105 protein-coding genes, 7 tRNA genes and 1 pseudogene (1 of these 113 running past the window's edge) are annotated in these 115,343 nt (G+C 46.3%); 36 read left to right on the top strand and 77 right to left on the bottom strand.

Annotated features, from left to right (window positions below; all coding sequences use genetic code 11):
• On the top strand, positions 1–337 hold the 3' portion of the coding sequence (lgt, locus tag M3080_RS00560; RefSeq protein ID WP_249091454.1) for a prolipoprotein diacylglyceryl transferase. Its footprint begins 458 nt before the window's first position; only the last 337 of its 795 coding nucleotides appear in the window; its start codon lies off the left edge, out of view; its stop codon occupies positions 335–337.
• Here the strand turns inward: lgt and M3080_RS00555 are convergent.
• Complete coding sequence (locus tag M3080_RS00555; protein WP_283162497.1) at positions 334–927, bottom strand: epoxyqueuosine reductase QueH; 594 nt, start codon at positions 925–927, stop codon at positions 334–336. The genes lgt and M3080_RS00555 overlap by 4 nt on opposite strands.
• Before the next feature lie 68 nt (positions 928–995).
• Here M3080_RS00555 and M3080_RS00550 point away from each other — a divergent pair, with 68 nt between their 5' ends.
• Positions 996–1,688 carry a YggS family pyridoxal phosphate-dependent enzyme gene (locus M3080_RS00550; protein ID WP_249091452.1) on the top strand — a complete coding sequence of 231 codons (693 nt, stop codon included), beginning with the start codon at positions 996–998 and terminating at the stop codon, positions 1,686–1,688.
• A 9-nt stretch (positions 1,689–1,697) separates the two neighbouring features.
• Positions 1,698–2,513 (top strand): pyrroline-5-carboxylate reductase, encoded by an 816-nt coding sequence (gene proC / locus M3080_RS00545; protein WP_022472769.1) that lies wholly within the window; start codon positions 1,698–1,700, stop codon positions 2,511–2,513.
• Positions 2,514–2,553: 40 nt separating this feature from the next.
• On the opposite strand, the gene M3080_RS00540 is transcribed toward proC, so the two are convergent.
• From M3080_RS00540 to M3080_RS00530, 3 genes are read right to left on the bottom strand one after another with little or no spacing between them, the layout of a single operon-like run.
• Positions 2,554–3,510, bottom strand: coding sequence for a hydrogen peroxide-inducible genes activator (locus tag M3080_RS00540; RefSeq protein WP_249091451.1), 957 nt, complete (start codon positions 3,508–3,510; stop codon positions 2,554–2,556).
• Positions 3,511–5,565, bottom strand: a complete 2,055-nt coding sequence (gene recG, locus M3080_RS00535) for an ATP-dependent DNA helicase RecG (protein ID WP_249091450.1) — start codon at positions 5,563–5,565, stop codon at positions 3,511–3,513.
• A 13-nt stretch (positions 5,566–5,578) separates the two neighbouring features.
• Positions 5,579–5,956: a Rid family detoxifying hydrolase gene (locus tag M3080_RS00530; RefSeq protein WP_249091449.1), complete on the bottom strand. Its 378-nt coding sequence runs from the start codon at positions 5,954–5,956 to the stop codon at positions 5,579–5,581.
• Positions 5,957–6,619: 663 nt separating this feature from the next.
• On the opposite strand from M3080_RS00530, the gene M3080_RS00525 reads away from it, so the two are divergent.
• From M3080_RS00525 to M3080_RS00510, 4 genes are all read left to right on the top strand, one after another.
• Entirely contained in the window at positions 6,620–8,605 is a 1,986-nt protein-coding gene (locus M3080_RS00525) for a fumarate reductase flavoprotein subunit (protein ID WP_022472765.1), read from the top strand.
• A gap of 14 nt (positions 8,606–8,619) precedes the next feature.
• On the top strand, positions 8,620–9,426 hold the full coding sequence (locus M3080_RS00520) for a fumarate reductase iron-sulfur subunit (protein WP_249091447.1): 807 nt from the start codon (positions 8,620–8,622) through the stop codon (positions 9,424–9,426).
• Positions 9,427–9,623: 197 nt separating this feature from the next.
• A complete protein-coding gene (locus M3080_RS00515; RefSeq protein WP_022472763.1) occupies positions 9,624–11,024 on the top strand; it encodes an aspartate ammonia-lyase in 1,401 nt (466 codons plus the stop codon).
• 181 nt (positions 11,025–11,205) lie between these two features.
• Entirely contained in the window at positions 11,206–12,540 is a 1,335-nt protein-coding gene (locus tag M3080_RS00510; protein WP_283162496.1) for an anaerobic C4-dicarboxylate transporter, read from the top strand.
• 374 nt (positions 12,541–12,914) lie between these two features.
• On the opposite strand, the gene M3080_RS00505 is transcribed toward M3080_RS00510, so the two are convergent.
• From M3080_RS00505 to M3080_RS00490, 4 genes are all read right to left on the bottom strand, one after another.
• Positions 12,915–15,251: an MMPL family transporter gene (locus M3080_RS00505; protein WP_249091446.1), complete on the bottom strand. Its 2,337-nt coding sequence runs from the start codon at positions 15,249–15,251 to the stop codon at positions 12,915–12,917.
• The gene (locus tag M3080_RS00500; RefSeq protein ID WP_022472760.1) at positions 15,238–15,855 is read right to left on the bottom strand and encodes a LolA-like protein; all 618 of its coding nucleotides are present in this window, start codon (positions 15,853–15,855) and stop codon (positions 15,238–15,240) included. The genes M3080_RS00505 and M3080_RS00500 overlap by 14 nt, the downstream gene beginning before the upstream one ends.
• A gap of 112 nt (positions 15,856–15,967) precedes the next feature.
• Entirely contained in the window at positions 15,968–16,447 is a 480-nt protein-coding gene (locus tag M3080_RS00495) for a DUF5384 family protein (RefSeq protein ID WP_022472759.1), read from the bottom strand.
• Positions 16,448–16,468: 21 nt separating this feature from the next.
• The gene (locus M3080_RS00490; RefSeq protein WP_022472758.1) at positions 16,469–16,978 is read right to left on the bottom strand and encodes a glycine zipper 2TM domain-containing protein; all 510 of its coding nucleotides are present in this window, start codon (positions 16,976–16,978) and stop codon (positions 16,469–16,471) included.
• A 131-nt stretch (positions 16,979–17,109) separates the two neighbouring features.
• Here M3080_RS00490 and greB point away from each other — a divergent pair, with 131 nt between their 5' ends.
• The 8 genes from greB to M3080_RS00450 all read left to right on the top strand — a co-directional run bounded on the left by greB (position 17,110) and on the right by M3080_RS00450 (position 22,115).
• Positions 17,110–17,652 (top strand): transcription elongation factor GreB, encoded by a 543-nt coding sequence (gene greB / locus M3080_RS00485; RefSeq protein WP_249091445.1) that lies wholly within the window; start codon positions 17,110–17,112, stop codon positions 17,650–17,652.
• 65 nt (positions 17,653–17,717) lie between these two features.
• Positions 17,718–17,793, top strand: a tRNA-Ala gene (locus tag M3080_RS00480).
• Between the two features lie 12 nt (positions 17,794–17,805).
• Positions 17,806–17,881, top strand: a tRNA-Glu gene (locus M3080_RS00475).
• Positions 17,882–18,060: 179 nt separating this feature from the next.
• Positions 18,061–19,365 carry a tyrosine-type recombinase/integrase gene (locus M3080_RS00470; protein WP_249091444.1) on the top strand — a complete coding sequence of 435 codons (1,305 nt, stop codon included), beginning with the start codon at positions 18,061–18,063 and terminating at the stop codon, positions 19,363–19,365.
• 3 nt (positions 19,366–19,368) lie between these two features.
• Entirely contained in the window at positions 19,369–20,163 is a 795-nt protein-coding gene (locus M3080_RS00465) for a hypothetical protein (protein WP_249091443.1), read from the top strand.
• Positions 20,164–20,285: 122 nt separating this feature from the next.
• The gene (locus M3080_RS00460) at positions 20,286–20,492 is read left to right on the top strand and encodes a helix-turn-helix transcriptional regulator (protein ID WP_249091442.1); all 207 of its coding nucleotides are present in this window, start codon (positions 20,286–20,288) and stop codon (positions 20,490–20,492) included.
• A 134-nt stretch (positions 20,493–20,626) separates the two neighbouring features.
• Complete coding sequence (locus M3080_RS00455) at positions 20,627–21,010, top strand: hypothetical protein (RefSeq protein WP_249091441.1); 384 nt, start codon at positions 20,627–20,629, stop codon at positions 21,008–21,010.
• Positions 21,003–22,115, top strand: coding sequence for a DUF3631 domain-containing protein (locus tag M3080_RS00450; RefSeq protein WP_249091440.1), 1,113 nt, complete (start codon positions 21,003–21,005; stop codon positions 22,113–22,115). Before M3080_RS00455 ends, M3080_RS00450 begins: the two co-directional genes overlap by 8 nt.
• A 109-nt stretch (positions 22,116–22,224) precedes the next feature.
• On the opposite strand, the gene M3080_RS00445 is transcribed toward M3080_RS00450, so the two are convergent.
• Positions 22,225–23,970, bottom strand: a complete 1,746-nt coding sequence (locus tag M3080_RS00445) for an HNH endonuclease (RefSeq protein WP_249091439.1) — start codon at positions 23,968–23,970, stop codon at positions 22,225–22,227.
• 473 nt (positions 23,971–24,443) lie between these two features.
• Between M3080_RS00445 and M3080_RS00440 the strand changes: the two genes are divergently transcribed.
• Positions 24,444–25,298, top strand: a complete 855-nt coding sequence (locus M3080_RS00440) for a competence protein CoiA (protein WP_249091437.1) — start codon at positions 24,444–24,446, stop codon at positions 25,296–25,298.
• Positions 25,299–25,412: 114 nt separating this feature from the next.
• Here the strand turns inward: M3080_RS00440 and M3080_RS00435 are convergent, their stop codons facing one another.
• Positions 25,413–27,107, bottom strand: a complete 1,695-nt coding sequence (locus tag M3080_RS00435) for a hypothetical protein (RefSeq protein ID WP_249091435.1) — start codon at positions 27,105–27,107, stop codon at positions 25,413–25,415.
• An 85-nt stretch (positions 27,108–27,192) separates the two neighbouring features.
• Positions 27,193–30,471 (bottom strand): hypothetical protein, encoded by a 3,279-nt coding sequence (locus M3080_RS00430; protein ID WP_249091433.1) that lies wholly within the window; start codon positions 30,469–30,471, stop codon positions 27,193–27,195.
• 392 nt (positions 30,472–30,863) lie between these two features.
• On the opposite strand from M3080_RS00430, the gene M3080_RS00425 reads away from it, so the two are divergent.
• A complete protein-coding gene (locus M3080_RS00425) occupies positions 30,864–31,115 on the top strand; it encodes a hypothetical protein (RefSeq protein WP_249091432.1) in 252 nt (83 codons plus the stop codon).
• 82 nt (positions 31,116–31,197) lie between these two features.
• Here M3080_RS00425 and M3080_RS00420 read toward each other — a convergent pair whose 3' ends face one another.
• The 12 genes from M3080_RS00420 to M3080_RS00365 all read right to left on the bottom strand — a co-directional run bounded on the left by M3080_RS00420 (position 31,198) and on the right by M3080_RS00365 (position 40,340).
• Positions 31,198–31,551 (bottom strand): hypothetical protein, encoded by a 354-nt coding sequence (locus tag M3080_RS00420; RefSeq protein WP_249091431.1) that lies wholly within the window; start codon positions 31,549–31,551, stop codon positions 31,198–31,200.
• 59 nt (positions 31,552–31,610) lie between these two features.
• Positions 31,611–31,982 carry a hypothetical protein gene (locus tag M3080_RS00415; RefSeq protein ID WP_249091430.1) on the bottom strand — a complete coding sequence of 124 codons (372 nt, stop codon included), beginning with the start codon at positions 31,980–31,982 and terminating at the stop codon, positions 31,611–31,613.
• An 88-nt stretch (positions 31,983–32,070) separates the two neighbouring features.
• Positions 32,071–32,580 (bottom strand): hypothetical protein, encoded by a 510-nt coding sequence (locus M3080_RS00410; protein WP_249091429.1) that lies wholly within the window; start codon positions 32,578–32,580, stop codon positions 32,071–32,073.
• Positions 32,564–32,830: a hypothetical protein gene (locus tag M3080_RS00405; protein WP_249091428.1), complete on the bottom strand. Its 267-nt coding sequence runs from the start codon at positions 32,828–32,830 to the stop codon at positions 32,564–32,566. The genes M3080_RS00410 and M3080_RS00405 overlap by 17 nt, the downstream gene beginning before the upstream one ends.
• 215 nt (positions 32,831–33,045) lie before the next feature.
• Positions 33,046–33,357, bottom strand: a complete 312-nt coding sequence (locus M3080_RS00400; protein ID WP_249091427.1) for a hypothetical protein — start codon at positions 33,355–33,357, stop codon at positions 33,046–33,048.
• Positions 33,357–33,752 (bottom strand): hypothetical protein, encoded by a 396-nt coding sequence (locus M3080_RS00395; RefSeq protein WP_249091426.1) that lies wholly within the window; start codon positions 33,750–33,752, stop codon positions 33,357–33,359. The genes M3080_RS00400 and M3080_RS00395 overlap by 1 nt, the downstream gene beginning before the upstream one ends.
• 3 nt (positions 33,753–33,755) lie before the next feature.
• A complete protein-coding gene (locus M3080_RS00390) occupies positions 33,756–34,340 on the bottom strand; it encodes a DUF3455 domain-containing protein (RefSeq protein ID WP_249091425.1) in 585 nt (194 codons plus the stop codon).
• Between the two features lie 247 nt (positions 34,341–34,587).
• Complete coding sequence (locus M3080_RS00385; RefSeq protein WP_249091423.1) at positions 34,588–35,916, bottom strand: sodium-dependent transporter; 1,329 nt, start codon at positions 35,914–35,916, stop codon at positions 34,588–34,590.
• A gap of 150 nt (positions 35,917–36,066) precedes the next feature.
• Positions 36,067–37,410 (bottom strand): sodium-dependent transporter, encoded by a 1,344-nt coding sequence (locus M3080_RS00380; protein ID WP_249091421.1) that lies wholly within the window; start codon positions 37,408–37,410, stop codon positions 36,067–36,069.
• A gap of 190 nt (positions 37,411–37,600) precedes the next feature.
• Positions 37,601–38,389 carry an ABC transporter ATP-binding protein gene (locus M3080_RS00375; RefSeq protein ID WP_249091419.1) on the bottom strand — a complete coding sequence of 263 codons (789 nt, stop codon included), beginning with the start codon at positions 38,387–38,389 and terminating at the stop codon, positions 37,601–37,603.
• A gap of 18 nt (positions 38,390–38,407) precedes the next feature.
• A complete protein-coding gene (locus tag M3080_RS00370) occupies positions 38,408–39,289 on the bottom strand; it encodes an ABC transporter permease (RefSeq protein ID WP_022472754.1) in 882 nt (293 codons plus the stop codon).
• A 64-nt stretch (positions 39,290–39,353) separates the two neighbouring features.
• Entirely contained in the window at positions 39,354–40,340 is a 987-nt protein-coding gene (locus M3080_RS00365) for an ABC transporter substrate-binding protein (RefSeq protein ID WP_249091418.1), read from the bottom strand.
• A 324-nt stretch (positions 40,341–40,664) separates the two neighbouring features.
• Between M3080_RS00365 and M3080_RS00360 the strand changes: the two genes are divergently transcribed.
• Complete coding sequence (locus tag M3080_RS00360; RefSeq protein WP_249091417.1) at positions 40,665–41,960, top strand: CapA family protein; 1,296 nt, start codon at positions 40,665–40,667, stop codon at positions 41,958–41,960.
• Between the two features lie 51 nt (positions 41,961–42,011).
• On the opposite strand, the gene M3080_RS00355 is transcribed toward M3080_RS00360, so the two are convergent.
• From M3080_RS00355 to dcuC, 14 genes are all read right to left on the bottom strand, one after another.
• Entirely contained in the window at positions 42,012–43,346 is a 1,335-nt protein-coding gene (locus M3080_RS00355) for a sodium-dependent transporter (protein WP_249091416.1), read from the bottom strand.
• Positions 43,347–43,419: 73 nt separating this feature from the next.
• Positions 43,420–44,763 (bottom strand): sodium-dependent transporter, encoded by a 1,344-nt coding sequence (locus M3080_RS00350; protein WP_022472751.1) that lies wholly within the window; start codon positions 44,761–44,763, stop codon positions 43,420–43,422.
• 198 nt (positions 44,764–44,961) lie between these two features.
• Entirely contained in the window at positions 44,962–47,229 is a 2,268-nt protein-coding gene (locus M3080_RS00345; RefSeq protein ID WP_249091415.1) for a RelA/SpoT family protein, read from the bottom strand.
• Positions 47,230–47,362: 133 nt separating this feature from the next.
• Positions 47,363–47,566, bottom strand: a complete 204-nt coding sequence (gene rpoZ / locus M3080_RS00340) for a DNA-directed RNA polymerase subunit omega (RefSeq protein ID WP_022472749.1) — start codon at positions 47,564–47,566, stop codon at positions 47,363–47,365.
• A gap of 38 nt (positions 47,567–47,604) precedes the next feature.
• Complete coding sequence (gene gmk / locus M3080_RS00335) at positions 47,605–48,240, bottom strand: guanylate kinase (RefSeq protein WP_022472748.1); 636 nt, start codon at positions 48,238–48,240, stop codon at positions 47,605–47,607.
• Between the two features lie 38 nt (positions 48,241–48,278).
• Positions 48,279–48,905 carry a Maf family protein gene (locus M3080_RS00330; RefSeq protein WP_249091414.1) on the bottom strand — a complete coding sequence of 209 codons (627 nt, stop codon included), beginning with the start codon at positions 48,903–48,905 and terminating at the stop codon, positions 48,279–48,281.
• A 10-nt stretch (positions 48,906–48,915) separates the two neighbouring features.
• Complete coding sequence (gene rlmH / locus M3080_RS00325; RefSeq protein ID WP_249091413.1) at positions 48,916–49,383, bottom strand: 23S rRNA (pseudouridine(1915)-N(3))-methyltransferase RlmH; 468 nt, start codon at positions 49,381–49,383, stop codon at positions 48,916–48,918.
• Positions 49,384–49,434: 51 nt separating this feature from the next.
• Complete coding sequence (rsfS, locus tag M3080_RS00320; protein ID WP_022472745.1) at positions 49,435–49,866, bottom strand: ribosome silencing factor; 432 nt, start codon at positions 49,864–49,866, stop codon at positions 49,435–49,437.
• 40 nt (positions 49,867–49,906) lie between these two features.
• The gene (gene nadD / locus M3080_RS00315) at positions 49,907–50,515 is read right to left on the bottom strand and encodes a nicotinate (nicotinamide) nucleotide adenylyltransferase (protein WP_022472744.1); all 609 of its coding nucleotides are present in this window, start codon (positions 50,513–50,515) and stop codon (positions 49,907–49,909) included.
• A 42-nt stretch (positions 50,516–50,557) separates the two neighbouring features.
• A complete protein-coding gene (gene purD / locus M3080_RS00310) occupies positions 50,558–51,835 on the bottom strand; it encodes a phosphoribosylamine--glycine ligase (protein WP_249091412.1) in 1,278 nt (425 codons plus the stop codon).
• Between the two features lie 24 nt (positions 51,836–51,859).
• Entirely contained in the window at positions 51,860–52,585 is a 726-nt protein-coding gene (locus M3080_RS00305; RefSeq protein ID WP_022472742.1) for a YebC/PmpR family DNA-binding transcriptional regulator, read from the bottom strand.
• Between the two features lie 136 nt (positions 52,586–52,721).
• Positions 52,722–55,196: an excinuclease ABC subunit UvrA gene (locus M3080_RS00300; protein WP_249091410.1), complete on the bottom strand. Its 2,475-nt coding sequence runs from the start codon at positions 55,194–55,196 to the stop codon at positions 52,722–52,724.
• Positions 55,197–55,316: 120 nt separating this feature from the next.
• A complete protein-coding gene (locus M3080_RS00295) occupies positions 55,317–56,591 on the bottom strand; it encodes an amidohydrolase (RefSeq protein WP_249091408.1) in 1,275 nt (424 codons plus the stop codon).
• Positions 56,592–56,721: 130 nt separating this feature from the next.
• On the bottom strand, positions 56,722–57,990 hold the full coding sequence (gene dcuC / locus M3080_RS00290; protein ID WP_249091406.1) for a C4-dicarboxylate transporter DcuC: 1,269 nt from the start codon (positions 57,988–57,990) through the stop codon (positions 56,722–56,724).
• 309 nt (positions 57,991–58,299) lie between these two features.
• On the opposite strand from dcuC, the gene M3080_RS00285 reads away from it, so the two are divergent.
• Together M3080_RS00285 and M3080_RS00280 are read left to right on the top strand one after the other, a co-directional pair.
• Positions 58,300–59,568: a Zn-dependent hydrolase gene (locus M3080_RS00285; RefSeq protein WP_249091403.1), complete on the top strand. Its 1,269-nt coding sequence runs from the start codon at positions 58,300–58,302 to the stop codon at positions 59,566–59,568.
• A 44-nt stretch (positions 59,569–59,612) separates the two neighbouring features.
• Positions 59,613–60,278 carry a response regulator gene (locus M3080_RS00280; RefSeq protein WP_022473619.1) on the top strand — a complete coding sequence of 222 codons (666 nt, stop codon included), beginning with the start codon at positions 59,613–59,615 and terminating at the stop codon, positions 60,276–60,278.
• 1 nt (position 60,279) lies between these two features.
• Here the strand turns inward: M3080_RS00280 and M3080_RS00275 are convergent, their stop codons facing one another.
• The 3 genes from M3080_RS00275 to upp form a co-directional block, all read right to left on the bottom strand.
• On the bottom strand, positions 60,280–60,627 hold the full coding sequence (locus M3080_RS00275) for a DUF4156 domain-containing protein (RefSeq protein ID WP_249091401.1): 348 nt from the start codon (positions 60,625–60,627) through the stop codon (positions 60,280–60,282).
• A 115-nt stretch (positions 60,628–60,742) separates the two neighbouring features.
• Entirely contained in the window at positions 60,743–61,534 is a 792-nt protein-coding gene (locus M3080_RS00270; protein ID WP_022473617.1) for a fumarate reductase cytochrome b subunit, read from the bottom strand.
• Between the two features lie 297 nt (positions 61,535–61,831).
• Positions 61,832–62,479: a uracil phosphoribosyltransferase gene (upp, locus tag M3080_RS00265; RefSeq protein ID WP_249091399.1), complete on the bottom strand. Its 648-nt coding sequence runs from the start codon at positions 62,477–62,479 to the stop codon at positions 61,832–61,834.
• Between the two features lie 144 nt (positions 62,480–62,623).
• Between upp and M3080_RS00260 the strand changes: the two genes are divergently transcribed.
• Positions 62,624–63,163: a lipopolysaccharide assembly protein LapA domain-containing protein gene (locus M3080_RS00260; protein ID WP_022473615.1), complete on the top strand. Its 540-nt coding sequence runs from the start codon at positions 62,624–62,626 to the stop codon at positions 63,161–63,163.
• Positions 63,164–63,194: 31 nt separating this feature from the next.
• On the opposite strand, the gene M3080_RS00255 is transcribed toward M3080_RS00260, so the two are convergent.
• From M3080_RS00255 to M3080_RS00225, 7 genes are all read right to left on the bottom strand, one after another.
• Entirely contained in the window at positions 63,195–63,848 is a 654-nt protein-coding gene (locus tag M3080_RS00255; RefSeq protein ID WP_022473614.1) for a methionine ABC transporter permease, read from the bottom strand.
• The gene (locus M3080_RS00250) at positions 63,845–64,897 is read right to left on the bottom strand and encodes a methionine ABC transporter ATP-binding protein (protein ID WP_249091397.1); all 1,053 of its coding nucleotides are present in this window, start codon (positions 64,895–64,897) and stop codon (positions 63,845–63,847) included. Before M3080_RS00250 ends, M3080_RS00255 begins: the two co-directional genes overlap by 4 nt.
• Before the next feature lie 93 nt (positions 64,898–64,990).
• Positions 64,991–65,066: transfer RNA gene (locus M3080_RS00245), tRNA-Thr, on the bottom strand.
• Between the two features lie 103 nt (positions 65,067–65,169).
• The gene (locus M3080_RS00240) at positions 65,170–65,640 is read right to left on the bottom strand and encodes an EVE domain-containing protein (RefSeq protein WP_249091764.1); all 471 of its coding nucleotides are present in this window, start codon (positions 65,638–65,640) and stop codon (positions 65,170–65,172) included.
• Between the two features lie 292 nt (positions 65,641–65,932).
• Positions 65,933–66,784, bottom strand: coding sequence for an undecaprenyl-diphosphate phosphatase (locus M3080_RS00235; RefSeq protein ID WP_249091395.1), 852 nt, complete (start codon positions 66,782–66,784; stop codon positions 65,933–65,935).
• Positions 66,785–66,795: 11 nt separating this feature from the next.
• Positions 66,796–67,518 carry a tRNA (guanosine(46)-N7)-methyltransferase TrmB gene (trmB, locus tag M3080_RS00230; protein ID WP_249091394.1) on the bottom strand — a complete coding sequence of 241 codons (723 nt, stop codon included), beginning with the start codon at positions 67,516–67,518 and terminating at the stop codon, positions 66,796–66,798.
• A gap of 43 nt (positions 67,519–67,561) precedes the next feature.
• Positions 67,562–67,635: transfer RNA gene (locus M3080_RS00225), tRNA-Gly, on the bottom strand.
• A gap of 106 nt (positions 67,636–67,741) precedes the next feature.
• On the opposite strand from M3080_RS00225, the gene mscL reads away from it, so the two are divergent.
• Entirely contained in the window at positions 67,742–68,224 is a 483-nt protein-coding gene (gene mscL / locus M3080_RS00220; RefSeq protein ID WP_022473609.1) for a large conductance mechanosensitive channel protein MscL, read from the top strand.
• 45 nt (positions 68,225–68,269) lie between these two features.
• Here mscL and rbr read toward each other — a convergent pair whose 3' ends face one another.
• The 4 genes from rbr to pepN all read right to left on the bottom strand — a co-directional run bounded on the left by rbr (position 68,270) and on the right by pepN (position 74,349).
• Complete coding sequence (gene rbr / locus M3080_RS00215; protein WP_249091392.1) at positions 68,270–70,318, bottom strand: rubrerythrin; 2,049 nt, start codon at positions 70,316–70,318, stop codon at positions 68,270–68,272.
• A 168-nt stretch (positions 70,319–70,486) separates the two neighbouring features.
• Positions 70,487–70,654: a hypothetical protein gene (locus M3080_RS00210; RefSeq protein WP_022473607.1), complete on the bottom strand. Its 168-nt coding sequence runs from the start codon at positions 70,652–70,654 to the stop codon at positions 70,487–70,489.
• A 9-nt stretch (positions 70,655–70,663) separates the two neighbouring features.
• Positions 70,664–71,656 (bottom strand): class 1 fructose-bisphosphatase, encoded by a 993-nt coding sequence (locus M3080_RS00205; RefSeq protein WP_249091390.1) that lies wholly within the window; start codon positions 71,654–71,656, stop codon positions 70,664–70,666.
• Between the two features lie 20 nt (positions 71,657–71,676).
• Complete coding sequence (pepN, locus tag M3080_RS00200) at positions 71,677–74,349, bottom strand: aminopeptidase N (RefSeq protein ID WP_022473605.1); 2,673 nt, start codon at positions 74,347–74,349, stop codon at positions 71,677–71,679.
• 278 nt (positions 74,350–74,627) lie between these two features.
• On the opposite strand from pepN, the gene M3080_RS00195 reads away from it, so the two are divergent.
• Entirely contained in the window at positions 74,628–75,995 is a 1,368-nt protein-coding gene (locus tag M3080_RS00195) for an alanine/glycine:cation symporter family protein (protein WP_249091388.1), read from the top strand.
• Positions 75,996–76,057: 62 nt separating this feature from the next.
• On the opposite strand, the gene purB is transcribed toward M3080_RS00195, so the two are convergent.
• Positions 76,058–77,422 (bottom strand): adenylosuccinate lyase, encoded by a 1,365-nt coding sequence (gene purB / locus M3080_RS00190; RefSeq protein WP_249091386.1) that lies wholly within the window; start codon positions 77,420–77,422, stop codon positions 76,058–76,060.
• A gap of 273 nt (positions 77,423–77,695) precedes the next feature.
• On the opposite strand from purB, the gene M3080_RS00185 reads away from it, so the two are divergent.
• From M3080_RS00185 to M3080_RS00170, 4 genes are all read left to right on the top strand, one after another.
• Positions 77,696–78,289, top strand: a complete 594-nt coding sequence (locus M3080_RS00185) for a hypothetical protein (RefSeq protein ID WP_249091384.1) — start codon at positions 77,696–77,698, stop codon at positions 78,287–78,289.
• A gap of 283 nt (positions 78,290–78,572) precedes the next feature.
• On the top strand, positions 78,573–79,649 hold the full coding sequence (locus M3080_RS00180; RefSeq protein WP_249091382.1) for a DUF72 domain-containing protein: 1,077 nt from the start codon (positions 78,573–78,575) through the stop codon (positions 79,647–79,649).
• Positions 79,646–80,248: a cyclase family protein gene (locus M3080_RS00175; RefSeq protein ID WP_249091380.1), complete on the top strand. Its 603-nt coding sequence runs from the start codon at positions 79,646–79,648 to the stop codon at positions 80,246–80,248. Before M3080_RS00180 ends, M3080_RS00175 begins: the two co-directional genes overlap by 4 nt.
• A 1-nt stretch (position 80,249) precedes the next feature.
• Entirely contained in the window at positions 80,250–80,666 is a 417-nt protein-coding gene (locus M3080_RS00170; protein ID WP_249091379.1) for an acyl-CoA thioesterase, read from the top strand.
• Here the strand turns inward: M3080_RS00170 and murI are convergent.
• The 14 genes from murI to M3080_RS00100 form a co-directional block, all read right to left on the bottom strand.
• On the bottom strand, positions 80,663–81,463 hold the full coding sequence (gene murI / locus M3080_RS00165) for a glutamate racemase (protein ID WP_249091378.1): 801 nt from the start codon (positions 81,461–81,463) through the stop codon (positions 80,663–80,665). The two genes, M3080_RS00170 and murI, sit on opposite strands and share 4 nt — an antisense overlap.
• On the bottom strand, positions 81,460–82,347 hold the full coding sequence (locus M3080_RS00160; RefSeq protein WP_249091377.1) for a DMT family transporter: 888 nt from the start codon (positions 82,345–82,347) through the stop codon (positions 81,460–81,462). The genes murI and M3080_RS00160 overlap by 4 nt, the downstream gene beginning before the upstream one ends.
• Positions 82,348–82,352: 5 nt before the next feature.
• Positions 82,353–83,105, bottom strand: a complete 753-nt coding sequence (locus tag M3080_RS00155) for a pseudouridine synthase (RefSeq protein ID WP_249091376.1) — start codon at positions 83,103–83,105, stop codon at positions 82,353–82,355.
• An 11-nt stretch (positions 83,106–83,116) separates the two neighbouring features.
• Positions 83,117–84,097 carry an L-threonylcarbamoyladenylate synthase gene (locus tag M3080_RS00150; protein WP_249091375.1) on the bottom strand — a complete coding sequence of 327 codons (981 nt, stop codon included), beginning with the start codon at positions 84,095–84,097 and terminating at the stop codon, positions 83,117–83,119.
• A 1-nt stretch (position 84,098) separates the two neighbouring features.
• Entirely contained in the window at positions 84,099–85,265 is a 1,167-nt protein-coding gene (locus M3080_RS00145; RefSeq protein ID WP_249091374.1) for a 5-(carboxyamino)imidazole ribonucleotide synthase, read from the bottom strand.
• Positions 85,266–85,282: 17 nt separating this feature from the next.
• Positions 85,283–85,777: a 5-(carboxyamino)imidazole ribonucleotide mutase gene (purE, locus tag M3080_RS00140; protein WP_249091373.1), complete on the bottom strand. Its 495-nt coding sequence runs from the start codon at positions 85,775–85,777 to the stop codon at positions 85,283–85,285.
• Positions 85,778–85,855: 78 nt separating this feature from the next.
• On the bottom strand, positions 85,856–86,743 hold the full coding sequence (locus tag M3080_RS00135) for a phosphoribosylaminoimidazolesuccinocarboxamide synthase (protein WP_022473592.1): 888 nt from the start codon (positions 86,741–86,743) through the stop codon (positions 85,856–85,858).
• A gap of 138 nt (positions 86,744–86,881) precedes the next feature.
• Entirely contained in the window at positions 86,882–87,271 is a 390-nt protein-coding gene (locus M3080_RS00130; protein ID WP_249091371.1) for a diacylglycerol kinase, read from the bottom strand.
• A 56-nt stretch (positions 87,272–87,327) separates the two neighbouring features.
• A complete protein-coding gene (gene fba / locus M3080_RS00125; protein WP_022473590.1) occupies positions 87,328–88,392 on the bottom strand; it encodes a class II fructose-bisphosphate aldolase in 1,065 nt (354 codons plus the stop codon).
• Positions 88,393–88,496: 104 nt separating this feature from the next.
• Positions 88,497–89,891 carry an N-acetylmuramoyl-L-alanine amidase gene (locus M3080_RS00120; protein ID WP_249091369.1) on the bottom strand — a complete coding sequence of 465 codons (1,395 nt, stop codon included), beginning with the start codon at positions 89,889–89,891 and terminating at the stop codon, positions 88,497–88,499.
• On the bottom strand, positions 89,867–90,367 hold the full coding sequence (gene tsaE / locus M3080_RS00115; RefSeq protein WP_022473588.1) for a tRNA (adenosine(37)-N6)-threonylcarbamoyltransferase complex ATPase subunit type 1 TsaE: 501 nt from the start codon (positions 90,365–90,367) through the stop codon (positions 89,867–89,869). Before tsaE ends, M3080_RS00120 begins: the two co-directional genes overlap by 25 nt.
• A gap of 174 nt (positions 90,368–90,541) precedes the next feature.
• Positions 90,542–90,617: transfer RNA gene (locus tag M3080_RS00110), tRNA-Lys, on the bottom strand.
• A 27-nt stretch (positions 90,618–90,644) separates the two neighbouring features.
• A tRNA-Lys gene (locus tag M3080_RS00105) sits at positions 90,645–90,720 on the bottom strand.
• 23 nt (positions 90,721–90,743) lie between these two features.
• A tRNA-Lys gene (locus M3080_RS00100) sits at positions 90,744–90,819 on the bottom strand.
• A gap of 364 nt (positions 90,820–91,183) precedes the next feature.
• Between M3080_RS00100 and recA the strand changes: the two genes are divergently transcribed.
• A complete protein-coding gene (gene recA / locus M3080_RS00095) occupies positions 91,184–92,257 on the top strand; it encodes a recombinase RecA (RefSeq protein WP_022473587.1) in 1,074 nt (357 codons plus the stop codon).
• On the top strand, positions 92,244–92,768 hold the full coding sequence (gene recX / locus M3080_RS00090; RefSeq protein ID WP_249091367.1) for a recombination regulator RecX: 525 nt from the start codon (positions 92,244–92,246) through the stop codon (positions 92,766–92,768). Before recA ends, recX begins: the two co-directional genes overlap by 14 nt.
• Positions 92,769–93,212: 444 nt before the next feature.
• Here the strand turns inward: recX and M3080_RS09240 are convergent, their stop codons facing one another.
• On the bottom strand, positions 93,213–93,344 hold the full coding sequence (locus tag M3080_RS09240; protein WP_283162495.1) for a hypothetical protein: 132 nt from the start codon (positions 93,342–93,344) through the stop codon (positions 93,213–93,215).
• 70 nt (positions 93,345–93,414) lie between these two features.
• On the opposite strand from M3080_RS09240, the pseudogene M3080_RS00085 reads away from it, so the two are divergent.
• Both M3080_RS00085 and M3080_RS00080 read left to right on the top strand, forming a co-directional pair.
• Positions 93,415–94,089, top strand: a pseudogene (locus M3080_RS00085) (reverse transcriptase domain-containing protein); the annotation flags it as partial.
• 39 nt (positions 94,090–94,128) lie between these two features.
• On the top strand, positions 94,129–94,422 hold the full coding sequence (locus tag M3080_RS00080; RefSeq protein ID WP_249091763.1) for a group II intron maturase-specific domain-containing protein: 294 nt from the start codon (positions 94,129–94,131) through the stop codon (positions 94,420–94,422).
• A 253-nt stretch (positions 94,423–94,675) separates the two neighbouring features.
• On the opposite strand, the gene folD is transcribed toward M3080_RS00080, so the two are convergent.
• The 3 genes from folD to M3080_RS00065 all read right to left on the bottom strand — a co-directional run bounded on the left by folD (position 94,676) and on the right by M3080_RS00065 (position 98,605).
• A complete protein-coding gene (gene folD / locus M3080_RS00075) occupies positions 94,676–95,524 on the bottom strand; it encodes a bifunctional methylenetetrahydrofolate dehydrogenase/methenyltetrahydrofolate cyclohydrolase FolD (RefSeq protein WP_249091366.1) in 849 nt (282 codons plus the stop codon).
• A 71-nt stretch (positions 95,525–95,595) separates the two neighbouring features.
• Positions 95,596–96,246, bottom strand: coding sequence for a response regulator transcription factor (locus M3080_RS00070; protein WP_022473583.1), 651 nt, complete (start codon positions 96,244–96,246; stop codon positions 95,596–95,598).
• 49 nt (positions 96,247–96,295) lie between these two features.
• Complete coding sequence (locus M3080_RS00065; RefSeq protein WP_249091365.1) at positions 96,296–98,605, bottom strand: ATP-binding protein; 2,310 nt, start codon at positions 98,603–98,605, stop codon at positions 96,296–96,298.
• A 165-nt stretch (positions 98,606–98,770) separates the two neighbouring features.
• Here M3080_RS00065 and rpiA point away from each other — a divergent pair, with 165 nt between their 5' ends.
• Positions 98,771–99,427 (top strand): ribose-5-phosphate isomerase RpiA, encoded by a 657-nt coding sequence (gene rpiA / locus M3080_RS00060; protein ID WP_022473581.1) that lies wholly within the window; start codon positions 98,771–98,773, stop codon positions 99,425–99,427.
• A 32-nt stretch (positions 99,428–99,459) separates the two neighbouring features.
• On the opposite strand, the gene M3080_RS00055 is transcribed toward rpiA, so the two are convergent.
• Positions 99,460–99,729, bottom strand: coding sequence for an oxidative damage protection protein (locus tag M3080_RS00055; protein ID WP_249091364.1), 270 nt, complete (start codon positions 99,727–99,729; stop codon positions 99,460–99,462).
• A gap of 103 nt (positions 99,730–99,832) precedes the next feature.
• Here M3080_RS00055 and hrpA point away from each other — a divergent pair, with 103 nt between their 5' ends.
• From hrpA to M3080_RS00040, 3 genes are read left to right on the top strand one after another with little or no spacing between them, the layout of a single operon-like run.
• Positions 99,833–103,765, top strand: coding sequence for an ATP-dependent RNA helicase HrpA (gene hrpA, locus M3080_RS00050; protein ID WP_249091363.1), 3,933 nt, complete (start codon positions 99,833–99,835; stop codon positions 103,763–103,765).
• A 24-nt stretch (positions 103,766–103,789) separates the two neighbouring features.
• Positions 103,790–105,766 carry a heterodisulfide reductase-related iron-sulfur binding cluster gene (locus tag M3080_RS00045; RefSeq protein WP_249091362.1) on the top strand — a complete coding sequence of 659 codons (1,977 nt, stop codon included), beginning with the start codon at positions 103,790–103,792 and terminating at the stop codon, positions 105,764–105,766.
• A complete protein-coding gene (locus M3080_RS00040; protein WP_249091361.1) occupies positions 105,753–106,124 on the top strand; it encodes a GtrA family protein in 372 nt (123 codons plus the stop codon). The genes M3080_RS00045 and M3080_RS00040 overlap by 14 nt, the downstream gene beginning before the upstream one ends.
• Here M3080_RS00040 and M3080_RS00035 read toward each other — a convergent pair.
• From M3080_RS00035 to xpt, 6 genes are all read right to left on the bottom strand, one after another.
• Positions 106,121–107,308: a THUMP domain-containing class I SAM-dependent RNA methyltransferase gene (locus M3080_RS00035; RefSeq protein WP_249091359.1), complete on the bottom strand. Its 1,188-nt coding sequence runs from the start codon at positions 107,306–107,308 to the stop codon at positions 106,121–106,123. The genes M3080_RS00040 and M3080_RS00035 overlap by 4 nt on opposite strands.
• Positions 107,309–107,313: 5 nt before the next feature.
• On the bottom strand, positions 107,314–108,327 hold the full coding sequence (gene holA, locus M3080_RS00030) for a DNA polymerase III subunit delta (RefSeq protein ID WP_249091357.1): 1,014 nt from the start codon (positions 108,325–108,327) through the stop codon (positions 107,314–107,316).
• Positions 108,317–108,829: an LPS-assembly lipoprotein LptE gene (locus M3080_RS00025; RefSeq protein WP_022473574.1), complete on the bottom strand. Its 513-nt coding sequence runs from the start codon at positions 108,827–108,829 to the stop codon at positions 108,317–108,319. The genes holA and M3080_RS00025 overlap by 11 nt, the downstream gene beginning before the upstream one ends.
• 107 nt (positions 108,830–108,936) lie before the next feature.
• Positions 108,937–111,573 (bottom strand): leucine--tRNA ligase, encoded by a 2,637-nt coding sequence (leuS, locus tag M3080_RS00020; RefSeq protein WP_249091355.1) that lies wholly within the window; start codon positions 111,571–111,573, stop codon positions 108,937–108,939.
• A 143-nt stretch (positions 111,574–111,716) separates the two neighbouring features.
• Positions 111,717–113,087, bottom strand: a complete 1,371-nt coding sequence (locus tag M3080_RS00015) for a uracil-xanthine permease family protein (RefSeq protein WP_249091354.1) — start codon at positions 113,085–113,087, stop codon at positions 111,717–111,719.
• Between the two features lie 10 nt (positions 113,088–113,097).
• Positions 113,098–113,664, bottom strand: a complete 567-nt coding sequence (gene xpt, locus M3080_RS00010) for a xanthine phosphoribosyltransferase (protein WP_022473571.1) — start codon at positions 113,662–113,664, stop codon at positions 113,098–113,100.
• 323 nt (positions 113,665–113,987) lie between these two features.
• Between xpt and M3080_RS00005 the strand changes: the two genes are divergently transcribed.
• Positions 113,988–115,187 (top strand): M20 metallopeptidase family protein, encoded by a 1,200-nt coding sequence (locus tag M3080_RS00005; RefSeq protein WP_022473570.1) that lies wholly within the window; start codon positions 113,988–113,990, stop codon positions 115,185–115,187.
• The last annotated feature ends 156 nt before the right edge of the window (positions 115,188–115,343 follow it).

The raw sequence follows: 115,343 nt of genomic DNA, 5'->3' as shown, positions 1-115,343 counted from the left end.
TTGCTCGCCGGAATTTGTGTTGGCAATGATTTTCCCACAAGCGGCAGACGGGTTACCCAGACACCCCTCTCAGCTCTACGAAGCGACATTAGAAGGTCTGTTGCTTTTTGTTGTTTTATGGATTTATTCAAAACGTCCGAGAACGCCTGGCAAGGTGGCCGCACTTTTTTGCCTCGGATACGGGATTTGCCGGTTTGTCGTTGAGTTCTTCAGGGAGCCGGATTCATTTTTAGGACTTCAAGCTCTGGGATTGAGTCAAGGGCAGTGGCTCTCCTTGCCCTTGATCGTAATAGGAGTCTTCGTTTGGGTGTGGGCACAAAGATCGATTAAGCGCTAAATCTCACGAGGTTTTTCCTGTTTGAGGATGAATTCACAGGACTCAGGCAACAGTCGCTTCATTGAGAACTCGCACCCGCAATAGAGTTGGTTGTAAAAACGGTTTAACTTTAACAGCTCACTCCGGCGCTGTTGCAATCCGCCTTTTCGCCAGTTTTTATCCCAAAATTGTGTACCGGGATAAAGTTTTTCGGCCGCCTGTCCAGCTCTGTTAATTTGTTCGAGATCCTTCCAGCGGCTGGAAGCAAGCGTAGTGGTAAAAAGTTCTATTTTTTCCTCGCTGGCGACCCTGGCGGTCTCCCGCAGTCGATAATCGAAGCAAACTTGGCATCGTCTGCCTCTTTCGGGTTCCATTTCCAGCCCCTTTATTTCTTGTCTCCACTTCGCATGATCGTAATCACCGTCAATGACACGTAAACCCAACGCTTGCGCGTAGCGTTTGAGCTCGTTTTTACGGATGATGTACTCAGAATCGGGAAAAATATTGGGATTAAAGTAAAACAGCGTTGGTTTATAGTCATTTTGCATCAGCCATTCCAAGATAGCTGACGAGCAAGGGGCACAGCAACAGTGCAGTAATACGTCAGTCATAAAATCAAATTGATACGGTTTCTTTGCGGCAATTGTATACTGCACAGGTTGGTTGAGGATATTTTCATATGACAACTATTGCGGAAAATATTGCCGGCGTTAGACAGTACATTCAAGTGGCATCGAACGGTCGCGAAGTGAAATTGTTGGCCGTCAGCAAAACATTTCCTGTTGAATCGATTGCAGAAGCTGTTCGAGCCGGTCAGCGATGTTTTGGTGAAAACTATGCCCAAGAAGGGTCGGCTAAAGTTGAGTTTTTCAAAGAACACTATCCGGATATTGAACTTGAGTGGCATTTTATTGGTCCCCTTCAGGCCAATAAGACTCGTTTAGTGGCCGAACATTTCCAGTGGATAGAAAGTCTCAGTCGCCTGAAAATTGCTCAAAGGCTCAATGAACAGCGCCCCGCTCACATGTCGGCAATCAATGCTCTTGTCGAAATCAATATCGATGATGAAGAAAGTAAAAGCGGAATTGCTCCGGAGGCGCTTTCTGATTTTTTAGCTTCGGTGTCGTTATTGCCCAACATTCAGTTGCGAGGCTTGATGTGTATTCCGAAGGCGGATGCCGATGAGACGGAAAAAAGACAAACCTTTGCAAGAATGAAAAAAATTTTCGAAGACTGCCGAACTAAAGGGTATGCATTTGATACCTTATCGATGGGAATGAGTGCAGACTACGAAGTCGCCATTGAAGAGGGCAGTACATTGGTTCGGGTGGGCTCGGCCATTTTCGGAGCCAGAAATTATTCTAAAAGTTAGGAGGATGTCATGGAAAAAAGAGTCGCAATGATCGGAGGCGGAAATATGGCTGGTGCCTTGGTGGCAGGATTGGTGGCTGCAGGTTATCCGGCTGATTTGATTGATGTTATGGATCGTAACCAGGCCAAATGCGATCGGTTGCAGAAGGACTATGGCGTCAATACACACCTAAAAGCAGGAGAATGGTTGAAAGCTGCCGAAGTTGTTGTCTTAGCCGTCAAACCTCAGGGACTTTCTCAAACGATTTCACAATGCAAAGAATTTTTTAGCGAAGGGGCGCTTTATATCTCGATTGCGGCGGGCATTCGAGTCAGTGATATTGCCAGGTGGCTAGGTAGCTTTAACCTTGTTCGCGCCATGCCGAATACGCCTGCATTGGTCAAAGCCGGTGTTGTCGGTTTGTATGTGCCCGATGATGCGCTCGCTCAAAAAGAAATCGCCCAAAGCATCCTTTGTGCGATGGGTGAAATTATTACTGTTCAGAGCGAAGAGCAATTGGATTTGTTGTCGACGGTTTCCGGTTCTGGCCCTGCCTACGTGTTTCGCTTTATTGAGGCATTGGAAGCGGCAGCGATCAAGCGCGGCTTTGATCCAGAAAAAGCTCGTGAAATGGCGATCCTTACGGTTTTGGGGGCGGCCAAGTTGGCTGTCGCCAGTAACGATTCGCCGGCTCAGCTTCGGATAAATGTCACCAGTAAGGGCGGAACAACCGCAGAGGCATTAAGAGTTATGGATGAGCATCAATTCATGGAAATGATGGATGAAGCTGTCCAGGCCGCCTACGACAGAAGCCAAGTCCTGGCTGATGAATTAGGAAAGTCATAACAAAAAATGGCGGGCAACGATGCCCGCCATAGAATTCCGTTTAATTAACGGCGGAGACTGAACTGACTGGTGGCAGATTCAGCGTTTTACAGCCCTCGAGATTTAGACTATTAACTGCAGTTTTAATGGCTTCAATAGCCGGCATTCGATTAAAGCTTTTTCTCCAAGCAATAATGACTCGACGAGTGGGAACAGGTTTTTCAAAGCTAACCGCCTTGACAAGGTCGTCGCCGCATGTTTCTTTCAGCGCTGAACTGGGTAATACCGTAATTCCCAATCCTTGTGCGACCATATGATGAATCGTCAAAAGCGAGGAGCCTTCAACAGTTTTTTGTATGGCGGTAATGCCGTTTTTACGGGGTGTTGACTCCGGACAGGCTTCAAGAATTTGGTCTCGCAAGCAGTGTCCTTTACCTAAAAGCAAAAGTTTTCCCGAACGAACCTCATCGCGATGAATTTCAGAGCGTTGCGCCCACGGATGATCATGGGGAACGGCAACAACAAATTCCTCATCGTACAGAGGCATAAACATAAGGCCCGGCTCGCTGATCGGAAGTGCCATAATGGCAACGTCAATTTCTCCGGCTCGTAGTTGTTCGAGTAGATTAGCCGTGTAATTTTCAGACAAAATCAACGGCATTTTGGGGGCCAGATGGAGCATTTTGTGAACTAAGCCCGGCATCAGATAAGGGCTGATGGTAAAGATTGCCCCCAGACGCAATGGACCACAAAGAGGGTCTTTCCCCTGTACAGCCAACTCTTCAATACGTCTGACATCGTCCAGAACTTTTTGAGCTTGTTCGACAATACTTTCACCGACCGGCGTCAGAGAGACTTCTTGAGAACGCCGCTCAAAAATGTGTACCCCCAATTCTTCTTCCAGTTTTCTGACGGCGACAGATAATGAAGGTTGAGAAATGAAACAGGATTCAGCCGCACGTCCAAAGTGTCGCTCTCTGGCAACAGCGATAATGTATTTGAGTTCTGTGAGAGTCACTTATGCCTCCAAATAGTTTTCGTATCCGCTAAACCAACGCTTCGCATGACGGTTGGCATTCTCAGGATCTTCCTTTAGCCACTGGGTGGCAAAGTCCCTGGCTGATTCCAATAGAGACGAGTCGTGTTCCAAATCGGCAAAACGCAAAAGCGGAACGCCGGATTGTTTGGCTCCCAGAAATTCTCCGGGACCTCGAATTTCCAGGTCTCTGCGGGCAATTTCAAAGCCATCGTTGCTTTCTCTGATAACTTTTAGACGCTCTCGTCCGGTATCGGACAGTTCTCCGTAGAGTAACACACAAAAACTTTTCTGGGCACCCCGTCCGACCCGTCCCCTTAATTGGTGAAGCTGAGCCAAGCCGAAACGTTCCGCATGTTCAATGACCATTAATGTGGCATTGGGTACATCCACTCCTACCTCAATAACAGTAGTAGCCACTAGTACGTCTAACTTGCCCTCTTTAAAGGACTGCATGATTTTTTGTTTGTCCTCTGCGGGCAGGGCGCCGTGGACCAGACCGACTCTAAGATTGGGCAGTTGAGTGGTGATTTCCTCGTATGTTTGAGTGGCGGCGGTTAAATCGATTTTTTCACTTTCTTCAATGAGCGGACAGACCCAATAGACTTGTCTGCCTTGCGCGACCTGCTGGTTAATCACCGACATGACTTCGTGCTTGCGATTAAGGCTGACTAATTTTGTGGTGATGGGTTGCCTACCGGCCGGTAATTCGTCAATAACGGAAACATCGAGATCGGCCAGATAGCTCATGGCCAATGTTCTGGGGATTGGCGTTGCAGATAGCATGAGCAGGTGCGGTAATCGGTTGTCCTTGGTTTGTCGGAGTGCTAAACGTTGTTGGACGCCGAAGCGATGCTGTTCATCAACGATGGCAAGCCCCAAGTTGGAAAATTGCACACTTTCTTGAATGAGGGCGTGTGTTCCGACTATCAGTTGAGCTTCTCCGGAGCGGATTGACTGAAGACTGTCATTTCGTTCTTTTGTTTTTTGTTTCCCGGCAAGCCAAACAATCTTAATGCCAAGTGGTGTTAACCATTGAGCAATTTTTTCAAAGTGTTGCTCGGCAAGAATTTCTGTCGGAGCCATTAATGCGGCTTGAAATCCCGCATCAATACAAAGTGTGGCAGCCAACGCTGCAATAACAGTTTTCCCGCTTCCGACATCCCCTTGAACCAATCGGTTCATGGGAACAATTTTTCCAAGATCCTTGCGAATTTCTTCAAACACTCTCGCTTGTGCTCGGGTGAGAGAAAAAGGTAGTTCTTCAAAAAGTTTATCCGTGACAGGATGTTGGTTGGGTGCTATTTGCGGAGCTCGATAAAGGGCTTTCAGTGCACGTGAATGCCGAAGAGCGATTTGTTGGGCGACCAACTCGTCAAATTTGAGTCGAAGCCATGCGGGATCCGTTCTTTCATCCAAAGCCGAAAGACTCGCTCCTACCGGCGGGTGGTGAATGTAGCGGAGAGCTTCAGCCAAGGGCGGCAGTTTTAGCTCTTTTAGTATTTCAAGAGGAATCAGGTCTTTAATTTCCACATCCAGCAGGGCACGGGAAATTCGCTTTCTGAGCCACGTCTGAGTGATACCCTCACCGGCCGGATAGACAGGCGTGAGTGTTGTTGGCAACGAAAGGCCGTTTAAAGCGTTGCGGATTTTTGGGTGAAGCATTTCTAACCCCAAAAAACCTTCGCGCACAGGGCCGTAAAGTCTGACCTTTTGTCCGACCGCAAGCTGCTTGCATTGAGAGGGGTAAAAATGAAGCAGTCTAACGGTAACAGTTCCACTGCCGTCGGCGACAATAGCCTGAAGTTGCTCTCCGGAAGGGCGGCGGATTCGCTCGGATCGCACAACACTGCCTTCGCATTGTTGTGTTTGACCGGGTTCTAAGCGGCCAATCGGAGTAAGGCTGGTTTCGTCCTCGTAGCGAATTGGCAAATGCAAAACATAATCCCAGTCTTTGTTAAGACCGAGTCGAGCTAACCGTTCCGATAAAGGAGCGAGTTTTTCACCTTTTTTGCGAGGATAAGACGCCAACGGCATGGCAGTACCTTAATTAGATAAGGGCGATTGCTTCGACTTCAACCGCGCCGCCCTTAGGTAAGGCTGCGACAGCAAAACAGCTTCGGGCGGGGAATGGGGCGCTGCAATACTCTTGCATAACAGTGTTAACAGCGGGGAAGTTCGCCATGTCAGTTAAGAAAATGGTGATTTTCATAACGTTTTGCATAGAGCCGCCAGCAGCTTCAACGATTGCCTTGACATTTTCAAAGGCTTGACGGGCTTGAGCGGTAAAGTCTTGCGGTAATTCACCGGTTGCGGGATTAATTCCCAATTGACCGGAGGTGAAAAGATTAGCAGCTCCTTTGGTTGCTTGAGAATAAGGACCAATGGCTGCGGGAGCTTTATCGGTGTGGATGATTTCGTGAGCCATGACGCTCTCCTATTACTGGAAGTTAAAAATTAGTTTTTTGAAACAGCAACACTAATTCTAACGTTTGAACGGACTGTTAAGTAAGAAAAAAGGGTACTGTTTTTTGTCAAAAAGTGAGTGGAATTTGACTTTGATCGTTATGCCTTTTCTACGTGTTTGAACAGTTTGGTGTAAACTTCGGGTTATTCCCAATGGGTGTCTGACTTCAGGCTCTCTAAACTGCACGCCAATTCGGTAGTGTCAGAAGTGAGTTTGTCGATGGCACGAATGGAGAAAGATATGTTTTGTCTTTAAGCATTTTCGTTTCGGGCTTCTTATGACGACCGAGACGTTCTGTCGTGCTTAAAGACTTGACTTATTTTTGAAACGGCTGGGTCCACAACGGATTCTGTTGCGAATTGACAACTTGCGGCAGACGGGCTTGGCAGAGTATTTGTCCGTGCTTGACACGTGAGAATACATCCCCTTCAAATGCGATAAGGAAGCTGCGAAAGTGGTTGCCTTAGGCAAGAGAGAATGAGCATTCTCTTGGGTTTCCCGAGGTGGGTGATTCGGTAGTAGCGGTCGAGACGAACGAGGGGAACCTTTTTAAAAAGACCCCTGCCGGTAAGGGATGGTAATCCTTAACCGGTGGCCCTCTTGGATCAAGGAGACCAAGTAATTATGAAAATCATCTACACCGACGTGCTGGTGGTTGGTGCCGGCTTGGCTGGTTTGCGTATGGCAGTTGCTGCCAAGCGTCGCGGTCAGGACACCATCATCTTGTCGCTGGTGCCGCCCAAGCGCTCTCACTCGAAGGCCGCTCAAGGTGGTATGCAAGCTTCTTTGGGTAACGTGATTAAAGGTTTGGGCGATAACGAAGACGTCCACTTTGCCGATACGGTTAAGGGTTCCGACTGGGGCTGCGACCAAGATGTCGCCCGTCTTTTCGTGAACACCTCCCCGAAGGCTGTGCGTGAATTGGCTGCCTGGGGTGTGCCCTGGAGCCGTATCACCCCGGGTGATCGTCAAGTGATCATCAACGGTGAACGCGTAACGATTACCGAACGTAAAGAAGCCGCTGGCCTCATCGGTCAACGTGACTTCGGCGGTACGAAGAAATGGCGTACTTGCTTCGTGTCTGACGGCACGGGCCATGCTATGTTGAACGCCGTGAGCGACCGCGTGATCGCTGAACACATCCCGGTTGTGGAACGTGTTGAAGCTATCGCTTTGATTCATGATGGCAAGCGCTGCTACGGTGCTGTTGTTCGTGATTTGATCACGGGCGAATTGATGGCTTATGTTTCTAAGGCTACGGCTATCGCCGCTGGCGGTGCCGGTCGTCTGTTCCGAGTGACCACGAACGCCGTGATCTGCGAAGGTACGGGCCACTCTTTGGCTTTGGAAACGGGTGTTGCCACTTTGGGTAACATGGAAGCTGTTCAGTTCCACCCGACCGGTATTTTCCCGGCTGGTATTTTGGTGACGGAAGGTTGCCGTGGTGACGGTGGCTTGTTGCGTGACGTTGATGGTCACCGCTTCATGCCCGATGTGGAACCTGAAAAGAAAGAATTGGCTTCCCGTGACGTGGTGAGCCGTCGTATGGAAGAACGTATCGCTCAAGGTAAGGGTGTGAAGAGCCGCTTCGGTGAACACATCTGGTTGGACATCACCTTGTTGGGCGAACATCACATTAAGCACAACCTCCGTGAAGTGTATGAAATCTGCCACTACTTCTTGGGTGTTGACCCGGTGAAGGAATGGATCCCTGTGCGTCCTGCTCAGCACTACACGATGGGCGGTATCCGCACGAACTACACGGGTGAAAGCCGTCAATTGAAGGGCTTGTTCGCCGCTGGCGAATGCGCCTGCTGGGATATGCACGGTTTCAACCGCTTGGGTGGTAACTCTGTGGCTGAAACGGTTGTGGCTGGTATGTTGGTTGGCGAATACATCGCTGACTTCTGCGAAAAGCCTGAAAACGTTATCGATATCCCGACGTCTATCGTCTATGACTTCATCAAGCGTGAACAAGCTAAGCTTGATCGCTTCTGCGATGGTCATGGTTCCGAAGACCCGGCCAAGTTGCGTGCTCGCATGCAAGATATCATGACTTCCAAGATCGGTATTTTCCGTCGCGGCGCCGATATGGAAAGCGCTATCAGCGAATTGGAAGACTTGTACAAGCGTTCTTTCAACGTGTCCTGCAAACCGCATCTCGGTGCCAACACCGAATTGACGTATGCTTATCGTACGCAAAAAATGTTGCGCTTGGCATTGACGATTGCTTGCGGCGCTTCTGCTCGTACGGAATCTCGTGGTGCTCACTTCCGTGAAGACTACCCGGTTCGTGACGACAGCAAGTGGCTCAAGCGCACGTTGGCTGCTTGGAAGGACGAAAACGACACGTTGCCGACGCTCTCTTACGAAGATCTCGACGTCAACAAGATGGAATTGCCTCCGGGTTGGCGTGGCTACGGTGCCAAGAACTACATCGATCACCCGGATACGGCCAAGCGTCAAGCTGAAGTCGATGAAATCCGCGCTAAGATGGAAGCCGAAGGCGCCGATCGTTTCGCTATTCAAAACGCTTTGATGCCGTACGCTCACCTCTTGCCGAAGCGCTTGCAAGGTAAGAATGAACGTATTGATGAACCTTTGGCCTAAGGAGCTGACGAAAAATGAGTGAAAACAATACCCAAAAGCAACATCGTCTGCTCAAGATCAGCATCTTGCGTTACAACCCTGCTGATCCGGCTAGCGTGCCTCACATGCAGACGTTCGAATTGGAAGAATCCGATTCGATGACCTTGTTCATCGCTTTGAATGAAATTCGCGATAAGCAAGATCCTTCTTTGCAATTTGACTTCGTGTGCCGTGCCGGTATTTGCGGTTCTTGCGCCATGATGATCAACGGTAAGCCTGGCTTGGCCTGCCGTACGTTGACCCGCGACTTGCCGACGGAATTCACGTTGGCTCCGTTGCCGGCCTTCGAATTGATCGGTGACTTGTCCGTTAACACCGGTAAGTGGATGCGCAACATGAGCGAACGCATGGAAACATGGGTTCACTTGAAGGAAGAAGAAGTCGATATCTGCCGCAAGGAAGAACCGATGGATCCGCAATTGGCCGAAGATATTTACCTCTTGGACCGTTGCGTGGAATGCGGTTGCTGTATTGCTGGTTGCGGTACGGTTCGTATGCGCCCGGACTTCGCCGGCGGCGTCGCAATCAACAAGATTGCTCGCTTCCGTTTGGACCCGCGTGACCACCGTAACGACGCCGACTACTATGAAGTGATCGGTGACGATAGCGGCGTGTTCGGTTGCATGTCTTTGTTGGCTTGCCACGACTTCTGCCCGAAGCAATTGCCGTTGAAGACGCAAATCGCTTTCATCCGTCGTAAGATGGCTGAACAAGGTATCCGCGGCTACGATAAGGTTTTGCCGACCCCGAAGAAGGCTATTCCTATCAAGGTCGTGAAGTAATTCTCAGAACCGGAGAGAAGGTGTGAAGGATCAGAAATGGTGCTTCACACCGACTTAAAGGTTTTGAAACCCTACGAGAGGTCAATGGACCGACGATGCTCGAAACCGGAGTCATCGATTGACGTCGCGTAGTTTATAAAACGGAGACGCCTCAAAAGACGCCTTCTTAATATGATTTAACGAGGAGCAAAAAAAACATGTCTCGTATTGAATATGACTTCCTTGGTGGCAAGGAAATTCCTGATGATTGCTACTATGGTGTGCAAACCCTTCGTGGCAAGGAAAACTTCCATGTGACGGAAATGTCCATGGCTCAAGAACCGTTCTTCATCATCGCTTTCGCTTATGTGAAGAAGGCTGCCGCCATGGCCAACAAGGAACTCGGTACGATCCCGGCCAACGTCGCTGACGCTTTGATCTGGGCTTGCGACCAATTGATCGCTGGCAAATACCATGATCAATTCGTGACCGACTGGGTCCAAGGTGGTGCCGGTACGTCCACGAACATGAACTGCAATGAAGTCATCTGCAACTTGGCCGCTGAAAAGTTGGGTTCCAAGAAGGGTGACTACGCTTTGGTTTCTCCGAACGACCATGCTAACTTCGGTCAATCCACCAACGACACGTATCCGACCGCTTTCCACGTTGCCTTGTTGCTCCGCAGCAATGTGATGTTGAAGGCTGTTGAAGACCTCGTCGCTTCCTTCTACAAGAAGGCTGACGAATTCAAGACCGTTTTGAAGATGGGTCGTACGCACTTGCAAGACGCTGTGCCGATGACCTTGGGTCAAGAATTCCACGGCTGGGGCTTCACGATCGCCGACGAAATCAAGACGATTAAGGATGCTCAAGAACATCTTTATGTCGTGAACCTCGGTGGTACGGCTATTGGTACGACCGTGACGGCTCACCCGGATTATCCGGCCTTGGCTGTCAAGTACTTGGCTGAATTGACTGGCTTGCCGATGCGCAACAGTGAAGACTTGATCGCCGCTACCTCTGACTGCGGTGGTTACGTCGCCATCTCTAGCGCTATGAAGAGCTTGGCCGTTAAGTTGACGAAGGTTTGCAACGACTTGCGCTTGTTGGCTTCTGGTCCGCGTTGCGGCTTCCAAGAAGTGAACCTCCCGCAAATGCAACCTGGTTCTTCCATCATGCCGGGTAAGGTCAACCCTGTTGAATTGGAAGCCATGAACCAAGCAAGCTTTATCGCTATCGGTTTGGACACCACGGTCATGTTGGCTGCCTCTGCTGGCCAACTCGAATTGAACGTGATGGAACCCCCGATCACGTGGGCTTTGTTCTTCGGTATGAAGGTCATGACCAACGCCATGAACGGCATGCGTACGAAGTGCATTGACGGTATCACCGCCAACGTCGAACGCTGCAAGGACTTGGTGATGGGTTCCTTGGGCATTATCACGATCTTGAAGCCGCACTTCGGTTACAAGACCTGCTCTGAAATCGCCCACGAAGGTTACCACACTGGTAAGACCTTGCATCAACTCATCGTTGAAGAACGTAAGTTGATGACCCAAGAAGAATGGGATAAGGTTTTCAATCTGCAAAACTTGATCGCTCCGAAGTTCGAAATGTAATTTTTGAACCTAGGGAAAACCTCGTATCAAAATTTTTTGAGACGGGGTAAAGTTCTCACAGTAGCAAAGGCGGCGGAGAAATCCGCCGCCGATGCGAATGGGTTCTAGATGGTCAAGGCTTAAACCTTCTCTGTTCTAGGAAAATAAGAAAGATAATAACTACTCCGGTTTTGGGGGTAATATGGATCTGATGTTAATTCTTCAAATTATCGTCCTTTTGGGCGCCATCTTCTTTGGCGTCCGTTTGGGCGGCATTGGTATCGGCTACGCCGGCGGTATCGGCGTGCTGGTCTTAGGTCTCGTTTGCGGCATGACGCCGGGTGCGATTCCCTGGGATGTGATCTTGATCATCATGTCCGTGATCGCTGCTATTTCTGCTATGCAATTGGCTGGCGGTCTCGACTACTTGGTTCAAATCGCTGAAAACATTCTTCGTAGCAATCCGAAGTACATTAACTACTTGGCCCCGATCGTTACCTATGTGTTGACGATCTTCGCAGGTACCGGTCACACCGCTTTCTCGATGATCCCGGTTATCGTTGAAGTGGCTAAGGAACAAAACATTAAGCCTGTGTGCCCGTTGTCTATCGCCGTGGTTTCTTCTCAAATCGCTATTACGGCTTCTCCGGTGTCCGCCGCTGTTATTTACATGACCGGCGTTCTCGAACCGTTCGGCTGGAGCTATCCTGCCTTGCTCGGTATCTGGATTGTGACGACGTTCGCTGGCTGCATGGTCACGGCTTTTGTTATGACCTTGATCCAAAATATGGATTTGAACAGCGACCCGGTTTACAAGGATCGTTTGGCTAAGGGCTTGGTTAAGGCTCCGCAAGGCGCTACGCACCGTGAAATCTCCGCCTCTGCTAAGAAGTCTGTTTGGATCTTCTTGATTGGCGTTATCGCTGTTGTGTTGTACGCTTCCGCCATTTCTCCGGCTGTTGGTATCGTTGACCCGGTTATCGTTGGTCGTGACGCCGCTATTATGGGCATCATGTTGACGATCGGTACGTTGATCACCGTTATGTGCAAGATCCACGTTGACGACATCGCTTCCTGCTCCGTTTTCAAGAGCGGTATGGTTGCTTGCGTTTGCGTGTTGGGTGTTGCATGGCTCGGTAACACGTTCGTTGCTGGTCACACGAAGGAAATCACGGACTTCTCCGCTACGACCGTGGCTCAATACCCGGCTCTGTTGGCTGTGATCTTCTTCTTCGCCGCCATGTTGTTGTACAGCCAAGCTGCTACGGCTAAGGCCATTACGCCTGCTGTTGTGACGGCTTTGGGCATCACCGCTGCTAACCCGGGCGACTCCTACATGTTGGTCGCTACGTTCGCTGCTGTGTCCGCTTTGTTCGTTCTCCCGACGTACCCGACGTTGTTGGGCGCTGTTCAGATGGACGACACGGGTACAACCCGCATCGGTAAGTTCGTGTTCAACCACGCCTTCTTCCTCCCTGGCGTGTTGGCCATCGTCTTCAGCGTTGTGTTCGGTTTCGCTGCCTGCGCAGTGTTCTAATCAGAACTTTTGCTGAAAACTAAATCGGATGTCTAACATCCGATAAGATTTAAAAACGGTAAGTTGCTTCGGTAGCTTACCGTTTTCTATTGCAGCCTAACAAATAACAGTGACTGTCTTCCACATCTTGGCGAGAGTTCTGGGAAAGCAAAATCATTGTCTAAGTGGTTCAAAATTTGTAACTTAAATAGATGTTGATGCGTCTTTAAAGCAAAGACGCTGTTATAGAGAGACAAACAGAACCACAGAATGCGTCATACAGATTGTGAATATGCATTTAGCCAAAAAAGACTATTCCTGATGTTGTCTGATCACGGAATCCATGAAATCCATTTTCTGAATAATCGAGAATGTCCTTCATAAGGTTCGGGCTATCAAGAGGTCGCTTTAGATCGAGGTCTGACAAGCAAAATAATGATGCCTGTTGAAAGGACGCCTAAAGCGGTAGTAAGCCCAAATGTTTGAATGGCGGGTGTAGAGCTTAGCCCGATGAAGCAAAACGCGAAACTAGTGGCTAGGAAGGCGAACGTCGTCAGGCTAAAACTGAGGTCTTCATTGTTTTCATTAGTGTAGAAGAGCAATGAAATGGCAATGCCAAGCCCGTAAATAACTACCATGGACATGGCGCTGAACATTGTGAAAGGCATGCCAAACCAGGAAGAAAGAGAAATGGCGAATGCGACGCCAAGAAGAGACGGAACAACGATGCGCCAAGATCTTATGCCGTAGTGAAACAAGCTGACAGTAAAAGAGCAAACAACAGCCAAAACGAAAATTCCAATAAAGATGTATCGGTATTGAGCAAGAAATGTATCGGCATCTCCGACCATATCCACGAATGTGACACCAGCTAAATGTTCCGCTAAGTCGTAGAGATTTCGGATTTGAGCGTCTTGAATACCGGCTACCTGTACGATCGAACTGTACCCTTGAGGGACTTCAAGCCAGAGATGGCGCACGGATTGAGCGCTCGGCGAATCGAGCCAGTCTTCAAAACGGACATCAAGCTGAATGGGATTGGGTGCTTTCAGTGAGTAACCGAGAACAGCAGAAAGCGGCTCACGGACCCGATTAAACATATCCAACCTAAGTTTTTCAATATCTTTTTGCCGCGTATAAGAGGGGAACCACTTTGAAATGCAAGTGGTTGTCATATCGGTCTTATTCATTCCCCTCTGCACGAAACTAAGCCGTAAAGCCTCTTCGCCCATCAGAACATCTTGAGGACTGGATGCGGTCACAATAAAAAACTTATCGGTATTGGGTAGGCTCAGTAAACGGTCTACCGTTTTTTCTTCACTTTCAAGCTCTGGGGGTATAAAGGTTAAGTTTTGGATGTTTTGCGTGAAATTCAGTTGCAAAAATCCGGCCGATAAAATCACAATGAGAGTAATGCCAATGGCCGTGTAATCAGTTGGTTTATGTTGCCAATGCTTCAAAGAAAACCGAGGGAAAAATCGGCTGAAATTAAGCATTTTTTTGCTGAAGTCACTGTCAGCAATCGGTCCAGGATTGAAACTGGGGAAAATTAAAATCAGCGTTATTGCACAACCTAAAAGGCCACAGCACATAAATAGGGCGATTTGCCGAACGGCGGGGAGCGGCGCAAGATACAAAAGTGCTAGGGCCGCGCATTCAATAAAAACGATCCAAAGTAAGGGGGTAAAAATTTTGTCAAAAACTTTGATCGGAGAAAGGTGCGGATAATGGCGCTGCACTAAAAGGAAATAGCCAACGAGCATTACAACCAGACCGATTAACGCAGAAGAGCAGACAAGGGCCCAGAGTGATATGCTGCCAAACCACACGATTACACCGAAAAATCCGCATATGTAGCTCGAGATAATACTGAATAAGACGAGTAACAAAAAACGGTTAGATGGTGACCATTTACGAATCAGACCGCCTAGAAAGATAATGATGAATGTGGCAATACCCGATAGCTCTAGTAAATGGGTGTGAGCCACGTTGGCACTGACATAAGGCTTGCCATGCACTAAAACCGTTGTATCAGGAACAACAGATTGGCTGATGCTTTTTAATTCATCAATTGAGCGGTTTAATTTAAATGCAGAAAGCCCGGTCAAGTCATCGGGAGCTTCGTAAACAAAAATAGCCCACACGCGGTTATCTGCATATAGCTTTAACGTGTCACCGCTGGAAACGACTGTACTTCTCGGTAGGCGCTTCTTAGCCCAGCGATCAAAAAAGCCTAAGGGGTCGTCAGCCTTGGGAATTAAACTGGCTTGTCCGATGCCTGTAAGACTTTCTAAGGCGCGCGCCAGAAGTTCATCGTCCGATGAAGCCGCAATTGTGTGCTGATCGACCAGATTCATCAAACGGTTGGAAATTAAACGATAGAAGGAAAAGTATTCGTTGATTTCCAATCCTTCCCAATTAACCTTTTTTAGTGACGAAGGAACTTCCCATAGGCCCTTGATTTTCAGAACATTATCATCGAAAGAGGCTGCCGTGTGTTCAGGGAAACCGACCATGAAAATAAGACGGTAGTTAGCAAAGGGCGCTAAATTCTTTTGCGCCGCACTTCGCGAGTCATCAACTTGAGTGACGGGATATAAATGAGCTTGGTCGTAATCAATCCCGTTTTTGAGCAGAAAATGGGTGCAAAAACCTAGCGCGAGAAGCAACGACAATGCCCAAGTAAGAGCCAGAGCTTGCCAAGAGGCGAGAATGATTTTACGGATTGGCAAGTTCATTCTCCTGTTGGGTTGACGAAATCTCGGACAGTTTTATCTCATCAATGATGAGTGTCGTGATGTCACTGGAAAAATTTTCGACCACTATTTTTTCCGGAGTGTCCTTACCGGTTACCGAGACGTGCTTGACAATACTGCCGGTCATGTTGCTTTTGGGATAGAAATCCATTTTCCAGCTTTCCGGTTTATTTTGACTAAAAATTTGGAAGTCTAGTTCCAAGGCAGTCATGTCAGCCGAAAGCAATCCCCATAGTATTCTGTTGACAATATTGGTGGCCGAGGGTGACGTATTTTCGATCCGTTTCCCATTTAAATGGATATAGGTTTTGAAATTCTGATCGGTATAAAGAGAAGTTGTCAGAATTGGTTTGGTAGCCTTCCAAAGGAGAACGTCATCCTTCCAAAAAATAAAGAAACCCTCACATTCAAAAGGTTTGGGGACTGAAACCAATTTTTCTTTTTGAATAAAACGTCCCTCAATAACCGGCGCAATTTTGAGTCTGGAAATAATGTCAGCAGTTGATGCGCACGACAACGGTGCAACAGAGAAAAGCACTGTTGCAAGCGAAATCGTTAAAAAAGAATGAGCTGCCGACATAAGTGAGAAAAATTAATAAGCGGTCTTTACATTGTAGCGAAGAGTGGCACGCAAAAAATGAACCCGATGGACAAATAATCCATCGGGTGTTGGAAGTCTAAATGCCGGAATGTTACTGAACCGAAGTTTGTAGGGCTTCAGATTGCTCTTTCAGTGTCTGAACTTTAGCCCGTGCTGCGTCCAAATCAGCTTGAACGAATTCATCTGCGCGATTGGCTTTAGCTTCAATCATTTTCTTTTGTAACTCTAACTGAGCTTTTTTCAATTCAATATCAAGGCGTTTGGATTCAAGCTCCATCTCCCGAGCTTGATCATCATAGGCTTGCAGTTTCTTTTCACGATCAGCCTTGGCTTTTTGTGCAGCTGCCTGAGCTTTTGCTCGAGCTTGATCTGCTCTGCGTTGGATGTCGGCGGCCTTTTTTTGAGCCGCTTGACGCTCTTGTTCTTTTGCCGCATCCAAGGCCTGAATTTCAAGCTCGGCCTGATGAATCCTTGCGATTTGCTCATCCATTGACATTCCGCCAACTTGGGCTTGCGCGGTGGGAATAAGAAGAGCCATTACAGAGGCGGCAATCAAAGAATACTTCAACATATCACTACTTCTCCCTTTCTATTATTGACCGCAACCACCGGGATTGTTCGGCTGAATACGCGTTTCCGTCGGGGTGGTGGAAATCATCACGGCAAGTCCGGGTTTAAATTCGCACACACGTCCGACTTGGGCAGAATTGTAAAGTTTATTGTTGTAGCGGAAAGTTAACTGGACGCCGTCAACATAACTTGTACGATCGCCGCCAACTGCTCCGCCGGCAATATTGCCAACCGCACCGCCGGCTAAACCGCCCAAGACTCTGGAAGCCGTGTCGTGGTTGTTGTGGCTACCGATTGCAGCTCCTGCGATAGCTCCGAGAATTGTGCCAATGGTCTTTGCATCAGAGCGATTATCTGTGTTGGATACAGCGACCTGAGCGGTACCGATTGACAAAATTTCAACGGTTCGAACTTGTTGAGCTTGGTTGACAGAAGTTGCGGCGTACGTGTCCGAACGGTAGTAACGACCATCGTTAGCACATCCTGAAAGTACTAAAGCAGCGACTGCGGCGGCAAGAGCGATTTTTTTCATAGATTCACCCAAAAAATAGATTTATTTATTACGATTTCACTTTAGCGCAATTTAATTTCGACTGCATAATTTAGCTGGACTAAAATACAACGGTTAGAAAAAAATGTAACGACCTTTTTACGGAAAGGACCATGCAGAACGTATCTATCAATACAAGCGATGAGGACGACGAAGAAGTAGGGTTGCCCGCATTGCCTCACGGCACAAAAAATTACATGACGCCTCAATGCTATCGGCGAATGCTTGACGAACGTGAACATTTGGTTCGCGTAGAGCGGCCGGAAATGGCCAATGTGGTGGCTTGGGCAGCCAGTAATGGGGATAGAAGCGAAAATGGGGATTACCTATATGGTAAGCGTCGTTTAAGAGAAATTGATCGCCGTATTCGTTTTTTAAGTAAGCGTATTGATATGGCTGAAGTGGTTGATCCTGCCACGCGGCCTGCAACCGATCAAGTGTTTTTCGGGGCAACGGTTACTTATGAAGATGAAGAAGGGCAAGAGCACACCATTCGTATTGTTGGTATTGACGAAGCCGATGCCAGCGTGGGTGATGTGAGTTGGATCAGTCCGATTGCCAGAGTGTTCTTGAAGGCCCACGAAGGCGATACCGTTACTTTGCCGACCCCTTCCGGTGTACAACATCTTGAAATTGTAGAAGTTAAATACTGCTAAAACGAAAAAAAATCGTAAAAGCCTTGATTTTTTGATAAGTGCTCTATACAATGCGTTTTCTCTTCGGGGGTATAGCTCAGTTGGTAGAGCACTTGCATGGCATGCAAGGGGTCAGCGGTTCGAATCCGCTTACCTCCACCACAGTTAGATAGTGTCTCCATCGTCTAGAGGCCTAGGACACGACCCTTTCACGGTCGGTACCGGGGTTCGAATCCCCGTGGGGACGCCAAACTATCATCTCATACCGTCTCAGGCAGTATGAGATTTTTTGTATCTGCTTGAAAAATCAAATAATTCATGTCTCAGGCAGTCTCATCCATTATCACTAAATCGCAAGTTTTTTGGTGGAAGTATTGGTGGGCTACCACTAAAATGAAGGTATAGGGTTCTTTTTGGTGGGAGGGCCATATGCCGAAAGTCGCTACCACATTATCCGATTTGCAAGTTCGCAGACTCAAAGGAGACGGGGTTTACTTTGTTGGTGGAGTTGTCGGATTAGCATTGCGAATCAAAAATTTCCAGAAAACTTTCTTTTTCCGTTACACCTCTCCTGTTACTAAAACTCGTCGAGAAATCACAATCGGTTCTTATAGCGTCTGCTCACTAAAGCGTGCTCGTGAGCAAGCGGCTGAATATAGGATGCAAATTAGTGAAGGGATTGATCCTTTGCTGCTGCGTGAAGAGACTTTGCAAAAGCAAAGAGAAGAAGCCGTTCGTCAAGAACGAGCGGCAATTACTGTATCCAAATTAGCTGACTTATTTATTCAATACAAAGACACCTTTTCTGATTGGTCTGTAAAAGATCGTGATTTATTCTTCAGTCGTCTAGGTCGCTACATTCTGCCCATCATAGGTAAGAGAGTTATCAGTGAAGTCACCCCTCAGCAGATCGCAGAAGTATTGCAGCCGCTCTGGTTGCAGCACCGAGCGGTAGCGGCCAAAACTCGTCAAATGTTGCGCCAAATGTTTTCTTGGGCAAAAGCCAAAGATTATTTTGATGGTGCTAATCCTGTCGATCCACAAGTCCTTCAGCATTTACTACCGAAGCGGATTATTCAAGAACCGAGACATCACGCCATGTTGGCTGTTAGTGAAATGCCGCGCTTTATGAAAGCTTTGATGCAGTATGAGGGAATAGCCGCGCGTTGCTTGCAATTTGCCATCTTAACTGCAACACGCTCAGGCAATGCCAGAGAGGCATTATGGGAAGAAATTAATTGGGATAAGAAGCAATGGATTATTCCAGCGGAGAAGATGAAAGCCTCTGCGAATGGTGATCACATTGTACCTTTAAGTGATCAAGCGCTTGAGTTAATCCGTTCAGTGCAAACGCAGGGTTATTCTCGCTACATATTCCCTTCGCCAATGGGTAACGGCAAGCTATCAGATGCGGCTCTCAAGGTTGTGATTCGTGCATTACATATGCAGGCTTTGGAAAAAGGGGAGAAGGGTTTTGTTGATCCGAAACAAAAGACAAAGAACGAATTGCCTGCGGTAGCAACGCCTCACGGTTTGGCACGCGCAACGTTTAGAACTTGGGCGCAAGATGATGAATTAGGCAATGACAAGCGCTTCTCAGCTTCTATCGCAGAGCTTTGTTTACACCACAAAATTGATGATGCTTACAATGGAGCATATGAACGCAATCAGGCGTTAAAGAGCCGTGCAGAAATGATGCAGGCTTGGGCTAATTACTGTTTGTCTAAGGAGTAATGAATGATAGAAATTGCTTCATTAAGGCTAACTGAACAACAAAGGCAGAGCTTAATCAAAAAAGAATTTTGGTCTATTCAAGAGGCAAGTTTTTATTTTTGCGATTGTGACTTTACCGAAAAATTGGAAGAGATAGGTGATATGAGCTTTTTGGATCACATCACTGAGATTCGAGAGGTAATCATCAATGATTTTTCAAAAAATAGGCGTTTATACAGAAAATACCAAATTTCGGAAAATGATTTTAATCAAGCAATAACCACAAAAATTGATCTAGTAGATCTCATGTTGTGGGTAAAGCAGAAATGGAAAAAATATTTTATTTACCAAGAAAGACCGATTCTTTTTGATCGTTACAAGAAGGAAATAGGCTTTCCATCAAGATTAAAAAACATGTCTAAAAAAGATCAAAAAAATGAGCAACCTGATGCTCATGAAAAGGCAATTAAACCACTAACTCTCTCAGAGAAGGAAATTAAGCAGGCAGAGTTTCTTTTGTCAAAAGGGATAAGAATTGATTATTTTATTCAAATTGCCTACGAAGCTTATTATTTAGCTTGGTATGACGATCTTAATCCGCCGGATTTTTCAAAACCAATTTTCAGAGATTCAAAACAATTGAGTGATTTTTTTGACAAAAAATTACCCAATGCAATCTTTGAAGAGGATGGGAAATTTTTTGGCTTAAAACATAATCGTTTAAGGGAATTTTTAAGTTCTTTAGTGCGAACAGAAGAGTTTTCAACTTATAAAAAATTTACTAAAAACTTTCCTCTAGGCAAGATCGATAAGAAGTAGCTCCTCATCGAATCGCGATCTAGGCCATTACTAGATCGCGAATCGCGATTCTCACACAACTGAAGCTTTTTATTTCACAATTCCATCATCGCTAGCGAAAACAAAACATTAGGGAGACGATGATGGAAGCATCTCAATTAATAAGGGTTCCAACCGTTGCGGCAATGCTCTCGGTGAGCCGCTCAACGGTATGGCGTTGGAGCAAATTCAAGCCAGAATTCCCAAGGCCGATCAAAATTTCGACAGGGGTTACGGCTTGGAAGTTGGACGAAATTCAGGCGTGGCTTGAGGGCCGTGATCAAGGAGGCAACAAAATGAAACAAGCATAGAAAAAGGGCAGCTAAGCAAAAGGCGTTGAACCGTTACTTCGCAGGTGCAGGTTCAACAACCAATCAACAAAAGTGGCCGCCCTCGATCGCAAGTCTATCACGGACTGTCAGTCGAGGCGGCAAAGGAGTTAACGATGAAAATATTTTCATCAGCTTCAATCGCCTGCTTGGCAGTCGGTGTTGACTTTTCAGGAAGTCTCCCCCCAGCAGGTCAAACGCTCCAATTAAATGTAATTGGAGACCGATATAACCAGCGTGAGGCCGATCTATTCGTCTTCCCCAACGTTGATGGAGGTTATGTCAAAAACCTCAAAACTGGGCAAGAGGCCGTTTGGTTTGACTCACAGTTGGAACAAAAAGCGGCTCAGCAAGATCAGCAACGTGTTGTCGCTACAGCGGAAGTGATAAACGTTCCTTTGGGATTCTTGAATCCTCGAATCGTTATCACAAGTACCTTTCAAATTAAAGAGCCACAAATGCAGACCTATCAATTTGACAAAGGAGGCTACTATGCCTGAAAAAAAAGGACTTGAAAATTTCACAGAACTTAAATTTGAAGCGCCAGAGCAATGGCCTGAACAAGTTGAGTTTGTAGCGGTTTTGAAAGAGGTCAACGAACTGATAAAAAAGTTCGTGTCAATGAAGGGCGCTCAACGACTACTCGTTAGTCAATGGGTGGTGTCCACGTGGTTCGTGGATCACTTGGATTACTTGCCGTATTTGTTGATCACCTCGCCAACAAAACGTTGCGGTAAAACCAAGCTGCTAAAGGTACTGGCAGAAATAGTTCGGTTCCCTGTAATGTCGGGAGATTTGACGGCAGCGGCTACCTTCCGAGTAATGGCCAAGGACTGCCCAACGTTATTGATGGATGAGGCCGATCGCTATTTGAACTCACGTTTAGATTTTGCCTCGATCTTAAATTGTGGTAACTCTCGGGACGGTCGCGTTCTTCGCACGGCAATCAATGCCAATGGTAATTACGGCGGAGAAATTGTTGCTTTCAGCTGCTTTGGTTTTAAGGCGATTGCCGGGATCAAAGCATCTAAAATCAGTGACACCCTGACTGATCGAAGCATTGTGATTGAATTGGTTCGTAAAACGAAGCAGATGGAACGCTGCCGTTTGAAACAATTTAAAGAGCAATGTGAAATCTTGCGGCGCAAGTTGTTCACTCTGGCTCAACAGCATGGAGCTGATGTCTTTACGTTGATAAACAAAGGGGATATGGTGTTCCCTGATGACTTGAACGATCGACAGATGGACAATATTGAGCCTCTGTGGGCCATTGCAGAATGCTGTGCCGATCCTCGCACCGTTGAGAAAATTAAAGAGGCCAGCCGTCGAGTGTTGACGAAAACAGAAGCTTTGTCGCAAACCGAGGCAGTTCGGCTACTGAGGGATGTGTATGTAATCGTTAAGGATTATCCACAAACGTCAATAAGCACAGAGGATCTGTTGGCGGAGCTAAGAAAAGATCCAACATGGGTCGAGCTATCAGCGAAAAAGCTATCGTTATTTATGGGAGAGTTTGAAATCCAAACTTTTCAAAACTCGCAACTTAACAACAAACGTTGTTATCGAACTGATAAGTTGATCAACGCGTATAAGCGTTATCGATAAGCTGATATGGCCGCTCCTCAAAAGAGTGAGCGGCCTGGTTCAAAATGAAAGCCGCCATCCACACGTCTGAGAGTGATGCCCACTCACCAACAGTGCAAATATGTCGAATCTATTCAGAGCTACCATCATGAAGAATCTTATTACTCTTAGAGCGGTTGCACTTCCAACACAAAGTCTGGAGATTCGAAGGAATTGTTTCGCCCCCTTTCGACACAGGGATAATGTGGTCGATCTCAAGAAGTAGGTTAGGTTCTTTAGTGATTGAATTTCCACACATACAGCATGTGTAGAGATCGCGTTCCTTGACCGTTTCGCGAAGTTTCGGGGTCATCAGGAGACGTTGCTCTTTAATAAACGCTTCCTTTGTGAGTTTGCTCTTGAGTGTGTTAATAAGTTCCTCAATCGTTTCAAGTGTCATCGGTACGCTGAAGCTTCGCTGTGCCTTGCCGCCAGATGACGTGTAGGTAAACACATACTCGACTGTAAGCGTGCTTTCGTCAACCTGTGCAAAACCAAGACGAGAATAAAAGCCGTCAGAATCGTTATCCATGACGTAGTCTGGTACGTTACCAATGTACTGTTTGTATTCGGTTTTGTAGTTCTCGATGATCTCTTTCGCATCTCTCAAAGTTTCTAATTCTTCGACTAGCTTGTAAAGATCCTGAATTTGTTGTGGATATGCGGCTTTGTTCGGATAGAACGTTTTTACGAGATAGCCCATGGGATTGTTTTCTGCACTTGAGAACACTTGAGCAGATACCTGTGCTGTAAAGGGAGCAACCGTTTTTTTGTATGCTCGTACATATTGGTTCTTATCTTCAAAGACTGTTTCTTCTCGAAGAGTCCGTTTGCCGAAAAGTTTAGAGATCGACTCAACTTTTTGCTTAATGTAGTCATTAAATTCTTTTTGCGAATTAATCATTGATTGACAAGTGTTCTTGATTCGCTCAAAATCAGGGGACTCGTAGTAGTCGAGAATCTTTTTGTTGAGGCCGAGCATATCCTCCACCTCTCTCTCAATTTTTCCAACTTGTTTTTCTATCAGTTCCCATTCAAGGCTATCCACGGACTTGATTTTTCGAACACTAGAGACTACTTCGCTGAAAAGTCCAGCAATTAATCCATCAAGTTTATTTTGCGATCCCTTCAGGATTAGATGATCTCGAGATTCATTGGCTACATCAATAATGCTATTGATCCGGTCGTACATCTCATGCTGCTTGTCTGCAAGCATTTGCTTTAATTGTCGGTTGTACTCAGTTTTTCCAATAAGAAGATGCGGTTGGCTCTCTATTTCAGTAATTTCTTCCATGGAAATATAGAGATTCCGCGTCGATAGAGTCTTTTTGGTTTGGTAACTAATAAGTACCCTATAGCAAACCAAATCTTTGTGCAGCTTCTGAAGTTCAGAGCGAAAATCACTATACAAATCTAAATTCTTATCATTCAAAATTTCTTCGAGTTTGTGTGCGCGATCTTTGTTTGTTTCGATATGCTCTTTGGCGATGGCTAAGATATCGGGTTGTTCTTTAAAAAATTTCAAGGTGTCGTATTTGTCTAACGTCGCTCGACTCATCACTTTTACAGGGTAGCTGAAATGATCCGGAGTCATTTCTGCATCGCTAAGACCAATAATTTTCTGAATTTCCTCTCGTTGCTTTTTCTTTTTCTGTTGATTAATTACTACAACAGCAAGACAAATCACAATTACAGCGCCAATTACTGCCCAAACCTCGGCACTGATCAAGGAGACAAGAAAAACAACTGCGAGTATAGAGATTATCCAGGCCATAAAACGATGAGTAATAGTTGTAAATTGTAGGACGGCGAAACACCCCACAGGGATCGGTTTCAATGCAGCTCGTAGGCCGCACGGTGCAGGTATTGTAAAAGAAAGTTGGCTTTTTATCTCTGTAAACAAGCATTGTCAAAATTGAGAGGATCTAACGGATCTAACGGGTTGTCAGGAGTATATGGGCTTTAACGATTAACTATCACTTTCCCCAACAGAAACGGAGTTTAAGCGAATTTTTTAGGCATCACGCAGGGCACGAAGTGACCGAGTAGATGCCCTAAAACAATAAGATTAAAAGACGTTTATGTTGGGAAAATGCTGTTGTTAGTAGCTCCCTTTCAATTGAAGACTTGTTTTATTCTTAACAAAATCGTTTATTTGACAAACGAAAGCACTTAACTACGAACATAGCCTTAATAGGTTAAAAGACCCGTTAGACCCTCTCGAAGCGTTATTCAACACCTGCCTACATCACATATTGAAGTAATTGCTGTTATAACACATTAATCAAATAGACGATTTTTAGGTGTTTTATGTTAAATGCGTACATCAATGGTGTGTTGTCGAAAGCTGAAGTTTCTGGTCAAAAGGGAAAATGTCCGTTTTGTGGAACTGATGTTGTCGCAAAATGCGGTAAGTTTAGGCATGCCCATTGGGCTCATTTAAGTAGAAAAGACTGCGATTCTTGGTGGGAATCTGAAACTGAGTGGCACAGAGAATGGAAGAGCCGCTTCCCTCAATCGTGGCAAGAGCAAACGAGGTACGATGAACAGACAGGAGAAAAGCACGTTGCTGATGTGTTGACTCCAAACGGCTTGGTAATTGAGTTTCAACATTCAGCCATCAAACCTGAAGAGCTTCAGTCAAGGAATAACTTTTATAAGCACATTCTTTGGGTTGTTGACGGTTGCCGAAGGAAGACTGATTTTCCGAAATTGATCAAAGTATTTTCTTCTCATGATTTTAAGAAGATGGCCCCTATTCCTTATTGGCCAGTACAGAGAACCAATTTCTTTGAGTTTTATTTTGCTGACGAAGTTTTCAATAAAACGTGGCTGAAGCTACCAGTGCCAATATTTTTCGACTTTACGTCTCATCCAGATTTGCAGGTGCTAGAAGATTCCTTGTCAATTGGTTCTTTAGAACTTTGTTGCCTTTTCCCTCAATACTCGGATAGTGCTGTAGCGGCTTTTATCAGTAAAGAAGATTTTGCTCAAAGCGTTTTGGCTGGCAAGGACTTCTTTTCGCCGATAATGAATTTTGTGTACAAGGAATGGCAGGCTGAACAAGCTAGGATTGCAAGGAATTACCGAGCCTATCCAATTAGAGACTTATTGCGAAATCCATTAACGTTGCGCCCTCGGTATCGGCATCGTTTTCGTTTTTAATGTTGATAAACACTTTTATACATTTTTGCTTATTAAGGTATTTTGCAAAATCTCCAAATGTCCCGCAGAGGGACGTGAAACGAATAAAATCTCGATAAGATAAAAAAATTTTAGTTAGATAGGAAATCTACCTTCAGTTGTAAAGAATGGTTTTGATTGATTGGCTACGTCATCATCAAGCAAATTCCAAAAGCTTTTGACTGAGTTCTTTGCAAGAGAGCGTTTCCCGTAATAAACATGAAGTCCCCTGAGTTGATCAGTATTTTTACAGCACCGAATACTCATTAAATACTTAAATGCTAATTCTGCTGCATATTGTGAACGAACAACTTCATACTTTGAATACTTAGCGTCCAGAATAGTATATTCAGTCGAGGAACTGTTTTGAACTTTAATGATGTAATCAGGTCTGTAATAATAACCACCTCTGGCTTCCGAATTATATTTAAGGGTCGTGATCCGTCTTAGTTCGACGCCGTTGTCATCGATTTGCTGATGGCCCCCCACAACAGGTTGGAAATAAAGCGTAACTGTTGTGTCTTCTTTTATAAATGTAAAAGTGTTAGCAAAAAAGTCATCTTCGGGAATGATATTTTTCTCTGTGAGACTCCAATCAAATTTACTATTTCGTACAGGTTTAAAACCCTGTGAGATAATCGCATTAATCTCACTAAGAAGTACAAAGTATTCGTAGAGTCTGCTATTGAGAAGAAAAGTAAAAATTAGAATTTCATTTTTGAGATTAAATTGAGGTAAAGAAAACCATTGACCGATAAGTTCAAAAAATAGTCGGTAAGTAGGGACCCGTAAGAAAACCTGATTTGCCTGAGGCATACTTGTAATCTGCATTTCTTTAACGGGTAAAAGACGTCTATAAATTACCAAAAGTTGTTCTATTTTTGTTTTAATGTTCTTCAAATGTTCAATTTCGTTGCTTAGACGCCCATGAAGTGAAGTCCAAATTGCATCAATTGATGAAATGTATCCTTGGATTTTAGACTCATAAAGGTCCTGATCTAAAAGATTCTGAACATCATTTAAAACAAGGATGATTTTTTGAGATATATGACTCAAGAAACTTAAAATTACTGAGTTTTCATAAGTATCACGTGATTGGACATTGTCTGCAACTAATGCATGAAGAGGTTGATAATAATGCCACCCATCAGTTAAGCCAGTTGAATAGGTGACTGGTATTAACTCACCGGGATTTTGCAAAATACTTGACAGTGTATGACCGGAGAAATTCTTAATTTTTTCAAAGTTATCTCGTTTCTGGATTTGGATGAGTTTTGTTTCTGCGTGTCCTTTAAAATAGCCAATATGTCGTTCATACACATGGATTATTGTTTCCAATGTTTTATTAAGAGTGGCTAACGTATCAGGTGGATCGGAATCTGGGTTGGGTGAGTTAGTGAAACTCAGAGACGGCGAGTCCGTTACAAGTAAAGCATCTTGGTTATTAGCAACATAACGTGCCATGGCTTTTAAATCATTAGTGAACTCATTCTCTGGCAGTAAAATCTGTAAAAACTCAGAAAACCAAGATTGGCTGCCAATGATAATTTCGATTTGAATGAATCCAAAAAAATCAGCAAAAGGCTTGTCAAAGTTATATTTTGACAAAAAGCTATATGTGGGGATTAGCTCAAGCTTATTGTCCTTTACTAAATTGTTAGTAATAACATCGACACCGTTAATACTCATTGAAATTTGTTCAGACGTATCGAAATCAAATAGTTCAAAGGTGTAACATCCGTCAGCTATAACTGAGCGGTTAATCCTCAAGATTTCTTCAGCAGTAAGCATTTTCCTTCGAGTTGACAACTCGCAATCAAAACACTTTTGACCGTGAAGTAATAACCGTAATTTTGGAGCAGCCATGGTATTTCAATTAGAAGAAAGAGTACATATGCATGGCGCGCTCACCGCGAGTTATGATATCCGTTAAGATCTCTGCGGACTTGGTTAAATCATTTGTTTCACAAAAGTTTAATAGTTCATTAAGAGGTGTTTCATATTGAGCCCCAACACAGCTGATGCAAGGTAATAATTTTTGAGCTACTGCGAAGTCTATCGCAGGAGTATAGCTAGAACCCATATCCTCAGATTTAAACCAATAAGTTGCAACATAAATATAGTTCATCATGGCTCGGTATGAGCGAGCAGATACGTTGATGCCTAATCCCTTAACTAATTTGATGATCGAGTTCATCATCGTATTTATTTTTTCATCGTAGCGGCTCACATCTTCCCGGACAAATGGGAGACTAAAAATTTTAGTAAAAGTTTCCCAGTTGACTAATTCAATACTATCGTCCTTTGGATTGCATTCTGTTACTTCGGAAGTTAGAACGGAATAATCATCAAAAATAGGTTTAGGTAAAGATACAACCCATGATCTGTCAATCAAGCGAGGAGAGAGAATTTCTGTGGTTTGATCGTTGTTAATTGTTGCCAAAAATCGAAGAGTATTAGGGACTAGATATCTATGGCCATCTCCAAGATGGATAGAACCCATACCAACTTGGTTGTCACAAATATTCATGAAGTCAGCCCAGTAGTATTCCATTTGACTCAAATTGGCTTCATCAAGCAGTATTATGAAGGGATGAGTGAATCTGTTTTGTTTCGCTTCTCTGTCAAGGAGTTTGAAGCACTCATGGCGCTTTGCATCTTGTGTTTCAAATGTTTTGCTCAAGGGGTTGTAATATCCCAAGAAATCACGCTTACTGGTCCAACCTCGTTCTACTGAAACTTGAAGGAAACGATTGATATCTAAAGACGTACCAGCCCTGTATCCATAGGAATTTAAGCCTAAAACTGTGGAAATTATGTTGCAAATACTCGTTTTACCACAGCCAGGTTGCCCAGAAAAAACGGTTAAAAAGCCTTGAGCAAGGCAAATGTAAAGGTTCAGGATTGTATTACGATCGTAATTACGGTGCTTGGACGTTGCTGAATATAAGTATTCGACTAGTTCTTGACTAGATAAGTCAGACATTTGTAATTTATTTAAAACGATTTCTTTTTTACTAAGCTCGTCCTCTTTTTTATTTGAAACCCATAAAGCAGCTGCTTCCGAAAATTTATGAGCGAGAGCAGGCGTAAACGCTAATTTCGAAATTTTGTCGTCTTTTACTGACTCAATAAGCGTGTGGCTAAGCCTATCAATTTCTTTTTCATAGTCCGTAATACTCCAACGCTTCTGTCTGATTTCTTCTTTTAAATCGCTTAATTTTTGTTTTACTTCTGCTAAGTTTTTTACATCATTCTGGCTATTAATTAAATCATCAAGTTGAGTTTTTGCTTCATCTCGTTGTTGCAATAGTTTATTGACTTGTTCAGTTAGCTCTGCCTGCTTTTGCTTCTCGTATTTTTCATCAATCTTGGATAATTCTTCACGTTTTACAGAGATGGACTGCTCTAAACCACTTTTTTCGTTTAGTAAAACATCTATCTGATCACGAATAGCTTTGTACTCTTTGAGATTTTCTAAAGCTGTTGGGTTTTTTGCAATGCGAAGGGTTAATTTGTCAAAGAAACCAGTTTCGTCATCTTTCGCCAAAGATAAACAACTTGTAATGACACTGGCAAACTGCTCTACATTAGATTCATTGAGTTGGATATTGCTAATAATATCTTTTAAACGGTCTCTCCGGCTTTTCTGAATGTCAAGATTAGAGCCTAACAAATTGGTATCTAATGCAGTTTTGTCTAGCCACTCAATTACTAGAGATAACGTTTTTTTATCAAATTGTCTACTTTGTTCTGCTATGCGTTTAAGTAATGTTTTATCGTCGTAGGTATCAATAACGCTTCTCTGAACTCCCGAGCGCCGAGTCAACAGGATATCACGGTAACAGTTTTGTCCATTATCCGCATCATGAACAAAGATCATTGATCTATAGAGTTGTTGATTTAAGTTCTTACCTTCGAAGCACTCTATTTCACCATTTTTGGAACCACTTCGGAAATTTACATAGTATCGTCCTTTTGCGTCTTGTATTAAAGGAGTGGGGCCTAAAAATTTATCACCATAAGAAAGAACTACATCAATGCGTTTTGAGTAGTTTAGGGCGGCATCTTCTTCAGCGTTTGGTGTAAAACTAACATAAATTGAGGTATTTAAATCAATTTCTGAGTCATTTATTGCAGCATTAGCATTAATCGGATACACAACAAAGTAAGCACCAATTTTTTCAATAGGCTCGAAGCGACCGCTTTGAACTATCTTTTGAAAATCACTAAGACGATACACGTAATCATCGTTGTGGTTATTCTCTAAATCACTTTCATCAATTGCAATCAGGTAGTAGTAATTGTCTATCAAGTTTTTAGTTAGAGAGTTTCTGAAATGTGACTTAGCTAATGCGAAGGCTCCATAACTGGGAAATTGATGTTTAACTGTTTCTTCAGGGATTGAATAAACTTCGTTATTTCTGACTATTGCGGTCGGATAGAAATTATAAAAAGATCCGTTTTGAAGTCGGATATATCCTAAATATTGGGTGTGCTTAAGATTATCGGATAGCGACATAGAACCTTCCTCAGTTGATGGCATAGTAGGCTTTTCATGACTAGAACTTAGAGTTTGGGCATTTTCTGCCTCTTCTTCTTGTTCTTCCTCTTCCTCCTGTTTCAAGATTTTTAGACATTCCTCCAGTTTCATCTTATCGTCCATTTTTTTGAAAGCTTGTGTCTCTGCATTAGTAATGGGCCTAACAACGTAATCACATTGGTTTTGTTCTAGGCACTCCCGAATGTCTTGAATTTTTAAGTAAAAATCTTCAAACTCAACAAGTTCGCCCATGGCTTTTAAAACCATAGCTCTAGGGGCTCGCCAGGCATCATTGCGTGCATTAGCATAAAACTTTTGGAATTCTTCAGTAGATAAGGTAGAGGTTCTTTCTATCAGCAAATCAGCAATAACTATTAGATATTTTGGGTGAGTTGCAAGGTGAAGAATAACCTCTTTGTCTCTACGCCAATCATAAGTTGACGGTTTAGCTCTAACCCCTTGTTTAAAGTTAGTTATGCTAGCTGCTTTTGATCCCATGCGTTTAGGGAACAACTTATTAATTGCAACAGCATCTTCTTTACTAATACTGCTAAAAAGTCTCTGAAGTTCTAGAAAAGACCATAACTGGATTTTTTTGGTATCAGACAACATGTTCCACTACTCTGCTGATAAAAAACGGGTGATGATAACTCACTAATTTTAACTCAGAGATGATCGAGATTTTCTTTGTTTGTCATGAAAGACCAGATTTAGAATTCTCAAAACACAGAAGAAAGGAGTTCTATTGAATAAAACATAGTTTCTCGGAGATCGAAAGTTTGTGTTGTACACAGTAGGTATGAATTGATTGGTATAAATTTTATTTATGAAGATCAATAACCTAACTTCATAAAAGGATTTAACTTTATATGACAAATTCATATTTTCTACCAATTCAGAGCAATAAAGAGCTCATTCAAGTCAGAGTGTTTGATTACAAGCGCGGCTACACGTTTGAACTAATGATTGGAGACAAGCACAAACCGGTATTTGATCGGTGTTCATTGTCTGAAGATCGTGAGTTTATTTTGTATGTAGGAGAGGATTGCAAAAAGTACCTAAGTGAAGAGTTTGATGATTTTGTTAAGGTTGAGCTTAAAGACAAAGGGGCGCTTGAGACAGTCATAAAGGCATTAAAGATTAGGTTTCCCAATGCGCCTCTTTTTGTAGCAATTCCTAAGCAGGATAAGCGCAGACTTGAAATGAAATTCCCTACTGTGGAATTCATCCCTGATTTTGAGTGTTTCAGAAACTAAATTGAGAGGTGGTAATTAGAGCTATGGCAACCCCATAGACTAATTACCAACCTCTTTCTTGAAGGTGCTCCGCAAGGTCTTGCTAGTACTTATAAACACGATGTCGGCAATGCTCTCCGCCTTGTCTGTCTCTAGCACACATTCTCATCTCAATCCCGAATTGAGTTTGATCGAAGATTGTTTCCATTGCAAACATTTTTACTGATAGATAAGGTCCTTCCCATTTCTCGTCACCGCCCATTTCCATCATGTAACGCATGCAACTCAATTTGCTATGGTCTTCCAAACGAATACAGGGAATTTCGATAATGAAATTCGTGGCACTAGAACTTCTGTAATTCCCTTTTAATTCGTTGAGGGCAAGCTTTCTCATCTGTTTTTTAAAAACAGAGGGAGGAACAGGCGCAGAACCTGTCGTTAGTGGTTGCGGAAACATTGAGCTACAACCAGCAACCACTAACGACACGATGGAAATAAAAACAATGTTTCTGAACATTATTTCTTTAGCTCAGTAATCGTAGACTTAGGAGCGGGGCAATTTTTGTCTAAGCACATATATTTTTTAATTGAGTAAAAAAACGTAGGCATTTTTTCTGCCTTCGGTTCTGGCATGGGAGTTAATTCATCTGCGCATTTATATCCCCATCTTTTACAGACTTCATCTGCTAAGGCAATGGCCATATCCCAACGTGCATTTTCTCCATCATCCATTAGGGGAATATTTGCAGCATGAACATAGCCGATTTCTACTGTACCAGCGGAATGATCAGCATCAACAACTTCAACTGGTTTTCCTGTTGATGTCGCGCAACCGCTCAAAAATGAGATTGAAGCTAGAACTGACAGAGAGAGTAAAACTTTTTTCATTGTATTCTCCGAAAAGATAAACGCTCCCCCAGCTTACCCTCCCCCTAAGTATTTCTGTCAAGGTATAAAAGAAAGTCGTCAGCCTGTATTAGAACACTTGATTTCTGACAGAACGACTACCAAGTTTTTCTGCTTTTTGGGTTGTTTTTGACTCTGACTTATCCGTAGTAGTTTGTGAAGCTCTTTCCTGTGAAGAGTAAAAAGTTTGACTTTCGGTTTTATGGGAATTAGGAGCAGGATCGAACTGAGAAATCATCGTAAAAATAAAGATTCCCAGAACAATAAAATCAAAAATAACCCAACTTTTTCTGTGAGCTTGCTCCTGCTTTAGTACCTCAGGCTTATTCTTTAAGAATTCTTCGTTTTCTGCGGCTTTTTGTTTTAATGCCGCTTCTAACTGAAGGTCATAAGATTTTCTTGAGGCATCATCTCCCAAAATAGAGATAGCTTTTTCTAATTCTTCAAGTGTGCCATCGCCGTGCTCATATTTGATTGATTCATAGCGTGCAATGTAGGCTAAGGCCAAATACTGTTTGTTGGCATCTCTGGGAGTATGTAGTAAAGAGTAGTAACCATAAGGTCTAGATTCTGAAATCATGAACCCGATCTCCTTTAAACTTAATGCGCTTTCCGAATCGCTTTGCATTTTTACTGGGTTCGTAACACCAGTCCTCTGTGTAATCCTTGTATTGGATTTCGTAGGGCTCTCCCAAAATTCGTTCTACTTCTTCTTTATGTGCGCCGCACCAGAGTTCGCCCTTGTGAATATGGTCTAGAACTTCTTTTACATGACGAGCGCCATACCTTTGAATCAGGGGTATTGTGTCCTCCTCTAATTTATGTCTCATTTCCAAAATAGATTGAGAGTAGTGTTCTTCTGCTTTTCTTTGCCTGTACTCTCTGATTGTTTCATTTTCTTTCATATCGGGGAAGGTTGGTCTTCTGCGAAAATAAAACATACAGCACAAGGTCACTAAAAGCGCTCCAATAAGAAACTCTCCTTTTATGAAGCAAACGACAATGAAGCAAAAAGCTAAGATATTAGAGATTAATTTGTACATAGTTAGAACACCTGTTGTCTTACACTAGTTGACGGACTGGGCGTTACATTTTGTGATTGCTGTGTTTGAGAGTTTGGCGTAACTCTACGCTGAACTTCTTGTTTAGAGTCTGCAGCAAGACCTGCGAGGGTTTCTGCTAGTAAAGCAATGATTACCCACCATCCAAACAAGGAAAAAAGAATTTGATGGAAAAGACTTCTCCTTTGGCGGCCTGTTTGAAAAATTTTCCCTTTGGGAGGGTGCATATAACGATCCCAGAGAATGAACTTCCCTGGTAATAAAAAAATTTTCCAAAGGACAGAAAGAATCTTCATTAAAAAACCTGACCTCTAACAGAACGAGATTGCTTTACATCTGAGGTTTGCGCTTTAGGTGGTTCAGGGGCTTTTGGAGTTTCTTTGATTTGTTCAGTGACTTTAACGTCTTCATCTCCAGAAAAGAAATTACTGATTGCTGCAATAGAAATTTGAACGCCCACTGCTATTAAACCGATTACCCACATCACTCCACCAATAAGCATAATGAGGAGCATAGCTTTAACCCCATCTTTGCTTATTTTCTTTTGTCTAGCGCGTTTAACAGGGTGGCTGTCTGTTTTGATGTTTCTAGTTTGTCCTCTTTTCCCGTATGTATAACTCGTAATTCTTCCTTTAGAGTCGTAATTAACTCGAGTAGTTGAGCTTAGCTTTCTAGATCTTTTGATTGCCATAGGTTACTTCCGAAATGTGTAAACGGCACTAAATGTTGACTTATGAAACTGACCTAATGAAGATGCGCCACAGGCTCTGTTAGGCATGCCGCCTTCTGTTTCAGTTCTAAAAATAGTTTTGACTGAGTCAAAAGCTCGTCCTCCAGAAGAAGATGACTTAGCGGACATAAATAGTTGAGGGATATCGTTATTTTTGTTTTTTGAGGGAGTGTTGTAAATGATTCTTGTTGTTCGGACTGAAGAGCCGTCCACGTGTGTAAAAACCTGTTTAGTTCCCGAACGAGCAATCAACTTTGCCGAAACAGGAACATCGTCAGTCATGATTAAAAGAATTTCAGAAAGCAGACTATATAAGTTAGCTTCTGTCTTAACGTGCTGCCAATAGTAGCCTTGATCATCAACAGCACATTTAAATTGTTGGTAACCTTTGGCATAGAAAGATGACGAATGTTCGAGTTGTCCAGGACTAAGCCCCCATTGGTCAGGGAAACGATTGGCAGACGGGACAGCAGTGCAACCTACTATTGTCGCTAGACTACCTAAAATAAAGCCTATTTTTAAGGCTTTTTGATAAACTGGTCGTGACATTATCGTGCCTGGCTGTATGCTCGTTGAAATTTCACAAAAAATACGTCTCTAACCCATTCTAATTCGTCAATAAAGTATTTTTTGGTGGGTTAGATGGTGGGTAATTTTCTAAGAGTTTGAATACGCCCATGTTTTAAGGGGCTGTTTTGAGGCCCGTGGGACGCCACTTTTCCAATGAGCAACCTTCTGGGTTGCTTTTTTGTTGCCTAAAAAAGGCCGCCTTGATGGCGGCCCGAAAAAACAAAGATTAGATACTTCTGGCAACGACAGTAATAATCACAATCGGTGAAATAATGCCGATGCCTAATCGAATGGCTGTCAGTGTTGCCGAAGATAGCGGGCAGGAAGCGGTTAGCTGTTTGCGGGTTTCCGGCCAGTTAACCCAAGCGGCAACAATAGCCAATCCCAACGCCGTTAACGGCATACCAACGTTACTGGTGAGGTAGTCGAGCAAGTCAAAGACCGTTTTGCCGAAAATCTTAAAGTCTGCCAGAGGGCCGAAAGACATTGTGCAGAACACCCCGATGATCATAATCGAAATAAAAGCAACGGGAACGGCTGTACGACGGGAAACGTGCAGATCTCCCATTGCAGCAACGACAGCTTCAAAAATACTCACAGAGCTGGTGATCGCTGCCACAATCAAGCAGATATAAAAGAGAACGGCAAAGAATGTACCAAAAGGCATATGGGCAAAAACAGCGGGCATGGTGACAAAGGTCAGACCGGGGCCCGCGGTGGGTTCAAGACCAAAAGCAAATACCGGCGGCATAACCATCAAGCCGCCTAAAAGTGCAGCCAAAATACCCAGGAAGGCTACCCACGCTGTTGAATGAGGAAGATTGGCGTCTTCTGAAAGATACGAGGCATAAACAATCAAAGTACCGGCACCCACAGACAGGGAGAAGAAGCAGAAACCCATTGCGTTGAATAGGGAGTCGGCATTGAACTCATCCCAGTTGAAGCTGAACATGAATTCCACGCCTTGCCAAGCGCCGGGTAATGTGAGACCACGGATAATCAATACGATCATCAGGATAAAAAGAGTCGGCATCAGATATTTAGCCAAACGTTCAATACCGGCTTGAACGCCGAAAATAACGACACCGGCGGTCATGATCATAAAGACGATTTGGTAGAAGATGCCGAGAACGGGGTCACTGGCAAAATTGTTAAAGTGAGTACCCAATTGAGACAGGTCAGTGATAATGCCATTGCCCATGGCGGCATCAACGGCATAGGCTACGCACCAACCACCGATTGTTGAATAAAAAGTCAAAATTAGAAAACCGGTGGCAATACCGACTGTACCGAAAATACCCCAAAATTTGGATTTGCCGACACGAATCATGCTATTGATGGAAGCAGCTCGACCGGCACGTCCGACAACCATTTCAGCTAGCAGTAAGAACATCCCGAGCGTAAAGCAAAACAGAATGTAAGGAATGATGAAGGCCGAGCCGCCGTTGGTGCCTGCCATATAAGGGAATTTCCAAATAGCACCTAAGCCGACCGCAGCACCAGCACTGGCAAGAATAAAACCCAAGCGTGAAGTCCATAAATCACGAGAAGACATAGTCATATACCTTTTGCTTTGTATAAGAAAGCTTATTTTTTTAGAAATTCTTTTTCCGCAATGCTTTCTGAAACTAACGGAAACAGGATTTATTGATCTTCCTCTGTTAGGAGGACAGTAAAAACCATCCTCCCTGGCAAGATGAGGAATTTAACTGAAAAGCCCTGCGCCCGCGATCACAACAATGACGCAGGGCACGATAAATCGAATCAAGAAATGTGTCGTTACTAAAACTTTGTCATTCATGGGAGAGGTGAGAGTGAGTTGTTTCTTCATCACCGGCCATACCAGATAGCCCCCAACGATTGCGATACCCATTGCTCCGATCGGCATACCGACGTTGCTGGTCAGAAAGTCAAGCAGATCAAAGAATGTTTTACCTGCCAATTTGTAACCGGACAATGCTCCGAAACTTAACGCACAGACAACGCCTAAAACGGACAAGGCAATCGTATTGAGCATAATGCTGTTTCTTCTCGAGACGTGGCATTCATCAACAAGAAACTGCACGCTCATCTCCAGGATGCTAATTGCACTTGTGAGTGCCGCCACCACCAAGCAGATGTAAAAGAGGATAGCAAAGCCTTGACCAAAGGGCAATTGGGCAAACACCGCAGGCATCGTGACAAAAGTCAAACCTGGGCCAGCCGCCGGGTCCAAACTGAACGCAAAAACAGCCGGCATGATCATCAATCCTCCCAATATAGAGGCGAGAACCGCTAAAAAGGAGATCCAGGCAACCGAAGTCGGAAGGTTGACTTTGTCGGACAAGTAGGAACCGTAATTCATCATGGAGCCTGAACCCAATGAAAGGGAGAAAAAGGCAAAGCCCATGGCATTTAAAAGGGAGGAACCGTTGAACGCTTCGGGATCAAACTTGAACATAAATTCGACCCCGTCCCAAGCGTGAGGCAACGTCAGTCCTCTCACAATCAGGCAAAGCATAAGAATGAAGAGGGTCGGCATTAAAAGTTTAGAGATGCGTTCAATACCTTTTTCAACCCCAAAGACGATGACGCCAGCCGTTAGTGTCAAAAAGGCCAGCTGCATGAAAACAGCCCGCGGGCCATCGGTGACAAAGTTATCAAAGTGGCTACCCAGCATGGCGGTGTCGGTTATGAGTCCTTGACCGATACAGGCATCAAAGAGATAGTTTAGACACCAACCGCCAATCACTTGATAAAAGGACAGGATTAAAAAACCGGTCAATACGCTGATTTTTCCAACGCCTCCCCAGAAGGGACCGCCGAAGAGTCTTAATGCATGGGCGGCACCGCCACGAGATGCACGACCTAAAGCCATTTCGATCATTAAAACAATAAAACCGATGGCAATGGTCAAAACAATGTAGGGAAGAATAAATGCGGATCCGCCGTTAGTACCGGCCATATAAGGAAATTTCCAAATGGCTCCCAATCCGACAGCTGAACCGGCACTGGCTAAAATAAATCCTAAACGCGTCCCCCAAACGGAACGCTCTGAAGAAGTCGTCATCGCTTTGTTCCTTGTAAGTAGCATGAGATGGCAAGTGTCGGTATCCCGTCAGTTAAAAATGAGCCATCAAGCTTTTTTAAATAATCAGTTGGCTATTCTAGGACAAAGAGCGAAAGAAAACTTGGTACAAAAGGCTATTTTTGCGAATAAGCCGAAAAAACTCATTTGTTTTTTCGGCTTCTGAACCCAGTTAAGACAATAACATCTCGTCCGTTACGACACCGGTACCCTTTTCAAAAAGGGCCAGTAGATCTGGAACCGTTAACTTTGATTTTTCTTCTTCTTTCACATCCACCACAATGCGGCCTTGATGCATCATGATCAGACGGTTGCCAAAACGAAGGGCATCACGCATATTGTGCGTGATCATGAGGGTGGTGAGGTGGTCTGCCTTCACCAATCGTTCTGTCAATTGGAGTACTTTTTCTGCCGTTTTGGGGTCAAGCGCTGCCGTATGTTCATCCAGCAGCAAAAGTCTGGGTTTGACAAGCGTTGCCATCAAAAGCGTCAGAGCCTGTCTTTGACCGCCGGAGAGCAAGCCGACATGGGCACTCATGCGATCTTCCAGACCCAATCCCAGCTCCTTGAGTGCTTCTTTAAATTGAGCTGTTCTTTGAGTTTGAAAACTCCACCGAAGTCCGAGTTTTTTCCCTCTCCATGATGCAAGCGCCAAATTTTCCTCAATCATCATTTTGCTGGCGGTGCCTTTCATGGGGTCTTGGAAAACTCGGCCGATATATTGGGCCCGCTCATGTTCGGGCATCCGGGTGACATCAATGTCATCAATTCGAATTTGTCCCTGATCAATATAAAAAGCACCGGCAATAGCGTTTAATAACGTTGATTTCCCAGCGCCGTTTGATCCGATGACTGTGGCAAAATCGCCGTCTTGTAGAGTTAGAGAAACTCCCTGCAAAGCGCGTTTTTCATTAACACTGCCTGGAAAAAACGTTTTGTGAATGTTGTCGATCGTAAGCATGAACCTCTCCAAGTGGTGTTAGGCACGGCGTTGCCGTTCGCGCCATTTTTCTCGAATTAAAGGCATGGACAGAGCTAAAGCCACAAGCAGTGCGGTAAAAAGTTTCAGATCATTGGGCGGCATCCCCAGTTGCAAGACAACGGCGATGACTAAGCGGTAAACAATGGAGCCTAAAATAACGGAGATGAGACAATTCTTAAAGCTCTTTGTCCCGAAAAGCACTTCCCCAATAATGACAGAGGCTAAACCAATAACGATGGTGCCAGTACCCATGCCGACATCGGCAAAACCGTTGGATTGCGCGACGAGAGCCCCGGAGAGCGCGACTAAAGCGTTACTGATTAATAAGCCTAAAACAATCATTCGATTGGTGTTGACACCCTGTGCGCGGGCCATCTGGGAATTGCACCCTGTCGCACGGATTGCTGTGCCAATTTCTGTACCAAAAAACCAGTACATAAGACAACCAATGAACACAGCAGCAACAACGCCCACGGTCAGCATGGCAACCGTTGCGCTCATTCCGAAAGATTCTGCATAGGAGAAGATGGTATCGACGCGCAGCAGCGCAACATTGGCCTTCCCCATTACGTGCAGGTTGACGGAGTAAAGGCCAATCATGGTAAGAATCCCGGCTAAAAGGGCGGGGATTTTCAGTCGCGTTGTGAAAAAGCCCGTTACGATACCGGCCAGTGCTCCCGCGATGGCAGCTAGAAAAAAGGCAATGAGCATGCCGTAGCCGTTGACAAGCGCAGTCGCCGCAACGGCAGCTCCGAGCGGAAAGCTTCCTTCAACCGACAAATCTGCAATATCAAGAACGCGAAAGGTTATGTATACACCTAGAGCCAAGAGCGCCCACAAAAGACCTTGCGCGACGGTAGGTATCAAAATATCAATCATTTTCTCTGTGTCAAACACCCCGTTGTTCTACAAAGAGCAACGGGGATATAAATATTCAATCGAATTAGTAACGAACCAACTCTGCGTTCTTCGCGAGAGAGTCCGGAATTTTGACGCCGAGTTTTTCTGCTACGGATGCGTTGATTTTGGCCTTAAATTCTGTTTGGAAACGAATGGCCATGTTTTGCGGCTGAGCCTTGCCTTGCAATATGTCAGCACCCATATCGCCCGCAATGCGGCCGAGATTGTAGTAATCCACGCCGACCGTTGCCAGGCCGCCACCCTTTAGCATACCTTCTTCACCCGTGATGATGCCGATACCGGCAGGCGTTGTGATTTTGGTGAGAACGGGCATGGCCGAAGCAATAATGTTGTCAGTCGGCACATAAATGACATCGACTTTGTCGAGCATGCTCTGAGCTGTTTGCTGGACATCATTCACGGAGGAAACAGTCAGTTCCACCAACGTAAGGCCACGCTTTTGGACTTCTTCTTTTAGAATTTTTGCCTGAAATTGAGAGTTAATTTCCGAGCTGTTGTAGATTGTGCCGATACGCTTGGCATCGGGAACCAATTCAAGCATCAGTTTGACTTGTGCAGCCACGGGGTTCAAATCAGAAGAACCTGTCACATTCGTATCGGGCTTTTGGTTAGATTTAACGAGTTTAGCTACCTCAAAATCAGTAACCGCTGTCGCGACAATCGGCGTTTTATCCGTAGCATTGGCGACGACTTGGGCTGCGGGGGTAGCGATGGCAAAAATCAGGGGATATTTTTGAGTGACAAAACGCTGGGCGATATTGCCGAGGTTGGATTGATCAGCTTGAGCGTTTTGTTGGTCAAATTCCACATTTAATCCGCGAGCTTTAACGGCATCAACAATTCCGCGATTGGCTTCATCAAGAGCAGGGTGTTCAACTAACTGAACAAGACCCACGGTCGTGGAAGTTTTTGACTGGTCAGCCGGAGCACTTTTTTCTTCTCCGCAACCCGATAAAGCGATAAGACTTGCCGTAATAACGGCGGCAAGGGCAACTTTCCTGATTTTCATAGCCTATCCTTTGTTTTAGGTTCGGTCCTGCGCGAAAAATAGTCAGACAGTAAAGGGAGCGCAGTCCGATTTCTTCGGTAAGCCGACGGTTTTATTTAATCGGCTTTAGGCGCGGCCTACCACCCTTTGTAAGGTGACCGCTTCAGGTCATGTTATCACGATTGTGTTCTGAATCTGTTTTTGAATACGAAAGACCTAAGGATGTTTATTTATTTTGGAAAAATCCAAGTCAGATAACTGATAGCGCTCTCAGGGATTAATCCTGATCGGGCACTCATAAAAGTCCGTGATAATGATCCTGTTAACGAAAACGGAGATTCAAGAATGCGCACAACATTTATTGCAACGGGAGATAGTTTTATTACTCGTAGAATTCCTGATAAAGGTTATTCTGGTTTTGAAGATTTAAAAACACTTATTGAAAAGCATGATGTCCGTTTCACAAATTTGGAGATGACTTTTCATGACGATGAAGCCTTTCCGGCTGCAGCCAGTGGCGGTACCTGGGCTGTGAGCGAGCCTGCAATGCTCGATGATATGAAACGTTATGGTTTTAATCTTTTCAATACGGCCAATAATCACTCGGGTGATTTCGGGCAGTTGGGTGTTTTAGCAACGATTAGACATTTGAAAGAACGCAATATGGTCTTTGCCGGAACCGGAGCGACATTGCAAGAGGCAAGCAAAGCATGTTATTTGGAGACACCTCAGGCACGTGTCGCCCTAATTGGAGCAACCTCTAATTTGGATCCGGCAGCTATCGCAGGCGGTCAAGGCTTCAGAATGAAGGGACGACCGGGCCTCAATCCGCTTCGCTATAAGACGATTTACCACGTCGATCGTGAGACTTTCGAAATAGTTTATCGCATGGCGAAGCTATTGCATATTAACGATTATCAGGAACTGACAATTGAGTTAGGTTACGCCGCGCCGCTTCCCAAAAATATAGCTTGTTTCGGGACTTACCGCTTTGTATTGGACAGTCAAAATTTTGTGGAAACGATACCTGATCCTATTGATGAAGAACGTATTTTGGATGAGATTCAAGAGGCAAAAAGACAGGCCGATATTGTTCTATTTAGTCTTCACACTCACGAAATGGTTGGGAAGGACTTTTTTAGTATTCCGGAATTTATTTCAACGATTTCTCATAAAGCGATTGACGCCGGGGCCAGTGTTGTTATCGGACATGGACCTCATATGTTGCGAGGCGTGGAGGCTTATCATGGGGGTGTCATTTTTCACAGTCTAGGAAACTTCCTTTTCCAGACAGAAACCATTGCTTCTCAGCCTTATGATGCATTTGTCAAAATGCATCTTTCCCAGGATACGAGAGTTGGTGAATATATGGATAATCGAAGCAAAAACGGTACGGTTGGTTATCCTGTTATGCCTGATATTTGGAATGCATTTGCTGCCTCATGGACATTAGAAAATGGAGAACTTCAAAATGTGAAGTTGTATCCGATTGAGTTGGGACAGCACTCGAGCAGAGCTCAGCGTGGTTGGCCGCGTTTGTCAGGATCCAACGAAACATTGGAAAAGATCAGACTGTTGAGTGAAAAACTGGGAACAAAAATAAAGATTGAAAACGGAATTGGCACCGTAGAGTTGAAATAAAAGAGGCGTTTCATTGGCCGGTATTTTTCCCACCGGCCAATGAAGGCAAAGCTAAATTCCGGAAATAAGAACCGTGATGACGAGGATAGGTGCAAAAATAGCGATGCTCCAGCGCAAAATTGAGTAGGTCGCTTCGCTGTGCAGATGTGACTTATCCCCAGAAATGAAAGGCTTGATTTGAGACCATGCGATCCAACTGGAAAGCACAGCGATCATTAAGCCGCCAATCGGTAAGCTGATGTTGCTCGTCAAATAATCGATCCAGTCAAAAAACGTCTTTCCCAGCCACTTGGTATCTGCGAGTGGACCAAATGAAAGGGCGCTGAAAGAGCCGACAATCATTAGGCCAACTGTTGTGACGACCACGGCTTTAGGACGGCTCCATTTCCACTCGTCATGCAGGAAGGCTACATCAATTTCGAGCATTGAAACGGAACTGGTGATGGCTGCCACTAATAAGCAGGCATAAAAAGTGATGGCAAAGAAATTACCAAAGGGCATCTGAGCAAAAATAGCCGGCATGGTGACAAAGGTCAGACCGGGACCTGCACTGGGATCCAATCCGAAAGCAAAAACCGCCGGCATAACCATCAGGGCACCAAGTAAGGAGCTGATGATGGTTAAAAAAGCAATCCAAGCGGACGAGCCAATCAGATCGACTTTACTGTCCAAATAACTGCCGTAAGTAAGCATGCAGCCGCTGCCCAAGCACAAAGAGAAGAAAGTAAAGCCCATGGTCGAAAGCAGGGCATCGAAGGTGAAGGCTTGAGGATTCCAACTGAAAAGATACTCAATGCCTTGGAATGCGCCCGGTAAAAAAAGCGAGCGCACGATAATGATCAACATCAAAATGAATAACAGTGGCATGAGAACTTTAGATAGCCGCTCAATACCGCTGCTCACACCATAGGCGACCACCCAAGCTGTAATAATTAAAAAGAGTGCCTGATAGCCGATGGCCAATTCCGGATCACCCGATATCGATGCAAAGTGAGCCCCCAGTTGAGCTTGATCGGCGACGAGTCCGGCGCCTAAACAAGCGTTGACGAAATACGCGATTGTCCAACCGCCGATGGCAGAATAAAAGCTAAGAATCAAAAAGCCTGTAATGACGCCCAAATAACCGGCACGCCCCCAATTTTTGCCACCTAATTTTCTGAAAGCCGTGACAATGCAACCAGCCCCGGCACGACCAACGGTCAATTCCGCAATCAGCAGCACCAGACCGATTGTGAATGTCAGCACAATAAAGGGGAATAAGAAAGCGGAGCCACCGTTAGAGCCTACGAGATAGGGGAATTTCCAAATTGCCCCCAACCCTACGGCCGCTCCGGCACTTGCAAGCACAAAACCTAATCGAGAACCCCACGTAGAACGATCACTCATGACACATGAACCTATGAAAACGCGCCCGGCCATCCTCGGCTCGGGCGCTTCAGAATGATGTCTTAATTGTAGCCTAAATGCCCGAAATCAAAACAATGACAACCAGTGCCGGAGCCAACAAAGAAATCGTCAGTCGTATCCAGCCGATTGTCAGAACCGAATGATGACGAATGGCAAGCATCTGTTGCTTCATAACGGGCCAAGCCTTCCATCCGGCTAAGGTTGCAATACTGAGACCACCGAGCGGCATCAGAATGTTGGAGCAGACGTAGTCGGAGAAATCAAAAAGAGACATTCCGTTGATTTCAACCCATGAGAAAGAGCTAAATGAAAGCGCTTGAAGGCTTGCGAAAATGAAAAGTGTGATCCAGCATAACGCCGTTGCCGCCCGCCTGCGCATGCCCCATTCGTTGATAAGGTAAGCAACAACAACTTCCAGCAAGGACACGGAGCTTGTAATAGCTGCAATGAAGAGGCAGACATAAAAAGCGGCCGCCAGCACATCAGCCATTGGCATATGCTCAAAAATCATCGGAATCGTGATAAATACCAAACCGGTTCCGGCGGCCGGATCCATGCCGAAGGCAAAAACCGCGGGAATAATCATGACACCAGCTAAAAGCGCGGCTTGGGTGGATAAAAACGCTACCCATACGGAAGAGCCCGGGATGTCAGTATGAGAACTCAGGTAGGAACCGTAAGTCACCATGATGCCCGCGCCCAGAGACAGCGAAAAGAAGGTAAATCCCATGGCGTTTAGGATCGTGGCTCCGCTGACTTGTTCCCAGTTAAACGAAAATAGGAACTGCATGCCCTCCCAAGAGCCAGGCATCATTAAGGATCGGATGATGATGAAAATCATCAGGATAAACAAAAGTGGCATAAGGTATTTAGCAATTTTTTCAATACCTTTTTCAACCCCCAAGGCGACCACGGCACAAGTTGCCGTCAGGTATAGGAACATGAAAAAAACGTTTACCGTTCCGTTGCCTACCAATGCTTTGAAATGATCAGAGAGAATTTTCGGGTCGCCATTGACAACATTGCCGGCAAAAGAATCAAATAAATAGGAAACGCACCAACCGCCGATGACGGAGTAATAGGTCAAAATAATGTAGGCATTTAAGACAGCGATACCGCCGACAATGCCAAAAAAGGGACCGCCTACTTTCTTTAACGCATGAACGGCAGAACCTCTGCCTGCTCGCCCCATGGCACATTCGGCCATGACCAAAACGATGCCGATCGTAAAGGTGAAAACTAAAAAGGGGACAATAAAAGCAGCTCCGCCGTTAGTGCCGGCCCAAAAAGGGAATTTCCATATGGCGCCTAAGCCAATGGCGGAACTGGCAGAGGCAAGAATGAATCCGAGACGGGAACTCCAAACGGTGTCGGCAATGCTGTTGTCTGATGCCATCGTTTTTCCTTTTTTTCTCAATCTGATTTCTGAGGGAATGATTGCAGATCACCCATTTTAGTGGAGTGGTCAAATGAAAACGAATTTCATCTAGGCGCTTTTTACTAGACTGATTTTGTTTTCAGTTCAACGAAAAGCAACGGATAGGATTGGTCAGAAAAAGGCGATGAACGTTTACGTCCATCGCCCTTGAAATGATTAGAAGGAGGATTCAAAACGACGTTTAACGTCTTTGACATTGCTGACCTGTCGTAGGCTTCGCATCACACGCATCAGTTGAATACGATTGTCTACCTGAACAAGAAGTTGCAATTCAGGATCATTTAAGTCGTCCGGAATATTCATCCCGACAATAGACGAGCCTTCTTGTGCAACGGCTTGCGTGGCCTGCAAGATGGCCGGGCGAATATCGTTGACTTTAATATCAATCGGTACCGTGAAGTGGTGGTTAGTCGCTTCAGTCCAAGAGGCCTCTTCCCAACGTTCCGCGTTATTGTTGCGGCCTTGTTGAGCATGAATACAGGAGGCCCGGTGAACCGTGATGCCGTGTCCGGCGCGTTCAAACGCACAAATGTCATCGCCCCAGACCGGATGACAGCATCGAGCAATTTGAGCGCTTTGCCGTTTGCCGTTAACCACGACTTCGATACCATCTTCAGTTTTAGCCGGTTCTCGTTCTTCATCGGACAGGGCTTGCAGACGGTGCAGCACGACAACGAAACTGGCTTTGCCGGAGCCCACAAGGGAATAGAGCGATGCGCGAGAGTCAACATCGTGCTCTTTCATCACAGTGTTCCAAATCTCATCGGAAACACTGTCAAGAGAAAAATGGGCAGCTTCGGCCTCTTCTTCAAGGACTTTGCGTCCAATCTTGACAGCACTGTCAAAATCCAGTGAACGAAGGTATTGACGGACTTCTGCGCGAGCTTTGCCGCTTCGGACAAATCCGAGCCAACGGGGATCCGGGTGAGAAAGCGAGCTTGTTGCGATTTCCACCATGTCACCATTGGACAATTTTGTATCGATATCTCTTACTTGACCGTTAATTCGGCACTCGCGAACATGACTGCCCACGTCCGAGTGAATCTGGTAGGCAAAGTCAATCGGTGTGCAGTCTTGCGGCAAAGAGATAATTTTGCCCTTCGGAGTGAATACATAAATGCGATCGGGGAAAAGATCGGCTTTAATATTTTCGTAAAACTCGCTTGTGTCGGAAGACTTTTGTTGCAAATCCAACAGAGACTGCAACCAAGCGTGGGTGAGCGTCTGGATATCGCTTTCGCTACCGCGGTTGAGCCAGTGAGTGAGGATCCCTTGCTCGGCGATGTCATTCATCTTCTCGGTGCGGATCTGAAATTCAACCGGCGTACCCTGAGGGCCGATCACGGTGGTGTGCAAACCTTGGTATCCATTACTTTTCGGAATGGCAATAAAGTCCTTAAAGCGTGACTGAACAGGCTTGTACATCATGTGTAACGCACCCAATGTCCGATAACAATCTTCACGGGTACTCACGATGACTCTGAAACCGTAGATATCAAAAACTTCCGAGAAGGAAAGCTTTTTGATGCGCATCTGGTTGTAAATTCCGTAGCACGTTTTTTCTCGCCCTAAAACGCGGCCTTTGATGTTGGCGCGTTCCAACATGCGCTTGGTGTCATTCAGAATTTCTTCCAAGGCGGGCCGACGATTCTTACGAGCGGCAATCAGCTCTTTATAGAGAACTTCATAGCGACGGGGATAATAGTTTTGCAGGCACAACTCCTGCAATTCACGAAAAGCGTGATTGATGCCCAAATGATGGGCCATCGGAACATAGATGTCGAGCGTTTCCTTGGCAATGCGACGGCGTTTTTCCGGGCGCATGACTCCTAGGGTTCTGAGATTGTGCAGACGGTCAGCCAGCTTAACCAGAATAACGCGCACGTCTTTGCTCATAGCCAAGAGCATCTTCTTAAAGCTTTCGGCCTGAGCAATTTCATTGGATGAAAACTTAAGCTTATCGAGTTTTGAGACACCATCAACAATTTCGGCCGTAACCGTGCCGAATTTTTTAGCCATTTCATTTTTTGAGTGACCAGTGTCTTCGAGAACATCGTGCATCAAACCGGCCTGAATGGCCGCGCAGTCCAAATGCCATTCGGCAAGAATACAAGCGACCGAGATCGGGTGAGTGATATAAGGTTCGCCCGACTTTCGGAATTGACCCAGGTGGGCGTCATCGGCATATCGGTAAGCTTCTTTGATTTTTTCCAGATCCGACGGACTCATGTACTTTGAACACAGTTCGATGAGGGAGGCCGCCGTGGCAATGCCGGCTTTTTTTGTCGTTGTGACAAGCGGAAGCTCTGTTTGCTCTTCTTTGTGAGCGGGCGACGGAGAAGAGTTCGATTCGCCCCTTAAAACGGACTGACGAATCGAGGCGAGAATATCGGTTGACCCGGTTTGTAAGTATTTCGGTACCATACAGCACCTCTTTTTTATTGACTCGCCTCTGCTTGCATTCGTACTTCAATAATTAGTTAAACGCGGTAAGCAGAAGTTTAGAAAACAAAAAAGCGAAGTCAGGCTCTAACCTTTACTTCGCTTTTTTCTTGGATTAAGAAATGCGCTTGAACATTTCATCCTTGGAGATTTCACCGGCGGCAATCTCACGCAAGGCGAGTACCGTGGGTTTATCCTTTGCATCCACGCGGGCAACCGCACCGGAGGACAATTGGCGAGCACGCTGAGCAGCGGCTAAAACCAATTCAAAACGATTGGGGATCTTTTTCAAGCAATCTTCAACAGTTACACGAGCCATATTTTTTTCAATAAAAAGAAAATAACCAAGTATTCCACTTAATTTAAAAGCGGAATACCCAAATGTTTGAACGTTTCACGTTCCCGCACCGCCTGAGTCTTAAAACTTAAACGCGATGCACGCACAATAGCGATCAAGTCACCCGTTGCACGATCAAAATCATCGTTAATTATAACGTAGTCGAACTCTCCCGCATGCACCATTTCGGCACCGGCCCCTGCCAAACGCCTGGCGATGACCTCATCGGAATCCGTTCCTCTTTTATTCAGGCGAGCTCGGAGTGCGTCAACCGAAGGCGGCAAAATAAAAATACCGACAACATCCGGAAAAAGCCGCTTAACTTGCAGCGCCCCTTGCCAATCGATCTCTAGCAATACATCGTGCCCTTTTTCAAGCTCTTCGGCAATCCATTTCTTTGAGGTTCCGTAGTAGTTACCATGAACATAGGCCCATTCCAGAAATGCATTGTCCTCTTTGAGTTTTTCGAAAGCTTCCACAGACACAAAGTGATATTCTCTGCCGTTTTCCTCTCCGGGACGTGGCGCTCGCGTTGTGTGTGAAATAGACAAGTGAACTGTCGGGTCAGCTTTCAAAAGCGCTGCGACAAGCGATGATTTTCCGGCTCCAGAAGGAGCGGTGACTAAAAACAAACGACCGGCTTTTTGATCTAGCATAAGTGGCCTCTTGGGTTAATCTAATAATTCTAGCGAACTTACCGCTTAAAAAGATCAAGTCTGAATGATTTTAAGAGTTCACAGGTTTCGAAAACCGGCAATCCCATAATGCCGCTGTAGGAACCTTTTATTTCCGAGATAAACGCTCCGGCTAGTCCTTGAATACCGTAGCCACCCGCTTTGTCATAGGGTTGAGCGGTTTGAACGTAAGCGGAAATCTCCTCGTGACTGAGGGTCTTAAAGCGCACTTCAGAGATGCTGACAGCTTGCTTGAGATTGTTTTCACTGGTTCCGACACAGATGGCCGTGCGGACTTCATGTACACGTCCGGAAAGACGTTCCAGAAACGAGTAGGCCTCTTGTTCATTATCGGGTTTGCCTAAGATATCCCGATCAACAATAACGGTTGTATCGGCCGACAAAAGCGGCAGCATAGGTCGGTTTTCGCGACGGATTTTTTCAAAGGCGATCAAAGCCTTTTCACGGGCTATTCGTACAACGTAATCTTCCGGAGATTCTCCGGGCAGTTGTACCTCGTCGCCTTGAAAATTGCGTAGGGTATGGTCATTGCTGGCTATAACAATAGGGTTAAAGCCGAGCTGCTCTAAAATTTCTTTTCGTCTGGGACTTTTCGAGGCCAGATACAACGAAAGATTGACGGACATGGTTAAAGTATCAAGCTCTGTGGTAGGGGTGGTTGGTTAGGATGCTGAAAGCGCGATAAATTTGTTCGGCCAACATCACTCGCGCCATCGCGTGAGGCAGAGTCATGGATGACAGTCTCATGAGCATTCGGGCCTGAGCCTTGAGTTCCGGATCGAGACCATCTGCGCCTCCGATGAGAAAACAAAGCGACTCGCCCGCATCTCTCCAGGTGCGGATTTTCTTTGCGAAGTCAATGGTTGTCAGATCTTTACCGCGTTCGTCCATCGCAATAATCAGACTATTGTGAGGAATGGCCGCGCGAATGCGTTCGGCTTCGGTTTTCATGATATTGGCGGTGCTCTGACCGGAACGCAGTTCAGGTTTGACGGCTTTTACGCTCACGGCCCAATCTTTGGGGAAGCGTCCGAGGTAATCTTCAACAGCGCTATCCGCCCAGGCAGGTTGACGCAGTCCGACAGCAACAATGGTAATTTTCATGATACAAAAAGAGCAGGCTGCACACGCAGCCTGCTACCCATTAATGCGTGTTTAGTCTTCGACGATTTTAATGGTCTTTCCGCGCACGACGCGTCTGTGGGCAGTAGCCGGTTTTTCTTCGTCCTTTTCCTTCTTTTCAGAATTCAGTTTGACGTTAACCTTTTTGCCGCCCCAAACCTCTTCGAGGTTGTAGTACTCACGCATGGCCGGCTGTAAAATATGCACAATGGCTTGGCCGCAATCGACCAGTACCCATTCACCGGTATCGGTTCCTTCCATCCCAATGACTTCGCCGCCTGCTTCTTTGACTTCATGGCTTACGTTATAACCTAACGCACGGGTCTGACGGTTTGAAGAACCGGTCGCGATGATTACTCGTTCAAATTCAGAGGTGAGGTGTTTTGTGTTGTAGACAACGATATCCTGCGCCTTGACATCATCAAGCGCATTGACAATAACGCGTTGTAATTTACGAATGTCCATAAAAAATCTCAAATTGGTTTAACTGATAAAAGAAATTGTATCAGTCTTTCGTTTTCTCATTTAAGCAAAGGAATTGAAATACTTTTTCAGGCAAAGCGGTCTTTAAAAAAGGGTCGAACCAATCGTGCTGAGCGATGAGTTGACGAATGCGGCTTGAATCAATATCAAGTGCCGGCATAGGGAGCATTGTGACGGATATTTTTCGATCCTCAATAAAGCGGTCTACTTCCTCGGCTGGATGGGCGATTTGTCCATTTCGGTTGAAAACAACCAAGGAGACGTAGTCAAAAATTTTCTGCCAATCTTTCCAGGTATGGAAATTATTCCATTGATCGGAACCGATCAGGTAAAAGCGATCATCGTAGGGGTATTCAGCAGCCAATTCTCGTACGGTGTCAATGGAATAAGAAAGTGTTTTTCGATCCAGTTCTCTGGTATCCACAGACATTCTGCTGCAGTCAGTTAAGGCGAGACGAAGTAGCTTGATTCTGACTTCGGGTGGCATCAGGTCGCGGCTATCCTTTTGCCAAGGGGTGGCAGGCAACCACCAGAGGTGGTCAAGATGAAGTGTCCGAAAAGCCTCTTTGGCCAAAGCCAAGTGGCCCTCATGAACAGGATTAAAGGTTCCGCCGAAAAAACCTAGCCGCATAAAGAAAAAGCGGGAAAGGAACACTTCCCCGCCATTGAAACATTACTTCATTGCCCGATAACCGATATCGGATCGATATTGCATTCCGTCAAAATGGACTTTTTTAACGCCATCATAGGCCACGCGAGCGGCTTCCTTGACGGTCAGTCCCAATCCAACGACGCAAAGGACGCGGCCGCCGGAAACAACGGTCAATCCCTCTTGCTTTTTCGTGCCGGCATGGAAAACATGAAGGCTGTCGCCATCGGCAGGAAGCATGGTGATCTGGGCGCCTTTTTCTGGCTTTTCCGGATAACCCTTGGCGGCACAAACAACGCCTAAAGCCACCCGGTTATCCCATTGAGCTTCAACGGTGTCCAAACGACCGTCGATAGCCGCTTCGATTAGGTCAACGAAGGACGATGTGAGACGACTCATGATGGGTTGAGTTTCAGGATCACCCATACGGCAGTTAAATTCGAGGGTCTTTACGACACTGTTGCCTTCACTGTCACGGTCGATCATTAAACCGGCATAAAGGAATCCGGTAAAGGGGATGCCATCGGCAGCCATGCCGTCTACCGTCGGTCGGATGATTTCCCGCATGACTTGTTCATGAATTTGAGGAGTCACGATCGGCGCGGGGGAATAGGCTCCCATACCGCCCGTATTCGGGCCCATATCGTGGTCAAGCAAGCGTTTGTGGTCTTGGCTGGAAGCCATCGGTAAGATGTGCTGACCGTCAACCATGACGATAAAACTGGCTTCTTCGCCCTTTAAGAAATCTTCGATAACGACTCGAGCCCCAGCCGCTCCGAAAGCGTTGCCCTCAAGCATGCTGTCAATCGCTTCGTGGGCTTGTGCGAGATCCATGGCGACAATGACGCCCTTGCCAGCAGCCAAGCCATCGGCTTTGATTACGATCGGTGCTCCCTTTTTTTCAACATAGGCATGGGCAGCATCGGCATCGGTAAACGTTTCGTAGTCTGCTGTAGGCACTCCATGACGTTTCATAAATGCCTTGGCAAAATCTTTGGAACTTTCCAATTGAGCGGCGGCCTTTGTCGGTCCGAAAATCTTCAGGCCATTGGCTCTGAAATAATCGACAATCCCTGCCGCCAGAGGAGCTTCCGGGCCAACCACCGTGAAGCGTACGTCATTGGTTTTGACAAATTCTGCCAAACGAGCAATGTCGGATTCCGGTACATTGATCAGCTTTTTCGTTAAAGCTGTACCAGCATTACCAGGGGCTACATAAACCGTTTCCACACGGTCGTCTTGAGCCAAACGCCAGGCAATCGCATGTTCGCGACCGCCGCTGCCGACAACGAGAATCTTCATGGGAGCTCCTCCAAGGGGGAAGTTTTAGTCTTCAAAAACAGCTGTTGTGTAGACTTGTTGAACGTCGTCCAAGTCTTCCAAAGCATCAATCAAACGTTGCATACGTTCGGCATCTTCGCCGCTTAAAGACGTTTCATTTAAAGCCTTCATTGTGACTTCAGCCATTTCAGGCTTCATCCCGGCTTTTTCGAAAGCATCGTTAACGGCTTCGAAAGCTTGGGGATCACAAACCACTTCAATGCCGCCTTCTTCATCAACGATAACGTCATCGGCTCCGGCGTCAAGCGCAACGGTCATCACTTCATCTTCAGTGGCAGTGCCCGGAGCGAAGAGGAATTGACCGCAGTGTTTAAACATGAAGGAAACAGAACCTTCTGCGCCGAGGTTGCCGCCATTTTTACTCAGGATGTGGCGGACATCAGCTACCGTACGGGTGCGGTTATCTGTTGCGGCATCAATGATCAAAGCCGCGCCGCCCACGCCGTAACCTTCGTAGCGGGCTTCTTCAAATTTCACGCCTTCCAACTGGCCGGAGCCCTTCAAGATGGCGTTTTTAATGGTGTCCTTGGGCACATTGCCGGCACGGGCCTTTAAAAGAGCAAGACGCAGACGGGAGTTGCTGTCGGGGTCAGCGCCGTTGCGCGCGGCAACCATGATTTCGCGGACCAGTTTAGTCCACAAGTTGGAGCGCTTGGCGTCTTGACGGCCTTTACGGTGTTGAATATTTGCCCATTTAGAGTGTCCGGACATGGAAAATTTCCTTTCAAAAACAATCAATCAGGTTAACAAGCCAGCCCCTGTGGCAGGCAGATGTAAAACTCAAATATTTTACTCGTCAAACGTTCCTTTGTCTGCAAAACTATCTCTTTGATTTGTAGTTTTTTCTTCACAGAAAACGGCCTGTCACGCTGTTTGGGTTGCTTCGAATATCGTCAGGCGTTCCCATTGCAACGATGCGTCCGCCAGCGTCTCCTCCGCCGGGCCCCATATCAATCAGATAATCCGCATTACGGATAATGTCGAGATCATGCTCGATAACAATAACGGTAGCCTGGTTATGAATCAGTTGATCAAAAACTTTCATTAAAACCTGTACGTCTAAAGGATGCAGACCAATAGTAGGCTCATCAAACACGAAAACGGTTTGTGATTGGGGCTTACCCATCTCGCTTGCTAATTTCAGCCGCTGAGCCTCTCCTCCTGATAGACTCGGCGTTTCTTCTCCTAATGTCAAATAGCCTAACCCTAAGTTTTGTAGTATCTGCAGGCGCTGAGAAATGATTTTTTCTTGGCTAACGATTTTTAAAACATGGTTAATGTCCATCGACATCAATTCGGGCAAAGAATGCCCTTTGAAATGATTTTCTGAGCGAATTTTCTTTGCTTCATCACTGTAACGGCTGCCTTTGCAGTCTGGACAAGGTATCTCAACGTCCGGTAGAAACTGGACATCGAGACTGATGACACCCGTACCGTCACACAGAGGACAACGCAATTTGCCGGTGTTGTATGAGAAGTCGCCGGCTTTTAGCTGCGCATCTTTTGCCGCAGGCATTTTTGCATAAATTTTCCTCAACTCATCGTGTACGTTGGCATAGGTGGCCACGGTTGATCGAATGTTGATACCAATAGGCGTAGCGTCAATCAGTTTGATATTCGTAATACCAGGGGCAGAGATACTTTTTATGTGTTGAGGCAGCTTTTCTCGGTTAACAGCAGCATTTAAAGCGGGGATGAGACTTTCCAAAACCAAGGTGGTTTTCCCAGAGCCCGAGACCCCGGTGACAACGGTTAACTTTCCCTTTGGGATTTTGACTCGAAGAGGTTTGACGGTGTGAATGCTCTTCGTTTGAAGATCAATCGTTCCTAAATTAAAAAGATTTTCTTTCGAGCTCCGTTTTCGGATGAGCTGTTTGGCCTCTGTGGCAATAAAAGGACCGATTTGCGAATTTGGGTTACGTGCGAGTTCTCCGACGGTGCCCTGGGAGAGGATTTCGCCGCCATCAGTACCCGCCGTTGGTCCCATTTCAATCAGCCAGTCGGCAGATTTTAGGATCAGCGTATCGTGATCGACCAAAACAACGGAATTGCCATCAGCGATTAAATCCCGCATTACGCCAATAAGTCCGGTGATATTGCTTGGGTGTAAGCCGATCGAGGGTTCGTCAAGAACGTACAAAACACCGGTCGTACGGTTTCTGACGGCACGAGCCAATTGCATTCGTTGCCGTTCTCCAGTCGATAAAGTACTGGAGGCACGGTCAAGAGACAGATAACCTAATCCCAAATCAAGTAAGCGTTTGGCGACATTTTGAAATGACTCAATGATACTGAGCGCCATGGGACGCATCGGTTCAGGTAATGAATACGGAATGTCCTTAACCCATTCACTCAATTGCGAAAGTGTCATGTGGCAGGCTTCATCTAAGGACAGCCCTTTGAGTTTGGGAGCTCTTGCCATCTCGTTTATGCGCGAGCCGTGGCAATCCGGACAAACACTTTGTTTAAGGAATTTCTCAACGCGTTTCATTCCCTTTTCGTCTTTGACTTTAGCCAGGGCGTTTTCGACCGTATAGACTGCGTTGTAATACGTAAAATCCAATTCTCCGGCTTGTTGAGTGGTTTTCGATTTATAAAGGATATGTTTTTTAATGGCCGGACCGTTATAGACAATATCTTTTTCTTTATCGGTTAAATCTTTAAAAGGAATATCTGTCCTAACACCCATTGCCCGACAGACATCGGTCATAAGGGACCACATGAGTGAATTCCATGGAGCGACAGCCCCCTGATCGATGCTGAGCGTTTCATCGGGCACAAGCGTTGAACGATCGACAGTTTGTACAATGCCCGTTCCAGAACAGGTTCGACAAGCTCCGAGGCTATTGAAAGCGAGCTCTTCGGCTGATGGGGCAAAAAAATCAGCTCCACAAATCGGACAGTGAAGTTTTTCTCCTGCAGCAACCGCTAAGGACGGAGCAACATAGTGGCCATTGGGGCAGCGGTGGTGGGCTAAACGAGAAAACATTAAACGCAGACTGTTGAGCAACTCGGAGCCTGTTCCAAATGTACTCCTGATTCCTGGAACTGCCGGTCTTTGATGAAGCGCAAGAGACGCGGGGATATAGAGCACCTCGTCAACCTGAGCTTTGGCAGCCTGGGTCATACGCCTTCTTGTATAGGTTGAAAGAGCCTCCAAATACCGTCTGGATCCCTCTGAATACAAGACTCCCAGTGCAAGAGACGATTTCCCGGAGCCTGATACACCAGCAATACCCACAATTTTGTTGAGTGGAATATCGACATCAATATTTTTTAAATTGTGAACTCGAGCGCCGCGAACTTTGATGCAATCAACCATTTTGTCAACTCTCCTCAGACTTCATTATCGCCATGCCGATCAACACTTGCCAATATTTCAAAAAAAGCCCGCAACACCAAACGCGTTGCGGGCTAGTAAGACCTTACCGATCGGTCGGCGCTACTTCATCAAGCGCGTAAGCATTTGAGAGTAGATATTGACACCGATGTCCAAAGAATTTTCGTCAATGTCAAAGTCCGAAGTGTGATGGCCGCCCGTACGATCGGAACCTAACACAAAGTAAGCAGCCTTGCCGCCGTGAGCCTGCACGCGGCGAGCCAAAATAGTAGCGTCTTCGGAGCCTCCGAAATTGACTTCGTGCAGCACCTTATTAACGCCTTCAGTATGAGCGCAGACGTCATCGAGCATATCGACCAATTCCTTATCATTAAAGAGGTCAACGGCTTCACCCATTTTTTCGATGTGGTACTGAACAGAGAAGCTCTTGGCAACGCCTTCAACAATGTTTTCGGTTTCGCTTGCCATAAATTGGTTAATTTCACCGGTTTCACCACGAACTTCCATGACAAGTTTTGCGTTAACAGGAATAACGTTGCGGCCTTCACCGGCGGTAATCTTGCCAACATTCACACGTGTCATGCCGGCGCCGTGACGCGGAATGCCGAGAAGTTGTGTGACACAGTGGCATGCAGCGGCCAGTGCATTTCGTCCGGCATTCGGTTCAATACCGGCGTGTGCAGGACGGCCCTTAAAGGAGATGTCGTATTTGGTTGTGCAGAGGAATCCGACAGGGCTTGTAATGATTTCACCAGACTTAGCCATCATGGCGATGTGGCTAGAGAGGAAGTAGTCGCAATCGTCCACAATGCCGCTAGCGGCAACGGCGGCGGCCCCGCGTACGCCTTCTTCTGCCGGTTGGAACACGATTTTAAGCTTTCCGTTTAACTGGTCCTTATGTTCCATGGCCCAACGAGCAATAGCCAAGCCAGTGGAGATGTGAGAGTCATGACCGCAAGCGTGCATTAATCCAGGACGCTTAGAGGCCCAGCCTTCCTTGCTAGCGCGATGTTCGTCAGAGGGATTTTCTGTGACATTATTGCAGTCGATATCAAAGCGTAAGGCAACTGTCGGACCGGGACGCCCCGTATCCAATACGGCAACGCAGCCTGTCAATTCCTGCATTTCATCGAGCAATTCTTGGCTTACGCCGCGAGCTTTCGCTGTTTCAATGGCCTGAGCAACAAGTTTAGGATCACGTCCTAAGCAATCCTTACGAGAGATGACTTTCTCTCCCATCAACACTTCATAGCCTAATTCGCGTAAGTGTTGGACAATAAAAGCCGTTGTACAGAATTCCGTCCAACCTTCTTCGGGAAATTGGTGGAGTTCACGGCGGATACTGATAAGTTGATCGTGATAAGCACATTGAGTCATAGTTTTTCTCCAATTTGAACTGCGACAGAGAGTGCACGCTCCCTGATAAGAAAAATTGTAGTCCTGAAAAAAGAGGGGAAGATTTGAATCTTCCCCTTTTTTGCGTTTAGTTAAGTTCGACTAGTTCGGACTAGACCATGAACAATGCCAAAACGAACACAGCGACCGTGCAAGGCAGAGCTGTACGCTTTGCAACGTCCATCGGGTTAGCCATAGCGATACCGGCCACAACAACCATAGCGCCAGCGATCGGGCTCATCGTACGACCCAATGCACCGGTCAAGAAGGCCAAGGCACCCAAAGCTTTAATTTCCATTCCGAATTCAGGAGCGTGCGGCGTCACAGCTTCGTTAAAGGCCATGGTAGCAGCGTCGCCAGAACCGGTGATGGTACCCATGATCCACGGACCGAGGGAACCGCCCCAACGAGCGATGTCATTGGAGTGCTTCAAGACGTCAACGAACGTATCGATCAAACCGGTAGCACGCAAGCCAGCTGCGAACACACCAGCGGCGATGATGATACCCATCACGTCAGCGTAACCCTTACCCATACCATTGAAGAATTGCTTGGAGAATTCTTGCGGGTTCGTGCGGTCAAAGGCAAAACCAACCAATAAGGTGATAACAGCACCCAAGACCATGGCTTGGGCCACACCCATCTTGATCACAGGCAACCAAACGTTACCGACAACGAGGATCGTGATCGGAACGAGCGGCATGATAGCCTTAATGGGATTAGGCTTGAAGTTGTCGTTTTTTTGAGCTTCAACGTCAACCTTTTCACCCTTGTGGTCGCCCAAGAACATGCAGACAACGAGCAAACCAACAACTAAGATCACACCGCAAAGAATGGACCACATAGCGTGGAAGGCGATGAAATCCATCACGTCGATGCCAGCCATTTCAGCAACGAACGGGTTGTGGGACGTACCCGGAGAGAGATAAGAACCGATCGTACCACCCATCACTGCAGCAGCGGCAGCGGCGGGTTTGATACCGGCACGCAACATCACAGGGATCAACGTAGAACCCACGGCAGCAGCACAACCGGCTGCAGACGGAATAGCGATGTTAATGAAGAAGGTCACAGCCGTGCAGATCGGGATCAAGAAGACGCCCAAACCGCGGATCGGAGCGGCCAAATAGTGAACGAGACTGCGGTCACATTGGGTGTAATTTGCAATGAATGCAAAACCCATTGACGAACAGATTGCCATCACCAAGGAGTTATTGGTCATGGACTTAGCAAACGAATTCAACGCACTCAACGGATCCATGGATACCAAGCAGAGCACGAAACCGGCCGTAAAGAGCACGAGACGCGTTTCCAATCGTTTGATCAAGGCATACACCGTCAAAATCGTAACGGCAATTGCCAACCATTCAAGCAACGACATGAGAAATTCCCTGTAAAAGGTTAAAAACACGAGAAATTGCCGCTCTTAACGGCGGTTTTCTCACTGCGTTAAGTATCCTACACTTTCGCGATTCTGCCCACAGGGAAATCCCTGTAACGAAGCGCTTTCTGTGCAGAAGTTTGTAAATTTGCAGACTTGTTTGATTCAGAACAACAAAGGATGATGGCATGATTAGGGCAGATCTTCTAATTGATTGATATTAAATGACTTAATGTAAATTTAAGATTGTTTTTCGATTCGTAAAATCCCTACAATTAGACTGTTTATTTTCTTTCTTGGAGATTCGCTATGTCAGAGTTGCAACAAAAAGGATTGGAATTCGCTAAAAAAATCTTTGACGATATTCGTGCTATGAGTGCGGACGTCCAAGGTGTTACGCGTCAGGCTTTTTCAGCCAAAGAAACTGAAGTTCTCGATTATTTAACGAAGATTGGTCAGTCTTTACAGTTGGAAATTACCCCGGATCGAGCGGGTAACGTGTGGATGACTCTGCCGGGTAAAGATCGTTCCTTGCCGGCTTTTGTCGCCGGTTCTCACGTCGACAGCGTTCCGCAAGGCGGAAACTATGACGGTTTGGCTGGTGTAACAGCGGCTCTGACAGTGGCATGGTGGATGAGACAAACGGGGTTCCAGCCTGTTCGTGACTACACCGTTTTGATGATGCGTGGTGAAGAGAGTTCCTTCTTCGGTAAAGCCTATATGGGTTCTTTGGGTATGTTGGGCAAACTGACTGCCAAAGATCTCGCTTTAAAGATTCGCGACGGTTCCTGCACATTGGCCGAAGCGATGCAATCTTGCGGTATTGATACGGAAGCTGTTTCCGGTGGAAAACCATTGGTTGATATTGATCGTATTGCGGCGTTTGTGGAACTGCATATTGAACAAGGCCCGACCCTGGATGCTCAAAAAGAAGCCCGTGCCGGTATTGTGACGGGTATTCGAGGCAACATTCGACACAAGGCTGTTCGCATTTTAGGGGAAGCTGCTCACTCAGGAGCGACGGATAAACCTTATCGACATGATGCGCTGATGGCCTTTACGGATTGGATGCAACGCGTTGACCGGGCCTGGGATCGGTGGCTGATTCAAGGTGAAGACTTGGTGTTTACCGTGGGTGTTTTGAAAATGGCCTCCAGTGCAGCCATTTCCGTTATTCCCGGAGAAGTGACCTTCTCGGTGGATATTCGTAGTTTAAGTGCAGATACGGTTAAGCGCTTCCACGACTTGATGCAAAAATACGGCGAAGAAGTGGCTTCTGAAAGAGGCGTCAAGATTGAGTACGATCCCGCTTTGGTGACGGCACCTTCCGGCGTGGATGCTGCATTAAGTGACAGATTGGAAACGAGCGCTAAGGCTGAGGGAATTCCTTGTATGCGCTTGGCTTCCGGGGCCGGTCACGACTCGGCTGTGTTGGGTAACAACGGTATACCGGTTGCCATGATTTTTGTCGCTAACCAACTGGGTTCTCATAATCCTCATGAAGCCATGAAGATGGAAGACTTCATGCAGGGTACAGACATCTTGTGGGCCGCAGTGTCTCATTTTGATGAAAAATAGGAGCTAAAGTAAGGGAGTGCGGCGCACTCCCTTTAAGGATATGTATGACGCAAGCAGGGGAAAATAGCAGAAAAAGCTGCGTAGTGATTGTGGATGGCTCCCCGCTATTTCGGGAAGCTCTAGCGCGTCTTTTACATGCGGATGATGACTTTGGAAATGTCGCTGAAACGGGTGACAAGCAGTTGGGGATGTTTTATATCGACAGACTTCAGCCCGATTTAGTCATCGTTGATATGCATATGAAAAAAGGAGCTGCTATTGAATTGCTTCGTTATGCAAAAGCTCTTCATAATCCAGCCCGAGTCATTATGATGACCGATCGTGATGACAGTGAAGAATTGATGGCTACGGTCCAGCTTCAAGCCGAAGGGTATTTATCCAAATTGATTGAGGTTCAGGAGCTTTTGTCTCAAATCAAAAGGGTTTGTAATGGAAAGGTCGTTGTCAGCAATCGTTTGATGGCGGCCTTGACTCGTGCGTTCAGAGATGATACTGGAGAAGTTGATCGGGATCTCAATTGTTTGACTAGTCGGGAAAAGGATGTATTGAAGTGCTTGTCAATTGGAATGAGTAACCAGCAAACAGGGGAGTATCTTTCGATTCAGTTAGGTACCGTCAAAGTGCACGTGAAGCACATTCTGAAGAAAATGGGCTTTGCTTCACGTACACAGGCAGCACTGTGGGCTCGTGATCGCGGCGTCACTATTTAGATCAGCGACAAAGATAAGCACGGCCAACGTGTGTGATATTTTCTAAAGAGTTATCTTCGTCCGTGGCGTTGATGGTTTCTGTGATCACAACAACATTAGCGCCTAATTCAGCAGCCTCATTTCTTAAATCATTTCTGGCTCCCAACGCTAAATTGCTATTAGATGTCCAGCTTCCCGTAAGCCAGTTTCCTTGAGAGCCAGCGACTTCTCCTTTGTAAGTGCATTGATATTGGGTAGGCAAACTTTGAACAATGACGACTTTTTGTCCCTGCGGGGTTACAGAACTGGCCATGCATCCTGTCAGAAGAGCAATCGTACAGGCGGCCATTGCTAAAAAACGAAAACGCATTTTTTATTCCTTTTAATCTAGTTTTCCGAATAGTGTACCGAATTCAAAATTGAATACCCAAAAAACAAACGCGACCCGAAGGTCGCGTTTGATGTCATTCAGTCAAAACTGAGGATTACTTCCACCAGTTGTTAACCGGTTCGTACTTAACGATCGGTTCGCCGCTTTCAACAAGGGCCTTACCGTTGCTGTAGTACGTCCACATCGTCATGGAACCGCAGGCGATCATCAAAACGACCACGCAGTACATGATCTTACGGAGGGCTTCACGGTTACCAGCGAAGACGTCCCACTTGACGCACAGACGATACAAACCGATCATGCCGTGCAATTCAGTGGCCACCAAGAAGACGAACGTCCAGAGCAAACCATTGTGATAGGTGTGAACGGAAGAAAGGTTCGGGCCAATGGCGTGCGGGTCGAGCAACATCGGGGTGACGTGCGGGAAGACCATACCGGTCAAGATCACAGCGGTCACGATTTGAACGATCCAAAGCGTGGTGTCGCGGTGAGCGATGAATTGGTATTGGCTCTTGATGTTATGGAACATACGATAGCTCGTCGGGAAGCGACGCAAAGCCATCAAAGCGTGGATGATCACCAAGAGGGTGATGGCGCCGATCAAAACGACGTGCATCCAAGCATGTTCTTCGCCATCGATCGGATAGCCGCCGGAGAAAGCGACCAAGTTCCAGAACACATCCTTGCCCAATTGAATAGAGCTCGTGAAAGCCATGTGGCAGAACAGGAACAAGCCGAGCAACAAGCCCGTAACGGATTGGGCAACGTCGCAGTAAGCCGGCCATCTGCTCTTGCGCTTGGCATTGCGCAATTCCACACCAGCGATGACTTCTTCAGACGTCGGGGTGTTGGAATACTTTTCTTGATCAGAGGTATACATCGACATGATGAAATTTAACCTTTTATTAAGAAGTTATGTCCTAAATTCAAAACGCGGTCCAAGCGCTTTGATGACGTTTAAAAACACAAACAGACAGAACGCTTCTGCGTTCCGACATGCGTATCATCCTCTCTTTTTCAGTAAAAAGGTTTGAGTTAGATCAGATGTTTTTAGCTTTTTTCAGATTAATTTAAGTTTTTATAATCAAAAATATAGGGTTAACCCTTATAAAAGTATTTCTAAACTGTAAGTTTAACCAAAAATACTAGGGTTAACCCTTAATTTTATTGTTTGGATAATTTTTTAGAGAGTGCCGTACAAGCGGTCACCGGCATCACCCAAACCAGGAACAATGTATGCCTTTTCATTTAAGTGATCATCCAAACTTGCGGTATAGACCTCGACATCGGGATGAAGCTTTTGGAAGGTTTCTACGCCTTCAGGTGCGCAAAGCAAAGACATGAAAATAATGTTTTCGCCTTTAACGCCGCGCTTTTTCAGTACTTCAACACCGTGTGCAGCAGAATATCCCGTTGCTAACATCGGATCCACTAAGAAAAATGTGCGACCTTCTAAATCCGGCAATTTAACCAGGTACTCGACCGGACGCTTATTTTCGTCTCGGTACATGCCGATGTGACCGACGCGTGCAGAAGGCATTAGCTCCAAAAATCCATCGGCCATACCTAGGCCGGCACGCAAGATAGGAACAATAACCGGCTTCTTGTCGGCTAGGAATGGCGCATCAAAACGGCAAAGGGGCGTTTCAATGCTGTGGGTAGTAAGCGGCAAATTCCTCGTGACTTCGTAACCCATTAGTAAAGCGATTTCTCGAAGTAAGGCACGGAAATCCTTTGTGCAGGTGTTCTTATCGCGCATTATGCTGAGTTTGTGCTGAATCAGAGGGTGATCAACAATGTGTAAACGAGGAAAACGAGGATCGTGTTGCATGAAAAGTACTCCTTCTGAAAATCCTTCACCATCTTAGTCGTTTTCGAAAGGTTGGAAAAGTAATTTTTCAAAAATTCGTTACGATGAGGCGTTGCTCGTGATACAGTTATGAGGTTCATTAACGAAAAATTTTCGAGAACAGCCATGCATTTGAGAACCGTTTTCTTACTTTTATTGTTTGTCCTTTGTTCTGTTTTCCTTGTGGTTAACTGGGAAGGCGTCATGGCAAATGTCAATGTGAATTTGCTCTACACGGAGATACAGGCTCCCTTGGGACTCATACTATTGTTAGGACCCGGTTTGGTGATTTTGATTTGCTTGGTTTACGGCTTTGTTCAACAAGCGGCGCTTTCAATGGAATTGCGTCGTGTTAATAAACAGCTTCAGCAGGCACGAGATCTGGCTCAAAAAGCCGAGCAATCTCGTTTTGTGGAATTGAAAAATGAGATGCAAAAGCAGATTTTGGAGTTGCAAAATCAAAGTGCATCTCGCCATTCTTCTTTAATGGCAGCAGTCAATGGATTGCAATCGGCGGTGGATGAGAGTGCGCAGGAAACGGTGAATTCACTTTCCGCCAGTGTGGGAGAAGTGGAAGACCGTCTATCCCAGTTGGTTGAAATGGCTGCCGGTAAAGACATTAGTATCGGTGAAAAGAAAATAGAGGATACAACGAAGGAAAAATAAAACAAAAAATGGCGGGAAATCCCGCCATTTTTCAACGTTTTGAGACCTTTCTAACGCACCAATCGCCGAAACTCTGTATCACTTGGACAAACACAACAAGAATTAAAACAACAGTCCACATGACGTCAGGCATATATCGATTGTGACCATAACGAATACCGATGTCGCCTAATCCGCCTCCGCCGATTGCTCCTGCCATGGCAGAGTAACCCACTAAGGTAACGATAGCGATCGTCACGCCGGCAACAATGCCGGGCATGGCTTCAGGAATAAGCACCTTATTGATGATTTGCATGTTGGTTGCCCCCATGGATTGGGCCGCCTCAATGAGTCCACGATCAACCTCACGAAGGCTTGTTTCAACCAAACGAGCGATAAAGGGAGCGACCCCAATTACGAGCGGCACTAATGTTGCTGTGGTGCCAATCGTTGTTCCGACAATCAAGCGGGTGAGTGGGTAAATAGCAACCAGCAAAATAATGAAGGGGGTTGAACGCACGGCATTTACAATAACACCCACAATGGCATTTGTAGCCAGCTTGGGCATTAAGCCGCCCTTATCGGTTACATGTAAAAGGACACCTAACGGGATGCCAATGATGCTGCCAAGGACACCGCTTCCAATCACCATAATGACGGTTTCAATAAAACCTTCCCCTAAAAGGGCGACAATGTCTGCATTCATACTAAGGCTACCTCTTCATACTCAACTTGGTTATCATTCAAAAACTGTAATGCAGCCCGGTAATTTTCATAGTTGGGGCTTTCGGCCAAAATCGTGAGCATACCAAAACTGGTTCCTTTCAACTCCTCAACTTGTCCCTGCAAGATATTGAAATCAATTTCAAATCGACGGGTGATGATAGACAAAACAGGCAACGTGACTTCTGAGCCTACAAAGGTCAATCGGAGAAGTTTGGCGAAGCGGCCATTATTCACGGCGGTTTCTATACGCTCACGAACGGTGTTATAGATTCGCTGCGGCATGTCGTGAACAACGACGTCGGCAAGCATGGCGCGCGTTGTCGGGTGTTTAGGATGGCGAAATACCTCAAGTACCGTTCCGCTTTCCACAATTTCGCCTTTGTCCATGACAACCACGCGGTCGCATATCTGTTTGACTACTTCCATTTCGTGGGTAATCAGGACGATTGTGACGCCCAAGGTCTGATTAATTTTTAATAACAGATCCAATGTTGAGCGTGTTGTTTCCGGATCCAAAGCACTGGTAGCTTCGTCGGAAAGCAACACAATGGGGTCATTGGCCAGAGCTCGGGCAATGCCGACACGCTGTTTTTGACCACCGGACAATTGACGAGGATATTTGTTTTTGTGTTCAGACAAACCAACAAGGTCAATTAAATGATTAACTTTGCGGTCAATTTCCTCTTTGGGGACGTTATGCAGCTCAAGTGGCAGAGCGATGTTGTCGAATACGGTGCGAGAACTCAGCAGGTTGAAGTGCTGAAAAATCATGCCGATCTTTGAGCGAATTGTGCGCAGCTGATCAGCATTCATGTCATTGAGAGATTCACCATTGACTCGAACGCATCCTTGCGTGGGTTTATTCAGAAAATTGATTGTTCTGACAAGAGTTGATTTACCGGCACCGGAGCGGCCGATAATGCCGAAAATTTCCCCTTTATTGATGTGAAGGGTTACATCTTTGACAGCGTGAACTGTTTTGCCGTCAGGGGTACTAAAGGCTTGAGAGAGGTGGTCGATGTCAATCATCGTATTAAACCCAAGAAGAATGAAGCGCTAAGCCTAACACAGAAAAAAGGTGCAGATACAAAAAAACTCGTCCAAAGGAACGAGTTTAAGAGATGGTGCCGGTTAGAAGACTTGAACTCCCGACCTTCGCATTACGAATGCGCTGCTCTACCAACTGAGCTAAACCGGCTTCCCATTTTCAGCCTCCCGTTTTGGGAGAAGCAGAATTATGCCGTAGTTTTTTTTATTTTGCAAATGACCCAAATCTCCCTCAAAAAGGGCTAAAGGAAAGTCTAAATTTTTTTGACCAACCTTTTAACAATGAAAAGGTATTCTTCTTTTGTTACTGGCGTAATCGACAAACGGTTTCCTTTTTGTAATACCCGCATTTGAGCGAGTTCAGGATACTTGCGAAGTTCGGAAATGCCGATTAGTTCTATAGCCTCATCAGCGCGAACGTCCACACAAACCCAGCGTGGGTTTTGACGGGAAGATTTTGGATCAAAGTAAACACTGTTTTGATCAAATTGTGTTTCATCCGGATGAGCACTGCTGGCAACATGAGCTAAGCCAGCAATACCGGGGTAAGCACATGAGGAATGATAGAAAAGTACGGAATCGCCGACAGTCATCTGATCTCGCATGAAGTTGCGAGCTTGGTAATTACGAACACCGAACCAGGGCACAGTCTGCTGAGGCATTTCCAGCACACTTTCAAATGAGCACTCTGAGGGTTCGGACTTCATCAGCCAATATTTTTTCATCGGGGTAAGACAAGGCAAGAGCAAAAGAAAAGTTCCCGATAAGGGTTGCCTTGCATCCTGAGTCCGAAGAGTCAAGATTGGTCGCCTCTGAGACGGGTTTCGGGGAAGCAACACGTGCCTCCGCACAGCCGGCCCCAAGTCCAGCAACCGGTTTGGATAAGCATTGGAACAAGGAATCTTAAAGCACTATCCGCCTACCGGGAACAAGATAATTGTCGTACAGATTGACTAAAAATACAAACAAAAAAACGGCAAATCAAAAAATATTAACCTGATCTGCCGTCGGTCAAAATTACCACTGGACAAGGCCGCTAAAGTGTGTACCTAAAATGACTACGCCAAAAATAATCCGGTACCATCCAAAGGGCTTGAAATCGTTGCTGGAAACATAACGCAAAAGCCATTTAACAACGATCAACGCGCTAATAAAAGACACAACAAAACCGATGCTAAAGCCCCAAGTCATCTCAGATGTCCAGACAAAACTGTGTTCATTGGAGACTCGTAAAAAAGTTTTTCCCAATGAGTAAACAGTGGCGCCGAAAATAGTAGGAATTGCTAGAAAAAAGGAAAACTCTGTGGCGGCCTTTCTTGACAGACCTAAGACCAAGCCGCCAATGATGGTTGAACCAGAACGGCTTGTTCCTGGAATCATAGCAATACATTGCATACAACCGACAAGGAAAGCATCTTTAATGGTCATGTCGTCCATCGTTTGGACACGAGGGGCGTATGAACGTTTTGCATGCAGGTTTTCAATCCAGAAAATGATCAAACCACCCACAACAAGAGCCGTTGCGACAGTCACCGCATTAAATAACAGCCGTTCAATCATATCGGCGAAAATGACCCCTAATACGGCAGCCGGCAAAAATGCAACAACAATATTGATTGCTAATTGTTGCTCTTTTCCGGGTTTAAACAAATGGGTGAGAATATTCCAAAGTTTGACCCGATAGAACCAGCAAACTGCAAAAATAGCGCCGGCTTGAATGGCGATACTGAAAGTGTTGACTTCAGGGCCATCGAAATTGAGCAAGTCTCCGGCAATGATTAAGTGGCCAGTGGAAGAAATGGGCAGAAATTCTGTCAAGCCTTCCACGATACCAAGAATGAACGCTTTGATTTGATAAATGAGATCCATACTTAAACCGATTATTTCCGTTTAAAAACAAGGTCCCAAACACCATGGCCCAAACGTTCACCGCGAGCGTGGAATTTTGTCATCGGTCGCTCGGTGATGGGATTGGCCATAACGGGGGAGTACCCATCGTACAGATTGCTTAAAAGAGGCTCATTTTGTAAAACCTCCAGCATTTGCTCGGCGTAGTTTTCCCAGTCTGTCGCGCAGTGAATATATCCACCCGGTTTAATTCGTTGGACAAGTTCGTGGATAAACGGTTGTGCGACGAGACGACGCTTATGATGTCTGGCTTTTCTCCACGGATCAGGGAAGTAAATATGAACGCCCTGAAGACTGTCAAGAGCAATCATGTCTTTGACGACTTCAACTGCGTCATGTTGAATAATTCTTACGTTAGTGAGGGCCATTTCATCGAGCCGCTTAGCCAACGCACCGACTCCGGCGGAAAAAACTTCACAACCTAAAAAATTAACTTCCGGGTGCATCTGCGCAATAAGGGCCGTTGTCTCTCCCATACCGCAACCAATCTCTAACACCCATGGTGCCTCGCGTCCGAAAAGTTCTGTCGGATTAATGAGTTTTTGTTCATATTCAACCGCGTATCGGGGAAGCAACTCTTCGAGCGCGCGCTTTTGAGCTTGGCTGATATGGCCGCGGCGCAGGGTAAAACTGCGGATATGTTTTTTCTTGAACGCCTCAATTTCTTCGGCGCTCAGGACTCTTCTTTCGGTCATACTAGAAAAAAACGGACTCTTGGGTCCGTTGCAATAAGAAAATTGGAGCGGATGAGGGGAATCGAACCCCCGTCATAGGCTTGGGAAGCCTCTGCTCTACCATTGAGCTACATCCGCAAAAACAGGCTTGCTATTTTACTGAAATTTCAGAAAAAATGGCGATAAATCACTAAAACGGCCTATGTCTATATAATCGCAAGGCTTTTTTCATTTTAGGATCAATATGAAGCAATTTATTTCTGATTTCCAGGCGTTTATCAGCCGTGGCAATGTTGTTGATATGGCTGTCGGTGTGATCGTCGGCGCGGCATTTACGGCTATTGTGAATTCTTTGGTTAAAGATGTGATCAATCCCATTCTCGGCGTTTTAATCGGTTCACAAGATTTCTCGAATTTTTTCTTTGTGCTTTCCATGCCGGAAAATTACACCGGCCCCATGTCCTATGACGCATTAACGAAGGCCGGTGCCGCCGTTTTTGGTTACGGTGCTTTTTTCACCGCCGTCTTTCATTTCCTCTTGATGGCTTTGGTGGTTTTCTGTTTAGTTCGTGTTGTCAATAAAGTTCGTACGGCTGCTGAGGCTAAGTTAATGGCTAAGAAAAAGGAAGAGGAGCAAGCCGCTAAGGCCGCTCCTGCTCCTATTCCAGCTGATATTGTTCTGTTACAGGAAATCCGTGATTTGCTCAAACAGCAGTCTGAAAAATAAGAAAAAAGGGGCGAGTCGCCCCTTTAGTGATCACATTGTTAGTGATTAGTAGTTTTCGGCTCGTACTTCAAAATAGCTTTGAGCATAGCCGCAAACCGGGCAAGCCTCAGGAGCCTTAACGCCCATTACAAGGTGACCGCAAATGCGGCATTCCCACATTGCCTGACCGGCCTTTTCAAAAACTTGCTTCATCTCAACGTTTTTGAGAAGTTTGCGATAGCGTTCTTCATGGGCCTTTTCAATAGCGGCAACAGCGCGGAACTTAGCAGCTAATTCGCTAAAGCCTTCTTCCTCTGCGTCTTTTGCGAAGCCGTCGTACATATCGGTCCATTCGTAATTTTCACCTTCTGCAGCAGCGCCGAGATTCTTGGCCGTATCTTGAATCCAACCCAAGGCATCGCACCACAAGCGGGCATGTTCTTGTTCATTACGAGCCGTTTGCAAGAAGATAGCGGCGATTTGTTCATAGCCTTCGCGTTTAGCTACTTCAGCAAAGTAGGTGTACTTGTTACGAGCTTGTGACTCACCAGCAAAAGCGGTCATCAAATTCTTTTCAGTCTTGGTGCCAGCCAATTGTCCGCAGGCTTTTTTGGATTCTTCGACAGGTTCGAAAAATTCAATTCCCTTCTTGCAGATAGGGCAAATGTAATCAGCGGGCAATTCACCTTCGCATTCGTGGATATAACCGCATACTTTGCAACGGTATTTCATTTTCTTTTCTCCTAAAGATGCACTACGGTCCGTGTAGTGCGTGTGTAAAAGTTTTTCGGCCAATTCCGATAATGGATGACCATAAAATTGTTCGTAGATACGCTTGATTTCTTCGTTTTCGTAGCTTGTACGGTGTGCCCTGTCAAAGCTGCTGTCACGAGCGTACAAAGCATCGATTCGCTGCTGACGAGTGAGGTCTTCTTGTCCCCAATTTAATTTGGGCTGACCGCCGCCTGAGATACAACCTCCTGGGCAGGTCATCACTTCGATGAAGTGATAAGTTTTCTCACCCTTATTGATTTGATCGATAAGTTTTCCGGCGTTGGCGGTACCGTAAACTACGGCTACGTTTAGAGTCAAGTCAGCAATCCGAACACAGGCTTCTTTTACGTCTGTCAAACCTCTGACTGGTTGAAGATCATAGAATTCAGCAGGGGCCGCGTGGCCCGTCACCAGAAAGTGTGCAGTACGTAAGGCCGCTTCCATGACTCCACCGGTGTTTCCAAAAATAACGCTTGCACCGGACCCTTCTCCCATTAAGCGGTCATAGTGGGAAGGAGTGATGTCATCAAAACCAATTCCCTTAGATTGAGCCCACTCGGCTAACTCTGTTGTTGTAATAACGAAATCTGTGTCACGGATGGATTCATCTGCGTGATAGCGGCCGCTGCTATTGAACTCCTCGCGTCGGACTTCAAACTTTTTAGCAGTACAGGGAGCTAAAGCAACGTGGACGATTTTTTTGGCATCCAGTGCATTTTCACGAGCAAAATAGGTTTTAACCGTGGCCCCTTGCATACCAATCGGACTTTTTGCGCTGGAAATATTGGCAATTATTTCCGGGTGGAACGTTTCGGCATATTTAACCCAGGCGGGACAACAACTCGTAAATTGCGGCAGGGGAGCACTCTTTTTCGTGATTCTTTGCACTAATTCAGAAGCCTCTTCCATGATCGTAAGGTCTGCAGCAAAGTTGGTATCAAGCACATAGTCAGCGCCGAGTTGACGCAAAAGGCCCACCATTTTTTCTTCTTCAAAGCGACCTGCCTCAAGGCCGAAAGCTTCTGCAAGAGCCACGCGGACAGCAGGAGAAGTGGAAATGACGACAATACGTTCCGGATCATCAATAGCTTCTTGTACTTGAGAATACTCATTGCGACCTAAAAGGCTTCCGGTAGGACAGACGTTGATGCACTGGCCACAGTGAATACAGATGGCTTTATCGCCGGTTTTTGTTAAATCGTAATGACCGTGTACGCCGATATAGTCTTCGCATACTTGGCGGCACATGGAACAATTAACACATAAAGACTCATTACGAATCAATGCGGGATTATCCGGTTCGACAGCGACACGAACATCCAATGATTCATGCTTAGACATAGAATCTCCCAAACTCAAGATAGGCCAATGGGTGTAAAGGGGTTTGCTGTGAGTATAAGAATGCTGTCAACAAAAAACAATTCAAGTTGTCCGATTGAGCAATAGTTTTTATCTATGAAAAAGGCGTTTTTGATAGATAAAAACAATCAAAAACGCCTTCAGAAGAGATCATTTGTCTTTCAAGGAACGATTCTCTTTTTCCTCTTTTTTATCATCGTGTTCGTATGGACTGTTCCAAAACTTTGTGTCAGGGTTTTCTCTGCACCAACTGACAAAACCATAGATGATGATAAGAGGCAAAAGTATCCAGTTGAGCAGAAAATCCAACCAATCCATGAAAATCTCTTAACGATGGTAAGAGGTGACTAAGTCCACTTCCTCTTTTGCGCCTAAGAAAACAGCAACGCGCTGATGCAGTCCTTCCGGAGTGATATCCAAAATATCCTCTTTCCCGTTGGTGGAGCGACCGCCGGCTTGTTCCACCAACCAACTCATCGGGTTGGCTTCATACATCAGACGCAATTTCCCGGGTTTAGAAGGATCGCGGTCATCGCGCGGGTACATGAAAATACCACCTCGATTGAGGATGCGGTGAACTTCAGCAACCATTGCGGCAACCCATCGCATGTTGAAGTCTTTGCCACGCGGTCCGGTTGTGCCTGCTAGTAACTCAGTGATGTAGCGTTGCACAGGAGCTTCCCAATGACGCATATTGGAGCAGTTAATGGCAAACTCTTTGGCTTGCGGAGCAATTTCAAGTTTTTCGATGGTTTGGTAGAAATTACCGGTACCTAAATCGAGAGTGAAAAGCGTTGTTCCAAAACCGAGAGTAAAGACCAATTGAGTTTGCGGACCGTAAATGACGTAACCGGCGGCCAGTTGTTTTCTTCCGGGTTGCAAGAACTCTTCATCTGTGACGTCACGGTGTGGAGTGCCTGCCGGAAGGATAGAAAAGATGGTGCCAATTGAGACGTTGATGTCGATATTGCTCGAACCATCGAGCGGATCAAAGAGCACCAGATAAGGTCCAACATCACAATTTGCCGGTACTTGAAGCGCATGATCCATTTCTTCGCTGGCCACACCACTGACAAAACCGCTCTCAGTGCAGGCTCGACACATGATGTCGTTGGCAATAATGTCGAGTTTTTTCTGCGTTTCACCTTGAATATTTTCGCTGCCGGCTGAACCCAACACGCCGGCCAACGCCCCTTGACTGACTTTAAAGCTGATTTCTTTGCAAGTGCAGGCCAAGTGATTGATCAAAGCGGTCAACCGAGGATCAACTCCATGATGCGTTTCCAAATCATGGAGGTAGAGGTCTAAAGTTTTTGCCATCTTAAAAATCCTTCTCAAAATTAATGGGTTGCATTATTGAGCGCTTTGCCAACGACCTCTTTGAGATCAGAAGACAAATTGGGTTGCGAATAAACATATTTGAGCGCGCTGAACATCAGCTTAGAGCATTCCGGGGTGTATCGGCGCCAATTGTCTAGGCAGCGAGCTAAGCGACTGGAAACTTGTGGATTAATTCTGTCGAGTTTAAGTACTTGCTCAACCCAGAGTTTGTACCCGGCGCCATCCGGTCTATGGAACTCTGCCAGATTGTTTTGGCAGAATGCCAACACGAGCGAATAGACATTGTTGGGGTTGTGTACGTTGTAGCCGGGATAACGCTCAATCAGATTTTGGACCACGTCAACGATTGGACATTCGTCCATCGGAACAGTAGCGGTTGCTTGAAGCGTGAACCATTTATTAATCAATAACGGTTCTTTGCGCCATTCAGCTTCTGCCGCTTCCAATAAGGTAAATTTCGTTGGGGATGCGCTGTTTACGATGATTCTTAATGCATCCAGACGCTCTGTCAGGTTTTTGCTGGTTTCAAAAATTTGACGAGCCCGCAACAGCGACTTGGCATTGCCGCCTGCCAACAGTAATTCAAAGCAGAAAGCACGCATGGCCCGCTTCCCAGCCTCAGCAGCGCTCGGCGAGTAAACGGGATTGGGTGCATTGTCATCAAAGACACGCATGATAACGTGTGAGAACTGTCTTCCAAGTTGTTCTCTCAGTGAACGAATAGCGGCACGAATCGCAATCGGGTTAATCATCGGCTGGGATTCGGCAATACGGGTTTCGCTGGGTAGTGTCAGCGCAATGGCTTTAAATGCCGGCGAAACGCTCTTGTCGGTCAACATGGATTCAAAGGCGTTTCTGTAGTGCGGATTGATGACCATACGCGTGCCGCGTTCAAAGTCAGCCACCATTTCGTTGATGCAAAGAAGCGATAGTTCCTCCATCGCTTGCGCGCGATTAAAGGCATCGTTGTCACATTGACTTAAAAAGACAAGCTCTTCGGGTGTGTAGTTGTAATCAACGATGATCGGAGCAGAGAAATTTCGAGCTAAAGAGGGGATGGGTTGTTCTTTAACGCCAACAAATACCCAAGTATGCTCTTCATCGGTTAGTTCTAATACGCGAGAAGTCCCCTTGGCGGTTGTTTCTTCTTGCAACTGCAATGCGATGGGCGTGCCCTTGCTGTTGAATAAAGCAATATCAAAAGGAATAAAGAAAGGTTCCTTCTTGTCCTGTCCCGGAGAAGGCGGACAAAATTGGGTCAATGTAACGGCATAGGTTGCGCTTTGAGCATCCCAGTGTGTGCGAACGCGCACATGGGGGGTTCCGGCTTGCGAATACCAACGCTTAAATTGATTCAAATTGCGCATATTGGCTTCAGCCATTGCATTAAGAAAATCTTCGCAGGTGGCGCAGCTGCCGTCGTGCTCTCTGATATAGAGATCTAGTCCTCTCTTGAATCCGTCCTTGCCTAAAAGTGTCTGAAGCATACGGATAACTTCAGCACCTTTTTCGTATACCGTGGTGGTATAGAAATTGTTGATTTCTTCATAAGATTCCGGACGAATCGGATGGGCCATGGGGCCGGCGTCTTCCGGGAATTGTCTGTCGCGCAGATAACGAACATCTTCAATGCGTTTGACTGCTCGGGCGGTGGAATCCCCCAGCATATCAGCTGCGAATTCCTGTTCGCGGAAAACCGTTAAGCCTTCCTTTAAAGTGAGTTGGAACCAATCGCGACAAGTGACACGGTCACCCGTCCAATTGTGGAAATATTCGTGTCCGATAACACTTTCAATCCGAGCAAAATCACGGTCCGTTGCTACCTGCGGTGTTGCCAACACACAGCGAGAATTAAAAATGTTCAGTCCCTTATTTTCCATGGCGCCCATGGTGAAGTCATCGGTGGCGACAATCATGAAGCGTTCCAAATCAAGCTCCAGGCCAAACCGTTCTTCATCCCAAGCAATCGCGCGCTTTAAACTTTCTAAAGCGAATTCCGTTTTATCCAAATTGCGGGGTTCAACCCAAATCTGTAAAAGTGCCTTTTTTCCGTTTTTCAGTTGGAATTTTTCTTCGCGGCATTTCAAATTGCCGGCCACTAGTGCAAAGAGGTAGCTGGGTTTGGGAAACGGATCTTCCCAACAGGTGTAGTGCCAATTACCGTCCAATTCACCTTCTTCAATCAAATTACCGTTAGAAAGCAAAACGGGACAGACTGATTTCGGAGCGTTGATTCTGACCGTGAATTTGGCTGAAACATCCGGTCTGTCAGGGTAGTAGGTTATCCGACGGAAACCTTCTGCCTCACACTGTGTCATAAAGTTTCCGTTTGACAGGTACAACCCCATCAACGAGGAATTAGCTTGAGGATTAATGACGTTTTCGATTTCAAGCTTAATGTTTTCGGTAATACCGCGAAGAACAATGTCTCCGGTGGGCAATATCGTGTATTCGGATCTGTCCAATTCACGACCGTCAATGGCGATGCGAATTAAATCTAAATCCCGTCCATTCAGTACCAGATCATTATTGATTCGATCTTCATTGGGGCGGATCATCAACGTACTGTGGACATGTGTTTGCTGAGGGTGAAGGTCAAACTCTAGATAAACTGAATCAACCCAGTGTGTGGGGGGAATGTAATCTTTGCGGAAAACGGTAGCCGACGCCATGCTTAAAACCTCTGAAAATCAGGACGTTTCTTTAGTATTTCAACCCAAACATTGTAAGCATTTAACAGAGATTTTTCTGCTTTCCAGAGACTTATTTTTTGACAAAAAGCGAACGCTCTGTCTAACCGAATGTGCTTAAGAACATATCCTCAGGGTTATTGAACGAATTTAGAGGAAAATAAGTAGATTTAAGAAAATCATTGACTTTTTCTTTTGCTTATCTTCATAAAATAAAGAGCTCCTTTCTCTTTTTTGATGTTTGGATTGAGGAAAGCGAAATGGAGCTTCTAAACACCTGTGTTCACGATATCAATCGTTATCTCTGGGGCGTGTTTTTCCTAATTCCTTTGTTGTGCGGGACAGGCATTTTTTACACGATCCGCCTTCGTTTTGTTCAAGTTCGTTACTTCGGTTGGGCTGCGCGCTATCTGTTCGGTGGTGCTTCGCTTTTTGGGAAAAAGGCGGATCAATCGGGCATGAGTTCCTTTCAAGCGTTGGCAACCGCGGTTGCTGCACAGGTTGGTACCGGAAATGTAGCCGGGACCGCTACCGCTATTGTTTCAGGTGGACCTGGTGCACTTTTTTGGTTGTGGTTGGCAGCTTTTTTCGGGATGGCCACTATTTTTGCAGAGGCTGTTTTAGCACTAACATTCCGTACTCGTGATGCTTCAGGCCATATTGTCGGTGGCCCAGCTTATTACATCACATTAGGTATGGGGAAAAAGTATCGCTTTCTTTCTTACTTTTTTGCCGTAGCCATCATTATTGCTTTGGGCTGTATCGGCAATATGGTTCAGTCAAACTCCATATCGTTGGCAATGCAATCTGCTTTCGATATCCCACTCTGGGTTTCCGGAGTGGCAACGGCCGTGTTGGCCGGTTCTGTGTTTTTCGGAGGAATCGGTCGTCTTGCCTCTGTTACGGAAAAACTGGTTCCTTTGATGGCAGCCACGTATTTGATCGGAGGCTCTTTTGTCATTCTTAGTCATTGGGATCAAATACTGCCTGCGTTTGAATTAATTTTTACTGCGGCTTTTAATCCTCAAGCCGTTGGTGGTGGAGCGCTGGGTTTCACGGTGGCAAAAGCCATGCAGTTTGGGGTGGCTCGTGGTCTTTTTTCTAATGAAGCCGGTATGGGATCAACACCGCACGCTCATGCTATCGCCAAAGTAGAGCATCCGGCAGAGCAAGGACTAGTGGCTATCTTCGGAGTCTTTGCAACGGTTCTGATTGTTACTTTTACGGGTATTGTCATTTTGGTGACCGGTGTGCTGGATTATCAAAGCACGGGTATTGAGCTAACGCAGAGAGCCTACGATGTCGGTTTGGGCGATTATGGCAGAGCGTTTGTCGCCATCTGTTTATTCTTTTTTGCTTACTCAACCATTATCGGATGGTACTTTTTTGGCTCACAAAATGTTCGATTCCTATTTGGCCCCAAAGGCTTGTTTCCCTATCGATTGATTGTCTGTTTATTTATCGGGTTCGGAGCTGTTTTAAAGGTAGATCTGGTTTGGGCATTGGCAGACCTTTTTAACGGTTTGATGGTCATCCCTAACTTGATTGCTCTGTTGTGCTTACACAAAGTTGTCGTTCGGTGTTTGGAAGACTTCGAACAAAAATTGCAGCAACAGCCAGGTAAATAAAAAAGGCCCAAACGAATCAAATTGAAAACGTTTGGGCCTAAAAGCATTAAGTAATGCGTGCTTTAAGCTCTCTTAGCCAATTCGATCGCTTTACCGATGTAGGTGGCAGGCGTCAACTGCATCAAGCGTTCCTTGGCTTCTGCAGGAATATCCAATTGAGAAACGAATTCATGGATAGTTTCCGGTGTAATACCCTTGCCTCGGGTAAGAGCCTTTAATTGTTCGTAGGGGTGCGGTACACCGTAGCGGCGCATCACGGTTTGAATGGCCTCAGCGAGCACTTCCCAAGCATGGTCCAAGTCTTCTGCCAGGCGATGTTCATTGAGTTGCAGTTTGCCCAAACCGCGGGTCAAGGCGTTGTAGCCCACAAAGCAATAACCGAATGCAACCCCTAAATTGCGAAGAACCGTGGAATCCGTTAAGTCGCGCTGCCAACGGGAAATCGGCAATTTTTGTGCAAGGTGTGTCAAAAGGGCATTGGCAATCCCAAGGTTGCCTTCAGAGTTTTCGAAGTCAATGGGATTGACCTTGTGAGGCATCGTTGAAGAACCGACTTCACCTTCTTTGAGTTTTTGCTTATAAAAGCCCAAGGAGATGTAACCCCAGATGTCGCGATCCAAATCGAGCAAAATCGTGTTGGCACGAACGATGGCATCAAAAAGTTGAGCCATGTAGTCATGGGGTTCAATTTGGATGGTATGCGTATTAAACGTTAACCCCAAGCGTTCTTCAACAACCTTCTTGGCAAACGCTTCCCAATCTTTTTCCGGATAAGCGATAGTATGGGCGTTGTAGTTGCCGACAGCACCGTTCATTTTTGCAAGAATAGTCACCGCTTCAATGGATTCGATTGCGCGTTTTAAGCGCATGGCCACGTTGGCCCATTCTTTGCCAACAGTCGTCGGAGAGGCTGTTTGACCGTGGGTGCGAGAAAGCATGGGAACTTCTGCCCAACGGTGGGCATTTTCAGCCAACGTTTGATGAATTGAACGCAAGAAAGTCACCAATTCCTTGCGGCCCTCGGTGAGCATCAAAGCGTGCGACGTATTGTTGATGTCTTCACTGGTACAGCCAAAGTGCACGAATTCACTGGCTCGGGCCAATTCTTCATCGTGGGAAACTTGTTCCTTAATCCAGTACTCAACCGCTTTCACATCGTGGTTGGTGGTTTTTTCAATATCCTTGATTTCTTGGCAGGACTGAACGGTGAAATTTTCCACAAGTCCGCGCAGGTAGGCCTTACCGTGGTCAGACAGGTGATTGAGTTCAGGCAGGCCGGCTTCAGACAGCGCAATCAGCCATTCCACTTCAACGCGGACACGGGCTCGCATAAAAGCAGATTCAGAGAAAATATCCCTTAACGATTCAGTTTGGCGCGCATAGCGGCCATCGAGCGGGGAAAGAGCAGTCAAAGCGGAGAGTTCCATTTGTAACGTCCTGAAAAAATGTAAAAAACACAACGGCATCATTGTATCAAATGCGCGACAGGGGTTATTTTGTGACGAGAATTGTTCTTAGAGTCAGCTTTTTTGCGCCTAAAGATTACAAAATGATTAATGTACATAACAAAATCACACAGTTACCAAAGGATTGTTGCGAGTGACTCACGTACACTGCAATTGCAAGCAAAGCTAAAGTCTTACATCCCCCGGCAAAGCGAAGATTAGGCGGGGGATCTTTTTCAGATAGGGGAGAACAATATGACAAGAAAACCACTCATCATCGCTGCCGTTTTATCAGTCGGTTTAATCCCATTGAGTAGTTTTGCCTGGCACGGTGCTCCGTGTTGGGATGGACAACCCGGTCCGGGATGGCATCATCGTTATGACGGTCCCCATTGCGCTTATTGGGCGGACGCCCCTCGAAGAGGTCCGCATCACAGAGCTCCGGCGCGTTTACTCGAGCAACGGGGTGTTCATACTTTTGGTATGGATCGTGAGGAAGCCCTCGATTTTATTAATGAAGTGGGAGCCGTGTTGGGAGTGTCTGCGACTCAGCAAAAAGCCTGGCAGCAGATGCAAAAAGCTTACGGGGATTTAGCGCAGGTTCGTCTTAGTCATCGTGCCGCTATTGAACCCGGTATGACCCGGCAGGCCCGGCTCGAAGCTCGAAGCGCCTTCATGAATGAACATGCGAAAGCTTTCGATGCGTATGTGAAAGCCAGAGCAGAATTGCAAAAAGTGGTGGGTGAGGAAAAGATGGTCGAATTTGACCACATTGTTAACACCGGTAGTCTCTTGGAGCCGCCCGCTCCACCCAAGACTCCTCGCCCTGCTAAGGCGCCACGTCCATGATCGTTTAACCCGCCCGGGATTTTCCCGGGTATTTTTTTGTTTGTTAAGACAAAAAAATAGTTTCAAAGAAATCAAATTGTTGTATTCAGATAGCGTCAGACTTTTGCGTCAGACTTTGAAGTAGTCACTTTTTTTTGGTATTTTTTGTCCTTCTGAGCAAAATTACTCATTTGCGACCGTATAGCCTGATTCAATCGGTCGTATACTCAGGGTAAGGCACTCATTTGATTGAGAATTTCGTTTTTGTTTTTATTTTTGTTGATATACAGATTGGGCTAGTGATATGTTTGATCAATTTACGACAGATCCCTACAGTTTTGATGAAGTTACCTCTTCGCCGATTACTCCGGTTACGCCTTCTCAAGACGTTTTGCGTTTAGGTCGTTTGTTGCCTCGTTCTATTTATCTGGGTTGCGCCAGTTGGAATTTTCCGGGTTGGAAAGGGATTGTTTGGGGCGAAACAAGTGGAGTGGAAGATTTAACCAAACGAGGTTTAACCGCCTACTGTAAGCATCCGGTGTTAAGAGCGGTTGGTATTGATTGGTCGTTTTTCGGAACACTCAATGAAATGTCTTATGCAGCAATGGCCAATCAAGTAGATGAGAATTTCCGTTTCTTGATCAAAGCCCCTCAAAGCGTAACCGATGCCGTCAAGCGTGATCCTAAGGGACGGTTCCGTTCTCTCAATCAAGACTTCCTTGATTTGCACGCGGCTATGCACGAATTTGTGTACCCTGTCATTAACGGATTGGGAGAAAATGCAGGCCCCTTGGTTTTCCAACTATCTCCCATTCCCAGACCTTTGTTGCCCACCCAGGCAGAGTGCTACAGCTACATTGATCGAATCGCCCAGTTCTTCGCAGATCTACCGAAAGAAGTTGAGGGGGAACAACCCGTTTATGCCGTTGAAGTCCGTACACTGTCTATTTATACAAAACGCCTTTTAAACGCCTTGCGTCCAAGCGGAGTGCGTCTGGTTGTGGGTGTGCATCCTTCAATGCCGGATGTCATTCGTCAAACAGCGGCTCTGCGTTACTACGAAGATCCGGAAGCTCAAGGTGAAGATTGGAAAATGAAGGGACCGCTTGTTGTTCGTTGGTCTTTGAATCCGATTCAGCGTCACGGTGTGGCAAAAATGACATACGCTCCCTTCAATAAGATTGTGCATCCTGATCCTGCCACGCGTTCTGGAATTGTTCATTTGTTGGATATCGCACAGAAGTCCAATCAAAAGAGTTTTGTGATTACCAACAACAAGGCTGAAGGTTGCGCGCCGTTGACGATGATCGAAATTGCTCGAGATGTGGTCAATAAGCTTTCAAGTGAAAAAGACGCTCAATTAGATCCCAGAACCTTGTGAAGATCATCGATATCACTCCATTATTGACGACAGCATCGCCCGTTTATCCGGGCGATGCGCCTTTGTCGCTTGATTTTCTTCAATCCGAAAAACTTTGTGTCGGCACCTTTACGATGAGTGCTCATCTGGGGGCTCATGTGGATGCTCCCAAGCATTTGAATCGAGCCGGTGATGTTTCAACAATTGCTCCTGAAAGGCTGATTGGGCCGTGCCAAGTTATTGAAATTAAAACTTCAGGTGAAATTACGGCCGATCAACTTGTTGGTGTTCACAGCTGCCGAGTTTTGATAAAAACAGGATTTAAAATACCTGCGCAGTGGTCGGATTCGTTTGCTTATTTAAGCGCAGAGGCCATTTGCCGTTTGTTGGATCAAGGGGTGACGGTTATTGGCATTGATACACCCAGCATTGATTGCGCCGGCGATGAGAAACTTGCATCCCATGTTTTAGCTATTGACGGCGGAGCCATCATCTTGGAGAATCTGGAGCTGTCGGCAGTTCGAGCCGGAGATTATGAATTGATTGCTTTGCCTTTGAAAATTAAAGGATTGGAAGCTAGCCCCGTTCGAGCTGTGTTGATTGAAAAAGAGGAGAGTTGAAATGGGGAAAGTTTTTAAGAAAAGCTGCATGATCCGCTTTGCCCATTGTGATCCGGCAGGAATTGTTTTTCATCCGAACTTTTTTGTATTGTTTAACGGCTTGACGGAAGATTGGTTTCGCGAAGGGATGCAATTGCCCTGGGAAGATATGTCAACAAAAAATGTTCTGATTCCGGTCGTTTCGGTGCAATCGGACTTTTTTAAACCGTTTCATATCGGTGATGTTGGTGAACTTCGTTTATGGGTTAGTCACATTGGCAACAGTTCTTTTACTGTAGAAATCGAGTTTTATAAAGGTGATGCTCTGCATGTGAAGTGTCGTGAAGTGATGGTTTGTATCGATTCCGAAAATCGAAAGTCCACGCCAATTCCATCTACCCTTCGCGAGAAGATGCAGGAATTTCTAATCGAACCTTAATTGATTCCTAATTCTTCAAAAGGCGTGGCTTGCCCCCAAAGTCGGCAAGCCACGCTTTTTCTTTGCTCATTGAGCTTACTGACATAAAAGCGTTCATGTCCCGTTCCCTGAGTATTTAGACGGCCGATTTTTCTCAAGCACTCTTTTAAATGTAGTGAGACGGCTAAGCTCGGTTCATAAATTTGAACGCCGGGGCCAACAATTTTTCGAATGCTTGTCAATAAAAACGGGTAATGAGTACAGCCTAAAACCAAGGAGTCAATATGTTCATGAATCATTGGCTCGAGGTAGCGTTGTAAGAGACCCATGGTTTTTTCAGAGTCAAATTCTCCGGCCTCCACACAATCCATCAGACCGGGACAGCCGCAGGAAAATATGCTCGCGTTTTGACCAAAACGTTCTACGAGATTTTTATAGCGAGCCGACCGAGCCGTTCTTGTTGTGGAAATCATCCCGATGCGTTTGTTCTGAGAAGATAGGACTGCTGGCTTAATGGCTGGTTCCACTCCGATAATCACAGCTTCAGGGCGTTCTTTTCTGAGCGTGTCAATGGCTTCTGCCGTGGCGGTATTACAGGCGATAACCAACGCCTTGACATGCTTTTGGTTAAATAAAAAATCAGCAATTTTTTGGGCCCGCTCTACGATGAAGTCGTGGGAGCGATCACCATAGGGAGCGAAGCCACAGTCGGCTACATAGATAAAATTTTCATGCGGCAATGTCTGTCGGGCTGTCTTTAAAATGGACAGACCTCCCCAGCCGGAATCAAAAAAACCGACTGCATACTCTTCTGTCATAGGGTTGTTCCCTCCGTCTTTTTCCGTTTATTGGGACGCCAGGCACTGACTAACACGGCAAGAACGATGAGTATAGCTCCGGTAATTTCGGTGACACCGAAATATTCCCCGGCTAACCAACCGATAATGCCTGCGAAAACCGGTTCTAGGGCATAAATTAAGGTTGCGCGAAGTGCTGAGACGTATTTTAGAGCCCAACCAATTCCGAATTGGACAAAACTGACGATAGCTGCCAACGCCGTTATGCAGATAAATAAGCCGGAACACCATTGGGTAGGTCGGATCGGTTCGTGCCACAACAGTGTTGCTGAGGCAAGGGCGGCAACCGTGATGAGCTGTGTAAAGCTGAGTTGAAGCGGACGGCATCCCTTGACAAAGTAGCTGATTGAGAGAATCTCAGCCGCACAGATCAGAGCGCTTAAAACCGTTACCCATTCACCGATTTGGCCGGAAAAACTGACTGAAAATGGGTTGGCAAATAGGGTCATGCCGGCAAAGGCTAAAACAATAGTCACTATCGTGATAGGTTGTGGGACATTTTTAAAAACAATCCACTGCAACAGGGGAACAAAAGCGACGTAAAGCCCAGTTAAAAACGCAGATGTACTGCTCGGAATGGAATCTAATCCGATGGTTTGTAAGGTATAGACTCCGAAAATACAGCATCCGATGAAAAATCCGCCTCTCCACTCATATCTTGTGATGGCTGAAAGTTTTCCCTTGAGTAAACAAAAAACGATGAGAGAGGCGATGATAAAGCGTAGAGCAACAATAACAATGGGATCAGCCCATTGAAGGGCAATTTGCAGCGTCAAAAAAGTCGAGCCCCACAAAAGGGTGACAAATACCAATAAAAATTGGGCCAGGAGAGCTCGATTTTTCATGAAAATTAAAAGTGTTCTGTTGGTTTGATGTAGCGCCATTGACCGAGAGGTAATTGGCCTAGAACAATATTGCCTACTCGGACACGTTTAAGTCGAAGAACTTTGAGTCCGACGGCTTCACACATTCTGCGGATCTGTCGCTTTTTCCCTTCTTTAAGGATAAAGCGCAGTTCATCTTCGTTAAGCCAAGTGACTTTGGCTCTTTGCAAGGGTTTCCCATCCAAAGATAAACCGTAATTTAAAAGTTGAAGCTGTTCAGTGGTCAGTTTCGGCTCGCAGCCGTCGAATCGTGTCACACGAACAATGTATTCTTTTTCAATCTCACTGTTCTCACCGATGATGCTTTTGGCAACACGACCGTCTTGAGTGAGGACAAGAAGGCCAACGGAATCAATGTCAAGGCGGCCGGCCGGCACTAAATGCGCCAATTGTGAAGGATGAAACCGTAAAGGGGAGTCATCTTTTTCCCAGCGGTTTTGAGCCGTAACCAGTACCTTGGCCGGCTCATAACCGTCCTCGGCTTGCCCGCTTACATAACCAATCGGTTTATTCAGAACAACGGTCACCAGCTTATCTTGCTGGGCTTTGGCTTTCGATGAAATTTGAATCCGATCGCTTGATCGAACTTTCATGCCTAAGACGGCTATTTCACCGTTAACCTTAACCCAACCTTTTTCAATCCAGGCATCGGCCTCGCGTCGCGAGGCGATGCCTAATTCGCTGATGCGCTTTGACAGTCTCACCAATTCTTCTGGCATAAGATTCCCAACTATGCAGAGGCTCGGGCGAGTCGGTCCTGTACAGCGTTCCATGCATCGCCAGTGGGCGGTGTCTCGATCAATATCAGATCGGCACCGGCTTGATCCAATTCATGAAGTCTCACGTAAAGGTCATGCATATATTCTGTTGCGCTTTCTGGGGCGACAAACCACTTAATGACATGGGCCGGCGTTTGCTCCGACAACGTTTTTGAAGCCATAATGGCGATTTTCTTATCTTGATATCGTTTTAAATCGCCGGTGATATCCGATGAAAGAATCACTTTGGTTTTAGGAGCATAGTGGCTCTTTAGGGAGCCTGAGACTCGAGGAGAGTCTTGGCCGCCGTCAGGAACAGCGCAGCCCAGGGCTTCTTCAAGCATATTGCGTGTGATGGCACCGTGCCGCAAAATCTCAGGATGCTCACCGCTTAAGTTGATAATTGTCGATTCAACCCCGACATCGCACTCGCCGCCATCGAGAATAAAGTCAACCTTTCCTTTGGGTTTTTCGCCCAAATCATCACGAACGTGCTGCGCCGTGGTGGGAGAAATTCTTCCGAAAGTGTTGGCCGACGGTGCAGCTAGACCGCGATGATGCTTACCTGCAAACGCTTTAATCAGCGCCATAGCCCAAGGGTGAGATGGACAACGCAGGCCAACGGAATCCTGACCTCCGGTAATCCAATCGCCAACGGCATCCGATTTTTTCAAAATCATGGTCAGCGGTCCGGGCCAAAAGCGCCTAGCCAATACGTATGCGCTTTGAGGAATCTCTTTAGCCCAATGATCCAAAGCTTCCTCACCGGTAATGTGAACGATCAACGGATGTGTTGTCGGTCTGTTTTTAGCTTCAAAAATTTTTTTGACAGCTTTTTCGTCTTCAGCATTGGCGGCTAAGCCATAAACGGTTTCAGTCGGCATGGCGACCAAACCGGAACACTCCAAGACATCTACTGCCGCTCGGATAGCTCTTTCATCAACTGCTTGCATATTATTGCGGCTCCGGTAAACCAAGTACCTTGGCAACGTCTTGAGCACGTTGCAAGGCTTCTTGAATTGTCTTACCCAAACAGGTCACGTGTCCCATTTTACGGGCTTTTCTGGCTTGAGCTTTCCCATAAAGGTGAAGTTTGACTCCGGGGATGGCCAGTACAGAGGACCAGTCCGGTTCTCTGTGATTTTCCCCATCAAACCAAATGTCACCCAACAGGTTGAGCATGACAGCGGCCGAATGCTGAGTGGTATCGGCTAATGGTTGACCGGTCATGCAGCGAAGTTGTTGCTCGAATTGGTTGCTCCAACAGGCATCAATGGTTGCGTGACCTGAATTGTGTGGACGAGGGGCCATTTCATTGGCCACTAAAGTTCCATCCTCAAGAACGAAAAACTCCACGCAAAGTACACCGACGTAGTTCAGAGCATCCACAATTTGTGTGGCGTATTGACGGGCTTGATCGGAAATCGTTTCGCTGATGCGCGCGGGCATAACAGTAACAGCCAAGATACCGTTACGATGACGATTCTCGCAGACGGGGAACGTCGCTGTTTGACCGTTGTAGGATCGGGCCACAATGACTGAAACTTCTTTAAATAGCTTAAGACGCTTTTCAAGAATACAGTCAACTTTGTTCAACGTAGTGAACGCTTCTCGCAACTGTTCTCGATCATCAACGAGAACCTGTCCTTTCCCATCGTAGCCTAATCGAGCGGTTTTAAGGATGGCAGGAAAGAGCGATTCGTCAGCGGCTTCAATGTCTTGCTCAGAGCTGATTTGACAATGAGGGGCAACAGGGACGTGAGCACTTGTTTCGATGAAATGTTTTTCAGCATTTCTATCTTGGGCCACTGCAACGGCATTGCCCGGCGGAGCAACAAAGGTTTCTTTTGCCAAGCGGTTAAGAGCTTGAGCGGGAACGTTTTCAAATTCAGTACTCACCGCGCTGCTTTCACGGGCAAGGCGATCCAGACCGCTTTCACTTAAATAAGGTTCCGCAATGTGTTTTAAAGATACCTCTGCTGCCGGCGGCATTTCACCCGGTTCAAGCACCGTTACGTGATAACCCATATAAGCGGCTTCAATGGCAAACATACGACCCAATTGACCGCCGCCCATCATCCCCAACATCTCTCCGGGGTTAAGTGGCAATTTTTTGTTCATAACTCGATTCGCATTCTTTAGAGAGGTAAAACCATATTTCGTGCTTTTTCATTTTGTGCACGTCGGAAAGCCGAGATTTTATCTTTCATTTCCTCGCATCCGGCAGCGGCTAACATTTCAATTGCAAAAAGGGCGGCATTGCCGGCACCGGCTTCACCGATGGCAAATGTAGCCACAGGTACACCTTTGGGCATTTGAACAATGGAAAGCAATGAATCCTCGCCTCTTAGATAACGCGAAGGAATTGGAACACCCAAGACCGGGACAACGGTTTTAGCGGCTAGCATGCCGGGCAGATGAGCGGCACCGCCGGCACCGGCGATAATCACTTTTAATCCGCGCTCTTGAGCGGTCTCGGCATAGCGAAACATTTCATCGGGCATACGGTGAGCTGAAACCACTTGTGCTTCGAAAGGAACACCAAATTCTTTGAGAATGTCGCAGGCATTTTTCATGATGTCCCAGTCAGAATTTGACCCCATGACAACACCGACAAGAGGAGAATTTTGCATAATTTTTTAACCTTAAAAACAAGAAGGGCGCGGAGCGATAAAGCCATTCCGCGCCATAGGGTTTAACTCAATATCACATTAAGCCACATCACGGCCAGCCAAGCGGCGCAACGCTTCGCGGTACTTCTGGGACGTTTTTTCCAGAATTTCTTGAGGAGCGCGAGGGGCGGGGGCTGTTTTGTTCCAAGGCTGAGTTTCGAGCCAATCACGGACAAACTGTTTATCAAATGAAGGCGGAGAAATGCCTTCGTTATACTGATCAGCAGGCCAGAAGCGTGATGAGTCAGGCGTCAACACTTCGTCCATCAGGCGAACAACCCCGTCTTTGTCCAGACCAAATTCAAATTTGGTGTCAGCGATGATAATGCCCTTTGTCAGTGCATATTCTGCGGCACGTGTGTAAAGCTCGATAGAGTAGTCGCGGATTTGTCGAGCGACATCTTCACCGACTAATTGCACTGCCTGTTCAAAAGAAATATTTTCATCGTGGGTGCCAACTTCCATCTTGGCAGCCGGTGTGAAAATCGGTTGCGGCAGTTTTTGGGCTTGTTTGAGACCGGCGGGCAATTCAACTCCGCAGACTTTGCCCGTTGCCTGGTAATCTTTCCAGCCGCCGCCGGCGATATAACCGCGAACCACGCATTCAATCGGAATCGGTTTCAGTTTCATGGCGACCACTGAGCGTCCCTTCACTTGATCGACTTCATCTTCGGCAACGACCGTCGTGGGATCAATACCCGTGAGATGATTCGGAACGATGCCTTTGAGTTTCTCAAACCAAAAATCCGTCAGTGCCTGCAACACCATGCCTTTGTAGGGAATGGGATCGTCGAGAATGACGTCAAACGCAGAGATACGGTCCGTGGCAATAATCAAGAGCTTGTCATCATCGAGCTCATAGCTGTCGCGAACTTTGCCGCGATAGATGCGCTTTAAGGAGTGCAAAGAAGTATCAAGAATGGGCATGATCGTTTGATTCCGTTGTGAAAATTGGGTTGGCCCATTGCCAACGTTTTAACGGATACATTCTAGCGGTTTTTGTACGCAGTGCGAGAATTTTCTATCTCCAATTGTCTTGCTGAAAAACAATTGTTGACAGATGGGCTATCGGTTAAAAATACAATCAGCCAAAATGCTTATCCATACTAAGGCAGCCATGGCACAAGCCATAAGAACAGCGCAGCTTCCCATGTCTTTAGCGCGTTTGGATAGAGGGTGAATCTCAGCTCCTATGCGGTCGATTGCAGCTTCAATAGCAGAATTAAGAATTTCAACAATGAGCAGGAATAGTAAGACGGCAATCAGCGCAACGGTTTGCATAAGGCTGACAGGCAGCAAAATAGCAATGACGGCGCCCACCACTAATAGCCAGAATTCTTGGCGAAAAGCTTCTTCAGAACGATAAGCGGCCGCGAATCCATCTTTGGAATAAAGGAACGCGTTAGCCAATCTTTTTAGTCCAGTTTTACCTTTGAGGTCTTTAGCGTCAGGCATTTTCTAAGAAAGCTAAGAGGGGAGCTCGCTCCCCTCTGTGTTACAAAACCGTTGGGTTAGATGACGTTTTGCTTTAATTCACCGTTGGAATAGCGCTTGGCCATCGTAAAGAGATCAATCGGTTTGATTCTGGCACCTTGGCCTTCGCAGCCGAAGTCCAAATAACGTTGTTTGCACAACTCATAAGCTGCCTTACGGGCGGCCTTTAAGTATTCACGCGGATCGAACTTCGTCGGATTTTCAACCAAGAAGCGACGAACAGCCGCCGTCATGGCCAAACGAATGTCGGTGTCGATGTTAACCTTGCGGACACCATGTTTGATGGCTTCTTGAATTTCTTCAACCGGCACGCCGTACGTTTCTCGCATTTGTCCGCCAAATTCGCGGATTTCAGCTAAATATTCTTGTGGGACGGAAGAAGAACCGTGCATGACCAAATGGGTGTTCGGTAAACGACGGTGGATTTCTTTGACGCGTTCAATAGACAGAATATCACCGGTCGGTTTGCGACTGAATTTGTAGGCACCATGGCTGGTACCGATGGCAATTGCCAGTGCGTCAAGCTGAGTCTTTTCAACAAAGTCGGCCGCTTGATCCGGATCGGTCAAAAGCTGCTCACGGGTCATCTTAGCATCGGTTCCGTGACCGTCTTCTTTGTCTCCCTTCATGGTTTCAAGGGAACCAAGGCATCCCAATTCACCTTCGACGCTGACACCGATGCAGTGAGCCATATCGACCACTTGGCGAGTAACGTTGACATTGTAGTCATAGCTGGCAATAGTCTTACCGTCAGCTTGAAGAGAACCGTCCATCATGACTGAAGAGAACCCCATACGGATGGCGCCTTGGCAAACGGCCGGGTTTTGACCGTGATCTTGGTGCATACAGACAGGGACATCAGGGTAGGTTTCAACAGCAGCCTGAATCAAGTTTTTCAAGAAAAGCTCACCGGTATAGCGGCGTGCACCAGCAGAAGCTTGCATGATAACCGGGGCTCCTACTTCGCTGGCTGCAGACATAATGGCCTGAACTTGTTCCATATTATTCACGTTGAATGCCGGAACGCCATAACCATTTTCTGCGGCATGATCCAGTAATTGACGTAAAGAGACGATAGCCATGATTGCGATGTCCTTGAATAAAAAACAATACGATTTAACTATTTTAGCCGTAAAGCGTCAAAATCGTCGAAAAGATGCGTTGCAAAAGTTTTCAAAGCGTCTTTCTAACTTTGCATAATGGAGTCATTTTTCTTGACTTGGGCTTTAATTCCTTTCAGGATAGCATCGGCTACTTTTTGCTGGTAAGCCGCTGTTTTGAGCTTGCGCTCTTCTTGAGGATTGCTGATGAAAGCCGTTTCCACAAGAATGGAGGGAATACCAGGCGCTTTTAAGACTAAAAAACCAGCCTGTTCGACCTGTCTGCGATGCAATGTATTAATGCGGCTGAGATATTGCAAAACGCTATGACCGAGTTCAAGACTGTAGTTGATTTTCCACGAAGTGGTCATATCAACCAGAACGGACTGCAGACGTCTGTCAACTTCTTTAAAGTTGGCCCCACCGATTAAGTCAGCATCGTTTTGATTTTTAGCCAACCATCGTGCTGCAGAACTTGTCGCACCCCGTTCGGCCAATGCATAAACGGAAGATCCTTTGGCCGATGGCTTTGTCCAAGCATCAGCATGAATACTGACAAAAAGGTGTGCTTTAGCTTTTTGAGCAATCATCACTCGCTGACTTAAACTCACAAAGTGATCGGATGAGCGGGTCATCACGACCTTCATTCCCTTTTCTCGTTTGATCAGGCGCTCCAGTCGTTTTGCAATGGAAAGCGTAATGTGCTTTTCATACGTTTTACGCTTGCCGACTGCGCCAGGGTCTTCGCCACCGTGTCCGGCGTCAACCACAATGACGATATCCCTCTTTTTTGGGGCAACCGCTTTGGGCTGAGTTTGTTTTTTAGTTTCAGCCGCAGTTTTAGACTTTGATGTTGAAGCTTGAGCTTTATTTTTTTCGGCGTTTGTGTTTTTAGCCGTTTGAGCAGGCTTCTGAGGCTCTGTTTTTGTTTCTTTTGAGCTCTCGTTTTGTTTAGCTGACTGACGATTTTGAGCGATTAAATCACCCAAAGGATCTTTTTGTTGGCCTTTATTGTTAAGACCGGCAATAACACCAGCAATCGGATCCTCCGACTGAACCGGGTAAATATCGAAAATTAAGCGATATTTGTAATTGGCAACGGGCTTTAAAGAGAAAACTTCAGGTCTGACCTCGCTTTTGAGATCCATCACCAGGCGGACAACAGTCGGTGTAAATTGGCCGATTCGAACCGCTTGAATATAGGGATCTTTAGGCGAAACGTCGGAGATCATTTTCTGAAGTTTCGCAGTGAGTTTTAACCCTTCAATGTCTACCACCAGGCGGTAGGGCATGGGGGAGCGGACAAGAAAATACTTGAATTTAATCGGTTCATCGTGTTCAAGCGTGACACGCGTGTATTCCTCTGCCGGCCACATGCGGACATCAACCATCTGTGCGGCATGAGCAACCCGCACGGGAAGTAAGGTGAGCGCCAGTGTACCCGTTGTGGTACCGATCAGTGTTCTGCGTGAGATGTCCATGCTTCGTTTATTGCTTTCAGTACGTTTAATCCTAATTCTGTAGAGGCTGTCAAAAAGGCCTGCCTACCTTCGTCGTGAGGTTTTAAGCTGATCGTTAAATCGGCGTTAGGCAAGCAGTTTCCTGCTTTTTCGCTCCACTCACAAAAAGTGATATGGCCGGGAGCAAAGTTTTCGCGAAATCCTGCGTCCAAAAATTCTTCAGGACTTTCAAATCGATAAAAGTCAAAGTGGAAAACTTCAATTTCCGAATCGATTGGGTAAGTCTCGAGCAATGTGAAAGTTGGACTTTTGATTCGGCCGCTCACGCCTAAGGCGCGTAATGTGGCACGCGTCAGACTGGTTTTACCTGCGCCGAGATCACCCTCTAGACGAATATTGAGGCCTAATTGAGTAATCGCTTGACGGTTAGCCAATAGGCTTTGAGCAAGCAATAAACCCAGTCGATCAGTATCTTCAGGAGTAGGTAAAAACAACATTTCTGAAAAGGCAGTATCTACAGACTTAACAAGGAATTTATTGTAGCGTTAAGTGTTGTTTTTTGGAGAGAAAAGAGCGAAATTGGACGGAAATTTTCAAGTTGTTACGAAGAAAAATGAGAAAACAAACAAGTAATAATGAGAGCTGAAAAGGTGTGGGGGAGAAGATGGCGATGGTGGGAGCGCAGAGACTCGAACTCTGGACCGACGGATTAAGAGTCCGCTGCTCTACCAACTGAGCTACGCTCCCAATGCCAATCAAGGTTTCGTGGAGGTTTGGTGGGAGCGCAGAGACTCGAACTCTGGACCGACGGATTAAGAGTCCGCTGCTCTACCAACTGAGCTACGCTCCCAAACCTTCAACATTTTCGGATGGTGGTGGGTCGTGAGAGACTCGAACTCTCGACCAACGGATTAAAAGTCCGCTGCTCTACCGACTGAGCTAACGACCCGTTTGCTTTAACGAGCGGGACAAGCCCACTGGTAACGTGTCCAACCGAGTGCGAAATGATGCCGCATTTAAAAGCTTTTGTCAAATAATTTTTTGGGGAGGGCATTTTGCTGATGGTTTTACTTTATTTGATAAAGATCATTGTTTGATACAAATATTAGGGTAAACGATAATAAAAATAACCAATTAAAGTCTCGACAAATGATCTTTTATTGTGAATAATTCGTCTTGTACAGAAAACAAGTTGCCCGAATTTAAAGACAAAGACGCCGATTGATATATTTTTTAAATACTCCTGTAAAAATATATTAAATAGGTGTCGGTTCGATGAGCTAGGGTGCACGATAACCGTTTAAGGAAAGAAAATGGCTGAAAAGAAAACGTTACCGCGTGTCGAGCGTGTAGAGGGTGAAGAACGAAAGAAGGCACTGAGTGCAGCACTGGCTCAAATTGAAAAACAATTTGGCAAGGGTTCGATCATGCGCATGGGCGATAAAGGGATGAGCGAAGACATTGATGTGGTCTCCACCGGTTCGCTCGGTCTTGATCTCGCCTTGGGAGTCGGAGGTTTGCCTCGTGGCCGTATCATCGAAATTTATGGTCCGGAATCTTCAGGTAAGACCACATTGGCTTTGCATGTGGTGGCTCAAATGCAAAAAACCGGTGGAACCTGTGCTTATATTGACGCTGAACACGCTTTAGATATCCAATATGCACAACGCCTTGGTGTTAATCTCTCCGAGTTGCTGATCTCTCAACCAGATACCGGTGAGCAAGCGCTTGAGATTTGTGACGCCTTGGTTCGTTCCGGCTCGGTTGACATGGTCGTTATTGATTCGGTGGCCGCTTTAACGCCGCAGGCTGAAATTGAAGGGGAGATGGGCGAAGCGTTGCCGGGCTTGCAGGCTCGTCTGATGAGTCAGGCTCTCAGAAAACTGACTTCATCCATTAAACGGACCAATACGTTGGTTGTTTTCATTAACCAAATTCGTATGAAGATCGGTGTCAGTTACGGAAACCCGGAAACCACGACCGGTGGTAACGCTTTGAAGTTTTACAGCTCGGTGCGTTTGGATATCCGCCGTGTCGGTGCCATTAAAAAGGGTGATGAAGTCATCGGTTCCGATACAAAAGTGAAAGTGGTTAAAAATAAGGTGGCGCCTCCCTTTAAAACGGCTCAATTTGACATCCTTTATGGTGACGGCATTTCGCATGAAGGAGAGGTCATTGACATGGCTGTGGAATTGAATCTGATGCAAAAATCGGGTGCATGGTACAGCTATCAGGGCAATAAGATCGGTCAAGGCCGCGATAATGCCAGAGAGTTTTTGAAGAATAATCCTGAAGTACTGACGGAAATCGAAGATAAGATTCGTGAACTCAAAGGCGTTAAAACCTTGAAGAAGGCTGAAGTTGAAGACGCTGATGTTGAAATCTAATGAAGAGAATTCGACTGTTGCCCTAAAGCAAAGTAAACGCGAAAGCCCGAGCATAAAAACTCGGGCTATTCGGTACTTAGCTAGACGTGAGTACAGTCGTCAGGAATTGCGACAAAAGCTGCGGCCTTACTTACAAGAGTCGGAGAATGAGACAACGCTGGAGGCTTTGTTGGATGAGCTTGAACAACGCGGCTATTTGTCTGACGAGCGTTTTGCGCGTTCTAGGGTGAGACTTCGTTCGGCTCGGTATGGTAATGCTCGTTTGGCCTATGAATTAAAAGCCGACGGCGTGTCAGCCGGCATTATTGAAAAGACGCTGCAGGATTTAGGGCAAAGCGAATATGAAAGGGCGCAGGCTTTGTGGCAGAAGCGTTTTGGTGCGGCGCCGCAGGACTTCAAAGAACGGGGTAAACAGATGCGCTACCTTTTAGCGCGAGGGTTTTCAATGGATGTCGCCCGTCGAGTTATTCAATCGGACGATTTTGAGGATTATTTCGTGGAAGCCGAATAAGTTCGGCTTCCAATAAGTGTGTGCCCGGCATGGCACTTAATCTAACGGGTGAAAGTCCCGAGGGCGGTTGGTAGCGACAAGCCCATAGCTGACGGCAAGGGTGTCCATCGCGAGGTGGAATCTGAAAGAAGCCCGAGGCAAACCTTTGGTCCGACGAACAGAAACTTCGTTAGGCATTTGCAAGTGGATAAGGCTGCACTACAAGCTGAAGTCCCAAAGCTACCCAGAACTTGTGGTGTAAACGAAGCGGACACATGAAGGGAAAGATTAAGTCCTTACCCGGGGAGGGCTCTCAGACGTGCTCCCACATCGAACCGAGCGCGGAGCAAAACTTGCTGAGAGCAGTCAGCAGACGCCATAGTAGCCAGTGGATGGCACTGGTGAAGGGCCGAAATTAATAACGGAGGCACCTGAAGTAGCTTCTTGGACAATGAAGTGGAAAGGTCAAAAGATCGTTGCTGTGAAAGTATTGACGGAATCGAAAGGATAGCGGTAGTCAATGAGTCCAAGAAAAGACAACCAAGGATGAATGCCACCACGTAACAGAGTAGAACGGATGGTTACACTGGAAGCCATATAAAGTGCCAATCTCAACCAAGCCTGGAAGAGAGTGGTCGCCAACAAGGGAAGTGCAGGAGTCAACGGAATGGAGGTTGGAGACCTTCGAGCCCACTTATTCGAGCATGGCCCCGAACTGGTGCAGTCCATAAAAGCGGGGAAATACAAACCACAACCCGTACTACGAGTACTCATTCCGAAGGAGGAAAAAGGGAAATTCAGACCACTGGGCATCACGACAGCGATTGACCGATGGGTCCAACAAGCGGTGCAACAAAAGCTAAGCGAAGAGTACGAAAAGGTATTCTCCGAGAGCAGTCACGGCTTTAGACCGAATCGAAGCTGTCAAACAGCGGTTGAACAGTGTCTGAAACTAGCCAATGAAGGATATGTATGGGTCGTGGATTTGGACTTGGCGAAGTTTTTTGATACGGTCAATCACTCGAAGCTCCTGCAACTATTGTCAGAGAGAATCAAGGACGGCCGAGTTATCTCGCTGATTCACAAGTTTTTATGAGCCCCGGTATTGGAGGACGGTAAAAGCACCCCCAATACGATAGGGACCCCACAGGGAGGACCGATATCTCCAATCCTAGCCAACATCATGCTCAATGAGTTGGACAAGAAACTGGAAGAAAGAGGTCACCCGTTTGTTCGCTATGCGGACGATATGATGATCTTCTGCAAAAGCAGGAAGGCAGCAGAAAGGACGCTAGCGAATATCAAGCCTTTCATTGAAAAGAAACTTTTCCTGAAACTCAACGAGGAGAAAACGAAGATCCGTTACATTGGAAGTAGCGATGTGAAGTTTTTGGGATTTGGTTTTTACGCCGAAAAGGGTGGAAAAATCAAAGACAAACCGCATCAGAAATCCAAGGACAAATGTGTCAAACGGCTCAGAGAGATAACGAGCCGAAGCCGAGGGCAAAGCCTGGACGCCTTCAGAAAACAGCTTTCAGAGTTTGTGAGAGGCTGGGTGAATTACTTTTTGAGAAGTGATATGGCGATTTTTGTCCGAGACACGGACAAATGGTTGAGGCGTCGAATAAGGCAGATCTACTGGAAGCAGTGGAAAAAGATCAGTACGAAGCGCTGATGAGACTGGGGGTGTCACCCTCGCTAGCATGGCAACATGCGAACACTCGCAAGTCATACTGGCGTACTGCACACAGCTGGATACTGGCAACGACGTTTACCAATGGCTTTCTTCATCGAAAAGGATGGGTCTGTCTTGGGGATGTTTATAAGAAACGTACTCAAGGAAGTTATTAATAACCGCCCATTACGGAACCGTACGATGGGTGGTGTGGAAGGACGGTAGACAGAATAACTGCCTACCTCCTATCCGATTAGATGATATTTTGACGCTTTTGTGCTGATAGCAGTGTGTTATACATCAGCATAGCGATTGTCATGGGACCAACGCCGCCCGGCACGGGGGTAATCCATCCGGCAACTTCCTTAACGTGTTCGGTGTCCACGTCTCCGCAGAGCTTACCGTTTTCATCACGGTTTGTTCCCACGTCAATAACAACAGCCCCCGGTTTGACCATGTCAGCCGTAACATATTTCGCTTTGCCAATGGCGGCGACCAAGATATCGGCATCTTGGGTGTAATGTTTGAGGTTCGGCGTGTGGCTATGAGTCATTGTTACCGTCGCGTTTTCCTGAAGCATAAGCATAGCTAGCGGTTTTCCGACAATATTGGATCGTCCGAGAATGACAGCGTGCTTACCCTCAATTGGATAGTCAATGGCTTTGAGCAGTTCAATGATGCCGGCAGGTGTACAGGGTTTAAAGCCTCCGCCGGTCGTTACCAATTTGCCGGTGTTATAGATGTGAAAACCATCAACATCTTTATTGGGGTCAATGGTTTCTAAGATAAGGCCGGCATGCATATGCTCAGGCAGCGGCAATTGAACCAAAATGCCGTCAATGCAAGCGTCTTCATTGAGAGCGCGAATAACCTCCAATAATCTTTCATCAGAACAATCGCTCGGAAGACGATGCTCAATGGAGGTAATTCCGACTTCGTTGCAAGCCTTGACTTTATTGCGAACATAAACAGCACTGGCAGGATTTTCTCCAACCATCACAACTGCCAAAGCTGGTGCTCGGCGCAGTTTTGCAGCTGCTTGCTTTGTATGCGCTCTAATAGCCTGAGCAATGGCTTTTCCGTCAATGAGTTGAGCTGACATAACGATCAATGGCCTATATGAAAGAAAGTCCGCTTTTGAGGAAGCGGACTTTTGAGGTAATTTTCCGCAGATTAAATTTGCTTGTTGGCACTCATGACAACACGCATCAAATCGGCGACTGTTCCCGAATTGGTTTTATCCATAATTGAAGCACGGTGGGCTTCAACTGTTTTAATAGAAATACCCAAGTCATCGGCGATTTGTTTATTAAGCCGACCGGCAACGATGCGTTCAAGCACCTGTTGTTCACGCGGCGTGAGTTTGGAGAGCATCGCTTCATTGAGAGATTGACGCTCACTTTTAACACGCTGCTCACGAGCCTCAGACAAAAGTCGAGAAATCAAGGGTAATAAGATTTCAATCTTTACCGGCTTTTGCAAGAAATCGGCCGCTCCCTTTTTTAGGGCACTCACAGCCATCGGAACGTCACCGTGTCCAGTTAAAAAGACAATAGGAATAGTCGCTTTTCTTGCAATGAGGTGATCTTGGACTTCAGTGCCGGGCATTCCGGGCATACGTTGATCGAGTAAGAGCACAGCAATGGCGTTCGGATCATACTTGGCGATGAATGCTTCACCGCTGTCATAAGCTTCAACCCGATAGTCCTGTGATTCCAATAATCTGCGCAGTGAATCACGCACATCTGCATCGTCGTCTACAAGATAGACGGTTCCCAGAGGTTCTTTGCGGATATTGTCAAAATTGAATGCGGGAAAAGACATAATTTCAATGTAGGCAATAGGCCGTGAGTTTTGTTAACGAAAAAGCATTTTAAACTGTTTGTTTGTTTTCGGATGGAAGCGTTAATGTAAAAATTGTTCCTCTTCCGATATTGTCCGATATCGTTAGGCGACCATGGTGCAATTCAACGATGGTTCGGCAGATGTTTAAGCCCATTCCCATCCCCGTGGACTTGGTCGTAAAGAACGGATCAAACAGTTGAGCTTTATGTTCATCATCAATGCCAACGCCGTTATCGGCAACTTCAAAAATAATGTGGTGATCAATGCCGCTATAAACTGTCAGGGTGACTTCCGGTTTTTGTCCCTCGATCCCAACACTGGCTTCAATGCCATTTTTGATCAAATTCAAGAGAACCTGTTCGATCATAATTTCATCACACCAGACATTGGTGATGTCAGGGGCAACGTAGTACTGAACCTTCGCATTGTGTCTTCTGGCTTGAATAGAGGCCAATTCCATCACTTCCTTAATCAGATTCATGACAGGAATAGACTCCATTTTCGGTTCACTTCGTTTAGTAAATGAACGAATTCTTTGAATAATCGCCGCGGCTCTTTGGGCTTGTGCCTCAATACGCGAGATGGAATAAAACATTTCATGCTCTTCAGGCACGCCCGCCTTTTTCATTAAGCTCGAAACAATAAAGGCGTAATTAGAGATAGCTGTCAGAGGTTGATTTAGCTCGTGAGCAAGTGAGCTTGCCATTTCACCCATTGTCACCAGTCGCGAATTCAATTCCGAGCGCGCTTGTTGTTCAACAAGCAGGTTTTCATTTTTACGTCTTTCTGTGATGTCAGACAAAATCTGCAACCTAACAGCCGTACGGTCTGTCCATGTGATGGTGCGCTCGTGCAAATCAAACCAGCGGTCAAGATCTTCGAGGTAAATATCGGAAGATATATCCGAAGCCTCTTTAACTTTCTTTTCACCCATTTGATTAATGAGTTCCATGTGTGCTTGAAGATGACCTTGACTGGTTTCTCCGAAGAGAGAATCGTAGACAGTATTGGAAAAAAGCAACACGTTGCTTTGGGGGTCAACCACGCTGATAGCATCCTGCATAGACTCGAGAACGCGAGTGAATCGTTCATGCGCTGCAGTGACTCTTTCCTGCGCCTGACGAATTTCGGAAATATCGGTCAGTGTCCACAGCCATCCTAAATGGGTACCTTCAACGGTAATCATGGGAGAGATGTGGATAAACGCACTGAAAGTGGAACCATCGGGTCTCAGAGGATGAAATTCATAACTGGTTGTTGTCATTTGCCCGCGTTTAATCGTGTCAAATAACTCCATTAAACGAAAGCCTGCATCGCCTTTAGGCCAGTAAGAATAGGGAGGTAACTGCCCGATTAGATGCTCATTGGCGCTCAAACCCAGTAAATCGGTAAACGTGCGGTTTGTGTAAACAATACGACCGTTTCTGTCGGTTACCTGCAGACCGGACAATTGACTGTCAGCGATGGTTTTTCTAAGCGCAGATTCTGCGCGTAGTGCGGTTTCTGTGCTGTTTTGTCTCCAATTGAAGCGGATCAATCCCAAGAGAGCGACGACCAAAAAAATTCCCAGTGCGCTGATCACCCAGAAAAGAGTGTTCTGGGTCAATAGACCTTGAGCATAACTTGAAACTTGTAACTCAAAGCCTGCCGGAAGCGGGGAAAGGTGCATTTTGTAAGTGATCGTTTGTCTGCGCGAGTCTGTACTGGCGGCAACAATCGGTTCACTGTTGTAGAGCAGGCTAATGCGAAAAGAAGCATCCCGCCGGCTCTGGGTTGCCTGACGCAAAAGTGACCAAATGGACAAACGAGAGATTTGCAGATAGCGCTCACCCCCTACGATGCTTGGAGACACCAGATCAATAAATGGCGATCCTTCAATGGGCAACGAGTAGGGTTCTGAAAATGACGAAGATCCGGTTCGTCTGGAACGAAGAATGGCGCCCATGGTGCTGGGCCTTTGATAGCGCTCCCCGGTTCGTAACGTAATGTCGCCGAAAGGATGCGGTGAAGCAAAAGAAGCAACAACGCGATTGTTTCCATCGAGGTAATTAATTTCGAGAATTTCGGCTCGCTGCTGCATCAGCTCCCTAGTTTGCTGCTCTAATCTGGATAGATTGTCTCGGAAGCTTAGATTTTGAGGCAGTGCGTTGTGTAACTGACCGAGACGGTCTAAATCGGAATTTAGACGAATGGAAAAAGATTCAGCCCACAGTTCTGTTGTTTGGTGTAACTGAGACAGTTGTGATTTTTGGTCTTCTGATTGAATAACGCGGCCGATGAAAATCATTCCGATAATCACGCAAATGAGCATGATCCACGTCATGATGACGCCGAACATACTCTGTCCTCGAAATGTCTTGTCGCCTAGACTTTTGAAAGTCTCGACGGCAAAAATAGGGGTCGCTCTTTCCACAGTATTCAAAACAAAAAAAAGTTCTAACACCGAATGATAGCCGTCATTTAAAATCTGTGTTGTTGAAATATTGATTCACAAGAGGTCGTTATGGATCAGCAGGAACTTAAAAAAGCCGTCGGACAGGCTGCCTTGCAATATGTAAAACCCGGCGAAATTCTGGGGGTTGGAACGGGATCGACCGTAGATTGTTTTATTGACGCGCTCAAAGAAAGCGGTATCTCGGTGCCTGCTTGCGTCTCCAGCAGTGTGCGCTCAACCAATAAACTTCAGGCCTATGGTTTTAAGGTCCTTGATCTCAATGAGGTGGAAAAAATTAGTGTTTATGTCGACGGAGCCGATGAAATTGATCCGCATTTTGCCATGATCAAGGGAGGCGGTGGAGCGCTGACCAGGGAGAAGATTGTCGCCATGGTATCGGAGCGCTTTGTCTGCATTGCCGATGAATCGAAAAAGGTTGATGTTTTGGGCAAGTTTCCGCTGCCGATTGAAGTGATTCCGATGGCTGTCAATGCGGTTGCCAGAGAGATTGAAAAATTGGGCGGTCGTCCAGTGCTCCGAGATTTCACAACGGATAACGGAAACAAAATCCTCGATGTTCACGGATGGGCGATTGACGATCCGGTTCACTGGGAAGAAAAACTCAATCAAATTGTCGGTGTTGTGACGGTAGGCTTATTTGCTAAACGAGGCGCCGATGTTTTGCTTTTAGGAACAAAAGACGGCGTTAAGACCTTGACACCCTAATAATTCGGGCACCGTTTGGTGCCCGAAGAACGTTATTTCGGAGGCGTGTAGTTGGGAACAGCTTCAACACCGTCGCCGAATAAGTATTTTTGCATCTGAGTCAGAAGATGCTTTCTTGCCTCAGGGTCGGCCAGGTTGAGTTGGTATTCGTTTACCATCATGGTTTGCAGACGAATCCACTCATTCCAAGCCTCTTTGGAAATGTTTTCATAAACCTTCTGACCGAGAGGACCGGGCAGCGGTGCGAAGTCTAAGCCTTCGGCTTCTTTGTTAAGTTTGAGACAGTGGACCATACGAGTCATACTGAATGTCTCCCCAAAAGTTAAATAAAACTGTCGTTTATTGTAAGAATTCGCTTTGAATTTGTCTTGCTTTAGGTGAGAAAAGAATCTTAAGGAAGAAAGAGTGAGTGGAAATAGTTTACGAGATCAATTGAGCGGTTTGATGCAGGCGCGAAAGCAACAAGCTCAAGCCCAGGCGCTTGAGGCAGAAAAAAAGAAAGCAGCACGTATAACAAAAGAAAAAAATAAAAGTACCGAGAAAAAAGAAGCCGATGAAAATTCTGCATCAAATAAGGCAAACGCCAAAGCCGGGGTACATGCTCGTCTGACGCCTGCGCCGGGTCTTCCTGTCTCTCAAAGAGCTAAAGAGATTATTGAAGCCATTAAGAAAAATCGGGTACTGATCCTTTGTGGTGAAACGGGATCCGGGAAAACCACTCAGTTGCCAAAACTTTGTGTGTTAGCCGGTCGTGGAAGAAAGGGAAAAATTGCACATACGCAGCCTCGGCGTATCGCGGCTTCCTCTATTGCCAAACGTTTGGCCGAAGAAACCGGTACCGATCTGGGGCAATGGGTGGGTTTTAAGATTCGTTTTACAGATCGTACGGATCCAGGCGCTAAAGTTAAACTCATGACTGATGGCATTTTGCTTGCCGAAACTCAGGGAGATCCTCTTTTAAAAGCTTACGATACGATCATTATTGATGAGGCGCATGAACGAAGTATCAATATTGACTTTTTGCTCGGCTATCTGAAAGGTTTATTAAAAAAACGACCCGATCTTAAAGTGATCGTCACGTCAGCTACGATTGACAGTGAGCGTTTTGCCAAGCATTTCTCGGACGAAAAAGGTCAGCCGGCACCTGTTTTGACGGTTTCCGGTCGTACCTATCCGGTCGAAATCCGTTATCGCGCGCCGGAAGATGAAGACGAAACGGATGATAAAAGTTTGATGAATGCGATTTCGGATGCGTGCGATGAATTGACGCGAGAAGGTCCCGGAGACATTTTGGTATTTTTGCCGGGTGAACGCGAAATTCGAGAGGCTGCCGAAACATTGACTCGCACGCAACCGCCAACGACGGAAATTCTTCCGCTTTATGCGAGACTGTCAGCCGCAGAGCAAGAAAAAGTTTTTAAAACCAGTGAAAAGCGTCGCATAGTTCTTTCGACCAATGTAGCAGAAACCTCCATTACTGTCCCTGGCATTCACTATGTGGTTGATACGGGATTGGCCCGAGTTAAACGCTATTCCTATCGCAACAAAGTCGATCAGTTGCTGGTTGAACCGGTCAGTCAAGCATCAGCCAATCAGCGTTCCGGCCGTTGTGGCCGCGTGGCCAACGGGATTTGTATACGTTTGTATAGTGAAGAAGATTTCGCGCGTCGTCCTGCCTTTACAGATTCGGAAATCATGCGAACGAATCTGGCGGCGGCTATTTTACGAATGAAGGCCTTGAGATTAGGTGACGTGCGTGCGTTTCCCTTTGTGCAAGCTCCGCCCAATCGGGCTATCGTCGATGGAATTTCACTGCTGAAAGAATTAAATGCTTTAGACGAGCGTGAGCGTTTAACGGATATCGGACGAGCATTGGCCAAGCTTCCCGTTGACCCTAAAGTTGCTCGAATGCTTTTGGCTGCAAAAGAAAATGGATCACTGGCTGAAGTGCTCATCATTGCGAGCGCTCTCTCCGTACAAGATCCTCGAGAACGTCCGTTGGATCGGCAGGAAGCCGCCGACAATGTTCATCGCTCAATGGCTGATGACAAAAGCGATTTTTCAACATTTGTGAAATTATGGCGCTACGTACAAAATGCCATGGATCATAAGGAGAGCAATCGCAAACTTACCGAAGAGTTCCGGCGCAAATTTTTAAGCCCTAGACGTCTGAGAGAATGGCGTGACGTTTACCGACAACTTAAGGAATTAACCGCTGAATTAGGTTGGCAGCTTAACGATAAAGAGGCAACCTATGAACAAGTTCACACGGCGTTGCTGTCCGGATTATTAGGGAATTTAGGGTACAAAATTCCGGATGCCGAGCCTAAAGCAGCGCCTTTTTTGGGAGCTCGGGGTATTAAGTTCTATATCTGGCCCGGTTCACCCAGGGTAAAGAAATGCGGCCGTTGGATAATGGCTGCGGAATTAGTGGAAACGTCAAGACTTTTTGCTCGAACCGTTGCCGATGTAGATCCACAGTGGATAGAAAAAGTTGGCGCCCATCTGATAAAGAAAAGCTACTCAGAGCCGCACTGGGAGAAAAAAGCCGGAGCGGTTATGGCGATGGAAAAAGGAACCGTTTACGGGCTGACCGTTTATGGTCAAAGAAAAGTCACCTACACCGATAAGGATCCTGCGCTTTGCCGAGAGCTTTTTATCCGAGAGGCCTTGGTAAATGGAGAATTTGAAACACAAGCGCCGTTTTTCAAACATAACCAGCAGCTTGTCCGTGAAATTCGAAATCTAGAACATAAAGCCAGACGTTTGGATGTTTTGGTTGATGATGAACTCATTGTTCAATTCTATGATTCACACATTCCTGCAGAAGTCGTCAGCGCTGTTACTTTTGAACAGTGGAGACGCAAGGCGGAAAAAGACAATCCTCGATTGCTTTATTTGTCCCGTGATGAGCTGATGCGTCATGAAGCAAGCGGCATTACAACGGAGTATTTTCCGAAGGCAATGGATATGAAGGGAGTATCCATGGCGCTGACGTATCACTTTGAACCTGGCAGCCCGAGAGATGGGGTGACACTTGCTGTTCCTCTTTATGCGCTTAATTTGGTCGATGAGGTTAAAACGCAGTGGCTTGTGCCGGGAATGCTTAAAGAGAAAGTTCAGCTTTTGTTAAAGAGTTTGCCGCAGCGCTATCGACGTCATTGTGTGCCTTTAGCCGAATATGCCAAAGGCTTTGCTCAAAGAGCGGCCGATGTTCTCGGCACTAAACCTTTATTGCAAGTTCTTTGTGATGATATTGAGTCGCAGTGCGCTATTCGTCCGAGACAAGAGGACTTTAAACTTGAGCAGTTGCCCGCACATTTAACGATGAATTTTAAAGTCCTCGATGAGTACGGCAGACAAATTGAAATGGGGAGAAATTTAGCTATTCTGAAATCCGAATTAGGAGGACAAGCTCAAAAATCCTTCCAACAGGTGGCGGCTCAAGACAGTGAAGTTTCTCATGAATGTGATCAGGAAATCACTCAATGGGACTTTGGTGAGTTGCCTGACATCATGGAAATCAAACGAAAGGGACAGTCTCTTATTGGGCATCCGGCATTGGTGGATCATGACAGTTACTGTTCACTGGAAGTTTTTGATAATCCTGATGAAGCCGCGCGTCAACATCAAAAAGGCTTGTTGCGCCTTTTCAAATTACAGCTTCGGGAACAAATCCGTTATTTGGAAAAAAGTTTAAAGCCATTGCAATCGGTTCAAATGCAAGCGGCGATGCTTGAACCCATGGCGGACGTTTTTGATAGTTTCGAGGCGATGCGGGAGGCCGTTATTGATGCTTCTTTGAATCAGTGCGCAATGACCGAACCTTTACCGGTTAATGCCGAGCAATTTGAGTCAAGACGTCAAGAGGCAAAAGGAAAGTTAAATTTAATTGCCCAAGATATTTCAAGACTTCTGAGCCAAATTATTTCCGATACGGCTTTAGTTATTAAGAAATTAAAGTCTTGCTCTGACAAGTGGGTGTTAGAGGATATCGAGCACCAATTAAAGAGTCTGTTTTTTAAGGATTTTTTGCTTAAAATTGGCTACCTGCATTTGTCGCATTATCCGCGCTACCTTCAAGCTATTCTGGTACGTCTGGAGAAAAGACGTGATGAGCCTGAAAAAGATGCTCAAAAAATGCGTGATATTTCTCGCTTTGTCACGATGTATGAAAGAGAATTGGCTTCGCGAAAAGGGGTTGCGGATAATCGATTAGAAGAATTCAGATGGATGATCGAAGAGCTTAGGGTGTCGTTATTTGCGCAGAAGTTAAGGACGCCGATGCCCGTCAGTGTTAAACGGCTCGATAAGGTGTGGTCTTCCATTAAGTACTAACAGGAAAACAAAGTTATGGAATCAATGCCGATTCGTCCAGCATTTTGGAACATTCCGTTTTGGGCCGAGATTGGTGTATATGTCGTTGGGCTTGTTGCGGTGATCGCCTGCATCATCGGCATTTGCCAATGTGTACGCCTTTGGCGCGCTGGGCGTCCCCTGAACCTTCCCGAGCATAAGAAAGATCGGTGGATGGGAGTTTGGCGTGATGCCTTCATGCATCGGCGTTTATTGAAAACGCCAAGCGGCTTAATTCACTTCTTTATCTTTTGGGGATTCGTTTTTCTCTTTTTTGGTACTGCGACCGCGGTTCTCGATTGGGATATCGCTCATTATTTGTTCGATGCGCGCTTACTGAAGGGTAACCTGTATCTTGCCTACAAATTTATTTTGGACTTAGCAGGTCTTCTGACATTAATTGGTTTGGCTGTCGCAGCATGGAGACGTTTTGCGGTTAAAGGGAAAAAATTAGAGCGCTCTTGGCGCTTTGCTTGGATTTTGACCTCGTTGGCCATTATTGTGTTGACCGGATTTGTTGTTGAAGGACTGCGTTTGGCGGCTCAACAACCCGAATGGGCTATTTACTCTCCGGTCGGGTATGCCTTTTCATTAGTTTTCCTCAAAATGTTCACGCCTGATCAGCTTCAGGGGGCACACTTTACCTGGTGGTTGGTCCATGGGGCTGGGGCTTTGATTTTTGTTGCGCTCATTCCGTTCACCTTTTTTGGCCATATGTTTAAAGCGCCGACCAATATTTATTGGCGAAAACTTGCTCCGAAAGGACAACTGGCAAAGATTGAAGATATTGAGGAACAGGAATCTTTCGGTATTTCCAACTTTGATCAATTTAGTTGGAAGCAACGCTTGGATTTTGATGCTTGCACTGAGTGCGGCCGTTGCTCGGAAGTTTGTCCGGCCTTGCGTGCAGGAGCTCCTTTGGATCCGAAAGCTTTGGTTTTATCCTTAAAGAAGCGTTTGCATCACCCCAATGACAAGGAACTTGTCGGAGACATTGTCAGCAAAGAAGCACTTTGGAGTTGCACAACGTGCGGGGCATGTATGCAAGCCTGTCCGGCACGATTGGATTTACCCTCAACCATTGTCGATATGCGCAGACACTTGGCGCTTGAGATGGGGGAATTTCCTGCCGGTTTAGCCAAAGCACTACAAAATACTCAAAGTGTCGGAAATCCTTGGGGAATGGATCCGGCTTCGCGTTTGGATTGGGCAAAAGGGTTGGATGTTCCAATTGCAACTGAAGGCAAGCCCGTTGATTATCTCTATTGGGTCGGATGCTCAGCCTCTTATGACCGTCGTGCACAAAAAATTGCGCGAGCTATGGTTAAGATTTTGCATGCTGCCGGCGTTTCTTTTGCTGTTATGCAAGAGGAACGTTGTCATGGTGACTTCGCCAGACGAAGCGGGGAAGAATACACATTCCAGCTGGCGGCTCAGGAAAATATTGAGAATTTGCGTAAGTACCAATTCAAACATATCTTGGCCCACTGTCCGCATTGCTTCAATACATTAAAGAACGAGTATCCGCAGTTTGAAGGCGGACAATTTGATGTGGTAAGTCACACCCAGCTCATTTTGGGTTTGATTGAGTCTGGGCGTATTAAGCCGCAACTTAAGCAAGCCGAAAAGGTCGTTTTCCATGATCCGTGTTACATGGCCAGGTATAACAACAGTGTGGGAACACCCAGAAAAATTTTGGATGCTGTGGGCGGCATCACCCGTGTTGAGAATCTGCAACGAGGAAAAACGGCAATGTGCTGTGGCGCCGGCGGCGGGCAAATGTGGATGGAAAGTTCAACGAAAAAAATTAACTTTATTCGTTTAACGGACTTGCGTCGTTCAGCTTCAACAGTGGCCGTTGGCTGTCCGCATTGTTTGACGATGTTTGAAAGTGCCATGAGCGAGGATAAAGTACTCTCTGGGATGGATATTGAAGAGCTGTCTGAAATTGTCGCTAAAGGTTTAGACAATGTTCAGAGTTGACGATCGGTTTCGGCAATTTCTAACCTACGCAGCTATTGGGGTACTCAACACAGGGATCCATTGGGGAGCCTTTGGCTGCTTTTACGAGTTCGGTTCCTTGTCTCAGAGCTTATCCAATTTGTTGGGATTTTTGATTGCAGTAACGTTCTCCTACGTCATGAACGCAAAATTTACTTTTCAGAAGCAAAGAAATTTTGCCGGCTACATCAAGATGACTATCATTATGGCCGGTATCTCTTGGGGTATCGGTTGGTGCGCAGATCAAAGCAATTGGTATCCTCTTATCACCCTAGTTCTTTCATCTGCGACCAGTCTAGCGTTGGGTTTTGTTTTAACGAAAGTGTTCGTTTTTCGTTAAGCGGTTTCTGAGTCCGCTTTTTTATTGCGAAATGACCCCTTGACCATCTCAAATTTAAAGAACCGGCATTCCAAGGGACCATTGAAGATCACAATTTTTCTTGATTCTGACAATCTCATTTGGGAAGGCAACTTTCTGTCGCTTGTCAGCATCCAAGCTGTCCAGCCTGAGAAAGATTTTTTGAGATTATCGGCAACATTTTTCATCATGGATGCAACTGTTGCACTCTTCGGATTGGACTGTTCACCGTATGGGGGATTGGTGACGATGAACCCTTTGTCAGAGAAAGCGCTAACTTGTCGGGCATCGCCTTGTGTCAACACTAAGCGGCCATCATCTAAAAGAGCCTGTAAACCCGCTCGCTGAGCGTTGGCTTGGGCTTTTGATACGACAATGGAAGAGATATCGCTGCCACGAATTTGCACAGGGGCATGAAGATTAATCTCTGCCTTTGCGTCCTCTTTCATTTCTTGCCACTCTTGCAAATCAAAAATGTTCAGTTTTTCGAAGGCAAAGGAACGATTTAGGCCCGGAGCCATATTGCAGGCAATTTGTGCTGCTTCGATAGCAATGGTGCCTGAGCCGCAGAAGGGATCCAACAGGGGTTGATCCGGTGTCCAACCGGAAAGCGCCAAAAGGCCTGCGGCCATGTTTTCTTTAAGGGGCGCCTCACCTTTTTCAACGCGCCAGCCCCGTTTAAACAAAGGCTCTCCGGATAAATTTAAATAGAACGTGCAGTAACGCTCATTGATAAAGGCATGGATACGAACATCAGGATTGTTTTTTTCAATACTGGGTCGTTTTCCGCAGCCTTCTCGGAACCGATCACAAATGCCGTCTTTAATGCGTAAGGTGGTGAAATCCAGACTTTCAAGCGGTGAACGATGCGCTGTAATGTCTACACGAATTTTGGCATCAACATCGAAGAAACGTTCCCAGGGTAAAACGTGGGCCATGTCGTAGATATCGTGGCTGTCGTAGTACTGTCTGGTAGCAATACGAAGCAATATTCGGCTGGCATAGCGGCTTCTCAAGCATGCGTTCATCGCCAAGGATAGAGGTCCCTCGAAAAGAACGCCGCCGGCATTGACTTTGATATTTTGTGCGCCCAATGATTGAAGTTCCTGAGCCAAGATCGGCTCAAGAGTACGCGGGCAAACCGCAAAAAAGTGATAGGCAGCCATAACGATTATTTCCTATTAGCAGCGTGGGCAAGAAATACACACAGTGTTTTTAATTCCGACCACACATCATCTTTATTTTGAACAGTAAGCCCCTTGGCCAAACGGTCTAAATCCGCGCAACGGGCAAGCATATTGGCAATTTTGGCTGGCGTTGAGCGTCTGGCGAGTTGACCGGCTAACGCGCGGACAGAGGGCATAACGGGAGCTTGTCGATCCACGGTGAGGGCAAGCGTGTCTCTGAGGAAGCTGCTCACTCGCATTAAAACAAAAGGCATGGGTTCGTCTTCGGATTGCATGCCATTGACAGTTCGAGTCGTGCGAGCGACATCGGCTTGAGCGATAGCTTCCAGAAGGTCTTCAATGCTATACCGAGACACATTCATCACACAGTCTTCGACTTCGCGCAACGTGAGCTCCTTTCCCGGATACAGCAAATCCAGTTTCATGAGCTCTTGTTTGGCAGCCATCAGATTCCCTTCGGTTTGCTCGGCAAAAAAATTCAAGGCCTGCTCCTGCATGCTTTGACCTTGTTTGCGTAAACGTTCTTTAATCCAGGCTGGGTACTGTGCTCGGGAAACCGGTTGACAGGAGATGACATGGCCACTCGCGGCAAGATTTTTAAACCAGGTTGTTTTTTGTGTTGAATAGTCGGTTTGTGTTAAGTGAATAACGGTAACGGTGGAATCAATTTGCGGGACTAATTCGGTAAATTGAGCCAATACTTTAGCGCCTTTAACACCAGGACCTGAAGATAAAAATCTTAATTCAATAATTTTTTTATCATCAAAAAGCGATACAGAACTCACCGCATCCAGAAGCGGTGACCAGTCGCTCACTGAACTCATGGCCAGAACAACGCGCTCAGAATAACCCAATTCTTTTGCTGTGAAGCGCAACGCATCGCCTGCTTCCATCGCCAAAAGGGGCTCTTCTCCAACGATAATCCAAAGGGGAGAGAGTTGCCCTTGAGCGCGTTCTCGATCAAGGATTCTCCCCAGTTCTTCGCTTTTAATATTCATGCGGGATGGGTTCGACGGTTGTGAGACGACTGAGCAACTGAGAAATCAGATCCTGTTGCATTTCGTTGTAGAGAACATTTTCTTCAGACGCACGAGACAGGTACTCGTCATCGTTGTAGTACATGGTGCGTGAAGCGGTAAATGTTGTCGGCGGGAAAAATTCTTCACCGTCGGGAGTTGCCAGTCGGAAAGTCATATTCAGGGTCAATTGGTAGTCGCGATCCTCACCCTGCATATTGACGGAAATCACTTCACGGTGACGGCCGGAAGAGAGCAATTCCAAAATAGCATCAGCCCTATTGGCTTGAGAGACGATTGTCACATTGGTTGAGGCCGCAATCATTCGCCTGATATCTGCAGCGACTTTGTCATTGACCGGCATGTTGACGTAGAGCGTCTGAAAGGGCAAAGTCACTTGTCCGCGGAGATGAAAACCGCAACCGCTTGCCAACAGTGTGCAAGCCAGAGCAGAAAAAAGAAATGAACGTCGGGCCAAAGCCATAATTGAATTCCCAAAAGTATGTCCAGTAGGCAATAGGCTCATTATAGGCAAAAAGTCCCGAAGCTTGGTTGGCTTCGGGACTCGTTGCAGGAGGTGACTCAGATTGATTATGCCGCGACGATATTGACGAGTTTCTTCGGCACGATAATGATCTTGCGGATCACTTTGCCTTCAGTGAATTTCTTCACATTCTCGTTTTCAAGGGCGGCTTTTTCAATGCTTTCTTTATCGGCCTGTGCGGACACCGTCACTGAGCCGCGCAATTTACCGTTGACCTGTACAACCAAAGTCATGTCATCGGCTACCAACGCTTTTTCATCCACTTCTGGCCAGGGGGCGTCAAGGATAGATCCCATGGCGGACTCAAAGCCCAGGTCTTGCCAAAGCTGCGTTGTAATATGAGGCGCAATCGGATAAAGGGTGCGAATCAAGATACTGGCGCATTCCTTGAATACGGACGCGGTGGCGGCATCTTGACATGATTTCACGCCTTCGAGCGAATTGAGCATCTTCATCGTCGCAGAGACAACGGTGTTGTACTGCATGCGGTCAATGTCGGCCGTTGCCTGCTTGAGCGACTGATAAATGTCACGACGCAAATTCTTCAGTTCGGCCGTAAGGGCAGAGACTTCAACAGCACCCGCCTTTTCAATCGCTTCCTTATTCTTGAAGCACCAGTTCCAAAGTCTGCGCAGGAAGCGGAACGTCCCTTCCGCACCGGAATTGCTCCAAGCGGCCGATTGATCGGGAGGTCCTGCAAACATCACGAAGCTGCGGGCCGTGTCGGCACCGAACTTGTCAATGATGGTCTTTGGTTCAACCACATTGTTTTTTGACTTACTCATCTTTTCGACGCCGCCCATGGTGACAGGCAGACCATCGTCCTTAGCAATAGCTTTAACCGGACGGGCTTTTTCATCGTAGAAGATCTCAATTTCATCCGGGTAGTACCAACGCTTCTTACCATCGGGCATTTCGCGGTAATAGCATTCGGCAGTCAACATCCCTTGAGTGAAAAGCCGTGTAAACGGTTCGTCAAACTTCACGAGTCCCAAGTCACGCATGACCTTGGTCCAGAAGCGTGCATAGAGCAAATGCAATACGGCGTGTTCAATACCGCCGATGTATTGATCCACCGGAGCCCAGTAATCATTGCGTTCATCAACCATTGCTGTGTCGCAATCGTGTGAGCAGTAGCGCATGAAGTACCACGAAGAATCAACGAACGTGTCCATTGTGTCGGTTTCACGGGTTGCGTCACCGCCGCACTTCGGGCACTTGCACTTTAGGAACGATTCACACTTATTTAACGGATTGCCGGAACCGTCAGGCACCAAGTCAGTGGGCAGAACCACTGGGAGGTCTTTTTCCGGAACCGGAACAGGGCCGCAATGCGGGCAATTGATGATAGGAATCGGTGTACCCCAATAGCGTTGGCGACTGATACCCCAGTCACGAATACGGAATTGGGTTTGTTTTTCACCCAAGCCCTTGGCTTGAAGAGCATCAGCGATTTTGTCAATGCCTTGGTGAACGGTCAGGCCATCAAACTCGCCGGAGTTAACCAGCTCAGTGGCATCACTCTTATCGGCGTACCATTCTTCCCAAGCGTCCGTACTGTAAGTCTTGCCGGGCATGCCGACAACCTGCTTAATCGGCAAGTTGTATTTCTTAGCAAAAGCAAAATCACGTTCATCATGAGCCGGAACGCCCATAACGGCGCCTTCGCCGTAGCTCATTAACACATAATTGCCGACCCAAACCGGAACGTCTGCACCGGTGAGCGGATGTTTGACGCAAAAGCCTGTCGGAACGCCTTCTTTTTCACGGGTGGCCAAATCAGCTTCACTGACGCCGCCCTTGGCGCATTCCTGAATAAAGGCTTCAACCTGAGGATTGTCTTGAGCCAGACGCTTGGCCAAGGGGTGTTCAGCGGCGATAGCAACAAATGTCACCCCCATTAAAGTGTCCGCACGAGTGGTGAAAACCTGCAGTTTTTCGTCTTTACCGTCAATCGTGTAGGGGAAAGCAAGCTTCACACCAACCGATTTGCCGATCCAGTGTTCCTGCATGCTGCGGACTTGTTCTGGCCAACCTTTGAGCGTGTCAAGGTCTTTTAGGAGTTCGTCAGCGTACTGAGTGATACCGAGGTAATAGCCGGGAATTTCACGTTTTTCAACAACAGCACCGGAGCGCCAACCGCGACCATCGACAACCTGTTCGTTGGCCAAGACGGTCTTATCAACCGGGTCCCAGTTAACGATTTGGGTCTTTCGGTAGCAGATGCCCTTTTCCAACATTTTCAGGAACATCCACTGGTTCCAGCGATAGTACTCAGGCGTACATGTGGCTACTTCACGACTCCAGTCAAATGCAAGACCCAACGGTTGCATTTGGTTTTTCATTTCTGCAATGTTGTCAAAAGTCCACTTGGCCGGAGCAATGCCATGGTTAATGGCGGCGTTTTCTGCCGGTAAACCGAAGGCATCCCATCCCATCGGGGTCATCACGTTGTAGCCCTTCATACGAAGGTAGCGATACATCACGTCGTTTAATGTGTAGTTGCGGACGTGACCCATGTGCAACTTACCGCTCGGGTAAGGCAACATGGACAAAACATAGAACTTGGGTTTTTCTTTGCCGTTCTTGTCTTTAGCATGTTCGTGAGCATGGTAGACATCAGCTTTTTTCCAAGCTGCCTGCACCTCTGCTTCAACAGTTTGCGGAGAGTAGGTTTCACGCATAGTGCTATCCAATCACAGTTAATTAAGCGAATTTGAAAAGTATAACGGTTTTGTTCGGTCTTTTAGAGAGTTTGCGGTAAGCGAAATACCCTATGCAGTATTTTGAAAAAAGCTCCCGAGAACTTTCGGGAGCTTTGATGCGCTTATTGCTCGTCTTTGTTGTCTTGATATTCTTCAATATGAATCAGCGTGTTGGCAATAATGGCCGTTAAACCGCCGGTGGTGATGCCTGAGGCAAAAATATTGCGAAGCGTCTCAGGGAATTGGGAAAGAATTTCCGGAACAAGTTCAACACTTAACCCAAACGAGAAACTTAAGGCAATGACCAAAATGGCTTTACGGTCAATGCGTTGGCTGGCAATGATTCGCATGCCTGCGGCGGCAACCGTACCGAACATAAGCAATGTCGCTCCACCTAAGACCGGGTCAGGCATTAAAGAAAACACTAAACCGATGGCAGGAAAGAGTCCCAATAAAATCAAAAAGCCGGCAATGAAGTAGCCGACATAACGGCTGGCTACGCCGGTCAATTGGATCATGCCGTTGTTTTGAGCAAAGATGGAATTGGGGAAAGAATTGAGCATACCGGCCAACATGGAATTAAAACCATCGGCGAGAATGCCGCCTTGCGCGCGTTTCATGAATTGATCGCCACGGAAAGGCTGACCGGAAATCATGGAGTTTGCGGTGACATCCCCGTAGGCCTCAATGGCTGTGATGAGGTAAACAAGACCGAGACCGATAATGGCGCCCCAGTCAAATGACACACCGTATTTAAACGGGATGGGAACATTGAAGCCGCTGTAGCTTTTGACAGAAGAAAAGTCCACCATTCCGCAGAACCAGGAGACAACGTAGCCGATCGCTAAACCGATGACAATTGAACTCATCCGAAGATAACGGTTGGAACTGCGATTAAAGAAAATGATGGAAAAAAGAACCAAAGCGGCGATGCCTAGATTTTGAAAATTGCCGAAAGTGCCGGCCGCCTTGGCAGCGTAGCCGCCACCGCAAGCAATGATGCCGACTTTAATTAAGCTCATGCCAATTAAGGTCACCACAATGCCAGAAACAAGCGGAGTGATCACGCGGCGTGTGTATTTCAGAATTCGGCTAACAAACATTTCCACGGTGGACGCAACAATAGTGGCGCCGAAAATCGCCGAAAGTCCTCCGGTGAGACCCGCGGAGATGATGGGACCGATAAAGGAAAAACTGGTTCCCTGAATACACAACAAGCCGCAACCGATGGGGCCTACGGTGCGGCATTGAATAAACGTGGCAATACCGGAAACCATCAAAGACATGGAAACCAGATAGCCCGTCGTTTCAAGATCCAATTGCAAAGCTCCTGCAATGATCAGGGGAGGCGTTACGATGGCCACAAAGATGGCCAGCATATGCTGCAGTGCTGCAAAAAGGGTCTCTTTTAAGGGAGGACGGTCTTCCAGTCCGTAAATTAACTCAGAAGATTTAGAGTTGTAAGAGTGCTCTTCGAGATTTAATTCGGCCACGTTTTTTCCTTTAGCGAAGTGTGATCTTGTTGTTGTCTAAGCTATCGATAATAGCAAGGGATTCAACATGAATACCCATCTTACGAAGTTCGTTGCCACCGGCTTGAAAGCCTTTTTCAATTAAAAAGCCCATGCCGACGAGTTCTGCACCGGCTTGATTGACGAGGTCCATAATGCCCTTGGCGGCATTGCCATTGGCTAAGAAGTCATCAATGAACAAAACCTTATCACCGGGGCAGAGATAATCTTTACTGACGCAAACGTCATAAGTACGGTTTTTGGTGAAGGAAAATACCTTTGTTGCAAGCATATTGTCCATCGTGCTCGGAACTTTCTTTTTCGCAAAGACAACGGGTAATTCGAGCAAGTAACCCACCATGATGGCAGGTGCAATGCCGCTTGCTTCAATGGTTAGAATTTTGTTGATCTTGGTGCTGGCGAAGCGGCGGACGAATTCGACAGCCATGGATTTCATCAAAATGGGATCCATTTGATGGTTGATGAAGTTATCGACTTTAAGGATGCCACCGTCAAGACATTTTCCGTCTCGAAGAATGCGCTCTTTGAGTGCTTTCATAGTATTTTCGGCGCCCGACGATATCCTGTTGGATCCGGTACGCCGTCTCCTTTCAGTAAAGAATTTCAGTGAGTACCTGCCAGTCCAACAAAATAGCTCTGAAAATAGATAGGTAGAACCTAATCCAAAGGCTATCTTGTTGAGAACAAAGAAGAGATGGCGCAATTATACGGCTCGGAGAATATTTCGCTTCTTTAGCCACTTTCGTTTAGAAGAAATCACTGCATTAGTGCTAAAGTTTCTCATAACTTTTTTTATTCAAACGACTAACGATATTAATTATTGTGATGTAGCGTTTGATCCCTTCTTTAGGAGAAATAACAATGGCAGTACTGCTAGCAGACCGTTTGTTGCCTGACGTGGCTCAGTGGGCAGATGAATTAACAGCAATTCGTCACGATCTTCATAGTCATCCCGAGTACGGTTTTAATACCGAGCGCACAGTTGGTGTCATTTGTGATCACCTTCGTCAATGGGGTGTCACGGATATCAATACCGATTTTGTCAAGGGAGCAGTTATTGCTGTTATTGAGGGTAATCGCCCGGGACACACGATCGGTGTTCGTGCCGATATGGATTGTCTGCCGATGAACGATCGTTGCGGCAAGGATTGGGTCAGTCAAAATGAAGGCTATGCGCACGCTTGCGGACATGACGGCCACACAACTTGGCTTTTGGGCGTGGCTCGTTATTTAGCTTCCCATCGTGACTTCCCGGGTAAAGTCGTTTTGGTGTTCCAACCTGCAGAAGAGATTAGCCAGGGTGCGCGTACCCTCATTGAAGCTGGCTTACTGGAAAAGTATGGTATTGAAGAAATTTATGGTGGCCATACAGAACCGATGTTGCCCAAGGGAACGATCGGTTTCAAACCAGGTCCTTTGCAGGCTGCCTCAGACAGTCTCTACATCACGGTGAAGGGGAAGGGAACTCATGGTGGCCGTCCTCATTTAGGCGTGGACCCCATTCCGGTAGCAGCCCAAATCGTAACGGCTTTGCAAACGATTGTTTCCCGTAAGGTCAATCCGATTGATACGGCGGTTCTTTCCATCTGCTCGATCAATGCCGGTCGTTTTGAAGCCATGAATGTTGTACCTGCAGAATGTACGTTAAGCGGCACCATTCGCACGTTCTTGCCGCAAACACGTGTTCAGATCGAAGAGGTCGTCAAGACCATGGTGCCGTCCATTGCCGCAGCCAACGGTTGTGAAGTGGAGTTGAAGTACGTCCATGAATGCGGTTCTGTCATCAATAGCCCGGCTCAGACAGAGGCGGCACTGAAGGTGACCGGTGAACTTTTGGGGGAAGATCACGTTAAAGTGATTGATCCTTTCATGAGTTCTGAAGACTTCAGCGAGTATCTGCAAAGAGTGCCCGGCTGCATTATTCGCGTTGGTATTAAGGATGATGAGCATACCGTCAGTCTCCACAATCCAAACTTTGACTTCAATGACGAGGTTTTGCCGGTTGCTGTCAGCGTTGTAGCCAATATGGCAATTAAACGTCTGGAGGCATTGGCCAAATAAACGCTGTTTCAGTGTTGATTAACTGAAAAAATGCTCTCAGCTTCTTCGATGAAGCTGAGAGCCGATTGGTAATTCAATATAGTCAGCTAGAGTTTGTAGTAGGTTCCGTATTCAATTTGCCGCCAGCCGAAAATACCCAGCAATGAAGAAAAGGCT

This window comes from Parasutterella secunda, from assembly GCF_023336895.1.
GTDB classification, from domain to species: Bacteria; Pseudomonadota; Gammaproteobacteria; order Burkholderiales; family Burkholderiaceae_F; genus Aphodousia; species Aphodousia faecalis.
This window is presented reverse-complemented; position numbering and strand designations above follow the sequence as displayed.

Coding starts and splice junctions, on each gene's coding strand:
- M3080_RS00555 (WP_283162497.1), bottom strand. CDS start 927: ATGACTGACGTATTACTGCACTGTTGCTGTGCCCCTTGCTCGTCAGCT.
- M3080_RS00550 (WP_249091452.1), top strand. CDS start 996: ATGACAACTATTGCGGAAAATATTGCCGGCGTTAGACAGTACATTCAA.
- proC (WP_022472769.1), top strand. CDS start 1,698: ATGGAAAAAAGAGTCGCAATGATCGGAGGCGGAAATATGGCTGGTGCC.
- recG (WP_249091450.1), bottom strand. CDS start 5,565: ATGCCGTTGGCGTCTTATCCTCGCAAAAAAGGTGAAAAACTCGCTCCT.
- M3080_RS00530 (WP_249091449.1), bottom strand. CDS start 5,956: ATGGCTCACGAAATCATCCACACCGATAAAGCTCCCGCAGCCATTGGT.
- M3080_RS00525 (WP_022472765.1), top strand. CDS start 6,620: ATGAAAATCATCTACACCGACGTGCTGGTGGTTGGTGCCGGCTTGGCT.
- M3080_RS00520 (WP_249091447.1), top strand. CDS start 8,620: ATGAGTGAAAACAATACCCAAAAGCAACATCGTCTGCTCAAGATCAGC.
- M3080_RS00515 (WP_022472763.1), top strand. CDS start 9,624: ATGTCTCGTATTGAATATGACTTCCTTGGTGGCAAGGAAATTCCTGAT.
- M3080_RS00510 (WP_283162496.1), top strand. CDS start 11,206: ATGGATCTGATGTTAATTCTTCAAATTATCGTCCTTTTGGGCGCCATC.
- M3080_RS00500 (WP_022472760.1), bottom strand. CDS start 15,855: ATGTCGGCAGCTCATTCTTTTTTAACGATTTCGCTTGCAACAGTGCTT.
- M3080_RS00495 (WP_022472759.1), bottom strand. CDS start 16,447: ATGTTGAAGTATTCTTTGATTGCCGCCTCTGTAATGGCTCTTCTTATT.
- M3080_RS00490 (WP_022472758.1), bottom strand. CDS start 16,978: ATGAAAAAAATCGCTCTTGCCGCCGCAGTCGCTGCTTTAGTACTTTCA.
- greB (WP_249091445.1), top strand. CDS start 17,110: ATGCAGAACGTATCTATCAATACAAGCGATGAGGACGACGAAGAAGTA.
- M3080_RS00470 (WP_249091444.1), top strand. CDS start 18,061: ATGCCGAAAGTCGCTACCACATTATCCGATTTGCAAGTTCGCAGACTC.
- M3080_RS00465 (WP_249091443.1), top strand. CDS start 19,369: ATGATAGAAATTGCTTCATTAAGGCTAACTGAACAACAAAGGCAGAGC.
- M3080_RS00460 (WP_249091442.1), top strand. CDS start 20,286: ATGGAAGCATCTCAATTAATAAGGGTTCCAACCGTTGCGGCAATGCTC.
- M3080_RS00455 (WP_249091441.1), top strand. CDS start 20,627: ATGAAAATATTTTCATCAGCTTCAATCGCCTGCTTGGCAGTCGGTGTT.
- M3080_RS00450 (WP_249091440.1), top strand. CDS start 21,003: ATGCCTGAAAAAAAAGGACTTGAAAATTTCACAGAACTTAAATTTGAA.
- M3080_RS00440 (WP_249091437.1), top strand. CDS start 24,444: ATGTTAAATGCGTACATCAATGGTGTGTTGTCGAAAGCTGAAGTTTCT.
- M3080_RS00435 (WP_249091435.1), bottom strand. CDS start 27,107: ATGCTTACTGCTGAAGAAATCTTGAGGATTAACCGCTCAGTTATAGCT.
- M3080_RS00430 (WP_249091433.1), bottom strand. CDS start 30,471: ATGTTGTCTGATACCAAAAAAATCCAGTTATGGTCTTTTCTAGAACTT.
- M3080_RS00420 (WP_249091431.1), bottom strand. CDS start 31,551: ATGTTTCCGCAACCACTAACGACAGGTTCTGCGCCTGTTCCTCCCTCT.
- M3080_RS00415 (WP_249091430.1), bottom strand. CDS start 31,982: ATGAAAAAAGTTTTACTCTCTCTGTCAGTTCTAGCTTCAATCTCATTT.
- M3080_RS00410 (WP_249091429.1), bottom strand. CDS start 32,580: ATGATTTCAGAATCTAGACCTTATGGTTACTACTCTTTACTACATACT.
- M3080_RS00405 (WP_249091428.1), bottom strand. CDS start 32,830: ATGAGACATAAATTAGAGGAGGACACAATACCCCTGATTCAAAGGTAT.
- M3080_RS00400 (WP_249091427.1), bottom strand. CDS start 33,357: ATGAAGATTCTTTCTGTCCTTTGGAAAATTTTTTTATTACCAGGGAAG.
- M3080_RS00395 (WP_249091426.1), bottom strand. CDS start 33,752: ATGGCAATCAAAAGATCTAGAAAGCTAAGCTCAACTACTCGAGTTAAT.
- M3080_RS00390 (WP_249091425.1), bottom strand. CDS start 34,340: ATGTCACGACCAGTTTATCAAAAAGCCTTAAAAATAGGCTTTATTTTA.
- M3080_RS00385 (WP_249091423.1), bottom strand. CDS start 35,916: ATGTCTTCTCGTGATTTATGGACTTCACGCTTGGGTTTTATTCTTGCC.
- M3080_RS00380 (WP_249091421.1), bottom strand. CDS start 37,410: ATGACGACTTCTTCAGAGCGTTCCGTTTGGGGGACGCGTTTAGGATTT.
- M3080_RS00375 (WP_249091419.1), bottom strand. CDS start 38,389: ATGCTTACGATCGACAACATTCACAAAACGTTTTTTCCAGGCAGTGTT.
- M3080_RS00370 (WP_022472754.1), bottom strand. CDS start 39,289: ATGATTGATATTTTGATACCTACCGTCGCGCAAGGTCTTTTGTGGGCG.
- M3080_RS00365 (WP_249091418.1), bottom strand. CDS start 40,340: ATGAAAATCAGGAAAGTTGCCCTTGCCGCCGTTATTACGGCAAGTCTT.
- M3080_RS00360 (WP_249091417.1), top strand. CDS start 40,665: ATGCGCACAACATTTATTGCAACGGGAGATAGTTTTATTACTCGTAGA.
- M3080_RS00355 (WP_249091416.1), bottom strand. CDS start 43,346: ATGAGTGATCGTTCTACGTGGGGTTCTCGATTAGGTTTTGTGCTTGCA.
- M3080_RS00350 (WP_022472751.1), bottom strand. CDS start 44,763: ATGGCATCAGACAACAGCATTGCCGACACCGTTTGGAGTTCCCGTCTC.
- M3080_RS00345 (WP_249091415.1), bottom strand. CDS start 47,229: ATGGTACCGAAATACTTACAAACCGGGTCAACCGATATTCTCGCCTCG.
- rpoZ (WP_022472749.1), bottom strand. CDS start 47,566: ATGGCTCGTGTAACTGTTGAAGATTGCTTGAAAAAGATCCCCAATCGT.
- gmk (WP_022472748.1), bottom strand. CDS start 48,240: ATGCTAGATCAAAAAGCCGGTCGTTTGTTTTTAGTCACCGCTCCTTCT.
- M3080_RS00330 (WP_249091414.1), bottom strand. CDS start 48,905: ATGTCCGTCAATCTTTCGTTGTATCTGGCCTCGAAAAGTCCCAGACGA.
- rlmH (WP_249091413.1), bottom strand. CDS start 49,383: ATGAAAATTACCATTGTTGCTGTCGGACTGCGTCAACCTGCCTGGGCG.
- rsfS (WP_022472745.1), bottom strand. CDS start 49,866: ATGGACATTCGTAAATTACAACGCGTTATTGTCAATGCGCTTGATGAT.
- nadD (WP_022472744.1), bottom strand. CDS start 50,515: ATGCGGCTAGGTTTTTTCGGCGGAACCTTTAATCCTGTTCATGAGGGC.
- purD (WP_249091412.1), bottom strand. CDS start 51,835: ATGAAGATTCTCGTTGTCGGCAGCGGCGGTCGCGAACATGCGATTGCC.
- M3080_RS00305 (WP_022472742.1), bottom strand. CDS start 52,585: ATGTCCGGACACTCTAAATGGGCAAATATTCAACACCGTAAAGGCCGT.
- M3080_RS00300 (WP_249091410.1), bottom strand. CDS start 55,196: ATGGTTGATTGCATCAAAGTTCGCGGCGCTCGAGTTCACAATTTAAAA.
- M3080_RS00295 (WP_249091408.1), bottom strand. CDS start 56,591: ATGACTCAATGTGCTTATCACGATCAACTTATCAGTATCCGCCGTGAA.
- dcuC (WP_249091406.1), bottom strand. CDS start 57,990: ATGTCGTTGCTTGAATGGTTGGCAATTGCCGTTACGATTTTGACGGTG.
- M3080_RS00285 (WP_249091403.1), top strand. CDS start 58,300: ATGTCAGAGTTGCAACAAAAAGGATTGGAATTCGCTAAAAAAATCTTT.
- M3080_RS00280 (WP_022473619.1), top strand. CDS start 59,613: ATGACGCAAGCAGGGGAAAATAGCAGAAAAAGCTGCGTAGTGATTGTG.
- M3080_RS00275 (WP_249091401.1), bottom strand. CDS start 60,627: ATGCGTTTTCGTTTTTTAGCAATGGCCGCCTGTACGATTGCTCTTCTG.
- M3080_RS00270 (WP_022473617.1), bottom strand. CDS start 61,534: ATGTCGATGTATACCTCTGATCAAGAAAAGTATTCCAACACCCCGACG.
- upp (WP_249091399.1), bottom strand. CDS start 62,479: ATGCAACACGATCCTCGTTTTCCTCGTTTACACATTGTTGATCACCCT.
- M3080_RS00260 (WP_022473615.1), top strand. CDS start 62,624: ATGCATTTGAGAACCGTTTTCTTACTTTTATTGTTTGTCCTTTGTTCT.
- M3080_RS00255 (WP_022473614.1), bottom strand. CDS start 63,848: ATGAATGCAGACATTGTCGCCCTTTTAGGGGAAGGTTTTATTGAAACC.
- M3080_RS00250 (WP_249091397.1), bottom strand. CDS start 64,897: ATGATTGACATCGACCACCTCTCTCAAGCCTTTAGTACCCCTGACGGC.
- M3080_RS00240 (WP_249091764.1), bottom strand. CDS start 65,640: ATGAAAAAATATTGGCTGATGAAGTCCGAACCCTCAGAGTGCTCATTT.
- M3080_RS00235 (WP_249091395.1), bottom strand. CDS start 66,784: ATGGATCTCATTTATCAAATCAAAGCGTTCATTCTTGGTATCGTGGAA.
- trmB (WP_249091394.1), bottom strand. CDS start 67,518: ATGACCGAAAGAAGAGTCCTGAGCGCCGAAGAAATTGAGGCGTTCAAG.
- mscL (WP_022473609.1), top strand. CDS start 67,742: ATGAAGCAATTTATTTCTGATTTCCAGGCGTTTATCAGCCGTGGCAAT.
- rbr (WP_249091392.1), bottom strand. CDS start 70,318: ATGTCTAAGCATGAATCATTGGATGTTCGTGTCGCTGTCGAACCGGAT.
- M3080_RS00210 (WP_022473607.1), bottom strand. CDS start 70,654: ATGGATTGGTTGGATTTTCTGCTCAACTGGATACTTTTGCCTCTTATC.
- M3080_RS00205 (WP_249091390.1), bottom strand. CDS start 71,656: ATGGCAAAAACTTTAGACCTCTACCTCCATGATTTGGAAACGCATCAT.
- pepN (WP_022473605.1), bottom strand. CDS start 74,349: ATGGCGTCGGCTACCGTTTTCCGCAAAGATTACATTCCCCCCACACAC.
- M3080_RS00195 (WP_249091388.1), top strand. CDS start 74,628: ATGGAGCTTCTAAACACCTGTGTTCACGATATCAATCGTTATCTCTGG.
- purB (WP_249091386.1), bottom strand. CDS start 77,422: ATGGAACTCTCCGCTTTGACTGCTCTTTCCCCGCTCGATGGCCGCTAT.
- M3080_RS00185 (WP_249091384.1), top strand. CDS start 77,696: ATGACAAGAAAACCACTCATCATCGCTGCCGTTTTATCAGTCGGTTTA.
- M3080_RS00180 (WP_249091382.1), top strand. CDS start 78,573: ATGTTTGATCAATTTACGACAGATCCCTACAGTTTTGATGAAGTTACC.
- M3080_RS00170 (WP_249091379.1), top strand. CDS start 80,250: ATGGGGAAAGTTTTTAAGAAAAGCTGCATGATCCGCTTTGCCCATTGT.
- murI (WP_249091378.1), bottom strand. CDS start 81,463: ATGACAGAAGAGTATGCAGTCGGTTTTTTTGATTCCGGCTGGGGAGGT.
- M3080_RS00160 (WP_249091377.1), bottom strand. CDS start 82,347: ATGAAAAATCGAGCTCTCCTGGCCCAATTTTTATTGGTATTTGTCACC.
- M3080_RS00155 (WP_249091376.1), bottom strand. CDS start 83,105: ATGCCAGAAGAATTGGTGAGACTGTCAAAGCGCATCAGCGAATTAGGC.
- M3080_RS00150 (WP_249091375.1), bottom strand. CDS start 84,097: ATGCAAGCAGTTGATGAAAGAGCTATCCGAGCGGCAGTAGATGTCTTG.
- M3080_RS00145 (WP_249091374.1), bottom strand. CDS start 85,265: ATGAACAAAAAATTGCCACTTAACCCCGGAGAGATGTTGGGGATGATG.
- purE (WP_249091373.1), bottom strand. CDS start 85,777: ATGCAAAATTCTCCTCTTGTCGGTGTTGTCATGGGGTCAAATTCTGAC.
- M3080_RS00135 (WP_022473592.1), bottom strand. CDS start 86,743: ATGCCCATTCTTGATACTTCTTTGCACTCCTTAAAGCGCATCTATCGC.
- M3080_RS00130 (WP_249091371.1), bottom strand. CDS start 87,271: ATGCCTGACGCTAAAGACCTCAAAGGTAAAACTGGACTAAAAAGATTG.
- fba (WP_022473590.1), bottom strand. CDS start 88,392: ATGGCTATCGTCTCTTTACGTCAATTACTGGATCATGCCGCAGAAAAT.
- M3080_RS00120 (WP_249091369.1), bottom strand. CDS start 89,891: ATGGACATCTCACGCAGAACACTGATCGGTACCACAACGGGTACACTG.
- tsaE (WP_022473588.1), bottom strand. CDS start 90,367: ATGTTGTTTTTACCTACTCCTGAAGATACTGATCGACTGGGTTTATTG.
- recA (WP_022473587.1), top strand. CDS start 91,184: ATGGCTGAAAAGAAAACGTTACCGCGTGTCGAGCGTGTAGAGGGTGAA.
- recX (WP_249091367.1), top strand. CDS start 92,244: ATGTTGAAATCTAATGAAGAGAATTCGACTGTTGCCCTAAAGCAAAGT.
- M3080_RS09240 (WP_283162495.1), bottom strand. CDS start 93,344: ATGGCTTCCAGTGTAACCATCCGTTCTACTCTGTTACGTGGTGGCATT.
- folD (WP_249091366.1), bottom strand. CDS start 95,524: ATGTCAGCTCAACTCATTGACGGAAAAGCCATTGCTCAGGCTATTAGA.
- M3080_RS00070 (WP_022473583.1), bottom strand. CDS start 96,246: ATGTCTTTTCCCGCATTCAATTTTGACAATATCCGCAAAGAACCTCTG.
- M3080_RS00065 (WP_249091365.1), bottom strand. CDS start 98,605: ATGTTCGGCGTCATCATGACGTGGATCATGCTCATTTGCGTGATTATC.
- rpiA (WP_022473581.1), top strand. CDS start 98,771: ATGGATCAGCAGGAACTTAAAAAAGCCGTCGGACAGGCTGCCTTGCAA.
- M3080_RS00055 (WP_249091364.1), bottom strand. CDS start 99,729: ATGACTCGTATGGTCCACTGTCTCAAACTTAACAAAGAAGCCGAAGGC.
- M3080_RS00045 (WP_249091362.1), top strand. CDS start 103,790: ATGCCGATTCGTCCAGCATTTTGGAACATTCCGTTTTGGGCCGAGATT.
- M3080_RS00040 (WP_249091361.1), top strand. CDS start 105,753: ATGTTCAGAGTTGACGATCGGTTTCGGCAATTTCTAACCTACGCAGCT.
- M3080_RS00035 (WP_249091359.1), bottom strand. CDS start 107,308: ATGGCTGCCTATCACTTTTTTGCGGTTTGCCCGCGTACTCTTGAGCCG.
- holA (WP_249091357.1), bottom strand. CDS start 108,327: ATGAATATTAAAAGCGAAGAACTGGGGAGAATCCTTGATCGAGAACGC.
- M3080_RS00025 (WP_022473574.1), bottom strand. CDS start 108,829: ATGGCTTTGGCCCGACGTTCATTTCTTTTTTCTGCTCTGGCTTGCACA.
- leuS (WP_249091355.1), bottom strand. CDS start 111,573: ATGCGTGAAACCTACTCTCCGCAAACTGTTGAAGCAGAGGTGCAGGCA.
- xpt (WP_022473571.1), bottom strand. CDS start 113,664: ATGAAAGCACTCAAAGAGCGCATTCTTCGAGACGGAAAATGTCTTGAC.
- M3080_RS00005 (WP_022473570.1), top strand. CDS start 113,988: ATGGCAGTACTGCTAGCAGACCGTTTGTTGCCTGACGTGGCTCAGTGG.